Genomic DNA, 110,534 nt, shown 5'->3' on the forward strand with positions numbered 1-110,534 from the left:
CGCGGCCACCTCGACGCCCATCAGGTCGTCGGTGGCATGGGTGCGGTAATAGGGCGTCTGCATCAGCGCGCAGGCCGCAGCGACCGCGGCAGGGTCGCTGCCGCCATAGATCACGGCGGTCAGCCGGCGCAGGCCCAATTCCTTCGCGATGCAGGGGCCGCCGATGCCGATCAGCGGGCTGCCGCCCAGCCCCTTGGCCTGCAGCGTATCGGCGATCACCGCCGGCATGATCCGCGGCGGGCGGTCCGCGCCGGCCTCGTCCAGGCCCTTGGTCATCAGGGCGACCGGCCGTTCGGCCGTCATCAGTCGGCCGAGCAGGTCGGCGGCCCAGCGGATGCCCGGACTGCTGACCGCGACCATGATCAGGTCGGCCTCGGCGAGGTCGGCGGGCGTCAGCGCTTCGAAGTCGACCGGCTGCACCGTCTGCGGCAGGGCGGCGCCCAGGCGCGGATGCGCGCCGCGGTCGGCGCGCAGCGCGGCAACGATGTCGCGGTCCAGGTGGGTGCCGGCCAGCGTGACCCGGTGGCCGCGGTCCGCTGCCGGCACGGAGGCGGCGCTGCCCATCACCCCGGCGCCGATGATCACCACGTTGGCCATCGGCCGTTCCCCTATTGCGCCGTCGCCGCGAAGGCCTCGAGCTGGCCGGACTCGGCGGCGAGATCGAGGATGGAATAGCGGTCGCGGGTGAAACGCGCGTCGACGATGTCGGCGCGGTAGAAGGCGACGTCGAGCCCCAGCTCGGCGGCCGTGCGCGGCGCGCCCGCCTTGGTCATCGGCTCCCACAGCCGCGCGAACGGCAGCATCGCCGCGCGCAGCGGCGCGACGAACGCGGCCCAGCCGTCGGCCCAGCGCCGGTTCAGCGCGTCGGCCTTGGCGGCGTCCAGCGCCTTGGCGCCGGCCTGGCGGGCGAACTCGTCGGCCATCGCCCGGCCGTAGCGCTGCGCCAGCCTGTCGTGCGGGATCGTGCTAGGCTGCAGCACCGGTGGGGCGTCGGCGCCGAGGATCCGGTTCTGCAGCGCGGAGACGGTCAGCGTGGTCACCCCGACCTGCTCGCCGTGCGAGCTTCGCGGATGGCCGGCGCCGGCGAACATGTCGATGTAGTGGGACATCATGTGCTCGGCCATGCTGCCGCTGTGGGTGGTGCCGGTGAAGCTGGTGCCGAGCCCCATGATCGCGGCGCTGCGCGTCAGCACGGCCAGCGCCGCGACGTCGCCGGTGAGATACTGGTCGGCGCGGTCGAGCAGGTTGTCCTCGTCATAGGCCAGCAACTCGAAGGCGGTGTCGTCGTACAGCGTGTCGTGGATCAGGTGCTGCAGCAGCCAGTCGACCTGGGCGGTGGTCCGGCAGATCACGTCGGCGAAGGCGGCGGTGATCAGCCGCGGCGGGCTCTTGGCCAGGATCGACAGGTCGAAGAACACGCCGCGCGCGGCATGGCAGGTCACCGACCGCTTGAAGCCGCCGAACGAGACCGAGGCGGTCGGCGTGGTGTAGGCGTTCATCGGCGAGGTCGGGAACACCGAGTAGCTGCGCTTGTCGAGGAAGGTGGCGTATTTGACGCTGTCGCTGACGGTGCCGGAGCCGATCGCAACCAGCGCGTCGGCGCCGCGGCTCAATTCGCGCAGTTCTGCGACGCCCTCGTCGCTGCACCGCGGCTTTGCCCAGATCAGCGGCTCGATCGCGCCGTGGCCGCTCAGCGCCCGGTGGACGCGATGACCCAGCACCTCCCAGGTGACCGCGTCAGCCACCACCTGCAGCGACTGGCCGCGATGCAGCGGCAGCACCAGCTCCGCCTCGGCGCCGTCCAGGTTCTCGGCGATGACGATGTTGTCGATCGGAATCCGCGCCGGCTTGCCGGTGCGCGGGTGGTGCCAGGTGCCCGCGACCAGCGCGTCGATCACGCCGCCCAGGCTGCCCGCCGTGCTCATGCCTTGCCCCCCGCTTCGGCCTGGCGGCGCACGGCGAAGTCGACCAGGCGGTGGTTGATGTCGGCGGTGGCGCCGTACAGGTCGCGGAAGATCTGCAACAGCTCGCGATAGGCGGCGGTGTTGGCGGGGATCGGCTCGGTCGCGGTGGTCGGGCCGAGCATGGCCTGGGCCGCGGCGGTGATGCTGGGGTACCAGCCGGCGCCGCAGGCGGCGGCCATCGCGGCGCCAAGCGACGATGCCTCGACGGTCTCGCCGACCAGCACCGGCAGCCCGGCGGCGTCAGCCAGGATCTGGCGCCAGAGCGCGGAGGCCGCACCGCCGCCGATCAGGACATATTCGTTGATCCGGATGCCGGCGTGGACCTCCACCTCGGCCAGCGCGGCCACCTGGTGCAGGGTCAGCCCCTCCAGCAGGGCGCGATAGACGTGGGCGACGTCGTGATTGCCGCCCATGCCGAACAGGCAGCCGCGGGCGCTGGCGTCCCAGTGCGGGTCCATCGCGCCCGACCAGTAGGGCAGGGCCATCACGCCGCCGCTGCCGATCGGCACCGCTGCCGCCCGCTTCTCCAGCGCGGCCAGGGTGGCGCCGCGGTCGGCGCTGCCCAGCAGGTTGTCGGTGAACCAGTTGATCAGGAAGGCGCCGGAGCGCACGCAGGTCTCGAAGATGTAGCCTTCGCCCTGGGCCGCCAGCTCGGTGCGCCAGGCCGGCGTGCACAGATAGTCCGGCGACCAGATGCCGCCGACCAGCGCGGTGCCCAGATTGACATAGGCGCGGTCGGACCGGATGCAGCCGGCACCGAGCCCGGCGCACTGGCCGTCGCCGCCGGCGGCGAAGATCGGCGTGCCCGCGGCCAGCCCGGTGGCCGCGGCCGCCGCGGCCGTCACCCGGCCCATTTCCGAACCCGGCGCCAGCGCCTGCGACAGCCGCGCCTCCTCCAGGCCCAGATAGCCGAGCAGCTCGGCCGACCAGCGCTTGGCCTCGAGGTCGTACAGACCCATCGGGTCGGCGCTGGTCCAGCCGGTGCGCCGGTTGCCGGTCAGCTTCTCGACCAGGAATCCCTGCACGTCGGCGAACCAGGCGGTGCGGGCATAGGCCTCGGGCTCGTGATCCTTCATCCATGCTAGGCGGAACAGCACCGGAATCACGTCCGGCGGCCGCCCGGTGATCCGGTGCAGGCGGTCGTGTCCGATCGCCTCGACGATCGGGGCGACATAGGCCCGCGCCCGCTCGTCCAGCCAGATCATCGCCGGCCGCACCGACCGGCCCGCCTCGTCGAGGAAGGCAACCGTCTCGCGCTGGTTCGATATCGCCACGCCGGCGACGCGGGCGGGGTCGACCTTGGCGAACAGCCCGCGGAACGCGGTGCCGCAGGCACTCCACCATTCGTCGGGATCCTGCTCGAAGCAGAACATCGCCGGGTTGGAGAGCGTTACCGGCGCGCGCCCGTGTGCGATCTCGTTGCCGGCGCGATCCCAGGCGATCGCCTTTGTGCTCTGCGTGCTGCTGTCCAGGCCGACGACAAGATCGGGCACGGGTGAACCTCGCGGTCAGCGCTTGTTTTCGTACGGAAGGGCGTTCGCCGCCGCGGTCCGCCGCCGTAGCACGCCGACCGGCCGCCAGCAGGGCGGACCGGACCCGGTGCCGGGCGTCGGATTGCAACCCTGGCAACCCGCGGGCTTCCTCATTGCCGCCGGGGTCGCGTAGAATTCCCTCCCTTTTGCGCGGACGATTGCATAACATTCGTAGCGAAACAAGAACATGTGTCACGCGCCGCGACGCGGGGAAGCGCCGCGTGCGACGGGGCACGACAGGGTCTGCGATGGTCATGACCAGTCCGAACCGCAAGTCCATCGAGCGCAGGGAGCAGCCGCAGGGCGGGGAGTGGCCGGAGCAGCTGGCCGTCAAGATCTGCTGGTACTACTACATGCTCGGCCTGACCCAGCAGGAGGTCGCGGAACGGGTCGGCACCAACCGTGTGCGGGTCAACCGCCTGCTGGCCGAGGCGCGCCAGCGCGGCCTGGTGCAGGTCACCATCAATTCGCGGCTGGCGGATAACGTGGCGCTGGAGCAGCGCCTGATCGATCGCTACGGCCTGCAATCGGCCACCGTGCTGGTCACCGGCGACCCCGCCGATACCGAGGCGGCGGAGCGCCTGGGCCGCTGCGCGGCCGCGGCCGTGTCCGGATTTTTCCGCGACGGCATGACCATCGGCATCGCCTGGGGGGTGACCCTGAAGGCGCTGGCGAGGACGAGCCCGCTGATGGCGCTGCGCGACGTCGCGGTCGTCTCGATGCTGGGCTCGCTGTCGCGGCGCTCGTCGGTCGACACCTTCGAGGCCACCACCGACCTCGCCTCGCGGCTGAACGCCGAGTGCTACTACCTGCCCGGTCCGATCGTCTGCGACAGCGAGGCCGGGCGCGAGACCATCCTCAGCCAGCCGATGGTGCAGGAGGTCTATGCCAAGATCCTGTCCGCCGACCTCGCCATCGTCAGCGTCGGCGGCATGGACAGCGCCACCATCCGCCGCATGAACGTGGTCAGCGAAGAGGAATATGCCGACGTGATGCGCTCCGACGTCATCGGCAATTTCCTCGGCTTCTTCATCGACAGCAAGGCCCAGGTGATCGACCATCCGGTCAATCGCCGCGTGTTCGCGGTCCATCCGACCGAATATGTGCGCATCCCGCGCCGGGTGATGGTATCCGGCGGCCTGCCCAAGGTGCCGGCGATCCGTGCGCTGATGGTCGAAGGGTACCTGACCGACCTCGTCACCGACGAACAGACCGCCCGCGCGCTGCTTGCTGACTAGTGGCTCCTGCGTCCGAACGGTGCTCCAACCTGCTGGACTCGGTCGGCTTGTCATCGCTGGTGCCGACGACGGGCGTGGCATTCGGGCACGTCGCGCCGAGAAGCGCCAAGTGCGGCAGCCGGGAGATGTCGCTTGACGCAAGCCTGTCGTCATCTCCGGGAATACCGCGCATCTCGATCGCCACAACAGGTTGGCCAATCGACCGATCGCGGTCGGCGCCGTCACAGCGCGGGATGCAAAGCACCTGCAAGTTCGAACCGCGATTGGGCCATGACCGGCAATAATCTCTTCCAGATGCCCGGCTCCGGTGCGTTTGCCGGACTCAGGCGGCGGGCGCGATCGGCTTGCCGGATCGCGATCCGGGTGCCACTATCGCCGATGCCTCGACAACACCGGCCGACTGCGGTTCGCGCTGGCCCCGAATAGAGAACGCCGATGAACCCGTTGCGCCTGGGCCTGCTGCTGCCGCTGGCGGCCGTCGCCGCCTGTCAGTCGAACAACGACCGCGACAATGCCGAGCGGGCGGCGGCAGCGGCGGCCCAGGCCCAGAACGCGGCGGATCTCGCTGCAATGCAGGCCGCGACCTTGCAGGCCTCACAGACCGTATATCAGATCGGCGGAGGTCCCGGGGTTACCGTTGATAGCGTGGCCGAGATACAGTTTGACAATCCTTACGAGGGCATCACCTTCAGTTCTCTTCGAAGAATAGGACAAGATACATGGGAGACCGACACAGGTTTTCGCATCAATAAGGCAACAAAGTCGGCCGACGGCTTCGTTCTCGTAGGTGACAATGTACAAATAGTGGTTGACCTCGCGCTGGCAGAGGTGAAGATTTCTGTTGGATCAGGCCCTGAATATGGCCCATACGATATCGTTGTGGCCCGTTGATGCTGCTGATGCAAAGGAGTGGTCGTAATCCTGGGGTTCGCCGCTAGGCCTTTCGTTTATTTCCCGTGGTGGACGCTGCCTGTCGGCAAGATGCGTGCATGCAGAAGGGCCTAACCCGGGGACCCATTGTGTGAGGGCGCAATAACCGTCCGGACGACACAGCCTCATGCCGGGAGGTCCTGGCCGAGATACGGTTCGACCCTCGAACAAGTGAGACAGGCATCGGCTTTGATGCGATTTCGAAAACGGGCCCGGCGACTTGGACAAATACAAATGGTTCGGGCACATGGAACAAGACGGGCGACACCGCTCATGGCTTCGTGCTTGAGGCCTCTCCTTATCGAATGGATATCGACCTCGAGTTGGCTGAAGTGCGCTTCTTGGAAATTGGAAATACCGTCGGAGATTTCGCCCAAGATATCACCAACGGAACTCCACTCAATATACTGCTAGCCCGTTGAAGGTGCTGACCAGGCGGACAATGGCTTTCTGATACGAAATAGAGCAGCGCTGCCGGGGCGACACTCGTTGTGCCTGCTGCCGCCCCGCCCGAGGCCAGGTCCTGTGACGACCGCTTCGCCGACTTCGCGCCATAGGCTCTTCCCCTCCCGTCATTGCGAGGCGCGCAACGACGCGGCAATCCATGTGATCTCGACGCGGTTTGAGCGTTTCATGGATTGCCTCGCCGGCTTCGCCGGTTCGCAATGACGGCAAGGGGGCACCCCGGTCCAGACCGACCGAGGACATGTGGTTTGTGACAGCGGCCCGTACCGAATCGTCCGGCACCCGGGCTATGCCGGAAATCTTCTGTCGACGCCGGGCGTCGAACTGGCCTTGAGCTCGGTATGGACAATGGTTCAGGTGGGTCTCGCGCTGGTTGTCGCCGTGATCAGGACGGCACTTGAAAACCGCACATTGCAAGACGAGTTGCCGGGATATCGGGAGTACGCCAGCCGCATAAGATTTCGGTTGTTCCCCGGAGTCTACTAAGAAGTCTACCCGCGACAAGCTCCACGACCGCTTCGACGACCTCGGCGACGTCTGTCGCGTTGCAGAACGGCGCAAGACTCACCGGCTTCTCCCGGCCTGGGACTACGGCTGTGCGTTCCGCACCGAGAATTTCGACTGGCGCGGGCCCGACCTTCGCCCACCGCACGGCGGGACAAGATACCTAGCCGGCCACCGTCGGATCGGCCCAGCGTGTGTTCGGCACGATCTGGAACCAGCCCGGCCGCGCCGGGTCGCGGTCATAGGCATAGCCGCCCAGCTCCTTGAACAGCTCCGCATAGCGGCCGAGCTTGTCGCGGTCGAGCGTGACGCCGAGGCCGGGCGCGGTCGGCACCGCGATGCAGCCGTTCGCGTAGCGCAGCGGGCCGCCGTCGATGATGTCGTCGACCAGCTGGTGGTAGTGCGCGTCGGCGGCCAGCGCCAGGTTCGGCAGCACCGCGCCGAGATGCAGCATGGTGGCGAGCTGGATGCCGAGCTCGCCGGAGGAATGGACGGCGATGCCGGTCTGGAAGGTCTCGCACACCCCGGCCGCCTTCACGCAGGGGCGGATGCCGCCCCAGAAGGTGGTATCGAGCAGGATCACGTCGACCGCCGGGTCGAGCGCGTTGGCCGCCAACTGCTCGAAATTGACCACCACGGTGTTGGTCGCCAGCGGGATCCGCACCGCGTCGCGTACCCGGCGCATGCCGTTCAGGCCCCAGGTCGGGTCCTCGTAATAGTCGTTGTTCAGGTCCTCGATCGCGCGGCCGAAGCGGATCGCCTCCTCGACCGAATAGGCCGCGTTCGGGTCGAAACGCACGCTGTCCTGCGGAAAGGCGTCGGCCAGCGCGCGGAACAGCGCCAGCTCGTAGTCCGGCGGGAACACGCCGCTCTTCAGCTTGTGGGTGCGAAAGCCGCAGCGCTGCTTGAGCTCGCGCGCATGCTCGACCAGCTGCTCGCACGTGCGCACCTCGCCCGCCCCGGTGCGCTCGTTCGGCAGCCGGAAGAACAGGTAGCTGGCGAATTCGACCGTGTCGCGCAGCTTGCCGCCCAACAGGTCGCAGACCGGCACGCCGAGAAACTGGCCGACGATGTCCAGGCAGGCGAATTCCAGCGCCGCGTGCAGCTGGGTGCGGTTGTTGTACAGGCTGGCGGTCGGGTTGCAGATCTTGAACCGCATCGCCTCCAGCTCGAACGGGTCGTGGCCGACCAGATAGGCCTTCAGGCCGCGGAATGCGGCCTCGGCCGATTCGCCGCCGCCGCCCATCTCGCCGAGCCCGGTGATGCCGACATCGGTTTCCACTTCGACGACGGTGCGTACGAACCGACCCCAGTGCGCGCCCATCGCGTGGCGCAACGGCGCTTCCAGCGGCACGGTCACCGTGGTCGCCTTGATGTCGGTGATCCGGGGTCGCTTCATGGCGGGCGTCGGCTCCGTTCCTGCTGCGGGTCTCCGGCGCATCCTGTGGCGCGCCGTCGCCGTTGTCGAGGCTGCGCAGAGGCAGGCCTCAGGCCTGCCGGCGCGCCACCGCGACGAACACGCCCAGGCCGATCAGGATCGTGCCGGAGATCGCCTGCTGCAGCCGCTGGAACAGCGCCGAGGCCGACAGCAGGCGGGCGGCGCGACCCGCGGCGAAGGCGACGGCCAGGTCGCACGGGACCGCAGACAGGGTGACGATCAGGCCGAGGACCAGCATCTGCGGCGCAACCGGCCCGGCGGCCGGATCGACGAACTGCGGCAACAGCGCGAGGAAGAACAGGGCGGTCTTCGGGTTCAGCACCTCGACCGTCACGCTCTCGCGAAAGATGCGCCGGCGGGTCCGCGCGGCGACGACGGGCGCGGCGTCGACCGGCCGCCGCATGGCCAGCAGGTGGCGGATGCCGAGATAGATCAGATAGGCGGCCCCGGCGAACTTGAGGACCGCGAAGGCATCCGGCGCGTGCCGGAAGATCGTCGACACCCCGAACGCCGCCGCCAGCACATGGACGAGGCTGCCGGCCGCCAGCCCGCCCGCGGCGACGGCGCCGGCTGCCGCACCCTGGGCGATGCTGCGCGACATCACGTAGAGATTCGACGGCCCCGGCGACAGGTTCATCGCCAGGGCCGCAAGGGTGAAGCCGATCAGGGTCTGCAGGTCGGGCATCGCTCATCGCCTTTGCATGGGCCATCGAAGTCGTCGGTGCGCGACGGCGCATGCGTGATTTATCCGACAGGTGCGCGATCGCGCGGTAGCCCTTTTCGCCGGGGGGCGACGGCGGGATGACACGCCACGGCCACCGACGGGACGCCCCGACCGCCGGCGTGGCACTCGATCATCGGCATTCGACTATGCTGCGCGACGGGCGCATTCTCATGGGCGCTCATCCGGAGCGCCGGGGCGAAGGCTGCGGGCCCGACAATCGCGGCCTTCGTCCCGGGCCTCGGGTGAGCGAGCTTCATGGCAACCACACCCGGGCGGGTCCGGAGCCGGCGGTGATCCTCCTTGCCTTCGCACGCGACGATTGACGGCGGCCCGGTCCCGGCGGCCTGCCTGCCGATGTATGACTGGCCCGAGGTGCGCTGGGCCACCGACGCGCTGTGGGACAGTCTCGCGCAGCGCCTGCGCGACGCCGGCATCGCCGCGCCCGCCGCGCTCGACCGCAGCCGCCCGCCGGAGCGGGTCTGGCGCGACCCCGGCCTGGTGTTCGGACAGACCTGCGGCTATCCGCTCGTCACCACGCTGTGGCGGCGGGTGGCGTTGATCGCGATCCCGCGCTATGGCGTCGAGGGCTGCGACGGCGCCGCCTATTCCAGCATGATCGTGGTGCGTGCCGACGATCCCGCCGCCGCGCTGGCGGACCTCGATGGGCGCACCGCGGCCATCAACGATGCCGCGTCGCTGTCCGGCATGCTGGCCTTGCGCGCCGCGGTCGCCGACCTGGGCCCGGCTCGGCCGGTGTTCGCGGACGTACGCCGCTCCGGCAGCCATCGGGCCTCGATGGCGATGGTCGCCGCGGGCGAGGCCGACGTCTGCGCCGTCGACGCGGTCTGCTGGGCGCTGGCGCAACGGCACGAGCCGGCGGCGGCGGCGCTTCGGGTCATCGGCCGGTCGCCGATGATGCCGGCGCTGCCCTTCATCGCCGCCCGCGCGACGTCGCCGCAGCGGCTTGCCGGCATCCGCGCCGCGCTGGTCGACGTGCTCGGCGACGGCGGCCTTGCGGACGTCCGCCGGGCCCTGTTCCTCGAAGGCTGCGTCGTGGCCGACGCCGATGCCTATCGCCCCGTTGTCGCGATGAGCCGCAGGGCTGCCGCGCCGATGGCGCCGGCCGCGCGGCAGACCGCTGCCCCGCACGCCCGCCGGTAGCGACGCGCGGCGCTAAGGTCTGACCCGGTCCGGATGGGCGGCGGCGAAGGCCTCGATACCCTCGCAGGCCGCTGCGATGGCCGCGACCCGGGCCGGCACCGGCACGTCCCAGCGGCGGGCGTTGTAGACCTGCGGCACCAGGCAGCAATCGGCCAGCGTCGGCACGTCCCCGTGGCAGAAGCGGCCGGTCGCGGGGTCGGCAAGCATTGCCTCGAGGGCAGCGAGCCCCTGGCCGATGAATCGCTGCATCCACGCTGCTCGGGTTGCGTCGCCGTCGCCGACCAGGGCGGCGACGTGGTTGGCCACGCCGGCGTTGCAGATCGGGTGGATGTCCATGGCGACGACATGGGCCAGCGCGCGCACGCGCTGGCGGCCGAGCGGGTCGGCCGGCAGCAGTGGCGGGTCCGGCCTGGTCTCGTCGAGATATTCCGCGATGGCAAGCGACTGGGTCAGCATGTGCCCGTCGATCGCCAGGGCCGGCACCAGGCCCTGCGGCTGGCGGGCCAGATGGTCGGGCTGCTTGTGCGCGCCGGCCAGCAGGTCGACCGGCCGCGCGCGCCAGGCCACGCCCTTCAGGTTCAGCGCGATGCGCACGCGGTAGCTGGCCGAAGAGCGCCAGTAGTCGTAGAGGACGGCTTCGCCGCCGGTCACGGCGGGTCGGCCAGTGCGGCGTTGAGCTTGGTCAGTGCCCGGTCGAATGCGTCCCGCTCCTCCGCGCTCAGCCGGTCGAGCAGCTGGGCTTCGTAGTCCAGCGCCAGCGGCGCGATCTGGGCGAACAGCCGGCGACCTTCGTCGGTCAGCGACATTTCCAGCAGCCGGCGGTCGGATGCGTTCGACCGCTTCTCGATCAGGCCGGCGCCTTCCAAATTCGCAGCGGCGCGGCTGATCTTCGACTTGTCCATGTCGGCGCGTTCGAAAATCTCGCGCACCGAGATCTTCTGGTTGGCGGCCAGATGGGCCAGCACGCGCCATTCCGGGATCGAGATGCCGAAGCGCTGCTCGTAGACGGCGGCGAGCCGCCGGCTGATCCGGCTGGCCAGGACATTGACCCGGTAGGGCAGGAAGCGGTCGAGGGCAAAGGCAGCGTCGGGCGCGTCGGGCATCGGGGTGCGGCTCGCTTGACAGTCATTGCACTTGCAACGAAATAGCGGGGCAGCGAGTATCCCAGCGTGGCGCGGCGGTCGCAAGCACCGCCGCGCCGGGGCTGGCGGCAGCGAGGGCATGAGCCATGCGCAGGCAGATCACGGTGTCGCGTGTCGAGGGACGGTCGTCGCGGCAGGCCCATTGCGACCTGCCCGCCGGCACCTTCGAGCGCGAGTTGGGCCGCGAGGGCTTCTTCGGGCCGTCGAGCATGATGTACCACACCCACCCGCCGACGGGATGGACCGGGTGGGAAGGGCCGCTGCGCCCGCGCGCCTTCGACCTGACCCGGTTGGCCCAGGCCGGGGCCTCGCCCTGGGATGCGGCCGCCGTTCTGCACAACGCCTCTGTCGGCATGCGCTTCTGGCGCTGCGCCACGGCGATGGACCACCTGGTGCGCAACGCCGACGGCGACGAGCTGCTGTTCGTCCACCGCGGCGCCGGCCGGCTGTTCTGCGACTACGGGCATCTGGAGATCGGGCAGGGCGACTATGTGGTGATCCCGCGCGCGACCATGTGGCGACTGGAGCCGGTGGCGCCGCTGGAACTGCTGCTGGTCGAATGCACCAATGCCGGCTACGCGCTGCCCGACAAGGGCCTGGTCGGCCAGCATGCGATCTTCGACCCCGCGATGCTCGATGCGCCGGCGATCGACGACGCGTTCCGCGCCCAGCAGGGCGAGGTCGAGACCCGCGTCGTCATCAAGCGCGGCGGGCAGCTGTCGACGGTGACCTATCCGTTCAATCCGCTTGATGCGGTCGGCTGGCACGGCGACCTGTCGGTGGTGCGGCTGAACGTGCGCGACATCCGCCCGCTCGCCTCGCACCGTTTCCACCTGCCGCCGTCGGCGCACACCACCTTCGTCGGCAACCGCTTCGTCGTCTGCACCTTCGTGCCGCGCCCGTTCGAGACCGATCCGGCGGCGCTGAAGGTTCCGTTCTTCCACAACAACGACGACTATGACGAGGTGATCTTCTACCATGATGGCGACTTCTTCAGCCGCGACAACATCCGCCCCGGCATGGTCACCTTTCACCCCTGCGGCTTCACCCACGGCCCCCATCCCAAGGCGGTGCAGCGCATGTACACCCAGGCCAAGCCGATGACCGACGAATATGCCGTGATGATCGACGCCCGCGACGCGCTGTCGGTGGGCGAGGCGGCCGCCGGCGTGGAACTCGCCGGCTACGCCGAGAGCTGGCGCAGCGACGGCCCGGTGACCGCGCCGCCGGTGCCCAAGGCGGCGGAGTAGCAGTGGTTTCCCGGCACGCCGATCTGGCGCGTCGCGCCGTACCCATCTTGGGGCAGGAGCACAACGGCCCTCATCCTGAGGAGGCGTCCGCTGGACGCCGTCTCGAAGGACGCACGCGCGGTCGGGCGCGACGGCCGGAGCCCCGGGTCTCTACGCGGATCGGGCGATGAAGCTCGCATCGCTGAAGGCGGGCGGGCGCGACGGGCTGCTGGTCCTGGTCAGCCGCGACCTGGCCCGCGCGGTCGAGGCGCGGGCGGTGCGCACGCTGCAGGGGGCGCTCGACGACTGGGAGCTGATCGGGCCGCGCCTGGCCGACGAGCACGCGGCGCTGGAGGCCGGCCACGCCGCCGACAGCTTCGCCTTCGAGGAGAGCCTGTGCGCCGCACCGCTGCCGCGCGCGTTCCAGTGGGCCGACGGCTCGGCCTACGTCAACCACGTCGAGCTGGTGCGCCGCGCGCGCGGGGCGGAGATGCCGCCGTCGTTCTGGACCGACCCGCTGATGTACCAGGGCGGCTCCGACAGCTTTCTCGGCCCGCACGAGCCGATCCGCATGGCCGACGAAGCCTGGGGCATCGACCTGGAGGCGGAAGTAGCGGTGGTGACCGGCGACGTGCCGATGGGCGCGGACCTGGCGGCGACGGCCGGCGCGATCCGGCTGTTGATGCTGGTCAACGACGTCAGTCTGCGCGGGCTGATCCCGGCGGAACTGGCCAAGGGCTTCGGCTTCTTCCAGTCGAAGCCGTCCTCGGCCTTCTCGCCGGTGGCGGTGACGCCGGACGAACTCGGCGCGGCGTGGGACGGCGGCAGGCTGCACCGCCGCCTGCTGGTCTCGCTGAACGACGCGCCGTTCGGCTGCGCCGACGCCGGCACCGACATGACCTTCGACTTCCCGACCCTGATCGCCCACGCGGCCAGAACCCGGCCGCTGGGCGCCGGCACCATCGTCGGCTCCGGCACAGTCTCGAACAGGTGCGATGGCGGCCCGGGCCGGCCGATCGCACAGGGCGGCGACGGCTACAGCTGCATTGCCGAGCAGCGCACGGTCGAGACCCTGGAGCAGGGCGCGCCGCAGACGCCGTTCCTGCGCTTCGGCGACCGGGTGCGGATCGAGATGGTGGACGACCAGGGGCGCTCGATCTTCGGCGCCATCGACCAGAGAGTGGAGAGACACGATGGCTAAGGCCTTCGCATCGGCCGGCGATACCCGGGACAAGGAGATCTCGTTCACCGAGATCGGCGAGGGGCTCTATGCCTTCACCGCGCAGGGCGACCCCAACAGCGGCGTCATCGTCGGCGACGACAGCGTGATGGTGATCGACGCGCAGGCGACGCCGGTGGCGGCGCAGCAGGTGATCGACCGCATCCGCCAGGTCACCGACAAGCCGATCCGCTACGTCACGCTCAGCCACTATCACGCGGTGCGCGTGCTCGGCGCCTCGGCCTATGGCGCGCAGCAGATCCTGGCGTCGGAGGCGTGCCGCGCGATGATCGTCGAGCGCGGCAAGGAGGACTGGGACAGCGAATTCGCCCGCATGCCGCGGCTGTTCAAGCAGCCCGACAGCATTCCGGGCCTGACCTGGCCGACCATCACCTTCGAGGACCGGATGACCGTGTACATGGGCCGGCGGCGGGTGGAACTGCTGCAGGTAGGCCGCGGCCACACCGCCGGCGACATCGTGGTCTGGGTGCCGGACAGCCAGGTGATGTTCACCGGCGACCTGGTCGAGTACCACTCGGCCTGCTACTGCGGCGACGCCCACTTCACCGACTGGCCGGCGACGCTGCAGGCGATCGGCGCCTTCGCCCCGCAGGCGATCGTGCCCGGCCGCGGCGCCGCCCTGACTTCGCCGGACATGGTGCAGGACGCGCTGGAACTGACCGGCGAGTTCATCGGCACGATCTGGGATTCGGTCTCGGCCAGCGCCGCGCGCGGCCTGCCGCTGAAGGAGGCGTTCGAACGCTGCCGGGCACTGACCGACCCGCGCTATTCCAACTACGCGATCTACGAGCACTGCCTGCCGTTCAACGTCGCCCGCGCCTATGACGAGGCCAATGGCGTCTACACCCCGCGCATCTGGACCGCCGAACGCGACGCCGCACTGTGGGCCGAACTGCATGGCGGCTGAGCCGGTCGGTCGCGGGGCGGAAGCCGGGCAGGGGGCGGCGATGCCGGGTTGCGGGGCCGCGACGAGCGCCGCCGCTCGGTGCGACGGCCGGCTGCAAACGCACCCTGCGTCCTTCGAGACGGCGTCCTGCGGACGCCTCCTCAGGATGAGGGGCGGTGGTGTGTGGCATACGCCGGCATCCCTTCGCTTGCGTAGCGTCTTCGCGATCGCGGGGCAAAGCCACGCTACTCCTCATCCTGAGGAGCCGCCCGGAGGGCGGTGTCTCGAAGGACGCACGGGTCTGCCGCAGGGCCGGTGTACCGGTTTGCGCGGTCCCGGCGAGCCGGGCGGGTGGCCTGCACCGTGAGCGCGTCGGTCTTCGAGACGCCGCTCTATCCCTACCGCCGCCACGCCGACCAGGATGCGCGGGCGGCGGCGCACCATCGGGCGATCGTGGTCGGGGCCGGGCCGGTCGGGCTGGCAGCGGCCATCGACCTGGTGTTGCAGGGCGTCGACGTGGTGCTGCTCGACGACAACGACCGGGTCAGCTGGGGCAGCCGGGCGATCTGCTTCGCCAAGCGCACGCTGGAGATCCTCGACCGGCTCGGCTGCGGCGCGGCGGTGCGCGACCTCGGCGTCACCTGGAACGTCGGCCGCGTGTTCCACCGCGATGCCGAGCTGTATCGCTTCGACCTGTTGCCGGAGCCCGGCCACAAGTTCCCCGCCTTCGTCAACCTGCAGCAATACCATCTGGAGCGGATCCTGGTGCAGCGGCTGGCGGCGCTGGTCGGCGACCTGCGCGGGCGCAACCGGGTGAGCGCGGTGGAAGCGTTGCCGGACGGCGTGCGCGTCGCGGTCGACACCCCGGAGGGTCCCTATGCCATGACCTGCGACTGGCTGGTCGCCTGCGACGGCGCCCATTCGCCGGTCCGCGGGATGTTGGGGCTCGGCTTCGAGGGCCGCGTGTTCCAGGACCGGTTCCTGATCGCCGACGTGCGCATGCAGGCCGACTTTCCCAGCGAGCGCTGGTTCTGGTTCGACCCGCCGTTCAACCCCGGCCGCTCGGCGCTGCTGCACAAGCAGCCCGAGGGCCTGTGGCGGATCGACCTGCAGCTCGGCTGGGACGCCGACCCGGAGGCGGAGAAGCGGCCGGAGCGGGTGACGCCGCGGCTGCAGGCGATGCTCGGTCCGGACGTTGCCTTCGACTACGAATGGATCAGCGTCTACACCTTCCAGTGCCGGCGGATGGCCCGGTTCCGCCACGGCCGGGTGCTGTTCGCCGGCGACGCCGCGCACCAGGTCTCGCCCTTCGGCGCGCGCGGCGCCAACAGCGGCGTGCAGGACGTCGACAATCTGTGTTGGAAGCTGGCCGCCGTGCTGGCTGGCCGGGCCGGCGACGCCCTGATCGACAGCTACGATGCGGAGCGCGGCCCGGCGGCCGAAGAGAATATCGGCCACTCGTCGCGCGCGACCGACTTCATCACGCCGAAATCGGCGACCAGCCGGCTGTTCCAAGACGTGACGCTGGCGCTGGCCGGGCACGCCGGCTTCGCCCGCGCGCTGGTCAACAGCGGGCGGCTGTCGACCGCGAGCGTGTACGACGGCTCGCCGCTGAACGGACCGGACCTGTCGCCCGACCGACCGGCGGCGCTGCGGCCGGGCGCGCCGGCGGTCGACGCGCCGGTCCGCGACGCGGCCGGCGACGGCTGGCTGCTGGAGCGGTTGCGGGGCCCGAGCGCCATCGTCGGCGCCGGTGCGCCGGCCGATTCCGACGCGCTGCGGCGCACTGCCGGACCATATGATCATGATCATATCGGACCGATCCGCCGCCGGCACGGGCGACGCGGTCGACGCCGAGGGCCTGGTCGCGGCGCGCTACGGCCTGCGCCCGGGCGACGTCTACCTGTTCCGTCCCGACCGGCATGTGCGGGCGCGCGGCCGCGTCGTCGACCTCGATGCCCTTGTCGTCGGCGACGGCCGGCGCGCCTGAGGAGACCCTGGCGATAGGCCGCGTTGCGCACCGACCCCAACCTGGCCGACCCCGACGGGTTCTACGCGCGCCTGGTCGCCTTTCATGAGGGCCGCAGCGAGGACGAGAGCCACCGGCTGAATGCCGCGCTGGTGTTGATCCTGGCCAACCATGTCGGCGACGCCGACGTCATCGATCAGGCCCTGGCGCTGGCCGAACGCGCGGTCTGAGGGCGCCGGTGCCCCCGACATCGATCCGCATTGCGGCACTGGGGCCGCTCGGTCCGCTGCCGAGTCGATTTGTGCAGACTTTCCTGTTGTTTTTGTGCGTTCCGTGTTGTTTTTTTCCGGTCCTGAGTCGGGGAGCGCGAGAATGCACGATTTCGGCGAAGCCTTCGGCGACGCCTTCCGGCTGATCCTGTCGGCCGACCCGGCGTTGATGGAGATCGTCGGGCTGTCGCTGCGCGTCACCCTGACGGCCGTGCTGATCGCCTGCGTCGTCGGCCTGCCGCTCGGCGCCGTGCTGGCGGTGGCGCGGTTTCCGGGACGCGCCGCGCTTGCCGTGCTGTTCAACGCGCTGATGGGCCTGCCGCCGGTGGTGGTCGGGCTGGCGGTGTATCTGCTGCTGTCGAACGCCGGTCCGCTCGGCGTGCTGCAGCTGCTGTACACGCCGACCGCGATGATCGTCGCCCAGGCGATCCTGGTGACACCGATCGTGGTGGCGCTGTCGCGCCAGGTGATCGCCGACATGCACGACGAATATGACGAGCAGCTGCGCGCCATGGGCGTGCGGCCGCTGGGCCGCAGCCTGACCCTGCTGTGGGACGGCCGCTATTCGCTGCTGACGGCGGCGCTGGCCGGCTTCGGCCGCGCCATCGCCGAGGTCGGCGCGGTGATCATCGTCGGCGGCAACATCGACCACGTCACCCGGGTGATGACCACGACCATCGCGCTGGAGACCTCGAAGGGCAATCTCGGCCTGGCGGTCGGGCTCGGCGCGGTGCTGATCGCGATCGCGCTGGTGGTCAACGGTGCCGCGATGGCGGTCAGGGGCGGCGCCCGGCGCCTGTCCTATGTCTGACCTGGCGATGCCGTTCGACGCGCACATCGGCGAAAGCACCGCCGCCGCCACCCTGCCGCTGACGTTCGACGCGGTGAGCTTTGCGGTCGGCGGCCGCCGCCTGATCGACCGGCTGTCGCTAGCGCCTCGACGCCGGGCCGTGCACCGCGGTGATGGGCGCCAACGGCGCGGGCAAGAGCCTGCTGCTGCGCCTGGCGCAGGGCCTGATCCGGCCGACCGGTGGCCGCATCGCCTGGGGCAGCCTCGGCAACGGCGCCGGGCCGGGCCGCCGCATCGCGCTGGTCTTCCAGCGCCCGGTGCTGCTGCGCCGCTCGGTCGCCGCCAACCTGGCCCATGCCCTGAAGGTCTGCGGGACGGCTGCGCACGACCGGCCGGCGGCGATCGACCGCCTGCTCGACCTCGGCCAGCTGGCCGAGCTGCGCCGACGGCCGGCGCGGGTTCTGTCCGGCGGCGAGCAGCAGCGGCTTTCCGTGGTGCGCGCGCTGGCGGCGGAGCCGGAGGTGCTGCTGCTCGACGAGCCGACCGCCAACCTGGACCCGCAGTCGACCGAGGCGGTCGAACGGCTGGTCGCCGCGGCGCGGGCGCGCGGCGCCAAGATCGTCTTCGTCACCCACGACATCGGCCAGGCGCGCCGGCTGGCCGACGAGGTGGTGTTCCTGCATCGCGGCCGGCTGGCGGAACACAGCCCGGCCGATGCGTTCTTCGCGCGGCCGGCCTCAGAGGCCGGCCGCGCCTATCTGCAGGGGCGCCTGTTCCTGTGACGCCGATCCGAACATCCGGGGGAGCATTCATGTTGCGACGCAGATTCCTGCAACTGGCCGCGGCGGCGGCCTTCGCCGCCACGACGGTGCCGGCCCATGCCGAGGGCGACTTCATCATCGTGCAGTCGACCACCTCGACGCAGAATTCGGGGCTGTTCGACCACATTCTGCCGATCTTCACCGCCGAGACCGGCATCGAGGTGCGGGTCGTCGCCGTCGGCACCGGCCAGGCGATCAACAATGCGGCGAATGGCGACGGCGACGTGCTGTTCGTCCATTCCAGGCCCGACGAGGAGGCCTTCGTCGCCGCCGGCCACGGCGTGGCGCGCTTCGACGTGATGTACAACGATTTCGTCGTCGTCGGCCCGGCGGCCGACCCGGCCGGCGTCGCGGGCAGCACCGACGCGGTGGCCGCGCTGACCGGCAGTCGCCGGCGCGCAGGCGCCGTTCGTTTCCCGAGGCGACGACTCCGGCACCCACAAGGCGGAGCTGCGCCTGTGGGCCGAGACCGGCATCGACCCGACGGCCGCGTCCGGCGGCTGGTATCGCGAGGCCGGCTCCGGCATGGGCGCGACGCTGAACATGGCGACCGAGATGGGCGCCTATACGCTGTCCGATCGTGCAACCTGGGTCAGCTTCGAGAACAAGGGCGACCAGCAGGTGGCCGTGGAGGGCGATCCGCGCCTGTTCAACCAGTATGGCATCATCCTGGTCGATCCGTCGGTCCACCCGAACGTGAAGGCCGCGATGGGCCAGCGTTTCGTCGACTGGGTGCTGTCGCCGGAGGGCCAGGCCGCGATCGCCTCGTTCCGGATCGACGGCCAGCAGCTGTTCTTCCCGAACGCCGCCAGCCGGTAACGGACGCCTAAGGACTTTCCATGGTAAATCTCGCCGGCGCCGGAGCGTCCGGCGCCGCGACCCTTTACCATGGAAAACCACATCATGTTCTCGCTTGCTCGGCGTTGTCGCTTCGTCGTGGCGGTGACCTGTGCGCTGTCGACCGCTCCGTTGGCACGGCATGCCGCCGCGATGCCGGGCGACGCCATATTGCCCGCGCCTTCGATCTCGCGGGCGCTGGACGCCGTCCTGCTGCCGATCGACGACGACGTCATCGATGCCTTCGGGCTTGCGCCTGACGACTACGGCGTGCTGGTGCTGGCGGTGCAGCCCGGCGGCGTGGCCGATTGGTTCGGCATCGAGCCCGGCGACATCCTGTACGAGGTCGCCGGTACCCGCATCCGCAACCCGCGGCACCTCGACGCGCTGATCCTGCACTATCTGTGGCTGGGCGTGGAGGACTACGCCTTCAATTTCTATCGCGCGGGCCAGATCTATAGCGTCGAGACGCTGATCACCATCGAGTACTACGAAGAGGTCGTTTCGTTCGAGGAAGTGTGGACCTGGGAAAGCTGGTCGTATTCGGAGTTCAGTTACACCGAATACATGGAAAGTTATGTTTCCGAGGTCGAGACCGCCTATTACGAGGAAGCGGCCCTGATCGAAGAGGAGGCGCTGGACGAGAGCGTCGTCGAGTCGGAGGTGTCGGAGGACGCGGTCTACGACGACACCGGCGCGGCCGATGAAGCCCTCGACGAGGCGACGCCGTTTGCCGACGACGCCGGCGCCGATGATGGCCAGGACGCGGCGGCCTACGAAGACGGCGACGCGGACGCCGTGCTCGATCCTTGCGCCGACGGTTCGGTCGACGAGGGCTGCTTCGAGGATGAGGCCATGGTCGATGAGCAGCCGTTCGAGGACGACGCGTCCTCCGAGGACGACGCGTTCGTCGACGAAGGCGGGTCCGAGGCCGAGGTCTATGACGACGGCGACGACGACTTTGGCGCTGTGGACGAATCCGGGGGCGACGAGGTCCTGGAATAGGCTTCGTGAGACGGGGCGGTCATTGCAGGCGCGGCCGCCCTGCCCGGCAACGTCGCCGTAGGTCCTGTCGCCGGCAACGGAGGATCGCCGGATCAGTTCCGGAGCGCGCCCTCAGGCCGGCAGACATCCGCGGCCTGGCCAGGGCGTTGTTGGAGAGCGTCGGGTTGGCCTGCTGCCAGTCGCTGCCGGGGTCGAGGTCCAGGATCGGTTCGACCTGCGGCCTGACCTATTCGGCCCGCTCGGCGTATTCCTGAATCAGTCGCATATAGTCCTCCACTGGCGGAAAGGCCTCGTAGCTGTGCACGGCCGGCGTGGAGGCCCAGGGCAGCTTCTCGCTGGTCCAGGTCTCGATGAACGGCGAGAACCACGCCGGGTCGTCCAGCATCGTCGGCCGCAAGTTGACGAACGGCATGATGTCGGCGCGCGTAAACATCCAGCTCTTGCAGTGCGGACAGAAGTTGTGCTGCGCAGGCCCGTGCAGGCCGCCGAGCACGGTTTCACCCCGGGTGACCGAGAAGCCCTCGGCCGGTATCGCCGCGCTGAGCGAGTAGGCGCTGGCGCTCATCTTCTGGCAACCTGAGCAGTGGCACGCCATGGTCAGCAGCGGTGGTGCACTGACCCGCAGCCGCACCTGGCCGCACCGGCAGCCGCCATGCCAGGGAAATCCCCGATCGCTCATGCCGGCACTCCTTTCGTTCGTGGTCAGCGTCGTCGCCGGTCACCGTGCACGGTCTCGGCGCCGGCGACTACGAGATTGCGGGATTGCGTCGCAAGCGATGCGCGTCCTGCAAAGGAAACAACTGGCAGCGGCCGAGTCAGGGGCCGATCCAGTGCACTGTCTCAAGATGCGAGATGTCGTAGCCGCCTAGCGCCTCGCTGCGTGCCCTGAACCGCTCGGTGCGGCAGAAGGCGAGCAGGGCCTGCAACGGTGACTCGAACCAGGCACGGCGGTCGACGAGCAGGTCGTAGCGCTCCTCGACCAGTGGCATGTAGGCGAGGCGGAACTGGCGCGCCATCGCCTCGAGCCCGAACGCTGCCTCTGCCGACCCGTCGGCGACCGCAGCCGCGATGTCGGACTCGGTGCGGGCGGTGGCCGGGGCGACCGACAAGTCAGCCACGGTCATGCCGGCCTCGCTGAGCAGGTGCTCGAACAGGATACGGCCGCCGGCGGTGGACTGGCGCATCGCCACCCGCCGGCCACGCAGGTCGGGAATCCCCAGGATTTCGCGCGCGGCCGCCTTGGTCAGGATCAGCCCCTGGCGCCGCCGCGCCCACTCGACCAGGACGGCCGGCTGGTCGGCGCAGGCGGCGCGGACATGTTGGACGTTCCAACTGTCGGTCGAGGGCTCGAACACGTGCAGACCGCAGGCTATGCCCTCGCCGCGGGCGAAACGCGCGATGCCGTCCAGGCTGCCGTCGAAGAAGGCGGCGAGCCCGCTGCCGGATTCGCGCAACGCCCAGTCGAGGAGGGGGTCGTGGCTGCCGACCAGGATGTTCGGCCGGGCAGCCGCGGGCAATGCCGGCACCGCCGGCGGGCGCACCGCCGCGCCCAGCAGGCTCTCGATCTCGGCGCGCGGGAACAGCAGCTTGCCGGTCAGGCGCCGGCAGGGCAGCTCGCCGGCGGATGCGAGCTCATAGACCTTGCGTTCCTTGACCCGCAACAGGGCCGCGACCTCGCGCGTGGTCAGGTAGTCGTGCTGCTCCATCGTGTCCCGTCCGCACCGCCGGCCGCCACACTACCGGCCCAGGCGATGCCGGCCAAGCCGGGACGGCGCGGCATGTCGCCTGCAGCGTGTGGACGCGGCTTGCACATCGCCTGAAAATCGTGTCATTGCAGTTTCGTAGGGAATCAACGGGACGGCTGCGGGGGGCGAGCCATGCCGGACAGGTACGTCGCGACACCGGCGCCGCGCGCCGCGCTGTTGACCATCGTGCTGGCAATCGTCGGCGTGGTGCTGGCAGGATGCCAGACCCAGCCGGCACCGCCGACGCCGGTCTCGCTTCCCTCGCCCGAGCGCTTGTTCGGCTTGGATCTGGAACCGATCGCCGAGCCGGTGTTGCTGCGCTATCGGCCGGCCGAGCATCTCGCCTTCCGTGCGACGCGGGAGTTGGTGGCCAGGGCTCGCGGCGCCACGGTGCTGAGCCAGCGCGACGAGGTCGTCGCGCTGCTTCACCTGAAGGAGGCGGGCGAGGGCCTGCTGCGCCTGACGGCGACCTTCTCGGTCCTGCGGGCCGACGCGACACCCGAGCTCGACGTGGAGCCTTTCCAGTTCGTCGGGCTGATCACCGACCTGGGCGAGGTGCGCGAGGGCGACTGGCTGTTCAGCGAAACGGATCGGCTGACCCAGCCGCAGATGGTCCGCGTGGTCGATGCGCTCGGCGACATGTGGCCGCTCGGCCGCTGGCCGGATCTGGCAGTGACGCCGGAACAGGCCCAGATCTTCAACCGGATCGGCGCGGCCGCACCGTCGCGCCTGCAGTTCGAACTGCGCGGCAGCCGCTATCGCAACGGCGAGCGCGCGCTGGTCTTCACCTTCGCCGCGGCGCCGGACTTCGCAGAGGCGGCCGCCTCAAGGCGGTTCGAGGAGCTGTCGGGCGTGACCGTCGCCGGCTATTTCGCGGTCGACCCGGAACTGGGCTTCGTCACCGATTTCGCGACGCGGATGAACGGCGCGATGCGGGTCGCCGGCGACCGGGTGACCTTCACCGTCGCGACGCAAGGCGTGATCCTGCGGCCCTGACGGCGTGGCCGCAACCGGGCGCCATGCGGACGCAACGGGACAAGCAGGCGCAGCATCACGGACTATCCGCAGAGCCTCGGCGGCAGTCGACGCTATTCCGGCTGCCGCGACATCACGGTCGACGACGCGCTCGCAAGAGCGATCATGCGCTGACCGGTGCGCAAGTCGCGGGTTGCGCCGGCGTGCGCCGTGACGGCATGCTGCCGGCACGACATGCTTGGACAGCCGCTGCTGAGCGGGGGATCATGGCCGCGGGCGTGAGACTTGCCGGCGTCGCTCTGGCATCGATGGCCGTGTTGCTGGCGGGCTGCCAGTCGCAGCCGCACGCCGGCGCCGCGCCGGCATCGCCGCAGGCGGCCGAGCCGGAGCCGGACGGTGCGCTGCTGCGCATGCGCTACCGTGCGGCCGGGCCCGCCGTACTCTCGGCGTCGACGACCGTGCGCGCCATTGTCGACGGACAGGAGACGCTGCGTCGCGACGCTCTCAGCGCCACCGTCGCGCTGACGGATGCGGGCGAGGGCCTGCTGCAGCTCACGGTCGACTGGCGGGTCGAGGCGGCCGAGGTGTCGGCGCATCTGCCGGCGCGGCCGTTCCGGCTGGTCGCGCTGATCACCGACCTCGGTGCGTTGCGCGACCGGCGCTGGCAGTTCGATCCGGCCGACGCGGTGACGCCGGAGCGGCGGGCGGCGATCGAGGCCTCGCTGCTGGCCTATCTGCCCCTGATCGAATGGCCCGAGGCGCCGTTGGCCCCCACCGAAGTGGCCCGGCGGCTGGCCGCGGCGCCGTTGCCGGCGGACGGCGAACGGACCTTCGCTCTGTTGCCTACTGCGGCGCCGGGCTCGCGGCCGGCCTACCTGATCACGGCCAGCGGGACGCAGATCGACGGTCGTGGTCAGACCACGGGCCGCATCCTGGTCGACGGCCAGTCTGGCCTGCCGGTCGCGCTGCGCTTCGAGACGCGGCTGCTGCGCGAGGTCGAGGGCCGGATCCTGCGGATCGACCTGTCCACGGCCAGCGCGCTCGCGCTGTGACCCGGCCGATGCCGGCCGCAGCCGGATTACAGATGTTTTAGGACGAGCCGCCGGTGGCGGTCCTGTTGCCGCTTGGTGCGGTCCGCGCCGCGTGTATAAGATTTCGTTCCGCTCGCCTGTGTTGCCGGGGCAGGAGGCAGGCCTTGCTGCCTTCCGCGGCATGCGGACGGGCCAACAACACAAGCCGGCGGCCCCCGCCAGCCGGCGGCATCCCCCAAATGACAAGAATCGAGGGAGGTAATCCGTGGTATCCCTGAAAGTGAACGGTGTCGAACGAACGTTCGACGGCGACCCGGACACGCCGCTGCTGTGGTATGTCCGTGACGAGCTGGGCCTGCCCGGCACCAAGTTCGGCTGCGGCTGGGGCCTGTGCGGCGCATGCACGGTGCATGTCGACGGCGTGGCCGTCCGCGGCTGCCAGACGCCGGTCAGTGCGCTGGAAGGCAAGGCGGTCACCACGATCGAGGGCCTGTCCGAGGACGGCAACCATCCGGTGCAGGTGGCCTGGCGCGAACTGAACGTGCCGCAGTGCGGCTATTGCCAGTCCGGCCAGATCATGCAGGCCGCATCGCTGCTGGCCGAGAACCCCAACCCCAGCGACCAGGAGATCCTGGACGGCATGCAGGGCAACATCTGCCGCTGCGGCTGCTACCAGCGCATCGTGTCCGCGGTCCGCTCCGCCGCGACGGGAGCGTAAGGCCATGTTGCAGTATCTCAACGGCCCGCTCGCGCCCGCTTCCTTGCCGGCCGCGGGTTTAACGATAATCCAGAACGTCAGCCGCCGTTCGTTCCTGAAGGGGGCGACCGGGCTGGTGGTGGCGATGCAGGTCATCCCGGCGCACGAGGCGAAGGCGTTCGACCCCTATCCGCACGGCGGGCAGGGCATGCCGCACGGCGTAGTCAACGACCCGCACGTGTTCGTGTCGATCGATCCCGACGGCACGGTCACCATCGTCGCCCACCGCTCGGAGATGGGCACCGGCTCGCGCACCAGCATCCCGATGGTGATCGCCGACGAGATGGAGGCCGACTGGAGTCGGGTGAAGATCGTCCAGGCGCCAGGCGACGAGCCGAAATACGGCAACCAGGACACCGACGGCTCGCGCAGCCTGCGCCACCACATCCAGCCGGCGCGCGAGATCGGCGCGGCGGTGCGGCGGATGCTGGAGGAGGCGGCGGCGGCCCAGTGGGGGGTCGACGTCGACAAGGTGCGCGCCATCGGCCACGAGGTGGTGCACCAGACGCTCGGCCTGCGGCTGGGCTATGGCGATCTGGCCCAGGCGGCGATGGCGTTGCCGACCCCGGCCCGCGACGTGCTGCGGTTCAAGGACGAGCGCGAGTTCCGCTACATCGGCCGCGGCGCCGTGCAGATCTACGACCTGCACGACATCACTACCGGCAAGGCGACCTACGGCGCCGACGTCAGCCTGCCCGGCATGCGCTATGCCGTGGTCGCGCGGCCGCCGGTGGTCGGCGGCACGCCGACCGCCATCGACACCGCGGCGGCGATGGCGATTCCCGGCGTCGAGCAGGTGATCGAGATCCCGGGCAGCATCCCCCCGGCCAAGTTCCGGCCGCTGGGCGGCGTGGCGGTGATCGCGACCAGCACCTGGGCGGCGATCAAGGGCCGCGAGGCGCTGAAGATCGAGTGGGAGGACGGCCCGCACGCCGGCTTCAACACCGAGGCCTACCGGCAGGAGCTGAGCGCGGCGGCCAATGCCCCGGGCAGCGTGGTCCGCGACCAGGGCGACGCCGAGGCGGCGCTGGCCGGCGCGGCGCGCGTGTTCAGCCGCGAGTACTATCAGCCGCACATGGCGCATGCGCCGATGGAGCCGCTGGCCGCGCTGGCCAACGTCGCCGACGGCAAGTGCGAGGTGTGGGGCTGCCTGCAGAGCCCCTATGGCGCCCGCGTCGACATCGCCGAGTTCCTCGGCATGAACGAGGCCGACGTCACGGTGAACGTCACGCTGCTGGGCGGCGGCTTCGGGCGAAAGTCGAAGTGCGACTTCGCCATCGAGGCGGCCTATCTGTCGCGTGAGGTCGGTGCCCCGGTGCGGGTGCAGTGGACGCGCGAGGACGACATCCGCCACAGCTTCTACCACACCACCTCGGTCGAGAAGATCGACGTCGGGCTGGATGCCGACAACAACGTGATCGCGTGGCGCCATCGCAGCGCGGCCCCGTCGTTCCTGTCGACCTTCGCGCCGGACGAGGGCGTGCAGCACCCGATCGAGCTGGGCATGGGGCTGGGCGACATGCCCTTCGACATCGCCAACGTGCGGGCCGAGCAGTGCAAGGCCTTCGCGCACACGCGCGTTGGCTGGTTCCGTTCGGTGTCGAACATCCCGCGCGCCTTCGCGGTGCAGTCGATCGCGGCGGAGCTGGCGGCCGACCTCGGCATCGACCAGAAGGACTTCCTGTTGCAGTTGATCGGCCACGGCGGGGTCATCGACCTGGCCGCGGCAGGCCTGCCGGAGGATTTCTGGAACTACGGCGAGCCCTATGCCGAGTTCCCCAACGACAGGTCGCGCCTGCGCAACGTCGTCGAGATCGCGGCGGCGGAGGCCGGGTGGGGCAAGTCGTTGCCGGCCGGCGAGGCGATGGGCATCGCCGCCCACCGCAGCTTCGTCTCCTATGTGGCGACGGTGGTCCGCGCCAAGGTGGAGAACGGGACCGTGCGCGTGCCGGAGGTCCATGTCGCCGTCGACTGCGGCTTCATGGCCAACCCGGAGCGCGTGCGCTCGCAGATGCAGGGCGCCGTCGTGTTCGCCATGTCGGCGGCCATGCACGGCGGCATCACCTTCGAGAACGGCCGGGTCCGGCAGTCGAACTTCCACGACTACCAGATGGTCCGCTCCGACAACTTCCCGGAGACGGTGCACACCCATGTGGTGCCGCACCCGTTCGAGGTGCATGCGACCGGCGTCGGCGAACCCGGCGTGCCGCCGTTCATCCCGGCGCTGACCAACGCCATCTTCAACGCCAGCGGCATCCGCATCCGCGACCTGCCGATCGGCAACCAGCTGGCCTGAACGGCCCGGCGAGCGGCGGGGGCTTCGGCCCCCGCCGGCTTTCGCTGCCGCCGCTGCGATCTTTCAATCGATGTTCCATGCGACGGTGCCGGCGCACAGCCGCCGGTAGCATTGACACGCCCGCGCAATCCCCGCATGACGAACCGTACAGGTAGGCGATAGTCCGGGAATTTGCGATGAGAGAAGACTTTTTCGCGCGCATGGTGCGTTCCATGCGTTCCGGCGTCCGCATCGTCGTGCCGGCCGCGGCCGTCGCGCTGGCGCTGGCCGGGTGCCAGTCCAACATCACCCAGCGCCAGGCCCCTACGCCGGCCCAGCTCTATGGCGGCGCGGTACAGCCGGTCAGCGGGCCGGTGCTGCTGCGCTACCGGCCGGTTGGCCCTGTGCAGCTCTCTGGGACGGTGCAGGCCAGCGCCGACGTCAGCAGCTACCACTTCGACAAGCGCGACGCCTTGTCCGGCAATGGCCGGATCGAAGCCAGCGGCGAAGGGCTGATCGCGCTGTCGGTCACATTCTCGGTCGGCGCGCATGAGCTGACCGAGGAGTTGGACGTGCAGCCGTTCACGCTGGATCTGTTGATGACTGACCTGGGCGAGATCAAGGATGCCGATTTCAGCTTCGCTTCCGCCGACCGCCTGACCGACAGCGAGCGCACGGAGATCATCGAGACGATCATCTCGCTGTTTCCCATTTTCCAGTGGCCGGAGACCGCCATCCAGCCGGGCGAGCCGTTCACCGCCGTCAACTTCGCGGTGACGCGGGGCAATACGGTGATGCGCGAGACCGGCGACCTTGCGCTGCGAATCGACGGCGAGACCACCTATGACGGGCGGCGCGCCTATCTCATCGGATTCAGTGGGCGCGCACAGGGCACGTCAGGCGACAACGCTATCTCCGGCTACTACGTCATCGATGCGCAGTCCGGCCTGATGCTGGAGCGCCGGTTCACCGGCCGCGACAAAGACTATTTCCAGCAGCATATCGTGTACCGCGACTATGACGTGGAGTCCCACATCCGTTTCTGATCGCCGGCCGCAGGCTTGCGGCCATCTGTGACGTGACGAACGGCGCCCATCGCGCTATGTGACCGGAGCAAACCGGGCGGCCTACCGTTGCCGCCCGGCGCCACCGAGCGCGAGAGACCGCCATGAGCGTTGCAGCACCTTCGCCGGCCGTCGGGTCGTCCACCGAGGGCGACACCGCGACCCGCTTCCAGTGGGAAGACCCGTTCCGGCTGGCCGAGCAGCTGAGCGAGGACGAGCGCCTGATCGCGGAGGCGGCGCGGCAATACTGCCAAGACAAGCTGATGCCTCGGGTGCTGGAGGCGAACCGGCACGAGCGGTTCGACCGCGCCATCATCGCGGAGATGGGCGCGCTCGGCTTCCTCGGCTGCACGCTGCCCGAGGACTATGGCTGCGCCGGCGTCAACTACGTCTCCTACGGCCTGATCGCGCGCGAGGTGGAGCGGGTCGACAGCGGCTATCGCTCGGCGATGAGCGTGCAGTCGTCGCTGGTCATGCATCCGATCTACACCTACGGCACCGAAGCGCAGCGGCGGAAATACCTGCCGAAGCTGGCCAGCGGCGAATGGGTCGGCTGTTTCGGCCTGACCGAGCCCGACGCCGGTTCGGACCCGGCGTCGATGCGCACGGTGGCCAGGGCGGTCGACGGCGGCTATCGCCTGACCGGCACCAAGATGTGGATCACCAACTCGCCGATCGCCGACGTCTTCGTGGTCTGGGCCAAGGCCGACCCGGACGGCAAGATCCGCGGCTTCGTGCTCGACAAGGGCATGGACGGCCTGTCGGCGCCGAAGATCGAGGGCAAGTTCGCGCTCCGCGCCTCGATCACCGGCGAGATCGTGATGGACGACGTGTTCGTGCCGGCCGAGAACCTGCTGCCCAACGTCAGCGGCCTGCGCGGGCCGTTCGGCTGCCTGAACCGCGCCCGCTTCGGCATCGCCTGGGGCGCGCTCGGCGCCGCCGAGTTCTGCTGGCACGCCGCACGACAGTACGCGCTGGACCGCCAGGTGTTCGGCCGGCCGCTGGCCGCGACCCAGCTGGTGCAGAAGAAGCTGGCCGACATGCAGACCGAGATCGCGATCGGGCTGCAGGCGGCGCTGCAGGTGGGCCGGCTGATGGACGCCGGCAAGCTGATGCCGGAGGCGATCTCGCTGATCAAGCGCAACTCCTGCGGCAAGGCGCTCGACATCGCCCGCGCCGCGCGCGACATCCATGGCGGCAACGGCATCGCCGACGAGTTCCACGTGATCCGCCACGCGATGAATCTGGAGGCGGTCAACACTTATGAAGGCACCCACGACGTACATGCGTTGATCCTGGGCCGCGCGCAGACCGGCATTCAGGCGTTCGGCTGACCAGGAACGGACCGCAGGAAACCCCGATGCCCGATTCCCACGAGGCGCTGCTGCGCGAGCCGACGCCGCTGGAAGCCGCCGTCGTCCGCTTTGCCGGCGATTCCGGCGACGGCATGCAGCTGACCGGCGGCCAGTTCGCGCTGACCACCGCGCTGGCCGGCAACGACCTCGCCACATTCCCGGATTTCCCGGCCGAGATCCGCGCCCCGGCCGGCACCACCTATGGCGTTTCGGCGTTCCAGATCCGCTTCGGCGCGCGCCACATCAAGACCATCGGCGACCAGGTCGACGTGCTGGTGGCGATGAATCCGGCCGCGCTGAAGGTGAACCTGCGCGAGGTGCGGCCCGGCGCGCTGATCGTCGTCGACACCGACGCCTTCTCGGCCAAGAACCTGGCCAAGGCCGGCTATGCCGCCAACCCGCTGGACGACGGCAGCCTCGCGGGATTCCGCCTGCTCAAGGTCGACATGACCCGGCTGACCGAGGAGGCGGTGGCGCCATTCGGCATCGGCAAGAAGGCGGCGACGCGCAGCAAGAACATGTGGGCGCTGGGCCTGGTCTACTGGATGTTCGCCCGCGACCGCGCCGCCACCGTCGCCTGGCTGCGGTCGAAATTCGCCGCCGACGCGACCTTGGCCGAGGCCAACATCGCCGCGCTCAATGCCGGCCACGCCTATGCGGAGACGGCCGAGCTGCCCGCCGACATCCGGGTCTATCAGGTGCCCCCGGCCGCAACCGCGCCCGGCCTCTACCGCAACGTCACCGGCACCGAGGCGCTGGCCTGGGGCCTGGTCGCCGGCGCCCGGCTGGCCGGCATCGGCATGACCTTCTGTTCCTATCCGATCACGCCGGCCTCGCAGCTGCTGCACACGCTGGCCCGCCTGAAGAGGAACGGCGTCGTCACCTTCCAGGCCGAGGACGAGATCGCCGCCGTGTGTGCCGCCATCGGCGCCAGCTACACCGGCTCGCTCGGCGTGACGTCGTCGTCCGGGCCCGGAATCGCGCTGAAGACCGAGGCGATCGGGCTCGCCATCGCGGCCGAACTGCCGCTGGTGGTGGTCAACGCCCAGCGCGGCGGGCCGTCGACCGGGCTGCCGACCAAGACCGAGCAGTCGGACCTCTACCAGGCGGTGTTCGGACGCAATGCCGACAGCCCGCTTGCCGCGATCGCGGTCCGCTCGCCGTCGGATGCGTTCGAATGCGCGATCGAGGCGGTGCGCATCGCCACCCGCTACATGACGCCGGTGATGCTGCTGACCGACGGCTACCTGGCCAATGCCGCCGAGCCGTGGCGCATTCCCGCGCTGGCCGACTATGCGCCGTTCCCGGTCCGCTTCCGCACGGATCCCGAGGGCTTCCAGCCGTTCCTGCGCGACCCGGAGACGCTGGCCCGGCCGTGGGCGCTGCCGGGCACGCCCGGCCTGATGCACCGCATCGGCGGCATCGAGCGCGACTACGACAGCGGCAACATCTCCTACGACCCGGAGAACCACCATCGCATGACCGCCGTGCGTGCCGCCAAGATCGACGGCATCGCCCGCGACATTCCGGAGCAGGCGGTGGACCAGGGCCCGGCGCGCGGCCGCCTCGCCGTGGTCGGCTGGGGCTCGACCTACGGCCCGATCAGCCGAGCGGTCGAGGACCTGAACGCCATGGGCCATGCCATCGCCCATATCCACCTGCGCCATATCTGGCCGTTGCCACGCAACCTGGGCGCGCTGCTGGCCGGCTATGACCGGATCCTGGTGCCGGAGATGAACCACGGTCAGCTCGTGACGCTGTTGCGCGCGCAATATCTGGTGCCGGCGGAGGGGCTGTCGAAGGTGACGGGCCGGCCGTTCAAGATCGCCGAGCTGCGCGACGCGCTGGAGCGCGCGCTGGCCGGCGCCGCGACCGGGACGGGAGCGGCGGCATGAACGAGATCGCCCCCGCCGCGCCGCTGGCGCCGAAGGACTACGCTTCCGACCAGGAGGTGCGCTGGTGCCCGGGCTGCGGCGACTACGCCATCCTGAAGGCGGTGCAGAAGGCCTGCGCCGACCTGGCGCTGGCGCCGGAGAACACGGTGTTCGTCTCCGGCATCGGCTGCGCCGCGCGCCTGCCCTACTACATGGCCACCTATGGCTTCCACACCATCCACGGCCGCGCGCCGGCCATCGCCACCGGCATCAAGCTGGCCAACCCGGCGCTCGACGTCTGGCTGATCTCCGGCGACGGCGACGCGCTGTCGATCGGCGGCAACCACCTGCTGCATGTGCTGCGCCGCAACGTCGACATCACCATCCTGCTGTTCAACAACGAGATCTATGGCCTGACCAAGGGCCAGTATTCGCCGACCAGCCGCGAAGGCACGCGCTCGCCGTCGACGCCCGGCGGCTCGCTCGACCATCCGGTCTCCGCCGTGCTGTTCGCGCTCGGCGCCGGCGCGCGCTTCGTCGCCCGCGGCGTCGACACCCAGCAGAAGGTGCTGCCGGAGGTGCTGAAGCGCGCCCATGCCCACAAGGGCGCGGCGCTGGTCGAGATCTTCCAGAACTGCATCGTCTACAACGACGACGCCTTCGCCGGCTTCACCGCCCGCGAGGTGGCGGCCGCGCGCCAGGTGCATGTGGAGCACGGCAAGCCGCTGCTGTTCGGCGGCGACGGCAAGGGCCCGGCCACCCACGGCCTGCGTCTGAACGCGAAGACGCTGGCACTGGAGGCGGTGGCGCTGGGCGAGGGCGGCGTGACGGAAGCCGACATCCTGGTCCACGACCAGACCAACCGCGTGCTGGCCGGCATGCTGGCCGCGATGCAGCCGCCGCACCTGCCGGTCGCGCTCGGCGTGCTCTACGACGACCCGGCCCCGGCCTACGACGCGCAGGTCGCCGACCAGATGACGGACGCCGTCGGCGGTGCCTGGCCGGCCCCGGTCGGCGGCGACATCGACGCCCTGCTGCGCGGCGGGCATACCTGGACGGTGGAATAGGGCGCGGCGGGCAATCGGGTCGGGCGAGGCCGACTGCGGCTATGCCCGCGGCCAAGCCCCCCAGGCCCGTCATCCCCGGGCTTGACCCGGGGACCTCGTGCCGGGCTCGCACCTGCGGCGATGCGTGCCTGAGCACCTTCCCGTGGAGGTCCCACGATCGACCCCCGGGGATGTCATGCCGCCCGGCGCGGACCGCTCGCGCTACTCCGCCGCCGTCCGCCGCGGGTCGGCGCGCCGTGCCGCGCCACGGGCGCGGTCGAGGCGGACATAGTCGATCATCCGCTTGCCGGGCTCCTCGCTGAAGCGGGCGTCGGTCATCGCCAATTCGTCGATGCGGTCGACGCGGAACATGCGGAAGTCCTGGCGCAGCTCGCACCAGGCGGCCAGCGTCCAGAACGGCGCGAAGAACGACAGGCCGAGCGGGCGCACGACGCGGCTGGTCGCTTCGCCGTCGACGTCGCGATAGGCGAGCCGCACCTTGCGCCTCTCGCGCATCGCGCGGCGCAGCGGGCCGAGGCCGTCGGGAACCTTCAGCGCGCCCTCGTAGGCCGGCGCGTAGAGCGCGATCTGGTCGAAGCTTTCCGCCAGGTTCGGTGGCATCACCGCCTTCAGCTTGTTGCGCAGCCGTTCCGCCGCCGCGGCGAGGCCGGCGTCGCCCCAGCGCACCGCCATGGCGACGCCCAGCGCCAGCGCCTCGACTTCCTCGGCGTCGAGGTTGACCGGCGGCAGGTGGAAGCCGGGGCGCAGCACATAGCCGACCCCGGCCTCGCCGTCGATCGGCACGCCGGAGGCTGCGAGGTCGGCGATGTCGCGATAGATGGTGCGGACCGACACCTCCATCGCCCGCGCGATCTGTTCCGCCGTGATCGCGCGCCGGCGCCCGCGCAGCGTCTCGATGATGCGATAGAGGCGATCGGCGCGGCGCATGGCAGCGACTCCAATGGACTATGCTGACATTGTGATGTCAGTGGAAACGGCGGGCAAGCGCCGCGGGTCGTGGCGATCGCTCCGTCTCCTGTCCGAGCGAGGACAGGAAAGGCCGGCCGCTCTGGCTTTGCGCGGCCTCGCGGCCATGCAGCCCTGGCGCAAGGCCTGCGACCAGTCGATTCTGAGAAAGCCTGCGCCCGACGAGGACCGTCAGGATGTCCTCGGCGGTACATGCGCTCGACGCGCCGCATTCGCGATTCAGAGCTATGGTTGAGACGCTGACCGGAATGGCGCGAATGGCGTTGTGTCCGACCAGATCCATCGTCTTCGCGCACACCGCAGACTGACGCGCGGTGCGGCGCACATGGTATATGCCCCGGTCGAGACCAGAGGATCGCCCATGCCCTATGCCAGCCTGCGAGAGTTCGTCGACCGCCTGGAGCGCGAAGGCCGGCTGGTGCGGGTCGTGCGGCCGGTTTCGACCCAGCTGGAGATGACCGAGATCCAGACCCGGCTGCTGGCCCGGCAGGGGCCGGCCGTGCTGTTCGAGAACCCGGTGCGCGCCGACGGCCAGCCGTCGCCGATGCCGGTGCTGGTCAACCTGTTCGGCACGGTCGAGCGGGTCGCCTGGGGCATGGACCGCACGCCGGACCAGCTGCGCGCGGTGGGCGAGACGCTGGCCTTCCTGCGCCAGCCGGAGCCGCCGGGCGGCTTCCGCGAGGCGCTGGAGATGGTGCCGCTGCTGCGCACTGCGCTGGCGATGCGGCCGAAGACGGTCGGCCGCGGCGCCTGCCAGGAGATTGTGCTGCAGGGCGACGACATCGACCTGGCCCGGTTGCCGGTGCAGGGCTGCTGGCCGGGCGAGCCGGCGCCGCTGATCACCTGGCCGCTGGTGGTGACGCAGGGCCCGGACCCGAAGGGCGACCGCAGCGACGCCTTCAACCTGGGCATCTACCGCATGCAGGTGACCGGCCGGAATACCACGCTGATGCGCTGGCTGAAGCATCGCGGCGGCGCCCAGCACCATGCGCGCTGGGGCAAGGAGAAGCGCGCGCCGTTGCCGGCGGCGGCGGTGATCGGCGCCGACCCGGCGACCATCCTGGCCGCGGTCACGCCGGTGCCCGACACCCTGTCGGAGTACCAGTTCGCCGGCCTGCTGCGCGGCAAGCGGGTGGAGCTGGTCGACTGCAGGACCGTGCCGCTGAAGGTGCCGGCGTCGGCGGAGATCGTGCTGGAGGGCCACGTCAGCCTCGACGACTTCGGCGACGAGGGCCCCTACGGCGACCACACCGGCTATTACAACGCGGTGGAATCGTTCCCGGTGTTCACCGTCAGCGCCATCACCATGCGCCGCGACCCGATCTATCTTTCCACCTTCACCGGCCGGCCGCCGGACGAGCCTTCGGTGCTGGGCGAGGCGCTGAACGAGGTGTTCGTGCCCCTGATCCGCCAGCAGTTCCCGGAGATCGTCGACTTCTGGCTGCCGCCGGAGGGCTGCAGCTACCGCATCGCCGTGGTGTCGATGAAGAAGGCCTATCCGGGCCACGCCAAGCGGGTGATGATGGGCGTGTGGTCCTATCTGCGCCAGTTCATGTACACCAAGTGGGTGATCGTGGTGGACGACGACATCGACGCCCGCGACTGGAAGGACGTGATGTGGGCGGTGTCGACCCGGATGGACCCGGCGCGCGACATCACGCTGATCGAGCGCACGCCGATCGACTATCTCGACTTTGCCAGCCCGGAGAGCGGCCTCGGCTCCAAGATCGGGCTGGACGCCACCAACAAGTGGCCGCCGGAAACCAAGCGCGAATGGGGCCGCAAGCTGGCGATGGACCCGGACGTGGTCGCCCGCGTCGACGCGATGTGGAGCGAGCTGGGCCTGTAGCCGCCGGCCTGCCCGGCGGCAGCGCAGCGGCCGCCGCGAGTCGGCCCGCTCAGGCCGTCGGGCGCGGGTAGACCTGCCGGCCGGCGACGTAGGTGGCGGTGACGGCGCGGTCGTCGCCGAGCGCGACCAGACCGAAGGCCGCGTGGTCGACATGCGCATGCCCGCTGCCTTGCGCGGCATCGCCGGCCGGCGGCGGCGAGTCGGCGCGCTGCGCCATCACCGGCGTCGCTCGCGGGTCCAGCACGACGAAGTCGGCGAACTTGCCCGGCTCGAACGAGCCGATCTCGCGGTCGAGGTGCAGGGCGCGCGCGCCGCCGAGCGTGGCGAGAAACAGCGCCTTCATCGCCGACAGCTTCTGGCCGCGCAGGGCCGCCACCTTGTAGGCGTCGTCGAGCACGCGCAGCAGGCAGAAGCTGTTGCCGGCGCCGACGTCGCTGCCGAGCCCGACCGGCACCGGCGCCGCCGCCCGCTTCGCCTTTTCCAGCGCGAACAGTCCGCTGCCGAGGAACAGGTTCGACGCCGGGCAGAACGACACCGATGCCCCCGCCGCCGCCATGCGCCGCCAGGCGTCGTCGTCGAGATGGACGGCATGGCCGGCGGTGAATTTCGGCCCGACGATGCCGGCCCGCTCGTATACGTTGAGATAGTCGCGCGCTTCCGGGAACAGGGCGGCGACCTGGGCGATCTCGGCCTCGTTCTCCGACATGTGGGTGTTGACCCAGACGTCCGGATGCTCGGCGAGGAGCTGGCCGCAGCGGGCGAGCTGCTCGCGGGTCGAGCCGAGGGCGAACCGCGGCGTCACCGCGTAGCGGCAGCGCTCGCGTCCATGCCAGCGCGCGATCAGCGCCTTGCTGTCGCGATAGAAACCGTCGGCGGTGTCGAGGTACTCGGGCGGCGCGCTGCCCGGCCGGTCGATGCCGGTCAGCCCGGCGACGACGCACATGCCGCGGCGCGACGTCGCCTCGAACAGCGCATCCACCGACTGCGGGAAGGTGGTGGTGAACACCTGGGCCGTGGTGGTGCCGCTGGCCAGCAACAGGTCGCAGAAGCGATCGGCGATGCGGTCGGCGTGGACCCGGTCGCGGAACCTGAGCTCGGTCGGGAAGGTGTAGCGCTCGAGCCATTCCAGCAGCCGTTCTCCATAGGCGGCGATCATCTCGGTCTGCGGATAGTGGACGTGGGTATCGACGAAACCCGGCAATACCAGGCGGTCGGGAAAGTGGGCGAGCTGCAGGGCGCGGTGGCGGGCGGCGATGTCCGGCCAGGCACCGAAATCGGCGATGCGGTCGCCGTCGACCACCAGGGCGCCGTCGGCGACATAGCGCACCGCCGCCCGTTCCTCCGCGAAGAACGGGTCGTCGACGAAATCGAGGAAGGAAGCGCGGATCGCCTTCATCGGATGGCCGTCGCTGCTGTCACAGGCCGCAACGCACTAGCGCAAGACGTCACGGAAGCGAAGCGGGCAGATGCGCGCATCGCGGCTCGGCAATGCGGCCGCGCGGGTGCCGCTACTGCGTCAGCAGCGGGCGGAATCCCGCCGAGCGCTCGAACAGGATCGGCATCAGCGCGTCGTTCATCCAACCGGTGCAGATCTCGGCCGTGGTGCGGCCGGCCATCTCGCGGTCGATCGCCCCCAGTCGATGGGCCAGCCGGGCCATGGCGGCATTGTCCGCGGCGTAGGCCATGCGCACCAGCGCCAGCCGACGCTGCGGCGCGCGGCGGATCAGTTCCGCGCAGACCCTGCCGGCAATGCCGGCGCGGCGGTGCGGCTCCTCGACGGCAATCGTCAGGTCCGCGACGCCGTTGCCGCCGCCGAACACGCGGTCCTCCGCGCTCTCGACCAGCTCGCCGCTGGCGACCACGCGGTCGCCGACCACGCAGGCGACGATCAGGCTCTCCTCGCCGCGCAGCCGCGTGCAATAGGCCTCGATCGCCGGTGCGGCGACCGGCCGGCCCAGCCGGGCGCAGCGGTCGATCTCGCTCAGGCGCGCCAGGTGTTCGTGCAGCAGCGGGGCATGCGCGCCGATGGCGCGGATGCGCTCGTGCGGACGCGTCGCCATCGCGGCGGGGTGGATTCGCTCTGCCATCGTGTTCGGTCCGCCCGCGCCGCCTATTCGACGATACCGCTGAAGGCCAGTGCGCCGACGATCAGGCCGCTGTAGGCCAGGCCGACCAGCATGGTCATGAAGATGACATTGCCGACCGTCGCCAGCGGCCGGCGGGTGCGCTCCCGGCGCAGGCGGTCGCGGCCGCGCCGCTCGCGGCCGGCCAGGACATTGACGAACACGCCGCGGCGCGCGAACGGCAGGCTGAGACGGATGTCGACCGGCAGCCGGCGCCCGCGTGCGGCCGCCCAGCTGCGGGCGGCCTCGTCGAGCGCGACGAGTTCGTCCGTGCCCAGAATCTGCTTCAGTCGTGCCGGCAGGAAATCCCTGAAATCGGCCGGTGTTCCCGGCTGCGCCGGCACCGCTTCTGCGGCGCCGACGGCAAGATCGCTCGGCATTGCGTGTCCCTCCTGGACGCCGTCCGCGGTACTTGACCGTGCGAGGCCCGCTCCCCTTAATGGCCTCTGCGTCGTAGGGCGATGCTAGGGCAAGCCCGTTAACAACTCGCAAATCATTGTAATTATTTAAGAAAAATGCCGTAAAACGGAAGCTGTGGATGGTTCTCCTTGCCCCCTGGAGAGTGACATGACCAAGTCAGCCGCGGTGAAGAAAGTCGAGGAGGTCGATCGTTTGATCGCGCTGGCCGAAAGCCAGCGCATGCCCGAAGCCGAACGGGCGCTGTTCGTCCGCTATCTGTCATGTCTGTACAGCCATGTCCCGCCGGAGGACATGCAGGAACGGGGCAGCGACGCCCTGCTCGGCGCGGGGCTGGCCCTGTTCCGGCTGGCGTATCGCTGGGCCGACGGCAAGCCCCAGGTGCGCATCTTCAACCCGGACGTCGAGCAGCATGGCTGGCAGTCGGCGCACACGATCATCGAGATCGTCCAGCGCGACATGCCGTTCCTGGTCGATTCGATCACCACCGAACTCAACCGGCGCGGCCTGGCCGTCCACCTGATCGTCCATCCGGTCCTCAACGTCGCCCGCGCGGACGACGGCGCCATCACGGCGCTGTGCGAGGCGCCGGGCTCGGTGCCGGAGGGCCGCGGCGAGAGCCACATGCACATCGAGGTCGACGAGCTGACCTCGCCGGCCGAGCTCGACGCCGTTCGCGACGGGCTGCTCGCCGTGCTCAACGACGTGGCGCTGGCCGTGGCGGACTGGCGCAAGATGCTCGACCAGTCGCAGGCGCTGGCCGAGGGGCTGTCGGAGCGTTCCGCCGGCGTGGCGGCGGAGGAGGTCGACGAGGCCGTCGCCTTCCTGCGCTGGCTGGCCGCCGACAACTTCACCTTCCTCGGCTACCGCCGTTACTCGTTCCTCGGCGCCGGCGACGCGGAGATGATGGAGGTCGACGAGGGCAGCGGCCTCGGCATCCTGCGCGACCCGGACGTGCGCATCTTCCGCGGCCGGCGCGAGCTGGGCCGGCTGCCCGAGGAGGTGCGGCACTTCGTGCGCGCGCCGCACCTGGTGCAGGTGACCAAGGCCAACCGCCGCTCGACCGTGCACCGCGGCGTCCACCTCGACGTCATCAGCATCAAGCGTTTCGACGACAAGGGGGCGGTGAAGGGCGAGCACAATTTCGTCGGCCTGTTCACCTCGGCCTCCTACGCACAGCGGGCGCAGACCGTGCCCTTCCTCCGCGCCAAGCTGCAGGCGGTGCTGCGGCTGGCGGGATTTCCGCCGAAGTCCCATGCCGCCAAGGCGCTGGAACACACGCTGGAAACCTTCCCGCGCGACGAGTTCTACCAGATCGGCGTCGAGGACCTGGCCCGTATCGCCGGCGGCATCCTCAACCTGCAGGAGCGCCAGCGCACAGCACTGTTCGTGCGCACCGATCCGTTCGAGCGCTTCGTGTCGTGCTTCATCTACTGCCCGCGCGACCGCTACGACACCGCGCTGCGACACAAATTCGGCGAGATCCTGGCAGAGGCGTTCAACGGCCGGGTCAGCACCTTCTATCCGGAGCTCAGCGCCGACGCGGTGCTGGCCCGCGTGCACATGATCATCGCCACCGAGCCCGGGATGATCCCGGACGTCGACCTGGCCGAGCTGGAGCAGCGCATCGTCGCCGCCTCGCGGTCCTGGGCCGACGACCTGCGCGTCGCGCTGGTCGCCACGCTGGGCGAGGACAAGGGGCTGGCGCTGCACCGGCTGTACGCCGAGGGGCTGCCGGCGAGCTATCGCGAGCGGGTGGCGCCGCAGGTCGCCGTCTTCGACCTGGAGCGGATCGACAGGTCGCGCACCGAGGAGACGCTGCGCCTCAATCTCTACCGGCCGATCGAGCTGCCGGCGGACGCCGTGCGGGTCAAGCTCTACCACCCCGACCGTCCGGTGCCGCTGTCCGACGTGCTGCCGATGTTCGAGCACATGGGCCTGAAGGTGCTGACCGAGGCACCGTTCCGGATCGAGACCCGCGACGGCGCGACGATCTATGTGCACGACTTCGAGGCGCTGACCCGCGACCGCATGCCGATCGACGTCGAGCACGTCAAGCAGCGCTTCGAGGAGGCCTTCCTCGACGTCTGGAACGGCGTCGTCGAGGACGACGGCTTCAACGCGCTGGTGCTGACGAGCGGGCTGAGCTCGCGCGAGGTCTCGATGCTGCGCGCGCTGGCGAAGTACCTGCGCCAGGCGGGCATCCAGTACAGCGAAGGCTATATGGCCCAGGCGCTGTCGAACCACCCCTATCTCGCCTCCTGCCTGCTGCGGCTGTTCCGCATCCGCTTCGATCCGGCGGCCGACGGCGACCGGGCGGCGGCCGAGGCCGACCTGCTGGCGCAGATCGAGGCGGCGCTGGCCGACGTCAGCAGCCTGGACGAGGACCGCATCGTGCGCCGGTTCCTCAACCTGCTGACCTCGATCCTGCGCACCAACGCGTTCCAGACCGCGGCCGACGGCGGGCCCAAGGCCTATCTTTCGTTCAAGCTCGATTCGCGCAAGGTGGACGGCCTGCCGCTGCCGCGGCCGATGGTCGAGGTGTTCGTCTACAGCCCGCGGGTCGAGGCGGTGCACCTGCGCGGCGGCAAGGTCGCGCGCGGCGGCATCCGCTGGTCGGACCGGCGCGAGGACTTCCGCACCGAGGTGCTGGGCCTGATGAAGGCGCAGATGGTCAAGAACGCCGTCATCGTGCCGGTCGGCTCGAAGGGCGGCTTCGTGGTCAAGCAGCCGCCGGCGCCGAGCGGCGATGCGGCCGCCGACCGCCAGGCCCAGCGCGACGAGGGCGTGGCCTGCTACCAGACCTTCATGCGCGGCCTGCTGGACATCACCGACAACCTGGTCGACGGCGCGCTGGTGCCGCCGGACCGCGTGGTGCGCCACGACGAGGACGATCCCTATCTGGTCGTCGCCGCCGACAAGGGCACCGCGACCTTCTCCGACATCGCCAACGGCGTCTCGCAGGAATACGGCTTCTGGCTCGACGACGCATTCGCCTCCGGCGGCTCGGCCGGCTACGACCACAAGGCGATGGGCATCACCGCCCGCGGCGCCTGGGAGTCGGTCAAGCGGCACTTCCGCGAGATCGGCAAGGACATCCAGAGCGAGGATTTCAGCGTGGTCGGCGTCGGCGACATGGCCGGCGACGTGTTCGGCAACGGCATGCTGCTGTCGGAGCACATCCGCCTGGTCGGCGCCTTCAACCACATGCACATCTTCATCGACCCGGATCCCGACCCGGCTGCCGGCTTCGCCGAGCGTAAGCGCCTGTTCGAGCTGCCGCGGTCGTCCTGGGCCGACTACGACACCGCCCTGCTTTCGGCCGGCGGTGCGATCTTCGAGCGGTCGAAGAAATCGCTGACGCTGACGCCGGAGATCATGCAGCGATTCGGCATCGCCAGCGAGAAGGTGACGCCCGACGAGCTGATCCACGCGCTGCTGACCGCCGAGGTCGACCTGCTGTGGTTCGGCGGCATCGGCACCTTCGTCAAGGCGGCGGAGGAAAGCCACGCCCAGGTCGGCGACAAGGCCAACGACGCCCTGCGGGTCGACGCCATGGAACTGCGCTGTGCCGTCGTCGGCGAAGGCGCCAACCTCGGCTTCACCCAGCGCGGGCGCATCGCCTATGCCCTGCGCGGCGGCCGCATCAACACCGATGCGATCGACAATTCGGCGGGCGTCGACTGCTCCGACCACGAGGTCAACATCAAGGTGCTGCTGAACCGCATCGTCGCGGCCGGCGACATGACCCGCAAGCAGCGCGACGCACTGCTGGTCGACATGACCGACGAGGTCGCCGAGCTGGTGCTGCAGGACAATTACCTGCAGACACAGGCGCTGTCGGTCGCCCAGGCGCAGGCGGGGCGCGCGCTGCCGGCGCACCAGCGCCTGATGCGCACGCTCGAGCGCGAGGGCCGGCTGAACCGGGCGATCGAGTTCCTGCCCGACGGCGAGGCGATCAAGCAGCGCGCAGCGGCCGGCCGCGGCCTGGTGCGGCCTGAACTGGCCGTGCTGCTGGCCTATGCCAAGATCGCGCTCTACGACGAGTTGCTCGGCTCCGACCTGCCCGATGACAAGGGCCTGGTCGACGACCTGTTCCGCTACTTCCCGCGCCCGCTGCGCAAGCGCTTCCCGGACGCGCTGACCGCCCATCCGCTGGCGCGCGAGATCATTGCCACCTTCGTCACCAACTCGATCGTCAATCGCAGCGGCCTGACCTTCGTCTACGACCTGAAGGGACGGTTCAGCTGCTCGGCCGCGGATGTGACGCGGGCCTACAGCATCGTGCGCGAGGTGCACGACCTGCGCGGGCTTTGGGCCGCGGTCAGCCAGCTCGACAACCGGGTGCCGGCCGACGTGCAGATCGGCATGCTGAATGGGGTCAACCGCCTGACCGACCGCGCCACCGGCTGGTTCCTGCAATATGGCGCCCGTCCGCTGGAAATCGCGGCGCATGCCAAGAAGTTCCGGCCCGGCCTGGAGAAGCTGGAAGCGACGCTGGATTCGCTGCTGCCGGCTTCCGAGCTGGCGGCGCGCGACGCGCGCGCGGCGGAACTGGCCGCCGCCGGCGTGCCGGCCGAGGCGGCGCGGGCGTTCGCCAACCTGCTCTGGCTCGAGCAGGGGGTGGACATCGTCGCCATCCAGCGGGCCGCGCCGAAGCGCAACGTGGAGCTGGTCGGCGCGATCTTCTTCGCGCTGGCGGACCGTTTTGCGATCGGGCGGCTGCGCAGCGCCGCCGGGCGGCTGAGCGGCGACAGCGACTGGACCCGGCGCGCGGCGGCGGCGGTGGTCGACGAGCTGGATGCGGTCCAGTCGGACCTGACCCGCGCCGTGCTCGCGGCCAGCGACCCGGAAGCGGACGCCGCCGGCGCGATCGCCGGCTGGCTCGACCAGCGGGCCGAAGCCGTCGGCCGCTGGGACTCGCTGTGGGAAGACCTCGGCCAGGGCGAGATCACCGACCTTGCCATGCTGATGGTGGCGCGCCGGCACCTGGGCACGCTGCTCGCCAGCGCCTGAGCCGCCGAAGGGGAACCGGCAGGGCGCGTCCGCCGCAGTGGCGGGCGCGCGGCTGCCATGCTATCACCGGTTCGCACCTGCAATATGCTGAACGAAAGTCCTGGTGAGCAAAGAGCGAGCGCCCGCGGGCCAGACTGATCATTCGACCCGGCTGCTGGTCGCCCGGCTGTGGCGGGACTGGATGCGGCCATACAAACGCCAGGTGCTGTTCGCCTTTGCCATGATGGTGGTGGTCGCGGCCACCTCCGGCGCCTATCCGCTGATCATCGACCAGGCGATCGGCGCGATGACCGCATTCGAGGCCGGCGGCGACGCGGCGGTCGACCGCAGCCTGCTGATCGTCGTGCCGCTGGCGGTGCTGGCGGTCACGCTGGCCAAGGGCATGGCCAGCTATGGCCAGTCGGTGGTGGTGCAGTCGGTCGCGTTCAAGGTGATCTCGGCCCTGCAGCGGGCGATGTTCGGCCATCTGATGCGCGCCGACGCGCTGTCGTTCCAGCGTACCGCGACCGGCAAGCTGGTGGCGCGCTTCACGGTCGACGTGTTCATGATGCGCGACGGCATGTCGAAGGTGCTGACCACGCTGGTCCGCGACCTGCTGACCGTGGCCATCCTGGTCGGCGCGATGTTCTACCTGAACTGGATTCTGGCGCTGGGCGTGTTCGTGGTGTTTCCGCTGAGCGCGATCCCGATCGTCACCATCGGCCGCAAGCTGCGCAAGGTGTCGAAGTCGACCCAGGTCGAGATGGGACAGCTCGCCCACGTGATGGACGAGAGCTTCGCCGGCATCCGCATGGTCAAAGCCTATCGCCTGGAGGATCACGCCCAGGCCCGCGCGGATTCCACCATCGAGGCGGTGCGCGCGCTGTCGATGAAGGCGGTGCGGGCGCGGGCGCGGACCTATCCGATCCTGGAGGTGCTGGGCGGGGCGGCGGTCGCGCTGGTGTTCGGCATCGGCAGCTACATGATCCTGGCCGGCTACGGCACGCTGGGCGAGTTCGCCGGCTTCGTCGCCGCGCTGCTGATGGCCTACCAGCCGGCGACCGGCCTGGGCAGCCTGAACGCCAGCCTGCAGGAATCGCTGGCCGCGGCCCAGCGGGTGTTCGAGCTGCTGGACGAGCGGCCGACGGTGGTCGACCGCCCGGACGCGCAGCCGCTGGCGGTCGGCGCCGGCGAGGTCCGCTTCGACGAGGTGTTCTTCAGCTATCCCGAGCGGGGTGCTGCGGCGGGCGTCGACGACGGCGCCGGCGGGGCTCTGCGCGGGCTCAGCCTGGTCGCGCGCCCGGGTCGCATGACCGCGCTGGTCGGCCCCTCCGGCGCCGGCAAGACCACAGCCTTCAACCTGATCCCGCGCTTCTTCGACGTGTCCGCCGGCCGGGTCAGCATCGACGGCAGCGATGTCGCGGCGGTCACGCTGGAGTCGCTGCGCAATTCGATCGCGCTGGTGTCTCAGGACATCACGTTGTTCGACGACACAGTCCGCGCCAACATCGGCTTCGGCCGGGCGGGTGGCCGCCCGGCCAGCGACGACGAGATCGTCGCCGCGGCCAAGGCGGCAGCGGCGCACGACTTCATCATGGCGCTGCCGGACGGCTACGACACCGTGGTCGGCCAGGACGGCGGCCGGCTATCAGGCGGCCAGCGCCAGCGCATCGCCATCGCGCGGGCGATGCTGAAGGACGCACCGATCCTGCTGCTGGACGAGGCGACCTCGGCGCTGGACGCCGAATCGGAGATGCAGATCCAGCTGGCGCTGCGCCGGCTGATGAAGAACCGCACCACGCTGGTGATCGCCCACCGGCTCGCCACCGTGCGCGACGCCGACGACATCTACGTTCTCGAAGAGGGCCGGGTGGTCGAGCACGGGCGCCATGCCGAGCTGTTCGCGCAGGGCGGCCTCTATGCCCGGCTTTGCCGCATCCAGTTCCGCCAGGACTATGGCGGCATGCCGGAACTTGCTGCCGTCGGCGAGGGCTGAGCGGACGATGCGCTGGGCAACACGCAAGGACTGGGCGCGGGCGATCCTGGTGCGGGTGATTCCGCTGTGGGTATGGTTCGTCTTCCACACCAACCGGTGGCAGCGCGATATCCCGGACTCGGTGCAGCGGCTGATCGCCGATGGCAAGCCGGTGATCTGGTGCTTCTGGCACGGCCGGATGCTGCTGATGCCCGGCTTCACCCCGCGCGACAAGCCGGTGCACGTGCTGATCTCCCAGCATCGCGACGGCCGCCTTATCGCCGAGGCGGTGCAGCGCATGCGGCTGCAGACCGTGACGGGATCGAGCTCCAAGGGTGCGCGCGCCGCCACGCTGACGCTGATGCGGCTGCTGCGCAACGGCGATTCGATCTGCATCACGCCGGACGGGCCGCGCGGGCCGCGGATGCGCGCGCGGATCGGGCCGGTGGCGCTGGCGGCGCTCAGCGGCGCGCCGGTGGTGCCGGTCAGCTATTCGACCACGCGCGCGAAGTTCAACCGCAGCTGGGACCGGTTCCTGATTCCCTGGCCGTTCGGCCGGGCGCACCTGGCCGTCGGCGAGCCGATCGTGCTGCCGCAGCGGGCCGATCAGGCCACGCTGGCGGCCGCTCGGCGCCGGCTCGAGGACAGCATGAACGCGCTGACCGCGGCGGCGGATCGGGCCTGCGGGCACGAACCGATCCAGCCGGAGGCCCTGGCCGACGAATCGGTGCTGGACGCCGACCCGTTCGAGGCGCCGCAGCGTGCCTCGGCCGCGTGAGCGATCGGTGACGGCATGATCTGGCCGGCCTATCGCGCCGCGACCACCCTGGCCGGGCCGCTGGTCGAGGCCTATCTGCGCCGGCGCGAGCGCCGCGGCCGCGAGGATCCGGCGCGGCGCGGCGAGCGGCGCGGCGCGGCCGGCCGCCCGCGTCCGCCCGGCCGGCTGATCTGGATGCATGCCGCCAGCGTCGGCGAGTCGCTCAGCGTGCTGCCGCTGGTCAACCGCGTGCTCGAGCGCGATCCCGCCGCGTCGGTGCTGGTCACCACCGGCACAGTCACCTCCGCCCGGCTGATGGCGGAGCGGCTGCCGGCGCGCGCGCTGCATCAGTATGTGCCGGTCGACCGGGCGGCGTGGGTGCGCCGCTTCCTCGACCACTGGCGACCCGACGCCGCGCTGTGGGTCGAGTCCGAGTTCTGGCCCAACCTGGTGCTGGAGACCCATCGCCGCGGCGTCCCGATGGCGCTGGTCAATGCGCGGATGTCGGATGCCAGCGCCCGCAGCTGGCGCCGGATTCCCGGGGCGGCGCGCGCGCTGTTGCGCTGCTTCGCCGTCAGCCTGGCGCAGACCGACCGCGTCGCCGGCATCCTGGCCGGCCTGGGCGCCGCGCCGGTGCGTGTCGTCGGCAACCTGAAGATGGCCGCCGCGCCGCTGCCGGCCGATCCGGTCCGGCTGCAGGCGCTGCACAGCGCCATCGGCGCGCGCCCGGTGTGGCTGGCCGCCAGCACCCATCCGGGCGAGGAGCGCCTGGTGGCCGAGGTCCATGCCGCCCTGGCGCCGCGGATTCCCGACCTGCTGACCCTGGTGGCGCCGCGCCATCCCGGCCGCGGCGCCGAGGTTGCCGCGCTGCTGCGCGCGACCGGCCTCGGCGTTGCGCGCCGCTCCGCCGACGAACCGATCGTCGGCCGGACCGGATTCTACCTCGCCGACACCATCGGCGAGATGGGCCTGTTCTACCGCCTCGCCCGAGCCGCCTTCGTCGGCGGCTCGTGGATCGACCGCGGCGGGCAGAACCCGTATGAGCCGGCCCAGCTCGGCTGTCCGGTGCTGGTCGGGCCGGCGATGTGGAACTTCCCCGAGATCAGCGGGCTGCTGCTGGACGCCGGCGCGGCACGCCAGGTCGACGGTCCGGCCGCCTGTGCCGCGGCGCTGGCCGAACTCCTGCAGGACTCGGCCGCCCACGACGCCATGGCCGCGGCGGCGCACCGCCTGGTCGCGGACCAGTCCGGCGTGCTCGACCGGCTGGAGGCGGCGCTTTACGACATTCTCTACGGGGCGGGGCCGCCGCCGCGGCGGGACCCGATGCCGGCGGGCCGGTCGGCCGGCCATGCACGCGCCTGAATTCTGGTCGCGCAGGTCGGGCGTTGCCCTGGCCCTGGCCCCGCTCGGCGCGCTCTACGGCTTCGGCGCGCGGCTGCGCCAACGGCTGGCGCGGCCGCAGGCCTGCGGCCTGCCGGTCATCTGCGTCGGCAACCTGACCGTCGGCGGCGCCGGCAAGACGCCGACCGCGATCGCGCTGGCCGAGATGCTGGCGGAGATGGGCGCCGCCCCGCACTTCCTGACCCGCGGCTATGGCGGCCGCCTGGCCGGCCCGGTGCGCGTGGATCCCGCGGTCCACAGCCATGTCGAGGTCGGGGACGAGCCGCTGCTGCTGGCCGAGGTCGCGCCGTGCTGGGTGTCGCGCGACCGGGTGGCCGGCGCTCGCGCCGCCGCCGCCGCGGGCGCCGGCGCGCTGGTGATGGACGACGGCTTCCAGAACCCGCACCTGGCCAAGACGCTGTCGCTGGTGGTGGTGGACGGCGCGACTGGCTTCGGCAACGGCCTGGTGATGCCGGCCGGACCGCTGCGCGAGCGCATCGGCGACGGCCTCGCCCGCGCCGGTGCGCTGGTCGTGGTCGGGTCCGCGACCGCGGCTGTCGAGGCGACGCTGGATCGGCTGGCCGCCGGGCTGCCGCGCTTCGGAGCCCGGTTCGCGCTCGATGCCGCGGCTGCGGCGCTGGCCGGCAGGCCGGTGGTGGCCTTCGCCGGGCTGGCGCGGCCGGAAAAGTTCTTTGCGGCGGTCGGTGCGCTGGGCTGCCGGGTGGTGGAGGCCCGTGCCTTTCCCGACCATCACGTCTATGCGCCGGCCGATATCGGGCGGCTGCAGGCGACGGCGCAGGCGGCGGGGGCGATGCTGGTGACGACGGCGAAGGACCATGTCCGGCTGCCGCCCGCGCAACGCGCGGCGGTCGCGCGGATCGACGGCCGCATGGTTTTCGACGCGCCGCAGCGCGTCCGCGCGCTGCTCGCTCGGGCGTGCGGGCGGACGCCTTAGCCGGCGGCGGAATCAGGTCAGGTCGCGGACCACCGTCGTCATCTCGTCGACCGTCCGGAACGCCGTCGCCGCCGTGCTGTAGGCACGCTGGGTCTGGATCAGGTTGGTCATCTCGCGGGCGAGGTCGACGTTGCTGAGCTCGAGCGTGTTGGCGAGGAACTTGCCGAGTTCGCTCGCCTGCGGGTCGACCAGCGCCGCCGCGCCGGAGGTCTGCGAAGCCTTGAACACGTCGCCGGTGGCCTCGGTCAGGCCGGAGGCGTTGCGGAACACGGCACCGGGAATCTGGTAGATCGGCCGCACCTGGCCGTTCGAATAGGCGACGTTGAGGAAGCCGTCGCTGTCGAAATAATAGCTGCTGACATAGCCGGCCGGGGCGCCGTCGACCTCGACCGCGCGCGGCGCGCTGGCCTCGCCCCACTGCGTCATGCCGTCGAAGGCGACGTCGATGGTGGCGCTTTCGCTGTTCGACCAGGTCCCGGTGAGCGCGACCGACGAGGTGCCGGTGATCGCGCCGGAGCTGCTGTCGAAGGTCAGCGGCATCGGCGAGGTGGCGAGCGCGATGGTGCCGGAGGTGGAACTGGCGGTCACCTGCCAGCTGTTCACGCCGGTGTTCTCGAACACCAGGTCGACATTGTGCAGCGTGCCCGCGGCGTCATAGACCGAGAAGCTGCGCGTCACCTGGTCGCCGACGCTGGACAGCGCCGGCAGGTTGTCGTTGACGGTGGCGCTGGTCGACTCGATCGCGTCCAGCGGCTGGGTGCGGCCGGGCAGGGCGATGGTCTGCAGCGCGGTGGACACGGTGCCGTCGTCCGCGACCGGCCACCCCATCAGGTAATAGTCGTTCTGCGTCGCCAGGCGCAGCGTGCCGGTGCTGTCCTGCTTCGCCTCGAAGGCGCCGAAGCGGGTGTAGTACTGGTCGGCGCCGCCGGTGTCCTTAGACACCACGAACATCGCCCGGCCGTTCATCGCGGCGTTGAGGCCGCGATCCGACACCTGGTAGGCGCCGCTGGTTTCCACGCGCTTGGTGACGCCGGCCTTGGCACCGCTCGACTTGGCCTGGAACTTGTCGCTGTGGCCGAGCAGCTCGGAGAAATTGACGTCGCGCCGCCGATAGCCGCCGGTGTTCAGGTTGGCGATGTTGTCGCCGATGGCGCCCAGCGCCTGGCCCTGGGCGGCCATCGCGGTGCTGCTGATCCAGAATGCGCCGGTCAGGCTCATAAGGGGGTCCTTCCTGGAAGGGGCCGGTACCTGCGGGCGTGCCGCGCGGAACCCTACGCACGACCCGTGCCACTGCGGCGGAATCGGGTGCATCGGTAGTGCTTTGAAAACAGGCGGCTTTTTCATCGGTTGGTGCCGGCCCGCCGGTTCCGTCAGTCCGGTAAGGCAGGAAATGCCGGGCGGGAATTGCCGCCCATGCAGAAACCGTCGCACCGATCCGGCACCACATTCGCGCGCGCCCGTGGCATAATCCGGCGATTCGTGCGGATGCGGAGTTTCCACAGTCGATGAGAACGGATCGCCGGGCTGCCGAGGTCGGTCGGGTTCGCCTCGCCGCGTTGGCCGTCGCCCTTGCCCTGTTGGCCATCCTGCCGCTGCGCGCGGCGCATGCCGATATCGCGGCCGATACCGAGGCGCTGCTGACGCGCTTCGCCTTCCCGCCGGAACAGGTCGGCTATCTGTTGGTCGACCTGGAGACCGGCGAGCAGGTGGCCGGCGGCCGCGTCGACCAGGGCTTCATCCCGGCCTCGACGGCCAAGGTGCCGGCGATGGTCGCGGCTCTGGGCATATTGGGACCGGATTATCGCCCGCGCACGGAAGTGCTCGGCGACGGCCTGATTGTCGACGGCATGTTTCACGGCGACATCTATCTGCGCGGGCTCGGCGACCCGCTGCTGACGACGGACGGGCTGAAGGACCTCGCGGCACAGCTGGCCGGTGCCGGCATCCGTGGCATCACCGGCAGCTTCCGCTTCGATCCCGCCTGGCTGCCGCAGACGCGCCTGATCACGCCGACCCAGCCGGTGACCGCCGGCTACAACCCCGGCGTCGCGGCGCTGTCGGTCAACTTCAACCGCGTCCACCTGGAATGGACCCCCAGCGGCCCCGGCATCGCCACTGCGGTCTACGCCTATGCCGACAGCGGCAGGGTGACGGTGGACTGGATCGACGTGGAGAATGGCGGCTCGTTCGGCGCCCTGCTCGACTACGGTTCCGACGACGGCGGCCAGGAGAGCTGGGTCCATGCCGACAGCCTGCACGGCGAGGGCGCGGTGTGGCTGCCGGTGCGCCAGCCGGCCTATCACGCGGCGATGCTGTTCCGCGCAGTGGCCGCCAATGCCGGCATCGTGCTGCCGGAGCCGATCGAGCAGCCGACGCCGGCCAGCGCCTATCTGCTGGCGGTGCACGAGGGCGAGACGCTGCCGGTCCTGGTCAGCCAGATCTTCGAGCACAGCAACAACCTGGCCGCCGAGCTGGTTGGGCTTGCGGCGGCGCGCCAGCAGGCGGGCCCGCTGGCCAGCCTGACCCACGGCGTCAACACCACCGCCGCGTGGCTGCAGCGCCAGGTCACGGCCGACTGGGCCGGCTATGCCATGGAGAACCACTCCGGCCTCAGTTCGCAGTCGCGGATCAGCCCGGCGCAGATGTGCGCGATCCTCGGCTATGCCGACTCGCCGGACGGCCCGCACATCTTCGACCTGCTGTCGCCGGTGCGATGGGAGGGCAATCTGAACCAGGGCCAGTCGGGCAGCCGGGTGCAGGTGCGGGCGAAGACCGGTACCATGGCGTACGCGGTCGGGCTGGCCGGCTATATCGTGGCGCAGTCCGGCCGGCGGCTGGCCTTTGCGATTTTCGTCTCCGACTTCGCGGCGCGCGAGGCGCTGGACGCGGTGCTCGACCTGCGCGACGCCTCGACCCCGGCCTCGGCGCGCAACTGGTTCAACCGGGCGCGCGAGCTGGAGCGCACGATGGTCACCAAGTGGGCGGAGAACCTGTAGGACGTCGCGAGGCCCGGCCGCAGGACGGCAGCCTCAGCTCTTGAACACCGATTCCGCGCGCGAACGGAAGGCGGCCTTCGCCTCGATGGCGGCCTCGGCCCGGGCAATCTCGGCCTTCAGGTCGCCGATATAGGCCTGCAGCTCGTCGACCGACATCGTGTCGAGCTTGCGCTCGCCCGGCTTGAATTCGTGCTCCTTGATGCGGATCGGTTCGATGTCCATGGCGCCCTCCGTCCTGAGCGCGCCAGTTTATCCATCCCGCCGCGCGCGCCAAGACGCCCGGGCAAAATGTGATCGCCCCGCGGTGGGGCCGCGGCAATGCTCGGCGAAGGTCAGCCGCGCGCCGCCGCGCGCCGGTTCCTGCCACGCCAGCCAGCGGCCAGGGCGCGGCCGCTGTCGGCGCTGTGGTCGTGGGCGCGGATGAAGTTGCGGATGCGCGGGGCCACCTCCTCGCGCCAGCGCCGCCCGTTGAAGACGCCGTAGTGACCGACGCCGCGCTGCAGGTGGTATTGCTTCTTGTCGTCGGGCAGGTTGGGCGTGATCTCCAGCGCCGCCTTGGTCTGGCCGATGCCGGAGATGTCGTCGAGTTCGCCCTCGACGCACATCAGCGCGGTGCGCGTCACATATTCCGGCAGCACCGGGTGCCAGCGCGCGATCATCCGGCCGTCGGGCAGGTCGTGGTCCTGGAACACGGTCTTCACGGTCTGCAGGTAGAACTCGGCCGGCAGGTCCATGACCGAACGATATTCCTCGTAGAAGGCACGCTTCTTCTCCGATGCCTCCTCGTCGCCGCGTACCAGGTGCTCGAACAGCTCGTGGTACGACTGCTTGTGCTGCTCGAAATTCATCGCGATGAAATTGGTCAGCTGGATGAAGCCGGGATAGACGTCGCGGAACATGCCGGGATAGGGCGGCGGCACCTTCATGATGACGTTGGCCTTGAACCAGTCGATCGAGTGTTCCTTGGCCAGCAGGTTGACCTGGGTGGGCGACTTGCGCGTGTCGATCGGCCCGCCGATCATGGTCAGGCTGGGCGGCACGCAATTGTCGCCCCAGCCGGACATGACCGACACCGCGGCGAAGGCCGGCACGGACGGCTGGCAGACGGCGAGCACGTGCGTGTTCGGCCCGAGCAGGTGCAGGAAATCGACCACGTAGTCGATGTAGTCGTTCAGGTTGAAGCGGTCCTGGGTCACCGGGATCTGGCGGCAGTCCTGCCAGTCGGTGACATAGACGTCGTGGTCGGGCAGCAGCGTCTCGACCGTGCCGCGCAGCAGCGTCGCATAGTGGCCGGACAGCGGCGCCACGATCAGCAGCTTGGGGTCGGCATGCTCGGTGGCGCGCTTGAAGTGGAGCAGGTGGCAATATGTGCGGCGGACGACGACCTCTTCCTCGACGGCGACCTCGCGGCCCTTGATCGTGGTCGTCGGCAACTGCCACGACGGCTTGCCGTAGCTGCGGGTGAAGTGCTCGAACAGGTCGGCCGCCGACGCCATCGCCCGGCCCCACGGCGTCGCCGCCATCGGGTTCAGCGGATGGTCGAGCACCATGCGCATGCTCTCGCTCATGGCCCGGGCGGGCGCCATCGACAGCCGCGACAATTCATAGAGCTGGTACAGCATGGGTCCACCTTCCGGCCTGATGCGCCATCGCGCGCCGCTGCGGCGGTCTGATGCCGCCGAGTCGGCAGGCATTGCCATTCAATATGTGCGCCAACAGATTGCCAAATGATGAGGACGCGCAGCGAGGCAAGCGCCCGTCGGCGCGCTCGCGCAGCCGTGAAAAGTGAAAGGGCCGCCGTGGGGGGAACGGCGGCCCTCGTCAACAGGGAGGCTTGGGTGAAATCGGGGGGACGTTTCACCCGGAGACCGAATGTTCTATTCAGCCCATACCAACCCTAACGCTGAATTAATTAACAAATCGTTAACGAGGCGTGGCGGGCGGTTCGGTCCAGGCAATTATTTGCAGGAGAGTGCGCCAACATGCTGGAAACGCTGCCGGAATCCATGGAAGCCATCGCGATCGCCCAGCCGGGCGGGCCGGAGGTGCTGCAACCGACTCGGGTGCCGCTGCCGCGGCCGGGGGCCGGCGAGGCGCTGATCCGGGTCGCGGCGGCCGGGGTCAACCGGCCCGATGTGCTGCAGCGCAAGGGCGGCTACCCGCCGCCGCCGGGCGCGTCGGAACTGCCGGGGCTGGAGGTCGCCGGCACGGTCGTCGCGCTGGGCGCGGGCGACTGCGGCGGGCTCGCGGTCGGCGATGCGGTCTGCGCGCTGGTGGCGGGCGGCGGCTATGCGGACTATTGCGCGGCGCCCGCACCGCAATGCCTGCCGGTGCCGGCCGGCCTGGACATGGTTGCGGCCGCGGCCGTGCCGGAAACGTTTTTCACCGTGTGGACCAACGTGTTCCAGCGCGGCCGTCTGCAGCCGGGCGAGACCCTGCTGGTGCACGGCGGCTCCAGCGGGATCGGCACCACCGCGATCCAGCTCGGCGTGGCGCTCGGCGCGACCGTGGTGGCGACCGCCGGCAGCGCGGAGAAATGCGCCGCCTGCGAACGTCTCGGCGCCCGCGCGGTCAACTATCGCGCGGCGGACTTCGTCGAGGCGGTGCGCGCGCTGACCGGCGGCGACGGCGTCGACGTGATCCTCGACATGGTCGGCGGCGACTACACCGCGCGCAACATCGACCTGCTGCGCCAGGACGGCAGGCTTGTGCAGATCGCCTTCCTGCAGGGCTCGAAGGTGACGATCGACCTCAACCCGATCATGCGCCGGCGGTTGACGCTGACCGGGTCGACCCTGCGCCCGCGCAGCGTCGCCGAGAAGGGTGCCATCGCGGCGGAACTTCATGGCAAGGTATGGCCGCTGCTGGCTGCCGGCACCGTGCGGCCGGTGATCGAGGCGACCTTTCCGTTGGCGCAGGCCGCCGAAGCGCATAAGTTGATGGAGAGCGGTGCCCATATTGGCAAGATCGTGCTGACGGTGTAGGCCATGTCGGCGACACACCCGGAAGTGCCGTCGACCGCCCTTTATCGCAGGCGGTCTGGCCGGCCACGCATTGGACACCTCGACCGGAATTCGACGCCGCGGCCGGTCGGCCGCGCGAAAGGAGCGACTGTATGACTCAGCTGCTGATGCCGAAGGCGACCGCCGTCTGGCTGGTGGAGAACACCGCGCTGACCTTCGACCAGATTGCCGCGTTCACCGGCCTGCACGCGCTGGAGGTCCAGGCGATCGCCGACGGCCAGTCCGCAGTCGGCATGAAGGGATGGGACCCGATCGCCAACGGCCAGCTGACCCAGGCCGAACTCGACCGCTGCGCCGGAGACCCGACCACCCGGCTGAAGATGGCCAAGCGCGACGTGCCGGAACCGGCTGCACGCAGCAAGGGGCCGCGTTACACTCCGATCGCCAAGCGCCAGGACAAGCCGAATGCCGTGGCCTGGCTGCTGCGCCACCATCCGCAGCTGACCGATGCGCAGGTCTCCAAGCTGATCGGCACCACCAAGCCGACCATCCAGGCGATCCGCGACCGCAGCCACTGGAACATCCAGAACATCAAGGCGCAGGACCCGATCCAGCTGGGGCTGTGCACGCAGATGGAACTGCAGGCCGCCCTGGACCGCGCGCCGCGGCGGGCGGCGACCGAGCCGGAACACCTGCCCGGCGAAGGGCCGCAGCCGGTTCTCGACGACGACATCGACAACCAGCCGGCGCTGGACTGACGCCGCCGGCCCGGATCAGTCGGTCTCGGCGGTCTCGTCGACCAGCCGGCGCGGACGCAGGAACCTGCCGATCAGCAGCGGCGCCACGAAGCCGAGCAGGGCGGCGACCCACAGCCCGATCGCGATCGGGCTGCCGACCAGGATCGACCAGTCGCCGTTGGAGATCGTCAGGGCCCGCCGGAGATTGTTCTCCATCTGGTTGCCGAGCAGGATGCCGAGGATGATCGGCACCGTCGGGATGTCGAGCTTGCGGCAGCCATAGCCGATCACGCCGAAGCCGATCATCACCAGCAGGTCGAACACCGAGCCGGAGATCGAATAGATGCCGACGAAGGCGATCATCGCCACCGCCGGCATCAGGATGTGCGCCGGCACCATCAGCAGCCGCACGAACAGCCCGACCAGCGGGATGTTCATCACCAGCAGCATGACGTTGCCGATGAACAGCGCCGCGATCAGACCCCAGACCACGTCGGGCTTCTGTTCGAACAGCAGCGGGCCCGGCGTGATGTTCAGCGTCATCAGCATGGCCAGCAGCACCGCCGTGGTGCCGCTGCCCGGCACGCCCAGGGTCAGCATCGGCACCAGTGCGCCGCCGGCAGCCGCGTTGTTGCCGGCTTCCGGCGCGGCCACGCCCCTGGGATCGCCCTTGCCGAAGCTGCCGGTCTTGTCGGCGATGCGCTTCTCGATGGTATAGGCGACGAAGCTGCCCAGCGAGGCGCCGGCGCCCGGCAGCACGCCGGCGACGAAACCGATCACCGTGCTGCGCGCCATGGTCCAGCCGGTGCGCGCCAGCGTGCGCATCGGCACCGTGATCCGGCCGAGCGCGACGCCGATCGCCGAGTCCTGGCCGCGATGCTCGAGGAACAGCAACACCTCGGCGATGGCGAACAGCCCGACGATGGCGACCAGGAAGTCGATGCCGTCCATCAGGTGCATCTCGCCGTAGGTGAAACGTGCGGTGCCGGACGAGCCGTCGATGCCGATCATCGATAGCGCCAGCCCGAAGGCGGCGGCCATCAGCGCCTTGGCCTGGTTGCGGCTGGCGATTCCGCCGAGGGTGGCAAAGGCCAGGGCGAACAGGGCGAAATATTCCGCCGGGCCGAACAGCAGCGCGACCTCGGTCATCAGCGGCGCCAGGATGACCAGCCCGACGGTGGCGAAGAAGCCGCCGACGAACGAGGCGACGCCGCTGAGTGCCAGCGCCTCGCCCGCCTTGCCTTGCCTGGCCATCGGGAAGCCGTCCAGCGTGGTCATCAGCGCCGGCTCGTCGCCGGGGATGTTGAGCAGGATCGATGAGATGCGTCCGCCGTACATGGCCCCGTAGTAGACCGAGGTCAGCAGGATCAGCGCCTCGGTGGCGCCGAGGTCGAGCTGGAAGGCGAGCGGGATCAGGATGGCGACCCCGTTCGACGGGCCGAGACCGGGCAGCGCACCGATGATGGTGCCGAGGAAGCAGCCGAGCAACGCGAGGCCCAGATTCTCCAGCGTGAGGGCGATGCCGAAGCCGTCGATCAGGAAATTCAGCGTCTCCACGTCAGAATCCCCAGGGACCGCGTGCCAGCGACAGCCCCAGTATCAGGCGGAACACGGCGTAGATCGTCAGCGACACCCCGACGCCGATCGCCGGCGCGAGCATCGGCCGCGAGCCCAGGCGCCAGCTGACGAAGCCGGCGGCCAGTGCGGTGGCCAGCACGAAGCCCAGCGGCTTCAGCAGATAGGCGTAGGCGATCAGGCTTGCCAGCACGAGGCCGATCTCGATCAGCCGCCGGCGCGCCGGCCATGCCGGGTCGGATCGGGCCGCACCAGCGGATAGAGGGCGCTGACGGCCAGCAGGCCGCCGATGATGATCGGGAAGGTGCGCGGACCGAGCGGGTCGAAGATCAACGCCGCTTCGATCTGGGTGGCGCCCGCCAGATAGGCGAGCGCCACGATCAGAACGAGACCGCCCAGCAGGCGGTCGGCCACTACTGGATGACCCCGATCTCGCGGCTCAGCGCTGCGATGTCGGCGACCTGGGCGTCGACGAAGCCCTGGAAGTCGGGCCCGGCCTTGAAGAACGGCATCAGGCCGTTCTCGACCATGATCTGCTGCCATTCGTCGGACTGGTAGATGGTGTCGAGCGCGCCGGCCCAGTAGGTGAAGCTGTCGTCGCCGGCATCCTTCGGCACGTAGAAGCCGCGCCAGTTCGGCGCCACCACGGCGAAGCCCTGCTCGGTCGCGGTCGGGATGTCGGCGAGCTCGCCGGGCAGGCGTTCGTCCGACAGCACGCCGAGCACGCGCACGTCGCCGGCCTGCATGAAGCCGAGCACCTCGGAGATGTCGCCGGTCATCGCGGTGACGTGGCCGCCCAGCACCTGGGTCACCGCCTCGCCGCCGCCGTCGAAGGCGATGTAGGGGATCGAGCGGATATCGTCGAAGCCCGCCGACTTCATCACCTGCAGGACCTTGAGGTGGTCGAAGCCGCCGGCCGCGCTGCCGCCGGCGAAGGTGATCGACGACGGGTCCGCCTTGACGGCATCGACCAGGTCGCCGAGCGACTGATAGGGCGAATCGGCCGCCACCACGATCACGCCGTAGTCGGCGCCGAGCGAGCCGACGAAGCGGACCTGGTCGGCGGTCAGGCCGACGAACTGGTTCTGCGCCAGCCGGGTGGTGGTCGCCGTCGAGGCCGCGACCAGCAGGTTCGCGTCGTCGCCGCGCTCGGTTACGACATAGGCATAGGCGACGCCGCCGCCGCCACCGGCCATGTTGGTCACCTCGACCTGGCCGGGGACCAGGCCCAGGTCGCTGAGCACCTTGCCGACCTGGCGGCAGGTGAAGTCCCAGCCGCCGCCCGGATTGGCCGGCGCGATGCATTCCACGTCGCCCGGCTCGAACGCCTGGGCCTCGAACGCCATGCCGCCGGCCAACGCCAGCGCGGCAAGGGTCGTCGTCATTCGGATCATGATGTCCTCCCTATCGGTGTTTCTGTCGGCCGGGGGCCGGCACAACGGTTCTGCTTGGACCGGCGTCCTGCCGGTCGGTCGCCCACACTAGTGCTGCGGGCCGTATCGGTCACGCCGGAAAGGCGGGGCCGCCCGGGCACGATGTCAATCCTCCTCTCGCGCCGCGCCGCCGGCATCGGTCGGGAACGGCGCGATCGGGTTCGGACCGTCATAGGTCCAGCGATAGGCCGGCGGCGTCGGGCCCTTGTTGCGCCCGCCCTGCTGCATCTGCTCCCAGCCATGGGCGACGATGCCGACCGAGCGCGAGAGGCAGAACAGGCCGCGGGCCAGCGGCGCGGCAAAGCCGAGCTCCGCGAAGATCACCGCGGTCGCCCCGTCGATGTTCATCGGCACCGGCTTTCCCTTCCGTTCCGCCAGCGCGGCCTCAAGGGCGCGGCCGACGGCGGCGATGCGGCCGGTGCACACGCCGTCGCGGGCTGCGGCGTCGACCAGCGACAGCAGGCGCGGCGCGCGCGGATCGACCGGCTTGTGGAAGCGGTGACCGAAGCCGGGGACATAGGCCTGGCCGCCCTCGCGCAGCCGGTCGATCGCTGCCAGCGCGGCGCAGGCAGGCGGCGGCATCGCCGGCCTGGTTCCGCCTTTGATCTGCCATACAACGCCACTCGCCTGCTCGCCCGCCCCGCCATGCACGTCGTCGACATGCTGACCGCCGAGGCGAGCACCGTTGAGCCCCAGTCCGCAGGTCACCGCCATGCGTGCGCAGGCGATCGACGGCGCCTGCGGTTATGGTCGACCGCCGCGACCAGGGCCGCCTCCAGCAGGCGCGCTCGCCCGCCGCGGGCAGGCGCCGCGCGTCATCATCCAGATCATCGCGGCGAAACTGACGCGCCGATCAGCTCTTCGATCGGGTGGCCGCGCAGCCGGATCTGGCCCGGCACCATGTCGATGATCTCGGTGCGCCACCAGTCGGCATCCGACGGCGGCCCGACGGCAGGCACTTCCATATCGCGCCTCGGCGCGCAGCGCGTCCAGCGCCGCGCGGTCAGCCCAGCGCCATAGACCTGGTCGTTGTGCTGGCCCAGGGTCGGCGGCGGGGTGTCGACCGCCGGCGCCCGGTCGTCGGTCTCCTTGAAGCCGGTCCGCACCACGCGGATGTCGCGGCTGACCCCGGCATCCGCGAAGCGCGCGATCATCCCGCGCCCGGCCACCTGCGGGCGGTCGAGATGTCGGGGACGCTGTGCACCGCCCCCGCCGGCACCCCGAGGCGTGTTCAGCCCGCACCCAAACGCCGCCGGCCGGCGTGGTCAGCGTCAGCTCGAGCGCCGCCTTCAGCGCAGGCCTGGTTGCGCCAGGTCGCCATTCGGCTGCGAAGCGCGGATCGTCGACCAGCGGGGCCTCGCAGCCGAGCACCCGGCACAGCGCGACCCACTGCTCGTCCTTGTTGGCGGCGATGTTGAGCAGGCCGTCGGCGGCGGCGAAGGCCTTCGACGGCGCCGCGGTCACGTTCTCGCCGCTGTGGCCACCGGAGCGACGCGCCGGCGATCAGCCAGTTCGGAGACCGCCCAGCCCATGGTCGCCAGCGTCGCCTCCAGCATCGAGACGTCGATGAAGTGGCCATCGGCGCGGCCGCGGCCGCGTCCGGCCAGGCCGCGGCGATGGCGAAGGCGGCGGCCAGCCCGCCGATGGTGTCGCAGACCGGGAATCCCACGCGGACGCGGCCCTTCCGGCGCCCTGGTCACCGCCATCACCCCGCGCAGCCCTGATGACCTGGTCGTAGGCGGGCAGGTCGCGCCATGGCCCGTCCTGGCCGAAGCCGGATATGGCGCAATAGATCAGCCCTGGCCGCATTTCACGCAGCGCCGGCCAGCCCAGGCCGAGCCGATCCATCACGCCGGGACGGAAATTCTCCACCACCACGTCGGCGGTGCGCATCAGCGCAAGGAACGCCTCGCGCCCGCGCGGATGTTTCAGATTGGCGGTAACCGAGCGCTTGCCTGCGTTCTGGGCCAGGAACGAAACGCCCATGCCGCGGGCGTTCAGGCTCTCGTCGGCACCGAGGCGGCGGGCCAGGTCGCCGTGGCCGACCGCCTCGACCTTGATCACGTCGGCACCCATGTGGGCGAGCTGGTGACAGCAGAACGGGCCTGCCAGCACATTGGTCAGGTCGAGGACCCGGATTCCGTCCAGCGGATTCATTGCGATCGCCGATAGCCCTTGGGGCGCGTTTCCAATCCCGGCGGCGAGGCTAGGCGCCGCGGTTGTGCCGGGGCAACGGTTGTGCAATGGCATTCTGCCAGACAGAACGGAGCGGACGATGGCGCGCGAGCAGCGGGTGGAGGCGGTGGAACGGGCGCTCTCGATCCTCGAGGCGTTCAACCAGCAGCGCGAGCGCATGGGACTGGCGGAGCTGGCGGACGAGACCGGGCTCTACAAGAGCACCATCCTGCGCCTGGCGGCGTCGCTGCAGCGATACGGCTACCTGCTGCGCGGTTCCGACGGGCTCTACCGGCTCGGGCCGAGCCTGTGGCGGCTGGGCTCGCTGTACCGGCGCGGCTTCGACCTCGGTGAGGTTGTCCGACCGGCGTTGCGCCAGCTGGTGGCGGCGACCGGCGAGACCGCGTCGTTCTATGTCCGCGAGGGCGACGAGCGGGTCTGCCTGTATCGCGAGAACTCGCCGCGTGTCGTGCGCCACCACCTGGACGAGGGTGCCCGCCTGCCGCTGGACCGCGGCGCCGCCGCCCATGTGCTGCGCGAGTTCACGCGCGATGCGCCGCCGCGGCCGGTGGTCTCGGTCGGCGAGCGCAACCCGGAGCTGGCCGCGGTGGCGGCGGCGGTGACCGGCGCCGATGGCGCCCTGCGCGGCGCGCTGGCGGTGTCGGGGCCGGTGGCGCGATTCGACGAAGGGGCGCGCGGGCGCGCCGCGGCGCTGCTCGCCGGGATCGCGGCGGAACTGTCGGCGCGCGTGGCCTGATCAGGCGCGCCAGGGCGGCTTTTCGCATTCCCGGCAGGCGGCATCCGGGTCGACGCCGATGTCCGCCAGCAGGCGTCGGTCGAGCCGCGACAGCGCAATCCGCTGGCGCCGAACCGCCCGCCAGGTGCGGACAGCGGCCAGCGGCGTATGCCAGGCCCACGGTCGCAACGGACGCCCTGGCAGCGGAGGGGAGTCTGATCCTCATGCGCACAAGAATGGCCGAAACGATCATTGGAAAATAACGATTTCTCTCCCGTTAATCGTGAGGTAGGCTCACGAATATGCATCGTGGCCTCTTGCCGCTGAACGCGCTGCGCGCCTTCGAGGCGACCGCCAGGACCGGGCGCATGGGCCGGGCCGCGGACGAGCTTTCGGTGACCCATGGCGCGGTCAGTCGGCAGGTCAGGCAGCTGGAGGCGGTGCTCGGCTGCAGGCTGGTCGAGGGACCGCGCCACGACCAGCGGCTGACCCAGGCCGGGCTGCTGCTGGCGCAGGGCCTCACGCCGGCATTCGAGATGATGGAGCGGGCGACGACCGCGGTGATGCGGCGCGGCGTCGCCGAGCTGCAGGTGTCATGCCTTGCCACGCTGCTGATGCGCTGGCTGATTCCGCGCCTGCACCGGTTCAAGGCCCGGCATCCGGAGATCGACGTGCGGCTGTCCGCTTCCGACGAGCCGGTCGCCTTCGCGCGCGAGCATATCGACCTGGCCATCCGCCGGCTGGCCGCACCGTTTCCCGATGGCACGGCGGCAGTGCCGTTCCTGCCGGAGCAAGTAGGGCCCGTGCTGGCGCCTCGGTTGACGCCGGCGGGCGGGGTGCACGGGCCGCGCGACCTGCTGGCGGTCCCGCGACTGCATACCGCCTCGCGGCGCGATGCCTGGCCGGACTGGATGGCGCGGGTCGGCATGGACGGGCTGGCGGTCGACCAGGGTGCGGAGTTCGAGCACTTCTATTTCATGCTCGAGGCCGCCGCTGCCGGCCTCGGCGTGGCGATCGGCCCGTACCCGCTGGTGGCCGACGATCTCGCCGCCGGACGGCTGGTCGCGCCGCTCGGTTTCGTCGACGGTGGCCATGCCTATGTCGCCTATTGGCCGCGCCAGGGTGGGCATCCGGCCGCCGCGGCCTTTGCCGCGTGGCTGGCGGAGGAGGGGAGGGCGACCGCGTCCTACTGCGGTTCCGGGGCGTCCGGCGCGTCCGGTTCGGCGCCTCCATCGGCCGGCAGCTCGGTCGGTCCGGCGACCGGCAGCTCGACCGTCTCGTAGAAGCGGGCGGCGCCGGGGTGCAGCGGCACCGTCATGCCAGACAGCGCCTTCTCCAGCACGATGCGCTGGCCGACCGGATGCCCGTTGTTGAGCACGCTGCGGTTCGACGGATGCCAGAGCGCGCGCGTCAGTGCGAACACCACGTCCTCGTCCAGCGCAGCCTGCACGAACAGCTGGGCGCCGACCGCCAGGGTGCGGGTGTCGCCGACACCGTGATACTGGTCGCGCGGGATGCGCAGGCGGGTGAAGAATGGCGCCTGCCGGCGTATCGCCTCGACATGGGCATCGTCGATGTCCAGCAGCCGGAACCCCGGTCCCTCGGCCAGCGGCATCAGCGACGGCGACGGCGCGCCGCTGGTGACGAACACCGCGTCCGCCTCGCCGGCCTCCAGCAGCGTCACGCCCATGGTGATGTTCTCGTAGATCGGGACGATCCGGTCGAGGTCCAGCCCGTAGGCGGCGAGGATGATGCGCGCGCCGATCAGGCTGCCGGAACCTTCGGCGCCGACGACGACGCGGCGGCCGGCCAGGTCGCCGATCGAGGCGGCGTCGCTGTCCGCGGCCACGACGACGTGCACAGCCTCGCTGTAGAGATTCGCGACCAGCCGCAGCGTGTCGACCGCCGCGTCGGCGAACATCTCCTTGCCGTGGTACGCCCAATAGGCGACGTCGGACTGGCACAGCCCGGCTTCCAGGTCGCCGCCGCCTATGCGGCCGACATTGTCGACCGAGCCGCCGGTGGCCTGCGCCACCGCGACCACGCCGGGCACGCCGCACGGGCCGGCGCCCTCGCATTCGGAGACGGAGGCCGGGTCGCTGAACATGTTGGCCAGGATCCCGCCGACGCGGAAATAGACCCCGCCCACGTCGCCCGTGCCGATGCGCAGGTAGCGCACTTCCTGGGCGCTGGCGGCCGGTCGATTCGGCAACAGCCCGCGCACGCCGGCAAAGCCCAGGCCGGTGCCGGCGGCGAGCAGTCCGAGATTGAACAGGCGTCGCGTGACCCTTTGCGCGGTCACGCCGGGAACCGGTGACATGGCTGCGAATCCGTTGGCCCGGCGACATCGTGCCGCCTGCGGGCAAGGCCGTTACGATCCTTACGCCATTTGTCATAAAAATGGGTAAGGATTGTGACGGACGCGGCCGTCGCGCGGCCGGCCGGGTCTAGCCGATGAACAGGAACACGGTGCCGCCGCCGCGCCGGATCGTCAGCGCCAACGACCGGCCGACGTCCTCCAGCGCGCTCGCCAGGTCGGCCAGCGACGCGATGTCGCGCTGGTTCACGCCGACGATGACGTCGCCTTCCTCGAGGCCCAGCCGGCTTGCGCCGCTGCCCGGTTCGACCGCGCCGACCAGCACGCCGGCAATCCGTCCGTACAGTGCCATGCCCGGCAGGATGTCGTGGAAGGTCGCTCCGGGCAGCGCGTCGAAGCGCTGGCCCGCGTCGATCGGGCCCTCGGCCAGCCCGACCAGCTCGGCCTCCACGTCCATCCGCGCGCCGTCGCGGATGATGCCGATGGTGATCGCGGCGTCGACCGGGGCCAGGCCGACCCGGTTGTGCAGGTCCATCGAATCGCGGATCGGCCGCCCGTTGATCTCCACGATGACGTCGCCGGTGACGAGGCCGGCCTGGTCGGCGACCGAGCCTTGCTCCACCCGGGTCACCACCACGCCCAACGCCTGCGGCATGCCCAGCAGCTCCGCCAGATCCGGCGTCACGTCCTGGTAGGCGATGCCCAGGCGCCCGCGGCGCACTTCGCCATAGGCGACGATCTGGTCCATCACCGAACTGGCGATGCGGCTGGGCACGGCAAAACCGATACCGACGTTGCCCCCCGACGGGCCGATGATCGAGGTGTTGATGCCGATCAGTGCGCCATGCAGGTCGATCAGCGCGCCGCCGGAATTGCCGGGGTTGATCGACGCGTCGGTCTGGATGAAGTCCTCGTAGCCCTGGTTGCTGATGCCGGTGCGGCCCAGCGCGCTGACGATGCCGGAGGTCACTGTCTGGCCCAGTCCGAACGGGTTGCCGATCGCCAGCACATAGTCGCCCACCTGCAGCGAATCCGAGTCGCCGAAGGCGAGCGCGCTCAGGCCGTCGGACGGTATCCGCAGGACCGCGATGTCGGTGGGCGGGTCGCTGCCGACCAGCTCGGCGGCCAGCGTCCGGCCGTCCTTCAGGGTCACCGAGATCTCCACGCCGTTGGCGACGACGTGGTGGTTGGTCAGAACCAGGCCGGCATCCGCATCGACGATCACGCCGGAGCCGACCGCCACGCTGGGTCGTCCCGCACCGGGCCCGATCCTCGGAAAGCCGGGCGTGTCGAAGAAGCGGCGGAAGAATGGGTCGCGGAACAGCGGGTTCTGTTCCAGCGGCGCCCGCGAGATGACCGAGATGTTGACCACAGCCGGCGTCACCCCGGCCAACAGCGGCGCCAGCGTCGGCACGCCGTCGCGCTCGGCGACGAATGGCTGTTGTGCGCGCGCGCCGCCGACCGCCGCCAGCAACAGGCAGCAGACGACGATGAGGGCGCGGCGAGTCGACATTGTTCGCTCCCTGTGGCTATGCATGGCTGGCTGACGGCGCGTCGCCGACGGCGCCCCCCGGCGCGTACGCGTGACGCATTCCCCCTTGCTGCCCCGCACCTTAACGGCCCTCGGCCCAATGCTCGTGAACCACCTGTTAGGATCGCCCGCGTCGCGCGCGCGTCGTGCGTCCGGCTGCTGCCTGCTGGCGGCGCCTGTGCGCCGGCGTCCCCGATCCGCTACCCCGGCCGCGTGACGCCGTCGCCGGGCTTCGGCCCGGTCTTTCCTGCGCCAAGCAACGGCGCACCGTGGCGGGAAGTCTAGGAGGGCGGGCTCAGCCGCGTCGAGACCCGTGTCTCGCGCCCCTGCCGGATCACGGTCAAATTCACTTGATCGCCGACGTGCATCAGCCCGATGCGGCTGCGCAGCGCCGCCGCACTGTCGACGCTGTGCCCGTTGACCCCGGTGATCACGTCGCCGACCGCCAGGGGGGCGTCCGCGGCGGCGGAGCCGGGACGGACGTCGGTGACCACCGCGCCGCGATAGACGTCGAGGTCGAGCTCGGCGATCAGTTCCTGGTCGATGTCGGTCACCACGATGCCCAGCTGGCCGCGTTCGACGGTGCCGGCGTCGATCAGCTGCGACACCACGTTGGCGGCGATGTTGCTGGGAATCGCGAAGCCGATGCCGATGTTGCCGCCGGTGCGCGAAAGGATCGCCGAATTGATGCCGATCAGGTCGCCGCGCGAATTGACCAGCGCACCGCCGGAATTGCCCGGGTTGATCGGTGCGTCGGTCTGGATGAAATCCTCATAGCCGTCGCGGATCAGCCCGGCCCGGCCCAACCCGCTGACGATGCCGTTCGACACCGACTGGCCCAGTCCGAACGGGTTGCCGATGGCGAAGGCGTAGTCGCCGACGCGCACCTCGTCGGAATCGGCGAAGGGCAGCGCCTGCAGGCTGCCGGCGTCGATCTGCAGCACCGCCAGGTCGGTCTGCGGGTCGGCGCCGATCGGGACGGCGTCGAATACGCGCCCGTCCTTCAGCGTCACCCAGATGTGGTCGGCCCCGGCCACCACATGGGCGTTGGTCACCACATAGCCGGCGCCGGCGTCGAAGATCACGCCGGAGCCGACGCTCATCTCGCGCTGCTCCGGCAGGTCGTCGGGGATGCCGAAGAAGCGGCGCACCTGCGGGTCCTGCAGCACCGGCGGCAGCTCGGCCTCGGTCACCGCCTCGACGGAGATGTTGACCACCGCCGGCGTCACCCGCTCCAGCATCGGCGCCAGCGTCAGGATCGCCTCGCGCGGGCCCGGGCTCGCCGGTTCGCCTGCGGCGCGCTGTTGCGGCGCGGTCTGGCAGGCTGCCGCCAACGCCGCGGCCAGCAGCGCACCGAAACGGGCCGCCGCGGCCAGCGGACGGCGGAACCTGGCCTCGCCGTTCGCCGGTTGCAGTTCGTTGTGCGCCATCGTCACCGCGCCTCCCGTTACCCGGAACCACGCGCCGCCGGGCAGAATCGCCGTTCAACGTATTCATTGGCGGGCGCCGTTCAAGCGTGGAGAATTCGCAAGCTGCGCCCGGCGCCCTTCCGGGCGATGATTGCAGCCAGCGCCGCCGTCCGCCATTGTCGCGCCCCAATTGCGTGACACGGTCGCAGCTGGGAGACTGAAAGGCAGCATGGACATGAGCGAACCTCAGGCGAGCGGGCGCGCGCGCGCCCTCGGCCTCGCGGGTGCGGCCGCGCTGGCCGCCGCCGCACTGACGCATCCCGCCCTTGCCGACACGGCCACCGGCTGGATCGCGTTCGACAACGGCGACTACGACACCGCCTATCAGATGTTCCTGCCGGAAGCGCAGGCGGGCGACGCCGATGCGCAATACGGCCTGGCGCTGCTGTTGTCCGACGGCCTGGGCGTGATCCAGGACCGCGCCGCGGCGGTGCAGTGGCTCGAGCAGTCGGCGTTGCAGGGCAACGACCAGGCGATGGTCAACCTCGGCTACCACATCGACCTCGGCCTCGGCCACCCGCGCGACCTCGATCTCGCCGAGTACTGGTATGCGCAGGCCGCCCAGTACGGCAACCTGATGGCGCGCAACAACCTCGCCTATATCTGGGCGCTCGACCGCCGCAACCTGGAAGAGGCGCTGTCCACCATGCAGGACGTGGTGCGCCAGGTACCGGAGGAGTCGAGCTACCTCGACACCCTCGGCTGGGTCTACTACCAGATGGGCCGGTTCGCCGAGGCGGTCGACCCGATCTGCGAGGCGGTGACGCTGGAGCCGGGGCATCCGGAATTGCGCATCCACCTCGGCGACGTCTACTGGCAGCTCGGCCGCAGCTTCGACGCCCAGTTCCAGTGGAACCGCGGCATGCTGCTGCTGCAGGAGCCCGAGGCGCTGAGCGAGACCGGCCTCGATTTCGCCGAGGGGCTGGGCGCGGAGATGGCGGCGGAACTCTACCAGCGTCTCAACGAGGGACTGCCCTATATCGAGGGCGGGCCCGGCGCCGCCGGCGAGGAAGGCGACCTGCCGGTCTCGCTGCCGGACGAGTGCAGCGTGCCGACGGTCTGAGCCTGCTACAGCCAGCGTGCGGCCGAGAACGGCGCCAGGTCGAACTCGGGCGCCGCGCCGGCGATCGCCGCGGCGACGGCCCGGCCGGTCGCAGGCCCGGTGCTGAAGCCGATATGGCCGTGCCCGAAGGCGAGCCATAGCCCGGGCCGTCCGGGCGCGGGCCCGATGACAGGCAGGGAGTCGGGGAACGACGGCCGGGCTCCGCGCCAGACGTCGCCGTCCGCCAGGGCCCGCTGCTCCATCGGAAAGGTCGCATGCGCCACCGGCAGCACGCGCGCCAGTTGGCGCGGCGTCGACGGTGCGTCGCGGCGGGCTAGCTCGGTGCCGCTGGTGATGCGGATGCCGGCGTCCATCGGCGCCAGCACATAGCCGCTTTCCGCGTCGAACACCGGCCGGCCCAGCACCGCATTGCCGAGCGGCCGCCGATGGGTGTGATAGCCGCGCTCGACCCCGAGCGGCAGCCGCAGGCCCAGCGGCCGCAACAGGTCGGCCGACCAGGGGCCCAACGCCACCACCACACGGTCGGCCACGAGCGTCGGCCCGTCGGTGGCGACGCGCCAGCCGTCGCCCGCCGGTAACAGCGCCTGCACTGTGAAACGCAGGCCGGTGCCGCCGCGGGCCAGGTACAGCCGATGATATGCCGCGCACAGCGCGCCGGGGTCGCTGACGGAGGCGCTGCCGACCGCGAGCACCGCGTGACGGAAAACCGGCGCCAGATGCGGCTCGATGGCGGCGACATCGGCGGCGTCGAGCAGGTCCATGGCCACTCCGTGCGCGGCCAGGATCGCGCGCGCCGGCGCGTCCGCGGCGAACCGCGCCGCGGTGCGGTAGGCGGTGAGATAGCCGTTGCGGCGTAACAGGCCGCCGGCGCCGGCCTCCGCGATCAGGTCCTCGTGGGCGGCCAGGGCTGCGGCGCACAGCGTGTTCAGCGGCGCCGCGTTGCGGGTCATGGTCCGGGCGTCGGCGCAGGCCAGGAACCGCCGCAGCCACGGCAGCAGTGCCGGCAGCGCGGCATGATCGACCCGCACCGCCGGGTCGCGGTTGAGCAGGTAGCGCCAGGCCTTGCGCCGTACGCCGGGGGTTGCCACCGGCAGGATCGAGCCGCGGCCGATCACCCCGGCATTGCCGAACGAGGTCTCGCCGCCGGGCGGGCCGCGATCGACCAGGGTGACGGCAAAGCCGCGCCGCTGCAGGTGGATCGCGGTCGCGAGCCCAACCATGCCGGCGCCGAGCACCGCGATGCTTGCGCCCGCCCGCGCGGGATTGACTGCTGCCATGATGCTGATCGACTGTCCGGAACGAAGCTGCGCCGGCTGCGAGCGCAGCGGAGGCCGCCCGACGTGTCAAGCCCCGCAACCGGCCCGTCCGTCCCTGCCGGCCCGCCGCGGCTGGGCGTGGTGATGCTCGACACGCGCTTCCCGCGGCTTCCTGGCGATATCGGCAATCCCGCCACCTTTCCCGGCATCGCCGTCGACTATCGGCGGGTGCCGCACGCCACGGTGGCCCGGGCGGTCGTCGCGGAAGCGCCGGACGCCGGGCTGGCCGATGCGATCGTCGCGGCGGCGGCCGACCTGCACGCGGCCGGTGCCGACCTGATCGCGACGTCGTGCGGTTTCCTGGGCATCTTGCAGGCGCGCCTGGAAGCCGCGGTGCTGTGCCCGGTGATTGCCTCGGCGCTGGTCCGGCTGCCGGCGATCCGGCGGTCGGTCGGCGCCGACGCGACCATCGGCATCCTGACCTTCGATGCCCGCAAGCTGGGGGCGCACCATTTCGGCGTCGAGGCCGGCCCGGTGGCCGTCCGCGGCATCGAGGCCGGCACGTGCCTGCACCCGGCAATCGCCGGGGACCGGACGTGGTTCGACCCCGATGCAGCCCGCGCCGACGCGGTGGCTGCCGCGGAATCGCTGAAGGCAGCCGCACCGGACATGGCCGCGGCCGTGCTCGAATGCACCAACCTTGTACCCTACAGGGATGCGATAGCCCTGACGTTGGGCGTGCCGTTGTTCGACATCACGGCCATGATCGACGCGGACCTGACTGTGGAGCAGCGGGGCACTTCGTCTCGGCACGGCCCGGAACTGCCGGAATCGGTGGCGCCGGGGATGGCGATTCGCTAAGACTGCCGCGTCGGACAAGGCGGGTGCATGAGCCCCCGGGGTCGCCCCGATGCACCTAGGTTGACTAGGCACACCAGTTCCTGAAGGAAACCGAATGATGCGTTGCGTGTTAGCTGCCGCCACGGTCGCGGCGACTCTGTCTTGCGGCATGGCCTTGGCCCAGGAAACCAGCCTGGGCTGGTACGACACCTGGGAGGCCACCACCTTTCCCTGGAGCGAGGGCTCCATGAACTGCTCTGTCGACAGCAGCGCGGAGAACCGCCCGCAGGAGGGCGCCTGGGTGTTCGTGTTCCCGGGCTATCTGCAGTTCTCGCCCAACGGCGGCGTGCCGCAGGGCGGGGTCGGCAGCGTGGTGGTCGACGGGTCGACCACGTTCGACATGTATACGGTCGACGGGCAGGTCGGCTATGTCGCCGATGAGGACGACATCGCGCTGCTGCAGGCGATGGCCAATGGCCAGAGCATGACCATCGCGATCTGGCCGCAGAACAGGCCGAATGCCGCCGACGAGTACGTCTATCCGCTGGCCGGGTTCCGCGAGGGCTATCTGCGGATCGCGCAGGAATGCCAGTTCGACCCGGCGGACGTACTGGACGCCGCCTTCGCGCCGGAACCCGAGCCGCAGGGTGTGCCGGGGCGCCACACCAATCCCGAACCGCAGGCCCAGGACGAGCCGGAGACGCCGTCGACCACGGGCGGCAGCTCGCTGTTCGGCAACAAGGGCAAGTAGGACCCGGTGCGAAACCGGCGGCGTCCGCGGCCGGCGGGCGCCGCCGTCAGCCGGCGCGACCGGCCAGCGCCAACGCGGCCTCGAGGCCGAGGTGCAGGCTGGTCAGCGGCGGCCTGCCCCCGCAGAGCGCGGCGGCCGGCGCCATCGAGCATTGCGCCAGCGCGACGACGTCGAAGCGCGCCGCCGCATCGTCGGCTGCATCGGCGATCGAGCGCGCATAGGCGTGCGTGTCGCCGCGCATGAACAGGTCCCAGGCCCGCGGCACCGGCTCCAGCGTCACCGTCGCGCCGGTCGCGGCCGCCGCCTCGGCGAACAGGCGCGCGGTGGCATCGCGCGTGGTCGGTGCGGCATAGAGCACGCCGACGCGTCCGCCGTCGGCGACCGCGGCATTCGCCAGCGCCCGATCGATCCGCAACACCGGCAGGTTCGCCAGGTCGTCTGCTGCGGGGCCGAGCGTCGAGCAGGTCAGCACCACCGCGTCCGATATGTCCGCCAGCGCGCGCAGCGCCGCCTTCGTCTCGGCCCGGACCGGCGCGGTCAGGCCTGCGCCAGTCAGCGCACGGTCGCGCAGGTCGTCGCGCACCACGTGGCGGCGGCGCAGCGGTCGGTCGCCGATCAGCGCCTCGAACAGGTCGGCGTTGGAGCGCGCCGTGTGCAGGAAAGCCAGCCGGTCGCGCATGCGGTCTAGAAGTCGACCGTGACCGCGGGCTCCACCTTCGCGGTGCGGGCGACGATCCGGCCGCGGCGGATCACCGCCAGCCGGGCCGGGTTCCTGCGCAGCGCGTGGAACCGGCTTTCGGCTTGCAGCAGCACCAGGTCGGCTGCCTTGCCCGGCGCCAGGCCGTAGTCGTCCAGGTGCATGATCTTCGCCGGGTTGACCGTCACCGCGTCGAAGCAGGCATCCATCTCGTCGACCGCGGTCATCTGGCCGACGTGCAGGCCCATGTGCGCCACCGACAGCATGTCGGCGTTGCCCAGGCTGTACCACGGGTCCATGCAGCAGTCCTGCCCGAAGCCGACGGTGACGCCGGCGGCCATCAGCTCGGGCACCCGGGTCATGCCGCGGCGTTTGGGATAGGTGTCGTGCCGGCCCTGGATGGTGATGTTGATCAGCGGGTTGGCGATGGCCGAGACCTGCGCCTCCGCCATCAGCGGGATCAGCTTGGAGACGTAGTAGTTGTCCATCGAGTGCATCGAGGTCAGGTGCGAGCCGTTGGCCCGGCCCTGCAGGCCCAGCCGCTGCGTCTCGTAAGCCAGCGTCTCGATGTGGCGCGAGTTGGGGTCGTCGGTCTCGTCGCAGTGCATGTCGACCAGCAGGCCGCGCTCGGCCGCGATCTCGCACAGCCGCGCCACCGAACGCCGGCCGTCCTCCATCGTCCGCTCGAAATGCGGGATGCCGCCGACGACGTCGACCCCCATGTCCAGCGCGCGGACCAGGTTGGCCTCGGCGTCCGGCGAACGGTAAAGCCCGTCCTGCGGGAAGGCGACCAGCTGCAGGTCGATGAACGGGGCCACCTTGCGGCGCACCTCCAGCAGCGCCTCGACCGCAATCAGCCGGTCGTCGCACACGTCGACATGGGTGCGGATGGCGAGCAGGCCCTGGCTCACCGCCAGCCGGCAATAGTCCAGCGCGCGCTCGGCCACCGCCTCGACGGTCAGGTGCGGCTTGAGCTCGCCCCACAGCGCGATGCCCTCCAGCAGCGTGCCGGACTTGTTGCGCCGCGGCATGCCGAGCGTCAGGGTGGCGTCCATGTGGAAATGGGCGTCGACGAACGGCGGCGAGACCAGGCAGCCGGTCGCGTCGATCTCGTCGGCCGCTTCCACGTCGAGATGGGGCTCGATCGCCGCGATGCGCCCGCCCTGGATGCCCACGTCGCGGCCGGCTCGGCCGTCGCTGAGGTTGGCATTGCGCAGAATCAGGTCCATCGGCGGTCCCCACGTGTTGGTTCGACCCCACGTTACCCGGTCGGCGCCGCCTTCGCCCACTGCTTTCCCTGTCGCGGCGTGTCGTGCAGTCATGTTGGGATCGGGACCGACAGGGATGGCGGGAGGACTTGGCGATGACGGGAGGGCGGATGGCGACGGCATCGACCTTGGCGCTTGCCGCGGCGCTAGTTGTACCGGCGCGTGCGCAGCCCGCCGCCGATCCGCTGGCGAATTTGCTCGCCCTGGCCTGCGCGCCGATGGCCGGCGGCGCCCAGGCCTGCACGGCGGCCGCGCCGTTGTGGAACCGGGACGACCTGGCGCTGAACGCGGTAGTCGCCGCCTTCCCCGCCGCCGGCTTCAGCCTGCGCGTGGTGCCGGTCGACGCGCGGGTCGACATGCGCGCGCTGTTCGGTGCCGGCGCCTGCACCGACGCGCCCGCGGTCATCATCGGCGGCTATTTCGGCCGCGACGAGGGCAGCGGGCCGTACCCGCTGGGGCTGACGGTCGCCGATTCGGTGGAGGCGTCGCCCTGGCTGGATTGGCGGGTCGGCGGCGCCATCGTCGTCGATGCCGACGGCGACACGGCGATCCGCTCCTGGCGCGACCTCGACGCGGACGCACGTGCCGGCCTGGCCCAGGCGCTGCAGGTCAAGCCGATCCTGGTGTCCGGCAACGCGAACGACGGCATCGCCGACCAGTCCGACCGCTGGGACCGGGTCGCGTTCGGCATCGCCGACGACGGCAGCCTGGTGCTGGTCGGCGTGTTCGGCCCGGCCGGCAGCGGCTGGGGCACCGGGCTGACCCTGAAGCAGTTCGCCGACTACATCGCCGCGATCCGTCTGCCGTCCGGCGCCGCGATCGACCGCGCCATCAACCTCGACGGCGGCCCCAGCGCGCACCTCTACCTCCGCGACGGCGACCGCTTCTGGGGCGCATTGCTGGAACGCTACGTGCCGAACGTCGTCTGTATCGTCGTGCGGTAGCTACCGCTCGCCCTTGCGGTAGGGCACCAGCAGGGCCTGGGGATAGCCGGCGCGGCGCGACATCACGATCAGCGCGACGATGCTGAGCACGTAGGGCATCATCAGGAACAGCTGGTAGGGCACGTCGGGCACGATCTGCTGCAGGCGCACCTGGAAGGCGTCGAAGGCCCCGAACAGCAGGGCGCCGAGCAACGCCTTGCCGGGCCGCCAGGAAGCGAACACCACCAGGGCGATGCAGATCCAGCCGCGGCCGGCGACCATCTCGAAGAAGAAGGCGTTGAAGGCCGACATCGTCAGGAACGCCCCGCCGACCGCCATCAGCGCGCTGCCGGCGGCGACCGCGCCCATGCGCATCGCGATCACGTCGATGCCCTGGGACTCGGCAGCGGCCGGGTTCTCGCCGACCGCGCGCACGGCCAGCCCCAGCGGGGTCCGGTACAGCACATAGGCAACCACGGCGACGGCGGCGAAGGCGAGATAGGTCAGTGGCGTCTGGTCCAGGATCGCCAGCCAGCGCCAGGCCGGGTCGGCGGTGTCCAGGTCGATGCCAAGCACCGGCTGGAACGCCTCGATCCGCGGCGGGCTGGTCACGTCGGGCAGGATCATGCGGTAGGTGAAATAGGTCAGGCTGGTCGCCATCAGGGTGACGCCGATGCCGGACACGTGCTGCGACAGCGCCAGCGGCACCGTCAGCCAGCCATGCAGCAGGCCGAAGGCGACGCCGATCAGCGCGGCGCAGCCGACACCGACCCACAGGCTGGCGCCGAAATAGACGGCGAGCCAGCCGACCATGGCGCCGGCGGTGAAAATGCCCTCGATGCCGAGGTTGAGCACGCCGGCGCGCTCGCAGACCAGCTCGCCCAGCGTGCCCAGGATCAGCGGCGTGGCGATGCGCACCGCCGCCGCCCAGAAGCTGGCAGAAACCAGGATGTCGAGCGCGGCTTCCATCAGCCGGCCTGCCCGAAGCGCAGCCGGAACCGGGTGAACAGGCCGGCGATCAGCATGGTCAGCAGCGCGCTGGCGACGACGAAGTTGGCCAGGTAGCTCGATACGCTGAGCTCCCGGCTCATCGAATCGGCGCCGACGAACACGGCGGACAGGAACAGCGCCGACAGCACGACGCCCAGCGGGCTGAGCTGCGCCAGCATCGCCACCACGATGCCGGTGTAGCCGAAGCCGGGCGACAGGTCGCTGGTGACATAGCCCTTCGAACCCGCCACCTCGACCGCGCCGGCCAGACCGGCCAGCGCGCCGGAGAAGGCGCCGACGGTCAGCATGGTCCGCCAGACCGGGATGCCGGCGAAGGCGGCCGCGCGCGGGTTCAGGCCGACCGCTCGAACCCGGTAGCCCCACACCGTATGGGCGATGGCAAGCCAGGTCAGCACGGCGATCACCAGCCCGATCAGCAGGCCGACATGCAGCCGCGTGCGCGGCACCAGCTTGGGCAGCACGCCGGCGTCGGCGACCGGGATGGTCTGCGGCCAGCCCATGCCCATCGGGTCCTGCATCGGCCCTTCCAGCATCCAGCCGAGGAACAGCAGGACGACGAAGTTCATCAGCAGGGTGGTGACCACCTCGTCGACGCCGAGGTTGAGCTTCAGAATCGTCGGTCCCAGCATCATCAGCGCGCCGGCGACCGCGCCGGCGATCAGAGTGGCCGGGATCATGAACCAGCCCGCGGCACCCAGCGAGTCCGGGTCCATCTCCGCGAACGGGTCGGCCGGCGCCACCGCCATCGACACCGCGATGGCGGCGAGCGCGCCCATGTAGAGCTGGCCCTCGGCGCCGATGTTCCACAGCTTGGCGCGGAAGGCGACTGCGGCGGCCAGCCCGGTCAGGATCAGCGGCGCGGCACGGGTCAGAGTCTCCGTCAGCGCCAGGCTGTTGCCGACGGAGCCCTCGATCATCAGGCCGAAGGCGCGGCCGATGTCGGCGCCGGCCCAGGCCAGCGGCACCGCGGCCACGACCAGCGCGGCGAAGGCGGCGGCGACCGGCGCCAGCACGGTCAGCGCCAGCGGCGCCTGGTCCCTCGGCTCAAGCCGCATCGGCTGCCCCGTCGCCGCGGCCGGCCATCATCAGGCCCAGCGCCGTGCGCGTGAGCGTCTCGGTGGCGCGCGCCGCGGTCAGCCTGCCGCGGTAGATCACGGCGATCCGGTCCGACAGCTGCATCAGCTCGTCGAGGTCCTCGGAGATCAGCAGCACCGCGCCGCCCCGCGCTCGCGCCGCCAACAGCTGGCCGTGGACGTAGGCGACCGCGCCGACGTCCAGCCCCCGCGTCGGCTGGTTGGCCAGCACCAGCCGCGGCGACACCGCCATCACCCGGCCCAGGATCAGCTTCTGCATGTTGCCGCCGGACAGCAGGCCGGTGCGCACATGCGGGCCGGGGCAGCGGATGTCGTAGTCGACGATCAGCCGGTCGGCGTGGCGCAGCGCCTCGCGCCGGCGCAGGATGCCCAGCCGGCCGAAACGCGGCTGGGCGTGCTGCTCGATGATCGCGTTCTCCCACAGCGTCATGTCGGCGATGGCGCCGTCGCGATGCCGGTCCTCCGGTATCCGGCCGACGCCCGCCCGGGTGGTCGCGCCGGGCCGGCCGACCGGAGCGGGCGCGCCGTTCAGGCGCACGCTGCCGGCCGCCGGCCTGCCCAGACCGCTGACCAGCTCCGACAGCGCCGCCTGGCCGTTGCCGGATACGCCGGCAATGCCGACGATCTCGCCGCCGTGGACGGTCAGCGTGGCGTCTTCCAGGGCGGTGCGGCCGTCGCCGGAGCGCAGGCTGACACGCTCGATCTCCAGCACCGGCGCCTGCGGCGGCTGCGGCGTCCGCTTCGGTTCGGCGACCGCCTCGCCGACCATCAGGCCGGCAAGGCGCGGCGCATCGGCCTCGCGCGTCGGCGTCTCGGCGACTACGCGGCCGCGCCGCATAACCATCACCCGGTCGCTGATCGCCAGCACCTCGCCCAGCTTGTGGGAGATGAAGATGACCGCCAGGCCGTCGGCGAGCAGCCGGCGCAGGATGGCGAACAGCTGGTCGGCCTCCTGCGGGGTCAGCACCGCGGTCGGCTCGTCGAGGATCAGGATGCGGGCATCGCGATAGAGCGCCTTCAGGATCTCCACCCGCTGCCGCTCGCCGACCGACAGCCGCGCCACCGGCACGTCGAGGTCGACGGTCAGGCCCGAGCCCTCCATCAGGCCCTGCAGCTTCGCGCGCGCCGCCCGGACCGCCCGGCGGGCGCGCCACAGCGGCTCCGAGCCGAGCGTGATGTTGTCGAAGGCGCTCAGATTGTCGGCCAGGGTGAAGTGCTGGTGGACCATGCCGATGCCGGCCTCCAGCGCCGCGGCCGGCGAGCCGGCGCGCAGCGGTACCAGCGTGCCGTCGGCCGCGGCATAGTCCACGGTTCCGATGTCGGCCACATAGTGGCCGAACAGGATGCTCATCAGCGTGGTCTTGCCGGCGCCGTTCTCGCCCAGCAGCGCCAGCACCTCGCCCCGGTGCAGGACCAGGTCGATGGCGTCGTTGGCGATCACCGGGCCGAAGCGCTTGCTGACGCCGGTCAGTCGCAGGACGACGGCGGCGGCGCCGCCCACCGGCATAATCACCTCAGCACGTCATCCCCGGGTCTGTCCCGGGGATCTCCCGCCGGGGCTGCGTGCCCGGAAGGGGACGCCCGGCACGGGGCCGGGCACGACGTGTGAGCACTGGAGGCCGCGCCGCCATCGCCGCACCGGGCCTTGCGGGCGGACCCTAGCCGCGCTCGGCGCAGGTGCCGGACTTCGGGGCGGAGTCGTTGACGTTGACCCGGAACAGTCCGTCCATGATGTCCTGCTGGGTCGCCTGCATCGCGCCGGCGACGTCGGCCGGGACCAGGCCATCGTCGTACACGATCGAGCCGCCGCCATAGGCCATGTAGCTGTACTGGCCGTAGTCGGCCGGCTCGAAGCTGCCGCCGGCCACCGCGGCGATCGCCCTGTCCGCCGTCGGCTCGAAGTGCCACAGCGCGCTGGCCAGCACCGTGCCGGGATATTCCGCAGCGGTGTCGATCACGTTGCCGATCGCCAGCACGCCGCGCTCCTTGGCCGCGTCGGACACGCCGTAGCGCTCGGCGTACATCAGGTCGGCGCCGGCATCGATCATGGCGAAGGCGGCCTCCTTCGCCTTCGGCGGGTCGTACCAGCTGCCGATGAAGGTCACCAGATACTCGATGTCCGGGTTGACCGAGCAGGCGCCGTCGAGAAAGGCGTGCATCAGCCGGTTGACCTCCGGGATCGGATAGCCGCCGACCATGCCGATCTTGTTCGACTGGGTCATCGCGCCGGCGATCATCCCGGTCAGATAGGACGGCTCGTGGATCCAGTTGTCGAACACGGCGAAATTCTCGCCGCTGGGCCCGAAGCTGGAGCCCATCAGGAAGGCGGTGTCGGGATAGTCGGCCGCGACGGTGCGGGCCGCGCGTTCCCACGAGAATGCCTCGCCGACGATCAGGTCGGCGCCGCCCTCGGCATATTCGCGCACCACGCGCTCGTTGTCGGTCTGGGCGACGTTCTCGGCCCATTCGTAGGTGATCTCGCCGCGCGCCTCGGCCTCCTGCATCGCCTTGTGGATGCGGCTGACCCACTGCTGCTCGACCGGCACCGTGTAGATCGCGGCGACGTGGATCGGGTCCTGGGCCTGTGCCACGGCCGCGGTCAGTGTCAGCGCGGTGCCGGCGGCGAGAATCAGTCTCATGGTCATTCGGAAGCTCCCTCTGGTTGCCGTTGTGTTTGGTTCGTTCGCGGTCGGGCGCGGCCGGCCGATCTGCTCCGCCTGGCCGCTCAGTGGCGCACGCTCTCGGCCGAGAAGTCGACCGTGCGGGTGTCGTTGCCGAGCGTCACCGATGCGACGCGCGGTTCGCTGCGCGCGATGGTGCGGCCGGCGCGGACAACGCGCAGCCGGGTCGCCTTCAGCCGCACCGCCTCCATCGGCGTCGCCGCCTGCAGCACCACCATGTCGGCGCGGCAGCCGGGCTCCAGCCCGTAGCCGTCCAGGCTCAGCGCCCGTGCGCCGCCATAGGTGATGCCGTCGAACACCTGCGCCTTGCGCCGCTCGCTGAGCAGGCGCCCGAAATGGATCGCCATGTGGGCGACGTCGAGCATGTCCTCCTTGCCGAAGGCGTACCACGGGTCCATCACGCAGTCCTGGCCGAAGCCGATGTTGACGCCGGCGTCCCACAGCTCGGCCACCCGCGTCATCGTCTTCAGGCAGGTGGCGCTGGTCATCGGGCTGACGATCACATTGAGGCCGGCATCGGCGATCTGCGCGATCAGCTTGGCCGCGTAGTTGTCGTGGAACATGGTCAGCGAGGTGCAGTGGCTGGCGCTGGCGCGCGAGCCCAGCTTCAGCCGCCTGGTCTGCCAGGTCAGCGCCTCGATCTGGCGCGACTGCGGGTCCAGCGTCTGGTCGGTGTGCATGTCGACCAGCAGGCCCCTGTCGACCGCGAGCTCGGCCAGCTCCCGCACCGACTCGTTGCCGAGGCCGGCGGTCAGCTCGAAGTCCGGAATGCCGCCGACCGCGTCCATCCCCATGTCGACCGCGCGGCGCAGCAGGTCGACCCCGCCGTCGTAGCGGTAGTACCCGTCCTGCGGGAAGGCGACCAGCTGCAGGTCGATATAGGGGCGCATCGCGTCGCGCACCTCGATCAGCGCCTCGACCTGGGCGAGCCGCGGGTCGCAGGTGTCGACATGGGCGCGGATTGCGAGCGTGCCCTGGGCGATCGCCCAGTGGCAATAGTCGATGGCGCGGCGCTTGTAGTCGTCGGGGGTCAGCGTCGCCTTCAGGTCGGCCCACAGGTCGATGCCCTCGTACAGCTCGCCGCTTTCGTTGATCCGCGGGTTGCCGTGGGTCAGCACGGCGTCGAGGTGGAGGTGGCAGTCGACGAAGGGCGGCACGACCAGGCGCCCGGCGGCGTCGATCTCGTCCGCAGCTTCGGCCGCGATGCGCGGCGCGACCTCGACGATCCGGCCGTCCTTGCAGCCGATGTCGATGCCGGTGCGGCCGTCCTGCAGATTGGCGCCGCGAACGATCGTGTCGAGCATGGTGCCAGCGTCCCCCGTCTCGCCCTGCCTCCAGATTGTCAGCAATCCCGGCAGCGAACAAATGCGAATTTCGGGCCAAACCTCGGGTCGCGGCGCGACGCCGGCCCGGCGCCTGGGGCTGGGCAACGCCGCGCGGTTGGTGCAGTGTCGTAGCCATGCTGCGCACCACGACCATCCGCGCCCTGATCCTGGCCGTCACCTTCCTCGGCGTCACCACCTTCGCCTTCTCGATCATTCACCTGATCCCGGGCGACCCGGTGATGTTGATGGCCGGCGAACGCGGCCTGAACCCCGAGCGCCATGCCGAGATGATGGCCCGCTACGGCTTCGACCGGCCGCTGGTCGAGCAGTATTTCCGCTTCATCGGCCTGGTGCTGCAGGGCGACCTCGGCACCTCGATCAAGACCCGGCAGCCGGTGTTGTCCGAGTTCTTCGAGCTGTTCCCGGCAACGGTCGAGCTGTCGGTGTTCGCCATCGGCCTCGCGGTCGTCGTCGGCATCCCGATCGGCGTGCTTGCCGCGGTGCGGCGCGGTTCCTTCCTGGACCACACCACGATGGGCGCGGCATTGACCGGCTATTCCATGCCGATCTTCTGGTGGGCGCTGCTGCTGATGTGGCTGTTCTCGGTGACCTGGGGGCTGACGCCGGTGTCCAGCCGCATCGACGTGCTCTACTGGGTGGAGCCGGTGACCGGCTTCCTGCTGATCGACAGCCTGCTCGCCGGCGACACCGACGCCTTCTGGTCGGCGGCGCATCACCTGGTGCTGCCGTCGATCGTGCTCGGCACCATTCCGCTGGCGGTGATCGCGCGGATGACCCGCTCGTCGATGCTGGAGGTGCTGAACGAGGACTATGTGCGCACCGCGCGCGCCAAGGGCCTCGGCCCCGGCCGTGTGGTCGGCCTGCACGCGCTGCGCAACGCGCTGATCCCGGTGGTCACGGTGATCGGCCTGCAGGTCAGCGTGCTGCTGACCGGGGCGATTCTGACCGAGACCATCTTCGCCTGGCCCGGCATCGGCAAGTGGATGGTGGAGGCGATCGGGCGCCGCGACTATCCGGTGGTGCAGGGCGGCATCCTGCTGATCGCGGTGACGGTGATTCTGGTCAACCTTGCCGTCGACATTCTCTATGGGGTGATCAACCCGCGGGTGCGGCGCAGCTGAGCGGCCGGCCGCCGGGGCGCCCGCGCCGGGCTCCAACGTAATCCACCGATTTTTCGCCGGTGCCGGCCACTCTGCGCTTGCGGCGCGATTCCGCGTTCCATAGGTTGCTCAGTGTAGTGCCCGCGTCGCGTCGTCCCACTACATGTCGCGTTGCACCGCTACATCTTGTTGCCGGGCGTGGCCGCACGCCTTACCGGCCGGACGAAGGCAAGGAGGGTTCCAGACGATGGGGACAATCGCCGAGTTCGCAACCGAATCCATGCCCAACCCGATAGACCTGGTCGAGGAGCTGGTCGCCGCCAATGAATGGCCGCACCACCGCCAGGGCGACGACGAACTGGCGATCGAGGTGACCGGCCAGTGGTGCGACTACCGGATCTACTTCGGCTGGTGCGACGAACTCAGCGTGATGCAGTTCAGCGCGGCATTCGACATGAAGGTGCCGAAGGCGCGCAGGGCCGCGGTGCACGAGCTGCTGTCCATCGTCAACGAGCGGCTGTGGATCGGCCATTTCGACGCCAGCGACGAGGACGGCATGGTGCTGTTCCGCCATGCGATCCTGCTGCGCGGCGCCAAGGGACCGAGCGCGGAGCAGGTCGAGGACCTGATCGATATCGCGCTGGTCGAGTGCGAGCGCTTCTACCCGGCCTTCCAGTTCGTCATCTGGGGCGGCAAGGACCCGAAGGCGGCGATCGAGGCCTCGCTGCTGGAGACGGTCGGCGAGGCCTGACCGGCGCCCCTTGCCGGACCGCCCGATTCGCGCCACGCTGCCGGCATGACCGACGCATCGCTTGAGTCCGCCCGCATCCTGCTGGTCGGTTGCGGCAAGATGGGCGGCGCCCTGCTGCGCGGCTGGCTTGACCGCGGCCTGCGCCCCGCCCACGCCTGTGTGGTCGAGCCGGCGCGCGACGCGCTGGCCTGGGCCGTGCAGGCTGGCGTCCGCTGCGTCGACGACCGCGCCGCGATACCCGTCGCTTTCCGGCCCGACATCGTGGTGTTCGCGGTCAAGCCGCAGGCGATGGCGACTGTGGCGCCTGCCTATGCCGACATCGTAGCCGGCGGGGCGGGCGCGCTGTCCATCGCCGCCGGCACCCGGATCGCGACGTTCGAAGGCTATTTCGGCGCCGACGCGCCGGTGCTGCGCGCCATGCCGAACACGCCGGCGGCGATCGGCCACGGCATGAGCGTGCTGGTCGCCAATGCCGCCGTCGACGGCCCGCGCCGCGCGCTGGCCGAGGCGCTGATGGCCGCCGTGGGCCAGGTCGCCTGGGTCGACGACGAGGGGTTGATGGACGCGGTCACCGCGGTGTCCGGCAGCGGCCCGGCCTATGTGTTCCTGCTGATCGAGACGCTGGCCGCGGCCGGCGAGGCGGTCGGGCTGGCGCCGGCGCTCGCCGCCCAGCTCGCCCGCGTCACCGTGGCCGGCGCCGGGGCGCTGGCCGAGCGGGCGGTCGAGCCGGCGGACCAGCTGCGCCGCAACGTCACCAGTCCCGGCGGCACCACCGCGGCTGCGCTGGGTGTGCTGATGCGCGACGGCGACGGCATGGCCGCGCTGCTGCGCGAGGCGGTCGAGGCGGCGACGCGGCGCGGCCGGGAACTGGGCGGGTGACCGACCCGGAGGCGCTGGCCGGCAGCGCGGCGCGCGTGCAGGCGGTGCTCGACGCCGCCGGCGGCGACCACAAGGTGGTACGCTTCGCCGACACCACGCGCACCGCCGAGGAGGCGGCCGCGGCAATCGGCACCACGGTCGCCCAGATCGCCAAGTCGCTGGTTTTCCGCGCCAAGGCCAGCGACCGGCCGGTGCTGGTCGTCGCCAGCGGCGTGAACCGGGTGGACGAGAAGGCGGTGTCCGCCCTGCTCGGCGAGCCGGTCGGCCGGGCCGACGCCGACTTCGTGCGGGCGCGCACCGGCTTCGCCATCGGCGGGTGCCGCCGGTCGGCCACCTGACGCCGCCGGTGACGCTGATCGACCGCGACCTGATGGCATTCGACGAGATCTGGGCCGCGGCCGGCACGCCCAACGCCGTGTTCCGGCTGAAGCCGACGGCGCTGGTCGCGCTGACCGGCGGCACCGTGGCCGACGTGGCCAAGAGACCATGACCGAGCTTGCGCCGGTCTGCGGCGTCGGTGTGGTGGTGATCAAGGGCGACGATGTGCTGCTGATCCGGCGCGGCAAGCCGCCGAACAAGGGCAGCTGGTCGCTGCCCGGCGGCCGCCAGGACTGGGGCGAGACGGTGCGCGAGACCGCCGTGCGCGAGGTGCGCGAGGAGACCGGCGTCGAGATCGAGCTGGTCGACCTGATCGACGTGTTCGACGGCATCGGCCGCGGCCCCGACGGCGCGATCACCTATCACTTCACGCTGGTCGATTTCGTCGCCCGCTGGACCGCGGGCGAGCCGGTGGCCGGCGACGACGCGGCGGCGGCGGCATGGATCGCGCGCGACGGCCTGCCGGCGCTGGGCCTGTGGTCGGAGACCGTCCGCGCCATCGACCTGGCCTTCGCCCGGCTGCAGCGGACCTGACCGCCCGGCCGCTGCGGCACCTTCGCCGTTGCCGGACGCCAAGCGACCGGCCACAGTGACGGCAACGCGCCACGGCCGTGGCCGAACAATCGACCGAGGGGGGGAATGGACATGCAGCCGACCGATCGGCGTCGCCTGGGCGCGACCGACGTGGAGGTCACTGCGCTCGGCTTCGGCGCGGCGCCGCTGGGCAGCGTCTACGAGGTGCTCGACGAGGACGTCTGCCGGGCGACCGTGCAGCGCGCCTACGACCTCGGCGTCCGGCTCTACGACACCGCTCCGCTCTACGGCCATGGGCTCAGCGAGCTGCGCCTCGGCGCCGTGCTGCGGCAGAAGCCGCGCGACAGCTTCGTGCTGTCGACCAAGATCGGCCGCTATCTGGCGCCGGGCGAGCCGGGCAAGATCGACATGGGCCAGTGGCAGCACAGCATCGGCTTCGCCACGGTCTACGACTACAGCTACGACGGCGCGTTCCGCGAGGTCGAGCAGTCGATGATGCGCCTCGGCATCCCGCGCATCGACGTGCTGCTGATCCACGACGTCGACGTCTGGACTCACGGCGACGGCTACGAACAGCGCTACCGCGAGGCGATGGAGGGCTCGTACCGGGCGGCGCGCAAGATGCGCGACGACGGCACGGTCCGCGCCATCGGCGTCGGCGTCAACGAGGCCGACGTCTGCGCCCGCTTCGCCCGCGACGGCGACTTCGACTGCTTCCTGCTTGCCGGCCGCTACACGCTGCTGGAGCAGGGCGCGCTCGACGACTTCCTGCCGCTGTGCGTCGAGAAGAACATCGGCATCATGCTGGGCGGCCCCTACAACTCCGGCATCCTGGCCACCGGCGCGATCCCCGGCGCCAAGTACAACTACGTCGACGCCACGCCCGAGATTCTCGATCGGGTCAGCCGCATCCAGGCGGTCTGCCAGCGCCACGGCGTGCCGCTGGCCGCGGCGGCGCTGCAGTTCCCGCTCGCCCATCCGGCGATGTCGGCGCTGATTCCAGGCGCCGTCACGCCCTACGAGGTGCAGCGCAACGCCAACCTGATGGCGTTCCCGATCCCTGCCGACCTGTGGGCCGAACTGAAGCACGAAGGCCTGGTGCGGGCCGACGCGCCGGTGCCGGGCTGAGCGAAGGCTTTCGGTCGCCGTTGCGAGGCTAAGAACGGCGCGGAACGACGAAAATCGGCGACACTCTGGGGAGGGAGGAAAGGATGGCGGTCGATCTTGCCACACGCAAGGAAGTGAAGACCAACGACGGCGTCACGCTGCGCTACATCGAGGCGGGCAGCGGGCGGCCGCTGGTGATGATTCCCGGCTGGTCGCAGACCGCGGCCGTGTTTCCGCGAGAACATTCCGGCGCTGGCCCAGGCGGCGCGGGTGCTGGCGGTCGACATGCGCGGCCACGGCGAATCCGACAAGCCGGACCACGGCTACAAGATCGCGCGCCTGGCGACCGACCTGCACGACATGCTGACCGCGCTCGACCTGGAGGACGTGGTGCTGCTCGGCCACTCGATGGGCAGCTCGATCGCCTGGTGCTACCATGAGCTGTTCGGCTATGGCCGCGTCTCCGGCCTGGTCGTGGTCGACCAGGCGCCCTGCGCCATCGCCAAGCCGGGCTGGACCGCCCAGCAGATCAGGGACTACGGCGTGCTGTTCCCGACGCCGGAGGGCGCCTACCAGCTTTACGCCACGCTGACCAGCCCGACCGCCGAGGCCGACACGCCGGCCTTCTTGCGGCGCATGTTCACCGCCGGCTTCGACCCGGCGACCTTCGACTTCATCGTCGGCCAGAATCTGAAGATGCCGCGGCAATATGCGGCCGACCTGCAATTCAACCACCTGCACAACGACTGGCGCGACGCCATCGGCCGCATCCGCGTGCCGACGCTGGTGGTCGGCGGCACCGTCTCGATCTTCACCGCCGAATCGCAGCGCTGGATCGCTGCCCAGATCCCCGGCGCCACCGCCGACATCTACGAGGAGGCCGACGGCGGCGGGCACTTCATGTTCATCGAGAACCCGCAGCGCTTCAACGCCAGCGTGGTGAAGTTCCTGGCCGGATAGCGCGCCGCGGCGCGCTCAGCCGGCGCGCAGCACGCGCAGGCTGGCGCACAGGCCGCCCTCGGGCCGGTTGGTCAGCGTCAGGCTGCCGCCGTGACCCGCGGCCAGCGCCCGGGCGATGGCAAGGCCGAGGCCGGCGCCGCCGCTCGATCGGCCGCGCGACGGCTCCATCCGTTCGAACGGCGCCATCACCCGTTCCAGGTCGGCCTCGGGAATGCCGGGGCCGTCGTCGTCGACCGCGATCGTCCAGGCGTCCGCCTCCGGGATCGCGGCGACGCGCGCGTTGCCGCCATAGCGCAGCGCGTTCTCGACCAGGTTGGCGAGGATGCGGCGCAGCGCCAGCGGCTCGATCCGTGCCAGCGCGCCCTGCGGACGCGCGCCGGCCAGCGCGACCGGCTGGCCGAGCTCGACGCGGGCCGCGATCAGCGCATCGAGCTCGGCGCCGAGGTCGCAGCATGCGTCGGGGTCGCCGTGGCCGCTGCTGGTCCGGGCGAATAGCAGGGTGTCGGCGACCAGCGTCTCCATCTCGTCGATGTCGCGCTCGGCCCGTGCCCGCTGGTCGTCGTCGGCGATGAACTCGGTGCGCAGCCGCATCCGGGTCAGATAGGTGCGCAGGTCGTGGGTGGTGGCGGCCAGCAGCCGGGTGCGCTCGTCGACCAGCGAGCGGATGCGCGCCTGCATCTGGTTCAGCGCGTGGGCCAGCTGGCGCAGCTCGCGCGGCCCCTTCTCCTCCAGCGCCGGCGCGTCGAGCCGGTCGGCCAGGCCGCGGGCATGGTCGGCCAGCCGCGCGATCGGGCGCGCGGTGCGGCGGACGGCGAAATACAGGCCGACGATCACCAGCACGCCGGCGACGCCGGTCAGCGCCAGCCCGCGGGCGAGAAAGGCGTCGAACAGCGCGCCGCGCGCCGGCTCCAGCACCAGGTAGCCGCCGGCGTCGAGACCGATGAACAGGCGCGCCGGCACCATCTCGGCATCGTCGCCGCCGGCGGCGGCGCGATCCGCCGCGCCGCGGCGGCGCAGCTCGACGCGCAGGTCGCGGCCGGCGAGCGTCGGAATAGTCGGCGAGGAAATCGGCGATCGCGGCGGACAGCAGCCCGGGCTCGTCCAGCGCCGGCAGCTGCGCGACCGCCGAGACCGACAGCGCGCGCGAGTTGAGCGCGTCCAGCAGCAGCGGCCGTCCGACCGGGGGTCGCCTCGTACAGCGTCACGATCGCCGCCGCCTGGCGGGCGAGCGGATAGCGGTAAAGCTCAGCCCGCTCGCGGCCGAACGGCGCGAACAGCGCCAGCGCCATCGCCAGGTTGAACAGCACGAAGCCGATCAGCAGCAGCGCCGCCAGCCGCACGAACAGGGTGTTGGCCAGCGGTCCCATCTCAGCGCCGCTGCACCGTCGCCGCGAACAGGTAGCCGCCGTTGCGCACGGTGCGGATCAGCTGCGGCGCGGCCGGGTCGTCGCCCAGCTTGCGGCGCAGTCGCGACAGGGCGACGTCGACCGAGCGGTCCATCGGCGTGGCGTCGCGGCCCTTGGTCCAGTCCATCAGGAAATCGCGGCTGAGCACACGCTGCGGGTGGGTGACCAGGGCGAGCAGCAGCTCGTAGTCGCCGGCCGACAGCTCGACCGCGGCACCGGCCGGGTCGGTCAGGCTGCGCGCGGCGCTGTTGAAGGTCCAGCCGGCGAAGTCGTAGATCTCGCCCGTCGGCGTCCGCTCGTCGCCGGCCGGCGCGGTCCGGCGCAGCACGGCGCGGGCGCGGGCGATCAGCTCGCGCGGGTGGAACGGCTTCGGCAGATAGTCGTCGGCGCCGATCTCCAGCCCGACGATGCGGTCGATGTCCTCGCCGCGCGCGGTGACCAGGATGATCGGCGGGCCGTTCGCCGCCGCCAGCCGCCGGCAGACCGAGAGCCCGTCCTCGCCCGGCATCATCACGTCGAGCACGATCAGCGCCGGGCGGCGCCGGGCCAGCAGGGCGTCCAACTCTGCGGCGTTGGCGCAGGCGGCCACGTCGAACCCCTCGCGCGCGAACAGCGCGGCGGAAAGGGCGCGGATCTCCGGGTCGTCCTCGACGACGGCGACGAGCGGCGTGGCGGTCATGGCGGCCATCCTAGGCTCCGGTCGATTGCGTGTCCGTTTGGGCGCGTAACGCTGTGTAACGCCGGGGGCGCGCGCTGCAACACGATCTTACGCAACGAGACGGCGGCGACATCGGCCGCTTGCATCCGCCGCCTAGCTTGGGTCCATCGGGCCGGCGCGGGGCCGCCCGCCGACGATGGGAGATGATCATGAAAGTCGCCGCCTTCACCGCCGCACTGTTCGTGGCCATGACCGCGACCGCCTTCGACGCCCAGGCCGACGGCCGGCTGTCGGGCTGGCGCCAGAACGGCGCGGGCGGCATCAGCGCCGGCACGATCCACAACTGGACCGGGCCGAACGGCGGCCAGCTGTTCGGCGGGCGCGGCTTCGCCACCGACGGCCAGGGCGGCGGCGTGTTCGGCAGCCGCGGCTGCGCCACCGGCAACGGCGGCTGGGCCTGCCGCGCCGGCGGCACCGCCTTCGACGGCAACGGCAACGTCACCCATGGCAGCGGATTCGCCGCCCAGGGGCCGAACGGCGGCTGGATCGCGAGCCAGGGCGGCTTCACCCGCAACGCCGCCGGTGGCTGGGCCGGCGGCCGTACGACAACGTTGTCAGGGGCCAACGGCAGCTATGTCGGGTCGAGCAGCTACAGCTCGGACGGCGGCTACGTTCACACCGGCACCTGCTACGATGTCGCCGGCAACGTGGTGGCCTGTCCGCGCCGCTGACCGCCACCCTCCCCCCGGAGGCAGGGATGCCGCGGCCGTCGGCGCGCGGTCCGGCATCCCGATCCGCACAGGAGTACCAGATGAGAGTTGCAGCGATGCTCGGCCTGCTGCTGGCCGGCGCCAGTGCCGCCGCAGTGGCCCAGCCCTTCGGCGAGGGCCGCCTGCTCGACGGCATGGCCGCGGCCGACGCCGATGGCGACGGCTTCGTCACCCGGCAGGAGGTGATTGCGTTCCGCATGGACGCCTTCGGCCGCTTCGACCGCAACGGCGACGGCTATGTCGACAGCGGCGACCTGCCGGCAGCGGCTGCGGCGCGCGGCCAGCGGCTGGCGGAGATGATCGCGCTGTTCGATGCCGACGGCGACGGGCGGATCAGCGCCGAAGAGCTCGCCAAGGGCCCGACGCCGCTGTTCGACCGCATCGATGCCGACGGCGACGATCGCGTCTCCGGCGACGAACTGGCGGCAGCGCAGGCCGCGCTGGCGGCGCGCAGGTGAGGCTGCGGTGCAGGGGCTCGCGCAATATCCGGCGCTGCTGCTGCTGTTTCTCGGCCTGATCCTGGCCGAGATGGCGTGGCGGCTGTGGCCGGCGCGCCGCGGCTACGACTTCCGCGCGGCCGCCGCGACGCTGGGCGTGGCCGTCATCGGCGCGGTGCTGAAGGCGCCGGGCGCGGCCGTCGTCGCCGCCGCCTTCGCCGGCGTCGCCGCCCTTGCGCCGCACACCCTGCCGGCCGACGACTGGCGGGTCTGGGCGGGCGGCTTTCTGCTGGTCGAGTTCGCCTACTACTGGTTCCACCGGTTCAGCCACCGCGTGCGCTGGCTGTGGGCGACCCATGCGGTCCACCACACGCCGGAGGAGTTCACCCTGCTGGCGGCGGCGCGGCTGGGCTGGACCAATGTGCTGTCCGGCGGCTGGCTGCTGTACCTGCCGCTGGTCGCGGCCGGTTTCCCGCCGACGGTGATCGCGGCGCTGATCGGCGCCAACCTGTCGTACCAGTTCCTGCTGCACACCGAGGCGGTGGGCCGGCTGGGACCGCTGGAATGGGTGCTGAACACGCCGTCGCACCACCGGGTGCACCACGCCTCGAACCCGGCCTATCTGGACCGCAACTACGGTGGCGTGCTGATCGTGTTCGACCGGCTGTTCGGCACGTTCCAGGCGGAGCTGCCGGCAGAGCGGCCGCGCTACGGCCTGGTCCACGGCCAGCGCTCGCGCAACCCGGTGGTCATCGCCCTGCACGAGTGGCGCAACCTGATCGGCGATGCGGTGCGCGCCCGCTCGCCGCGCCAGGTCGCCGCGACGTTGTTCGGCCCGCCGCGCTGACCCGGCGGCTGCCGGGTCAGATCATCAGGACGGGCATCACCCACCAGGGTGCGCCGCTGACCAGGCCGAGCAACACGGGCAGTGCGATCGTCAGCGTGAACATGGGTGTCCCTCCGTCAGCAGCGTTAGGCACCGCCAATCGGGCGATTCTGGGACTTGCCGCATCGGCCCGCAAGGGTGGGGCACGTTTCGGCGGCGCGATCATTAACTGACATAAATCCGTAACATTTCTGTTGTCGCCACTGATCTAGATGTCCACTCTGGTTCTCCCCCGGCGGGGCCGCACCGCGGCACCGCGACGGGCAACACGACGGACAGCCTGCAGCAGCAGGCGATCAGGGGAGAACGCATATGTCGATTCGCACCGTCCTTGCAGCCTCGGCCGCGCTCGCGGCGCTCGGCGCCACCGCCGCGCACGCCGAGTACGACCAGTTCACCAGCAGCTGGTACACCGACGCCGAGGCCCGCATCGCGGATATCGCCTCGCGGCCGTTGAATACCAGCCAGGCCAAGAACGTGATCATCTTCCTGGCCGACGGCATGAGCGTGCCGACGATCACGGCGGCCCGGATCATGGAGGGCCAGCTGGCCGGCGGCAGCGGCGAGGAGAACTATCTGTTCTTCGAGACCTTCCCCTATTCGTCGCTGGTCAAGACCTACAATACCGATGCGCAGATCCCCGATCTGGGCAGGGACCGCGACGGCCTTCCTGACCGGCGCCAAGACCTACGCCGGCGCGATCGGCATCGCGGAGAACGGTGCGCTGAGCGACTGCGGCGCCAGCCTGGGCAACGAGCTGCTCGATCCTCGACATGGCCGAGATGGCCGGCATGGCGACCGGCGTGGTTTCCACCGCCCGCATCACCCACGCCACCCCGGCGTCGGCCTATGCCAAGTCGGCCGACCGCGACTGGGAGGACGACAAGGACATGGAGGCGGCCGACATCGCGATGGGCTGCAAGGACATCGCGGCGCAGCTGATCGACTATCCCTATGGCGACGGCATCGAGGTCGCGCTCGGCGGCGGGCGCCGCAGCTTCCTGCCGGCCGATGTGGCCGACCCTGAGGACGAGGGCAAGACCGGCGAGCGGCAGGACGGCCGCAACCTGACCGAGGAGTGGCTGGCGAAGTATCCGAACTCGGCCTTCGTGTGGAACCAGGAAGGCTTCGCCGCACTCGACCTGGCCGCCACCGACCACCTGCTCGGCTTGTTCAACGGCTCGCACATGCAGTACGAGGCCGACCGCGCGGCGGACACCGGCGGCGAGCCGTCGCTGACCGACATGACCCTGGCCGCGATCGAAATCCTGTCCCGCGACGAGGACGGCTTCTTTATGCTGGTCGAGGGCGGACGCGTCGACCACGCCCATCACGAGGGCAACGCCTATCGCGCGCTGACCGATGCGGTCGAGTTCGACCGCGCGATCCGGGCGGCTTCCGAAGTGCTGGACATGAACGAGACGCTGATCGTCGTCACCGCCGACCACAGCCACGTGTTCACCATCGCCGGCTATGCCGACCGCGGTAACCCGATCCTCGGCCTGTCGATGAACGGCGGCGTGCCGGCCCTGGCCGACGACGGCCTGCCGTACACGACGGTCGGCTACTGGGACGGTCCCGGCGCAGTGCCGGCCGGCGAAACCCGCGCCGACCTGACCAACGTGCGACACCACCGACCCGGACTACGTGCAGCAGGCGCTGGTGCCGTTCAGCTTCGGAGACCCACGGCGGCGACGACGTGGCGGTGTTTGCGTCGGGACCGTGGGCGCACCTGTTCCAGACCACCCAGGAACAGAGCTTCGTGTACCACGTGATGGCGCACGCGCTGAACCTGCGCGAGCGCGCCGGCCGCTGAGGCCGAACGATCCGGCCGCCGGGCGCGTCGGTGCGGCGCGCCCGGCTCCGAAGACAGTTGTACGGGCGCGTCGGTGCGGCGCGCCCGGCTCCGAAGACAGTTGTACGGGCGCGTCGATGCGACGGCGCCCGCGCCGAAACGGTTGACCGGGCGCATCCGCCGCCCGATCTATGCGGGAAGTCCCGCAACTGGCACGAGGATCGCACGATGCTGTCCTGTCGCTCGGCCCCGACCGGCCTCACCGCCCTGCCTCTGGTCGCCGCCCTGCCGCGACCGTCCTTCGCCACGCCCGAGCTGAAGATCCGCACATCTATGTCGGCGGCGGCGAGTCTCGCCCGAGGCGCAGAGCCTGGTCGGCGAGGAGTCATCATCCCCGGCTTCATGGCGCCGCCGCTGAAACCGGATGCCGCGTTCTTCGTGCTGACCCGGCGCCCGATGGCGGTGTGCCCGTTCTGCGACAACGAGGCCGACTGGCCGCGCGACATCGTGCTGGTCAAGCTCGACGGCGCGATCGAATGGCTGCCGTTCAACGTCGCGATCGCGGCGCGCGGGGTGCTGGAGCTCGGCACCGAGATCGATGAGGACACCGGATTCGTCAGCCGCGTCCGCCTGGTCGAGGCCGAGGTCGCGGTGGTCTAGCCAGCCTGCGCCGGCCCGATCGGCGCAGTCATCCAGCCGTCATCGAACTGCCATCGCATGGCAATGGGCCGGTGTTAGGCCTGCATCTCCCTCCCACACAACAAGGCGAGAGAGACTCTGATGCGCATGCGTTTCGCACTGACCGCCGGCGCGGCTTCCGGCGCGCTGCTACGATGACCGGCACCGGGCTGGCACAGACCCTGCCGGTGAGCGACCCCTATTTCCAGCAGGGCCGCGACATGCTGCTGGCCACCTCGCGCAGCGTCGAACACCAACCGGGCACGCAACGTGATCCTGTTCGTCGGCGACGGCTTCGGCGTGTCGACCCTGACCGCGACCCGCATCTTCGAGGGCCAGTCGCAGGGCCTGGACGGCGATCCTACGAGCTGCCAACCGACCTGTTCCCTATGCGGCGCTGTCGCGCAACTACTCGCATGACGGCCAGGTCTCCGACAGCGCGCCGACCGCGACCGCGATGATGACCGGAGTCAAGGCGCGCAACGACGTGATCGGCGTGACCGCCGACGTCGATGTCGGCGACTGCGCCGCCGCGCTGGCCCACTCGGTGCCGACCCTGCTGGAACTGGCGGAAATCGGCGGGCGGTCGACCGGCGTGGTCTCCACCGCGCGCATCACCCACGCGACGCCGGCCGCGACCTATGCTCACACGCCGGTGCGCGACTGGGAAGCCGACAGCGAGCATGCCGCCTGAGGCGATCGCGGCTGGCTGCATCGACATCGCCAGCCAGCTGGTCGGCCTGCCCTATGGCGACGGCATCGACGTGGTGCTGGGCGGCGGCCGCGCGATGTTCATCGCCGAGACCGCCGACCCCGAGGACGAGGGCAAGACAGCGACCGCACCGACGGCGCGATCTGACCGCCGAGTGGGTCGACGCCGGCGGTGCCTATGTCTCGAACATGGCGCAGTTCGCGGCGCTTGATCCGCATGGCGGCGGAGCGCGTGCTCGGCCTGTTCAACCGCTCGCACATGACCTATGAGGCCGACCGCGCCACCGACGCTGGCGGCGAGCCTTCGATCGCCGAGATGACCGCCTTCGCCATCGAGAAGCTGAGCCAGAACCTGGACGGCTTCTTCCGGATGGTCGAGGGCGGGCGCGTCGACCACGCCAGCCACGAGGGCAACGCCTATCGCACGCTGACCGACGCGGTGGCGTTCGAGGACGCGATCCGCACGGCGGTCGGCATGGTCGACCTGGACGAGACGCTGATCGTGGTGACGGCGGATCACAGCCACACGCTGACGATCAACGGCTATCCGGAGCGCGGCAACCCGATCCTGGGCCTGGCGGCATTCCATGGCGAGTTGCTGCTCGGCGACGACGGCCTGCCTTACACCACGCTGAGCTTCGCCAACGGTCCCGGCGCGGTGCAGGGCGGGGCGCGCGCCGACCTGACCGCGTCGACACCGACCCGGACTTCGTCCAGCAGGCCCTGGTGCCGATGTCGTCGGAGACCCACACCGGCGAGGACGTCTCGATCCATGCGATCGGGCCGTGGGCGCACCTGTTCCAGGGCGTGGTCGAGCAGAACTACATCTTCCACGTCATGGACTTCGCCAGCGGCATCAGCGGTCGTGCACTGAGCAACTGATCCGGCGGGGCCGGTCGAGTGCGTCTGCGCCGCGGCCGGCCGCCGCATCGCCTGAGGCGCCGGGCCGGTTCGCGCTGGCGCCCGGAACGTGGTAGAGGGCAATCGGTTGCCGCCGCCGAGGCGGCTGTGGTCCGGATCGCGGAAGCCGATGTTCAACCCCGGCCGATTGCGCTGAACGATCTGCGGCAGAACCGTGCCGGCGCGTTCGCCATCGTGGCGCTGGTGGCACTGGCGGTGGCGCTGGGCGTCGCGGTGTCGGCGCAGGAGCGGGCGCTGCGCGAGGGCAGCGCGCGGCGGCCGACGCGTTCGACCTGCTGATCGGCGCACCGGGCAGCGAAACCCAGGCTGGTGCTGACCTCGGTCTACCTGCAGCCGGCTTCGCTCGACCTGATCGACGGCACGATCCTCGACGACCTGGCTACCGCGGACGGAGTCGCCTTTGCCGCACCGCTCGGCTTCGGCGACAGCTACCAGGGCCGGCAGATCGTCGGTACCACCGCGGATTTCGTGCGTCACCTCGCCGGCGGGGACCTGGCCGAGGGCGCGATGTTCGCCGCTGCCGGCGAGGCGGTGGTCGGCGCGGACGTGCCGCTAGCGCTCGACACCGCGTTCGTGCCGACCCACGGCCAGATCGCGCTGGAGGACGACGAGGACGAGCACGAGGGCGTCGCCTATCGGGTCGCCGGCCGGCTGCCGCCGCTGGGCACGCCCTGGGACCGGGCGATCCTGATCCCGATCGAGACCGTCTGGGCCACCCACGGCCTGCCCACCGGCCATGCGCCGAGCGAGGCGGAGATCGAGGCGATGCTGGCGGCGCCCGGCGCGGCGCATGCGGACGAGGACGAGGACCACGAGGCAGATGCGCACGAGGGCGAGGAAGACCATGTCCATGCCGATCTCGACCATGCCGCGCTGGCCGCGATCGGGCCGCCCTGGGACCGCGCCTTCCTGCCGGGTGTGCCCGCCATCGTGGTCGAGCCGGCGGACATCGGCGCCGCCTACCAGCTGCGCCAGCGCTACCGCAGCGACGACCGCACCATGGCGGTGTTCCCGGCCGAGGTGCTGATCCAGCTCTATGGCGTGCTCGGCGACGTACGCGACCTGCTCGCCTGGATTTCGATCCTGACCCAGGTGCTGGTGATCGGTGCGGTGCTGCTGGCGATCATGGCGACGATGGCGCAGAAGCGCCGGCTGGTTGGCGTGCTGCGCGCGCTCGGCGCCTCGCGCGGCTATGTGGTCGCGGTCGCCTGGATCAACGTCAGCCTGTTGATCGCGGTCGGCGCCGCGATCGGTCTCGGCATCGGCTGGGGCGCGGCACTGCTGCTGTCGTCGATCCTGGAGGCCGAGACCGCGATGCGCCTGCCGGTGGCGCTGACCTGGCAGGAGGTCGGCCTGGTCGCGATCCTGATCGGCATCGGCCTGGTGCTGGCCGTGATTCCCTCGCTCCGGCTGTATCGCCAGCCGGTCGCCGGCGCGCTGAAGGGTTAGCCGGTGACGGCGGACAGCTTAGGGCTGAGCGGACAGCCACTGGCCGAGATAGCTGCGCATGCTGGGGCTGTCCCAGGTGCTCATGCCGCCGATTGTCTCCAGGATCCGGCCGTCGGCGTCCAGGATCACCGTGGTCGGATAGGACTGCACGTGGAAGGCGGCGGCGATGAGCCCGGCGCGGTCGACAAAGGAATCGAGCGCGGTCACGCCCAGCCGCTCGTGCAGGAACTTGTTGACGATGTCGGGCAGCGACGGCTCGGCGGCGACCAGCAGCACCGCGCCGCCCTGCGGCCGCAGCCAGGCGTCGAGGCCGGCCAGCGAGGGCAGCTCCTCGCGGCACGGGCCGCACCAGGTCGCCCAGATGTTGAGCACCAGCGGCTGCGGGCCGAGCACGCTGTCCAGCGTCACCACCGCGCCGTCCGGCGCGACCATGCGCGGGCCGGCGGACTCCGGGGCTTCGGCGCGCGCCGCACCCGCTCCGGCCAGTGCCAGCGCCAGGGCCGCCAGTATCGTGCGCACGTGTCGGTCTCCCTTTGGGCTGCTGCCGCCATCATGACTCAATGCCGGCAATGTGGCGAGGCGATGGCTGCCCGTCGCTGCGGCGGTCGGTCATGAACGGGGCGACGCCTGTGCCGGGCGGGTTGGAGCTGGCGGCCGCGGACGTGCGGCTGACCTACGGCCGTTCCATCCAGGCCGTCGCGCTCGACACGCTGGCGATCCGGGCGGGCGAGAAAATCGGCCTGGTCGGCCCGTCAGGCGCCGGCAAGACCTCGCTGCTCTATGTGTTGTCCGGCATCGAGCGGCCGCAGCAGGGCCGGGTGGCCTGGGACGCGGTCGACCTGGTCGGGCTGGGCGAGGGCGCGCGCGACCGCTGGCGCCGCGACCATGCCGGCTTCGTGTTCCAGGATTTCCACCTGATCGCCGGCATGACCCCGCTGCGCAACGTGCTGGCGGTGACCAGCTTCGGCCAGTGGCGGCCGAGCGCGGAGCAACGCGACCGCGCCCGCACTCTGCTGGCCCACTTCAACGCGCCGGACGACGGCCGCCCGGTGGAGCGGCTGTCGCGCGGCGAGCAGCAGCGCGTCGCGCTCGCCCGTGCGCTGGTCAACCGGCCGCGCGTGCTGTTCGCCGACGAGCCCACCGCCAGCCTCGACGCCGACAACGCCGCCCTGGTCGCCGACCAGCTGGTGGCGGCTTCGGCGGCGTTCGGCTGCACGCTGGTCTGCGTCAGCCACGATGCCGTCGTCACCCAGCGGATGGACCGGCTGGTCAGGATGGAGAACGGGCGCGTCGTCGCCTGACCGGCGGATCCTCGTCGCTGGTGGCGCAGGCGACCGCCCGGTCGATCCAGCCGGCCAGCGCCGCGTCGCCGGCGAAGCCCGCCGGGGCGACCGTGATCATCGACAGCATCGGCTTGCCGACGAAGTCGCAATAGCGCGCATGCGGTTCCGTCGCCGCCTGCGCCGCGCCGCGCTTGCCCAGCCGCAGCATCAGCTCGCTGCCGGCCACCCCGCAGGCCATCCGGCCGGCGACCATGAAGCACAGGCCGCCGAACATTCGCTTTTCCTCGACATCGCCGCGGGCGGCCAGGTGGCTGCGGATGCGCGAGGCGAGATCCTGATCGAACGCCATCGCCCTACATGTCCGGCATCTCGTCGGCCGACGGCATGGTGGCGAAGGCCGGCAGCGCGGGGTCGATGCGGTCCCACGACGGGCCGCGGCTGGTGTAGACCACCATCGCTGGCTTGAACGCCTCCGGGTCGTCCAGGCTCGACGGCCGGACGAACACGACGCCGGCATAGCCGGCGTTGCGCGAGAGCACCGGCGCACCGCAGGTCGGGCAGAATCCGCGGCTGACGATGTTCCCGCTGTCCGCCGCCTTGTCGTAGTAGCGCAGCGTGCCGGACATGCGGAACGCGGCTTCCGGCACGATCATATGGCTGGAATGGCCGGTGCCGCTGACCCGACGGCAGTCGGTGCACTGGCAATGGCCGCCGCCGCCCTGGGTATCGGCCTCGTAACGGACGGCGCCGCAGAGGCACCCGCCGGTCATCGACATCGCTTCCTCCGTAAGAGAGTTCTTTCGCACCGATGGTTAGACAGAACGATTGCATGTTGCAAGTGAATTGGCGATAGAGACCAGCATGCCAGCAGAACCGACCGGCCGGCGATCCGGCTGCCCGATCAGCTTCGCGCTCGACGTCCTCGGCGACCGCTGGACGCTGCTGGTGCTGCGCGACGTGCTGATCAAGGGCCGCAGCCGCTTCGGCGAGCTGCGCGCGGCCGAGGAGGGCATCGCCAGCAACATCCTGGCCGACCGGCTGAAGCGGCTGGTGCGGGCGGGCATTTTGGTGCGCCGGCCCGACCCGCAGGATCGCCGCCGCGTGGTCTATGGCGCGACGCCGAAGGGCGCCGGCCTGATTCCGGTGCTGCTGGAACTGGCCGCCTGGGGCGCCACCCACGATGCCGGCACCGCCGCACCGGCCGGCTTCGTCGCCGCGTTCCGCGCCGACCGCGACGCCATGATCGCGCGCTTGGTCGATGCCGTACGGCGGTGACCGCCCGCTTTAGCGGCGCTATGCGACCTGCATCCCGAGATAGCCGGCGTAGGCCGCCAGGAACAAGGCGCCGGTGCGGCGCCCGAGGCGCCGAAACGACAGCGCGACGACGACCAGCAGTGCGGTGGCGGCGAGCATCGCCCAGAGGTCGCGCTGCACGATCTCGGGCGGAATGACCAGCGGCTCGACCAGCGCGGTCGCGCCGAGGATGCCCAGCACGTTGAAAACATTGCTGCCCAGCACGTTGCCCAGCGCGATATCGCCCTGCCTGCGCAGGCCGGCGATGACCGACGTCACCAGTTCGGGTAGCGAGGTTCCCACGGCGACCACGGTGAGCCCGATGATCGTGTCGCTGACCCCGACCTCCGCCGCCAGGGCGACGGCGCCGTCGACCAGCAGGCGCGCGCCGAGGATGGTCAGGGCGATTCCGCCGACGGCGAGAAGGACGCAAACGGCGACGTTGTCCAGCAGGGTTCGCGGCTGCTCCGTCGTCGCGGCGGGCGGCGATACGGCCGCGCCGAGGCGCCGCCGCTCGCTGGCATAGGTGCCGGCGACATAGGCCGCCAGCGCCAGCAGGAACACGATCCCGGTGACGCGGGTCAGCGTGCCGTAGGCGCAGGCGATCGCGCAGGCGATGGCGGCGATCACCACCACAGTTGCGTCGCGCCGGAACGCGGCCGGTTCGCAGGCGATCGGCGTCAGCACCGCCGCCAGGCCCAGGATCAGCAGGATGTTGGCGATGTTGGAGCCGACGACGTTGCCCACCGCGATGCCGGGCGAACCGAGCAGGGCGGCCTCGACGCTGGTGACCAGTTCCGGCATGGAGGTGCCGAAGCCGACCAGCGTCAGCCCGATCAGCAACGGCGAAAGCCCGGCACGGCGGGCAAGCGCGGCGGCGCCGCGCACCAGCGCGTCGCCCCCGGCCACGAGCAGGACCAGCCCGCCCAGCAGCGACAGAACCATCGAGGCCCCTCTGAGGGATGGCACGGCCGTGCGGGCCGCCGCCGAGCTAAGATGGTGTCGGGACCGCGGTTGCGAAAGGGGGGCTCAGGCCAGGCAGCGGCCGATGGCGGCCTCGTTCCAGCGGATGCCGGCCCCGGGCTGGTCGTCGGCGTGGGCGTGGCCGTCGGCCACCCGCGGCGGGCTGGCGACGACGGCGGCGGCGAGGTCGAACCATTCCAGCATGTGCGCCGTCGGCGTCGACGCCAGCAGGTGGGCGGAGATCTCGACGAACAGGTGGCTCGACACCGGCATTTGCCGCGCCTCGGCCAGCGCCGCCGCCGCCATCCAGCCGGTGACCCCGCCGATCTTCATGACGTCGGGCATGGCGTGGTCGCAGGCCTGCGCGTCCAGCGCGTGACGCATGTCGGGCAGGCCCCACCAGTTCTCGCCGGTCTGCACCGGCGTGGCGATCGCGGCGCGCACCGCGGCATGGCCGGCATGGTCCTCGGCCTTGACCGGCTCCTCGATCCATGCCAGCCCCTCCGCGTCCAGCACCCGCATACGCTCGGTCGCCTCCGGCGCCAGGAAGGCCTGGTTGAAATCGGCGGCAACCCAGCAGTCGGCGCCGGCCACCTTGCGGATCGCGTGCACCACGGCGGCGTCGTCACGCGGATCGGGCCGGCCGGCCTTGATCTTGAACGCGCGGAACCCGGCCGCCAGCGACGCCTCGACGTCGCGGGCGGTGTCGTCCGGGTCCATCATGCCCAGGCTGTCGTAGACCCGGACCGGGCGCGGCGCGCCGCCCAGCAGGCGCGACAGCGGCAGGCCGGCCAGCTTGGCATGCGCGTCCCACAGCGCCATGTCGACGGCGTTGATGGCGATGCCGAGCAGCCCCTGCAGGCCGAACAGCCGGAAGCGCGCGTGCAGCATCGCCGTGACCGCGGCGGGGGCGACCGCGGCACCGGTCACCAGCGCCTCCAGTTCCTGCAGCAGGGCCGCCGTCGGCGCCAGCATCGCCGGGGCGTAGACGAAGACATAGGACGCGCCGGTCACGCCGGCATCGGTCTCCACGTCCAGCAGCACCAGCGACGCAACCTCGATCAGGCCGGAGGCCGAACGATGCGGCTTGGCCAGCGGCGCCTTGACCGGGCGAATGCGAAAGGCGGTCACCTTGGGTGGCGCACTCAGGCTCATGACAGTCCCTTTCCGTGCCGGTCGGCCCGCACGCGCAAGCGGCCCGGACCGGGATGGCGTGGCTGGCTGTGGCGCGGCGGCATCAGCGCCGCGCGGCGAAGAAGTCCCGCAGCAGCTCGCCGCAGGCGCGCTCCATCACGCCGCCGATGACCTCCGGCCGATGGTTGCAGGTCGGCTGGTCGAAGATGCGCGCGCCGTGGTCGACCCCGCCGCCCTTCGGGTCGAAGGCGCCGAAATAGAGCCGCCGGATGCGGGCCAGCGCGATCGCCTGGGCGCACATCGGGCAGGGCTCCAGCGTCACATAGAGGTCGCAGCCGGTCAGCCGCTTCGCGCCCAGCGCGGCGGCACCGGCCCGGATCGCCAGCATTTCGGCGTGCGCGGTCGGATCGCCGTCGCGCTCGACCCGGTTGCCGGCAGTGGCGATTACCGTGCCGCTGTCGGTGTCGACCAGCACCGCGCCGATCGGCGCGTCGCCGCCCGCCGCCGCCGCACGGGCGGCTTCGAGCGCCTGCGCCATCGGGCGCATCCGCGGCGCGTTCATGCGCCGTAACTGGACAGGACCGGGGCGCCGTGCCATCTCGGCCGCACGGCCATGGAATCGCGCGTCGGCGCCTGCCCCGATTTCGCCATCATCGGCCGATGGTGTAGCCTTCGCGGCAGCGGCCGTCGAGGCCGGCGGGCGGACCGACACAGCAATCGGCGAGGCAAGGGATGAATCACCACAGGGCCGGCAGGGCCATCTTGATGACCGCGATGCTGGGCGGCCTCGCCGCATGCCAGACCGCCGCCTCGTCGCAGGAGCCGGTCGCCGGCGGCACCGTCGCCACCGCGCCGGCCGCGGAACAGCCGCCCGCCGCGCCGGTGCTGCCCGCGCAGACCTTCGTGGCGTGGCTCGAGGACTTCAAGGTGGAGGCGCGGGCCGCCGGGATCACCGACGCCACCCTCGACGCGGCCTTCGCCGGCGTCGAGCCGAACCCGCGGGTGGTCGAGCTCGACACCTCGCAGCCGGAGTTCACCCGCCAGATCTGGGACTATCTCGACAGCGCGGTCAGCGAGGCGCGGGTCGCGCGCGGGCGCGAGCTCTATGCGCAATATGCCGAGCCACTGGCCGTGATCTCCGCCCGCTATGGCGTGCAGCCGCAATATGTGGTGGCGATCTGGGGCATCGAGAGCAACTTCGGCGCCAATTTCGGCGACTTCAGCGTGATCCGCTCGCTCGCCACCCTGGCCTGGGAGGGCCGGCGCGCCGACTTCTTCCGCCGGCACCTGCTGGCGGCGCTGCAGATCCTGCAGTCGGGCGACATCTCCCCCGACCGGATGCTCGGCTCATGGGCCGGCGCGATGGGCCATACCCAGTTCATGCCGACCGCCTATCTGCAATACGCCACCGACTATGACGGCGACGGCCGGCGCGACATCTGGGGCTCGTCGACCGACGCGCTCGCCTCCACCGCCAACTATCTCGACGACAAGGGCTGGGTCGACGGCGAGCGCTGGGGCCGCGAGGTCGGGCTGCCGGCGAATTTCGATTACGGCCTGGCCGACGGCGACGGCCGCCGCTCGCTGGCGGACTGGGCCGCGATGGGGGTTCTGGCCGCCGACGGCGGCGCGCTGCCGGTCGCCGACCTGCAGGCCGCACTGATCGTGCCGGCCGGCGCCCGCGGCCCGGCCTTCCTGGTCTACGAGAATTTCGACGTCATCCGCGCCTACAACAACGCCGTCGCCTATGCGCTGGCCGTCGGCCATCTCGGCGACCGCATCGCCGGCGGCGGTCCGTTCCTGGGCAACTGGCCGCGCGACCTGGCGGCGTTGAGCCGCGACGAGAGCTTCGCGCTGCAGCAGTTGCTGACCGACCTGGGCTACGACCTCGGTACCGTCGACGGCATCATCGGCCCGGCGACGCGCACCGCGCTGCGCCGCTTCCAGGCCGACCAGGGCCTGGTCGCCGACGGCTTCCCGACGCCGGAGATGCTGGCGCTGCTTCGTCAGGTCGCCGGAGCCTGAGGCTGCGGCTGCCAGGAAGAGCGAGCCCTTTGTGCGGCCGCCGGTGCAAGTCGGTTCGGCTCAGGTCGGGGCAAAAACGACGTCGAACGTGATCGTGCGCAGATCGGAGTGCACGCCGTCCTCATCGAACGACAGGTAGTGCGTCTCGATCGAGTGGACCATGTCCGCCACGAACGAGTCGCGGTTGAGGTAGCCGAAGACGCCGAAATTCGGGTCGAACACGCAGACCAGCTTCGACGGCGCGCGCTTGGCCAGCAGGCCGAGCACGTGGGCTGCGCGCGATGCCTTGCCGGCCCGCAGGACCCAATCGTAGCTGAGGAAGAACAGCGTCCGGTTGCCGGCGCCGGCGGGCAGGTCGGGCCGCGATCCGTTCACGTTGTCGTAGATGCGGCCGAAATAGGTCCGCAGCTTCGAGCCGACGCCCTGCACGTTCCACAGCGTCAGCGGCTCGGTCACCGGGTGCCTGAAGCTGGCCAGCCCGTAGTTCTCGAGGGTCAGTTCCCCGCCGCGGTCGACGTCCCCTGTCTGCTGATTGCGCATCTGGTACAGGCTCTGGGTCACCATCGCGCTCAGGTTCGTCGGCGCATAATGCGCATTGTCGAATATCCATCCGCGCGCCCACTGGACGACCGCGCCGAAGCACACGCCCGCGTCGGCGAAATCGGCCGAGCCCCGGTCGGTGCTCATTCCGGTCGACAGCACGGCATCGCCCGTGCCTCGCCCCTGAACCACGCCGCGTGGGTACGGCGAACCCGGACGTCGCGGCACGGATGCAACTCCTCATGGCGCACTGTCGGCGCAGACAATGGTGTGATTGGCCCATTCGTACCAGCATGCCGACGCGACGGGCAAGCGCGCCGATTTCACGCGGCGGCCGAACGCTGACGGTGGCTCCCCGCCGGCCGATTGCCGCGGAACGGCGTGGATATCGTGCTCGTCTTGACGCCGGTGGCGCCTGATGTCCGGCCTTACTTCGGCGCCATCCGGATCGCGCCGTCGAGCCGGATGGTCTCGCCGTTGATCAGCATGTTGTCGGCGATGTGCATCACCAGGCGGGCATATTCGTCGGGCCGGCCCAGGCGCGACGGGAACGGGATCTGGGCGGCCAGGCTGGCCTGGACCTCCGCCGACAGGCCGGCCATCATCGGCGTCTCCATGATGCCCGGCGCAATGGTCACCACCCGCACCCCGAACCTGGCCAGTTCGCGCGCCGCCGGCAGGGTCATGCCGACGATCCCGCCCTTCGAGGCGCTGTAGGCGCACTGGCCGATCTGGCCGTCGAACGCCGCGACCGAGGCGGTGTTGACCACCAGCCCGCGTTCGCCGTCGGCAAGCGGCTCCAGCCCGACCATGTCGGCCGCTGCCAGCCGCAGCATGTTGAAGCTGCCGGTCAGGTTGACGGCGATGGTCTTTGCGAACAGGCCGAAGTCGTGCGGCCCGTCGCGGCCGACCAGCCGGCCGCCGGTGGCGATGCCGGCGCAATTGACCAGCACGCGGGCGGGGCCGTGCGCGGCGCGCGCCTGCGCCACCGCCGCCTCGGCCGACGCCGGGTCGGACACGTCGCAGGCCAGCGCGATGCCGCCGATCTCCGCCGCCACCGCCTCGGCGCCGGCGAGGTTGACGTCGAGCAGCGCCACCTTGGCGCCGGCCCGCGCCAGGTGGCGACCGGTCTCCGCCCCCATGCCCGAGCCGCCGCCGGTGACGAGCGCGGCGATGCCAAGAACGTCCATCGCGTTAACCTTTCCTGGTGAATCCGGGCCGCGATTCGCGGCGCGCCGGCTGTGTAGCAGCCGCGCGACCCGCCGACCAGATCGCCGCAGCCGGCGCCGTCGGAAAAATGCCCAGCCGCCGCCGCTTTTGCGCCCGAAACGGGCACCACATGGCCAACTGTTACCGGGCGTTTACAGGCCGTCCTATTGCCAATCGGCACGGGTCAATCCAATATTGTGACACGTCAGCGACGGGCTGTTTGGACTAATCCGGTTAACCATTGGGCAGTCGCCTTTGGGGGCAATGATGACGACCGAACAGGCACCCGCCGCCGCGAAGGCGGCGAAGAAGCACTGGACTCCGGACGATATTCCCTGGGCGGCGTTTGACGCCGGCAAGGTCGACCCGGACATCCTGCGCATCATCAAGGCCGCATCGCTGGTCGAATACAACGGCAACGACTATGCGGAATATCTGTGCGGGGTTTTCCACGACGATCCCGCCTTCCAGGAGGCCGCCCGGCAGTGGGCGGTCGAGGAGATCCAGCACGGCGCGGTGCTGGGCCGTTGGGCGCAGATGGCCGACCCCGACTTCGACCTCGAGGCGGCGCGACGCCGGTTCACCGAGGGGTTCCGGGTCAATATCGATGCGACCGAATCCGTGCGCGGCTCGCGCAGCGGCGAGCTGATCGCCCGCTGCATGGTCGAGACCGGCACCTCGTCCTACTACACCGCACTGCGGGCGGCGACCGACGAGCCGGTGCTGCGCGAGATCTGCCGCAACATCGCAGCCGACGAGCTGCGTCACTGGAAGCTGTTCTACACGCACCTCAAGCGCTATCTGGACACCGAGCAGATCGGCTTCTGGCGCCGGCTGGCGATTGCGGTCGGCCGGGCGCGCGAGACCGAGGACGACGAGTTGAGCTTCGCCTTTTACGTGGCCAACGGCGACATCAAGGAGCCGTATGACCGCAAGAAGAGCTACCGCGCCTATGTGCGGCGCGCGGCGCGCTTCTACCAGCCGGAGACGGTGGAGCGGGCGGTGGCCATGACGTTCAAGGCCGTCGGCCTGAAGCCGCACAGCCGGCTCAACCTGATGACCTCTAAGGTCGCCTCGTGGCAGGCGCGGCGCATCGCCAACAAGCCCGACCTGTACGACTCGATCGCGGCCTGAACCGCCGCCCCTTTCGACCCGAACTTCCGGGCCGCGAACGCAGGTTCGCGGCCCGATGCGTTTGGAGCGTCGGCAGGTGCCGTCTCAGTAGCCCAGCGCGGTTTTCCAGTGCTGGCCGACCGGGCCGGCCAGGATCACCGAACCGATCGACAGGTAGCAGATGATTTGCGACCAGTCGCGCAGCACATAGTCGTGGGTCATGTCCGCCGGGTCGGCGTTGCGCTTCTCCAGCCGCGCGATCGCATTGGGCTGGACACCGCAGCTGTTGGCTACCACACCGCCCAATCCGTGGAATTGCCAGCCGTTCTGCAGCCGGATCGCGAACAGCGATCCGGAACAGGTGTAGGCGGCGGGGTTGGCCGGTGGCGGTGCGCCGTGCAGGCCTGCGATGCCGGTCTCGACGGTCAGTTCGATATTGCCGCTATGCGGATAGGCGCCGTAATTGCAGCCGACGCTGCCGCCGGCCCGTACCGTCACCGGCGCCACGCCGAGCCCAGCGACGGCATAGTAGAATTCGTTGGCCGGAATCTCGACCAGGTCGCGTCGGGCCTGCGGCGCGACGCACATCGGCATGCCGCGGCCGTCGGTGGATGCCTGCGACGTGCCGGCGGGGCACACGCAGCGTCCGGTTGATGCATCATAGACGCTGCCGAAGTCGCAGGCGGCGCATTCGGGCTGGTTGTAGTAGGCGTCGCCGACCCTGATCGTGCCGCCGACGCACTGGCACTGGCTGCCGCCGGCGTTGGGCGCGCTGTTGGGCGGGCAGGGGACGCAGCCGCCGCCGGACTGCTGCGAGCCGACGAAGACCTCGTTGGCCGCGCACTGGCTCGCCGGCGGCGTCACCACGGCAAGCTGGCTCTGGCACAGCGCGACGGCGATGCCGTTGATCGTCCGGCTGCCGACCGCGCTCTCGCCCGGCGGGCAGACGCACGACCCGCCGTTGCCGGCGACCGCCAGGCCCATGCCGCCGCAGTCGACGCAGACCGCGCCGTTGGTCGCCGATCCCGGCGGACACTCCAGGCTGGCGACCGGCGGCTGCGGCGGCGGGTCGCTGGCCACGTTCAGCCGCATCACCGACGAGGCGCGGTCGCCGGGAAAGCCGAGCGCGTCGACGCTCGGTGCCGAGGCGAAGGCGTCCAGCGGCGGGCCGTTGCCGGACTGGAAGCCGTCGTCGCGGAAGATGCGCCAGGCGCCGGCCAATACCTGGAACGAGTTGAGCCGGTTGTCGAACTCGACCGCGTCGAGGTCGGGGGCGTTGCCGGTCAGCACGCGATAGACGCCCTGGAAGTTGTTTTGGTCGTACAGCACGATGGCGGCGCCCGGCCCGGGCGCCGGCTGGACCAGCTGGACGGAATCCATCAGGTCGGGCGGCATGGCGGCAGCCGGGCCGGTGCCCATGGTGACGCAGCCGCCGGGCCCGAGGGTGACCGGCGGGCCGTTGGCCGACTGGAAGTTGTCGTCGCGGTAGAAGGTCCAGGTGCCGGCGACGACCAGGACCGAGGCGGCGTCGTTGCCGAACTCGACCCGGTCGAGGTCGGCCTCGCTGTCGATCAGCGTGCGCTGCGGACCGGCGCAGTTGGCGTTGTCGAAGAGAACGACCTCGCTGCCGAGCGCCGGCGTCGCGGCGAACAGGGCGAGGACGCCAAGCAGGGGTGCGCGCATGCGAATCCTCCATGCCCCGCCCGGCTTGGCGCGCCGGGCGGCGTCTATGCGTCCCTTGTGGGAACAGCATGATGCCGAATGCGGCGGCAATGGGGAACCCGTTATGGCGCTCGCGCCGGCCGGTCGGTCGCATTTCCGCCACAGCGCACGGGCAAACTGCGCCCGATCGGCTGCCTCATGCGGCCGGCCCAGCCTCGCGGAGTTCCTTGCACATGGCAGTCATCCGCCCCTCGGCCGCCCGGCGTAGCCGGCGGCACCTCGTCGGCGGCGGCGTGGTCGTCGCTGCGGCGCTGGCCGCCGCCGCGCCGGCCGGCGCGATCGATTTCGACCGGCTGATCGGGATCATGCAGCCGATCCCGGCCGCGGTCGCCGTGCCGACCCGGCTGCTGGCCGAGCCCACGGGCATCGACTGCTATGTGCTGCCTTGCCCCTATTGGCAGGTCGCCGACCCGGATGGGACCGTCTCGGTCGGGGTCGAGGCGGTGACGGCGGCGCCGGATGATTACGCGATTGAAACGGAAAGCGCCTTGTACGACGCCGTGGTCGCGGCCGATTATGCCGCGGTGCCGGTGATCGGCTATGTGGTCGACAGGCCGCGGGCACAGGGCACCCCGGCGACGCAGCGCGTGCTGGTCGTCATCGAGTGGCCCGTGGATGTGATCCGGCCCTAGCGTGGTCGCGTTGCGGGCCGGCGGGTCGACCGTGCAGCGGGAGGCGCGATGCGCAGCGGCCGCCGAGGTAGCTCAACACTGGCCGTTCCATGGATCGTCGCCGGCATCCTGGGCGCAGCCGGCTGTGCGGCCGCGGCGGCGGAAACCGCGATGGCGCCGTCCGACAGCGGCCGCTTCGACCTCACCAACTGGAAACTGACGCTGCCGGTGGACGAGGATGGCGAGTCCGACGACGACGCCATCGAGATCGAGGACCTTGCCGGCTACGCCGACCCGGACTGGTTCTATGCCACGCCGGAAGGGGCCATGGTGTTCACCGCCCCGGTCGACGGCGCCACCACCGGCGGCTCGCGCTACCCGCGTTGCGAACTGCGCGAGATGATCGGCGGCGCGCGCGCGGCCTGGACGCTGGCGCAAGGCGGCACGCTGTCGGCAACGGTGTCGGTCGACCGCGTGCCGGAGCGCGACGACGGAACGCCGGGGCGGCTGATCGTCGGCCAGATCCACGGCGAGGACGACGAGCTGGTCCGGCTCTACTACCAGGACGGCACCGTCTATTTCATGAACGAGCACGCGGGGCCGGACGACGAGGAACTGCGCTTCGACCTGCCGGATTCCGCCGGCCGCCTGCCCGACATCGGCCTCGGCGAGCGCTTCGCCTATCTGATCGAGGCCGGCTCCGACCGGCTGACGGTCGAGCTGCACGCCGACGGGCGGGTCTATCGCTCGGACAGCGTGCCGAACCCGGTCTGGCAGGACGACCGGTTCTACTTCAAGGCCGGCGTCTATCTCGGCGTCAACGATGACAGCGGTAGCGGCATCGGCCGGGTCAGCTTCTACGCGCTCGACGTCGGTCACACGCCGGGGATCGGACGGGGAGGGCTGCAATGACCCCGACGCCGCGAGCACTGAGGCGGGGCGCCGTGCCGGCGCTTGTTGCGGCGGCGCTTGCGGCCGGCACCGCCTGCGTCGCGCACCAGCAGCAGGTGGCCGACGAATCGACCGGGCCGTTCGACCTGGCCGCGTGGAAACTGACCCTGCCTGTCGATGCCGAGGGCGGGCTCGACGGGGCCGCGATCGAGGTCAAGGATCTGCTCGGCTTCGCCGAACCGCCGTTCTTCACGCCCACGGGCACCGGCGCGGTGAGGTTCGAGGTGCCGTCGGAAGGCGCGCATCGCGGGCGCTCGCACTATCCGCGCAGCGAACTCAGGGAGATGCCAGGCGGCGAGCCGGCCGCCTGGTCGCTGTCCGAGGGTGGAACGATGAGCGCGACGCTGCGGGTCGAGCAGGTGCCGGTCAAGCGGGCCGGCGCGCCGGCGCGGATGATCATCGGGCAGATCCACGGCCAGGACAAGGAACTGGTCCGGCTGGTCTATGACGGCGACACGATCTTCTTCATCAACAGCCACGCCGGCCCGGACGACGTCGAGGCGAAGTTCTGGCCGGTCGACGCCGCCGGAGACGAGGCAGACATCGCGGTCGGCGAGCGCTTCTCCTACCTGATCGACGCGCGCGGCGACGTGCTGACGGTGGAGATCCACGCCGACGGCGCGGTCTATCGCTCGGTGACGCCGATCAACGCGATCTGGCAGGCCGACCGCTTCTATTTCAAGGCCGGCGTGTACATCAACGTGAACCCGGACAACGGCCACGGCACCGCGGCGGCGACCTTCTACGCCCTCGACGTCGGCCACAGTCCCGGGGCGGGCCGCGGCGGGCTGATCTAGACGGGCCGCCGGCTATCGGCGCTGCATTGCGCGCGGCGACCGCCCGGTTGCGCCGGGTCAGTCGGCATCGTCGTTGCAGCGGGCCCACTCGACCATATGCCAGCCGGCGTAGAAGCCGGGCATGGAGCCGAATTCGCTCTGCTGCTGCTCGCGCACCTCGAGCGTGCCGCCGCACAGCGGGCGGGTGACGGTCAGCGTGTACTCGGTGCCGCCGGACCCGACGGTGACGGACCGGACCGCATAGGCTGCCGCGAAGCCGTCGAACTGGCGCGTCTCGGCAAGCGGGGCACCGGCGGCATCGGGCTGCTCGGGCAGCCAATGCACCGTCACCACCGTCGGCGACCGGTCGCCGGGGTTGCCGTCGGGGTAGACGATGAAGCCGTCGTCGGTCTGCTCCACCGTCGCGACGGCATCGACCGGCACGGCGAAGCCGAACGGATGGGCGACATAGTAGCTCTGGCTGGCCGTCGCACGATGCGCCGGCAGGGCGGCCGCTGCCAGCAGCGCAGGAGCCAGGAGCCGGTGCGCCATGGCGGACACCCGGCGCACCTGGCTACGCCCGGCAGCCGTCGCCTTCGAACTCGACCTTGACCACGCGTCCGGCCGGATCGGTGGTGAACCGCGTGGTGCAGATGCGCGTGATCTCGCTGACATCCTCACCCAGCTGGGACGGCCGCTGCAGCGGGATCACCTGGCCGGTCTGGGTGTGCACGTAATACTGGCTCGACCAGGTCTGGAACAGCCGCGGCCGGCGCTCGATCGACAGCTCCTCCCACTCGTAGACGGTGCTGCCGTCGGCCAGCTGGAAGCTGGAATCAGGCGGGCCGAGGTCCATCACGACGCTGTCGATCGACGCGCCCATATAGCCCTCGACCTGCTGCTGATAGCCGGAGCGGGAAACGCAGGCGGCGAGCAGCAGTGCTGCCGCCGCCGCGGTAAGCCTGAGGATCGCGGGCATGGAGTTCCGTCCCGTCGGCTGCTGTGGGTCCTGGTTGCACATGGCGCCCGATCAATGCGGCGGCAATGTGACGGGCACCGTCGCTTGCATCATGCGCCGTCACCGAAGCCGATGGCATGCGCCAAGCCATCGAACCCGCCCAACCGGTCGCCGGCCGGCCGCATTCGTCCGGTCGGGCGCGGGTTAGCGGCGGCGCAGAATGCCCCGGCGGCGCTTCTCGACATAGCGCTGGTGATGCTCCTCCGCCGGCCACCAGGGCCCGGCGTCGGCGATCTCGGTGGCGATGTCGCCGTGGAACTCGCGTTGGTGCGCGGCCCGCGACGCCTCGGCGACGGCGCGCTGGCCGGCGTCGGCGACGAAGATGGCCGAGCGGTACTGGCTACCGACGTCGAGCCCCTGGCGATGCACCTGGGTCGGATCGTGCAGGTCCCAGAAGGCGTCGACCAGCCGTTCGTAGCTGATCCGGGCCGGGTCGAACACCACGCGCACCGCTTCCGCATGGCCGGTGCGCTTGCCGCAGACCTGCTCATAGGTCGGCTCGGCGGTGGTGCCGCCGGTGTAGCCGACCTCGGTGTCGACCACGCCGTCGATGTCGCGGAACGACTGCTCGACGCCCCAGAAGCACCCGGCGGCAAAAACGGCGGTCTCGGTCCTGTCGGCCATGGGCGTTTCATCCTCGGACTTGCTGCGCGGCGAAGCTAGCGGCGGGCCGACCGGCCGGCAATGCCGCTCACGCAGGCGTGCGCAGCGCCAGCGGGGCGGCGCCCAGCGCCTCGGTCGCGTCTGCGGGCGCCAGGCCGAGGCCGGCGACGGCCAGGCTGGCGAGATAGGCCCGGAAGTCCGTGGTTGGCAGGGGGTCGCGGTCGACAAGGTCGGCGAGCGAGGGCTGCACGCCGTGCCAGCCGCCGGCAACCGCGCCGCCCAGCACCAGATGCGGCGCGGCGGTGCCGTGGTCGGTGCCGCCGCTGCCGTTCTCGGCCAGCCGCCGGCCGAACTCGGAATAGGTGGCGACCGTGGTGGCGCGCCAGCGGCCGGCCTCGACCAGCGCGGCACGCAGGGCGGCTAGTCCATTGCCGAGCGCCGACAGCAGGGCGTCGTGCACCGCGCGCTGGCCGGCATGGGTGTCGAACCCGGCCAACGGCACCAGGATCGCGCGGACCGGCGCGCCGCCGGCGACCAGCCGTGCGGCCAGCGCCAGCCGTCGTCCGAAATCGTCGTCCGGGAACGGCGTGGCGAGCGTGGGCAGGGTCGACAGGGCTTCGGCCAGACCGGACTGCGCCGCGGCGAGCCGGCGCTGCACTTCGAGAATGTGGCCGAGCGCCGGGTTGGCCGGCGCCGCGGACGCGACATTGGCCGCCGGCACGCTCCGCGGCAGCGTGGCGCCGGCGCTCAGCGCATAGGCGGTGACGTTGCCGCCGGCGACGTTGACCATCGGGTCGGCGCCGATCACCAGCAGGTCCAGCGGACGCCGCGGCCCGAGCGCCGCGGGCAGCGTCCGCGCCAGCCAGCCGGTGGGCAGCGGTGCGGCTGGCGTGCCGCCGGTCTCCCACACGTCCATCGAGCGGAAATGCGAACGGTCGGCCGGCGCATAGCCGACGCCGCGGACGACGGCGAGGTCGCCCGCCGCCCAGGCATCCTCCAGACCGGCGAGGCCGGGATGCAGCCCCAGGCCGTCGCCGAGGTCGAGCACGTCGGCCGCGGTGAGCCCGATCTGCGGGCGGGCGCGGCGATAGGCCGGGTCGGCGTAAGGCACCAGCGTGTTGAGCCCGTCATTGCCACCGGCCAGCTTGACCAGGATCAGCACGCGGTCGTCGGCGGCCTGCGCCAGCGGCCGCCGCGGCAGCGCCAGCGCCGTGGCGCCGGAGGCAAGGCCGGCGAGCATCCGGCGGCGGGTAAGGGCGGCCGGCGCGCTCATTTCAACTGGAACGCCGGGTCGGCCAGCCAGCCGC

Annotated in this window: 109 protein-coding genes and 8 pseudogenes (2 of these 117 running past the window's edge); 63 read left to right on the forward strand and 54 right to left on the reverse strand. The window is 70.8% G+C overall.

Going from position 1 to position 110,534, the window contains the following annotated elements:
- The 3 genes in view from R3F55_14165 to R3F55_14175 are tightly spaced (at most 11 nt apart) and all read right to left on the reverse strand, a layout consistent with a single transcriptional unit that may run on beyond the window.
- A protein-coding gene (locus tag R3F55_14165; GenBank protein MEZ5668558.1) for a glycerol-3-phosphate dehydrogenase crosses the window boundary here: on the reverse strand, nucleotides 1–597 show its 5' portion. The gene continues 450 nt to the left of window position 1, outside the view; the window shows 597 of its 1,047 coding nt (coding positions 1–597); the start codon lies at nucleotides 595–597; the stop codon falls past the left edge of the window.
- A gap of 11 nt (nucleotides 598–608) precedes the next feature.
- Complete coding sequence (locus R3F55_14170) at nucleotides 609–1,925, reverse strand: iron-containing alcohol dehydrogenase (GenBank protein ID MEZ5668559.1); 1,317 nt, start codon at nucleotides 1,923–1,925, stop codon at nucleotides 609–611.
- Nucleotides 1,922–3,457: an FGGY family carbohydrate kinase gene (locus R3F55_14175; protein MEZ5668560.1), complete on the reverse strand. Its 1,536-nt coding sequence runs from the start codon at nucleotides 3,455–3,457 to the stop codon at nucleotides 1,922–1,924. Before R3F55_14175 ends, R3F55_14170 begins: the two co-directional genes overlap by 4 nt.
- Nucleotides 3,458–3,750: 293 nt before the next feature.
- On the opposite strand from R3F55_14175, the gene R3F55_14180 reads away from it, so the two are divergent.
- The 3 genes and pseudogenes from R3F55_14180 (at nucleotide 3,751) to R3F55_14190 (ending at nucleotide 6,615) form a co-directional block, all read left to right on the forward strand.
- The gene (locus R3F55_14180; GenBank protein ID MEZ5668561.1) at nucleotides 3,751–4,734 is read left to right on the forward strand and encodes a sugar-binding transcriptional regulator; all 984 of its coding nucleotides are present in this window, start codon (nucleotides 3,751–3,753) and stop codon (nucleotides 4,732–4,734) included.
- Between the two features lie 435 nt (nucleotides 4,735–5,169).
- Entirely contained in the window at nucleotides 5,170–5,625 is a 456-nt protein-coding gene (locus R3F55_14185; protein MEZ5668562.1) for a hypothetical protein, read from the forward strand.
- Nucleotides 5,626–6,363: 738 nt separating this feature from the next.
- Nucleotides 6,364–6,615: pseudogene (locus tag R3F55_14190) on the forward strand (isoprenylcysteine carboxylmethyltransferase family protein).
- Between the two features lie 181 nt (nucleotides 6,616–6,796).
- Here the strand turns inward: R3F55_14190 and R3F55_14195 are convergent.
- Both R3F55_14195 and R3F55_14200 read right to left on the reverse strand, forming a co-directional pair.
- On the reverse strand, nucleotides 6,797–8,032 hold the full coding sequence (locus R3F55_14195; protein MEZ5668563.1) for an enolase C-terminal domain-like protein: 1,236 nt from the start codon (nucleotides 8,030–8,032) through the stop codon (nucleotides 6,797–6,799).
- A gap of 88 nt (nucleotides 8,033–8,120) precedes the next feature.
- Nucleotides 8,121–8,756, reverse strand: coding sequence for a LysE family translocator (locus tag R3F55_14200; GenBank protein ID MEZ5668564.1), 636 nt, complete (start codon nucleotides 8,754–8,756; stop codon nucleotides 8,121–8,123).
- 393 nt (nucleotides 8,757–9,149) lie between these two features.
- On the opposite strand from R3F55_14200, the gene R3F55_14205 reads away from it, so the two are divergent.
- Nucleotides 9,150–9,956, forward strand: a complete 807-nt coding sequence (locus R3F55_14205; GenBank protein ID MEZ5668565.1) for a PhnD/SsuA/transferrin family substrate-binding protein — start codon at nucleotides 9,150–9,152, stop codon at nucleotides 9,954–9,956.
- Between the two features lie 12 nt (nucleotides 9,957–9,968).
- Here the strand turns inward: R3F55_14205 and maiA are convergent, their stop codons facing one another.
- Together maiA and R3F55_14215 are read right to left on the reverse strand one after the other, a co-directional pair.
- The gene (gene maiA / locus R3F55_14210; GenBank protein ID MEZ5668566.1) at nucleotides 9,969–10,607 is read right to left on the reverse strand and encodes a maleylacetoacetate isomerase; all 639 of its coding nucleotides are present in this window, start codon (nucleotides 10,605–10,607) and stop codon (nucleotides 9,969–9,971) included.
- A complete protein-coding gene (locus R3F55_14215) occupies nucleotides 10,604–11,059 on the reverse strand; it encodes a MarR family transcriptional regulator (protein ID MEZ5668567.1) in 456 nt (151 codons plus the stop codon). Before R3F55_14215 ends, maiA begins: the two co-directional genes overlap by 4 nt.
- Before the next feature lie 125 nt (nucleotides 11,060–11,184).
- On the opposite strand from R3F55_14215, the gene R3F55_14220 reads away from it, so the two are divergent.
- The 9 genes and pseudogenes from R3F55_14220 (at nucleotide 11,185) to R3F55_14260 (ending at nucleotide 20,144) form a co-directional block, all read left to right on the forward strand.
- A complete protein-coding gene (locus tag R3F55_14220; GenBank protein MEZ5668568.1) occupies nucleotides 11,185–12,348 on the forward strand; it encodes a homogentisate 1,2-dioxygenase in 1,164 nt (387 codons plus the stop codon).
- 166 nt (nucleotides 12,349–12,514) lie between these two features.
- Nucleotides 12,515–13,528 (forward strand): fumarylacetoacetate hydrolase family protein, encoded by a 1,014-nt coding sequence (locus R3F55_14225; GenBank protein MEZ5668569.1) that lies wholly within the window; start codon nucleotides 12,515–12,517, stop codon nucleotides 13,526–13,528.
- On the forward strand, nucleotides 13,521–14,474 hold the full coding sequence (locus tag R3F55_14230; GenBank protein MEZ5668570.1) for an MBL fold metallo-hydrolase: 954 nt from the start codon (nucleotides 13,521–13,523) through the stop codon (nucleotides 14,472–14,474). The genes R3F55_14225 and R3F55_14230 overlap by 8 nt, the downstream gene beginning before the upstream one ends.
- Nucleotides 14,475–14,816: 342 nt before the next feature.
- A complete protein-coding gene (locus R3F55_14235; GenBank protein ID MEZ5668571.1) occupies nucleotides 14,817–16,460 on the forward strand; it encodes an FAD-dependent oxidoreductase in 1,644 nt (547 codons plus the stop codon).
- Between the two features lie 6 nt (nucleotides 16,461–16,466).
- The gene (locus tag R3F55_14240) at nucleotides 16,467–16,652 is read left to right on the forward strand and encodes a DUF2783 domain-containing protein (GenBank protein MEZ5668572.1); all 186 of its coding nucleotides are present in this window, start codon (nucleotides 16,467–16,469) and stop codon (nucleotides 16,650–16,652) included.
- A gap of 142 nt (nucleotides 16,653–16,794) precedes the next feature.
- Nucleotides 16,795–17,502: an ABC transporter permease gene (locus R3F55_14245; protein ID MEZ5668573.1), complete on the forward strand. Its 708-nt coding sequence runs from the start codon at nucleotides 16,795–16,797 to the stop codon at nucleotides 17,500–17,502.
- Between the two features lie 152 nt (nucleotides 17,503–17,654).
- Entirely contained in the window at nucleotides 17,655–18,263 is a 609-nt protein-coding gene (locus R3F55_14250) for an ATP-binding cassette domain-containing protein (GenBank protein MEZ5668574.1), read from the forward strand.
- A gap of 29 nt (nucleotides 18,264–18,292) precedes the next feature.
- Nucleotides 18,293–19,121: pseudogene (locus R3F55_14255) on the forward strand (substrate-binding domain-containing protein).
- A gap of 84 nt (nucleotides 19,122–19,205) precedes the next feature.
- Entirely contained in the window at nucleotides 19,206–20,144 is a 939-nt protein-coding gene (locus tag R3F55_14260) for a PDZ domain-containing protein (GenBank protein MEZ5668575.1), read from the forward strand.
- Nucleotides 20,145–20,370: 226 nt separating this feature from the next.
- Here the strand turns inward: R3F55_14260 and R3F55_14265 are convergent, their stop codons facing one another.
- Entirely contained in the window at nucleotides 20,371–20,823 is a 453-nt protein-coding gene (locus tag R3F55_14265; GenBank protein ID MEZ5668576.1) for a GFA family protein, read from the reverse strand.
- 136 nt (nucleotides 20,824–20,959) lie between these two features.
- A complete protein-coding gene (locus tag R3F55_14270) occupies nucleotides 20,960–21,850 on the reverse strand; it encodes a helix-turn-helix transcriptional regulator (GenBank protein MEZ5668577.1) in 891 nt (296 codons plus the stop codon).
- 171 nt (nucleotides 21,851–22,021) lie between these two features.
- Here R3F55_14270 and R3F55_14275 point away from each other — a divergent pair, with 171 nt between their 5' ends.
- From R3F55_14275 to R3F55_14310, 8 genes are all read left to right on the forward strand, one after another.
- Complete coding sequence (locus R3F55_14275) at nucleotides 22,022–22,885, forward strand: hypothetical protein (GenBank protein MEZ5668578.1); 864 nt, start codon at nucleotides 22,022–22,024, stop codon at nucleotides 22,883–22,885.
- A gap of 245 nt (nucleotides 22,886–23,130) precedes the next feature.
- Nucleotides 23,131–23,916, forward strand: coding sequence for a hypothetical protein (locus tag R3F55_14280; GenBank protein MEZ5668579.1), 786 nt, complete (start codon nucleotides 23,131–23,133; stop codon nucleotides 23,914–23,916).
- Nucleotides 23,917–24,160: 244 nt separating this feature from the next.
- Entirely contained in the window at nucleotides 24,161–24,613 is a 453-nt protein-coding gene (locus R3F55_14285) for a (2Fe-2S)-binding protein (protein MEZ5668580.1), read from the forward strand.
- A gap of 4 nt (nucleotides 24,614–24,617) precedes the next feature.
- Nucleotides 24,618–26,948 carry a molybdopterin cofactor-binding domain-containing protein gene (locus R3F55_14290; GenBank protein ID MEZ5668581.1) on the forward strand — a complete coding sequence of 777 codons (2,331 nt, stop codon included), beginning with the start codon at nucleotides 24,618–24,620 and terminating at the stop codon, nucleotides 26,946–26,948.
- 176 nt (nucleotides 26,949–27,124) lie between these two features.
- On the forward strand, nucleotides 27,125–27,973 hold the full coding sequence (locus R3F55_14295) for a hypothetical protein (GenBank protein ID MEZ5668582.1): 849 nt from the start codon (nucleotides 27,125–27,127) through the stop codon (nucleotides 27,971–27,973).
- 122 nt (nucleotides 27,974–28,095) lie between these two features.
- The gene (locus R3F55_14300; protein MEZ5668583.1) at nucleotides 28,096–29,325 is read left to right on the forward strand and encodes an acyl-CoA dehydrogenase; all 1,230 of its coding nucleotides are present in this window, start codon (nucleotides 28,096–28,098) and stop codon (nucleotides 29,323–29,325) included.
- 26 nt (nucleotides 29,326–29,351) lie between these two features.
- The gene (locus R3F55_14305; protein MEZ5668584.1) at nucleotides 29,352–31,241 is read left to right on the forward strand and encodes a 2-oxoacid:acceptor oxidoreductase subunit alpha; all 1,890 of its coding nucleotides are present in this window, start codon (nucleotides 29,352–29,354) and stop codon (nucleotides 31,239–31,241) included.
- Complete coding sequence (locus R3F55_14310; GenBank protein ID MEZ5668585.1) at nucleotides 31,238–32,287, forward strand: 2-oxoacid:ferredoxin oxidoreductase subunit beta; 1,050 nt, start codon at nucleotides 31,238–31,240, stop codon at nucleotides 32,285–32,287. Before R3F55_14305 ends, R3F55_14310 begins: the two co-directional genes overlap by 4 nt.
- A gap of 201 nt (nucleotides 32,288–32,488) precedes the next feature.
- Here the strand turns inward: R3F55_14310 and R3F55_14315 are convergent, their stop codons facing one another.
- Together R3F55_14315 and R3F55_14320 are read right to left on the reverse strand one after the other, a co-directional pair.
- Entirely contained in the window at nucleotides 32,489–33,214 is a 726-nt protein-coding gene (locus R3F55_14315) for a YafY family protein (GenBank protein ID MEZ5668586.1), read from the reverse strand.
- A 37-nt stretch (nucleotides 33,215–33,251) separates the two neighbouring features.
- Nucleotides 33,252–33,536: a hypothetical protein gene (locus tag R3F55_14320; GenBank protein MEZ5668587.1), complete on the reverse strand. Its 285-nt coding sequence runs from the start codon at nucleotides 33,534–33,536 to the stop codon at nucleotides 33,252–33,254.
- A 78-nt stretch (nucleotides 33,537–33,614) separates the two neighbouring features.
- Here R3F55_14320 and R3F55_14325 point away from each other — a divergent pair, with 78 nt between their 5' ends.
- A complete protein-coding gene (locus R3F55_14325; GenBank protein ID MEZ5668588.1) occupies nucleotides 33,615–35,102 on the forward strand; it encodes a UbiD family decarboxylase in 1,488 nt (495 codons plus the stop codon).
- 49 nt (nucleotides 35,103–35,151) lie between these two features.
- On the opposite strand, the gene guaD is transcribed toward R3F55_14325, so the two are convergent.
- The 3 genes from guaD to R3F55_14340 all read right to left on the reverse strand — a co-directional run bounded on the left by guaD (nucleotide 35,152) and on the right by R3F55_14340 (nucleotide 37,605).
- A complete protein-coding gene (gene guaD / locus R3F55_14330) occupies nucleotides 35,152–36,498 on the reverse strand; it encodes a guanine deaminase (protein MEZ5668589.1) in 1,347 nt (448 codons plus the stop codon).
- A gap of 112 nt (nucleotides 36,499–36,610) precedes the next feature.
- Entirely contained in the window at nucleotides 36,611–37,189 is a 579-nt protein-coding gene (locus R3F55_14335) for a GNAT family N-acetyltransferase (protein ID MEZ5668590.1), read from the reverse strand.
- 23 nt (nucleotides 37,190–37,212) lie between these two features.
- Complete coding sequence (locus R3F55_14340) at nucleotides 37,213–37,605, reverse strand: hypothetical protein (protein ID MEZ5668591.1); 393 nt, start codon at nucleotides 37,603–37,605, stop codon at nucleotides 37,213–37,215.
- A 187-nt stretch (nucleotides 37,606–37,792) separates the two neighbouring features.
- Between R3F55_14340 and R3F55_14345 the strand changes: the two genes are divergently transcribed.
- The 5 genes from R3F55_14345 (at nucleotide 37,793) to lpxK (ending at nucleotide 47,704) form a co-directional block, all read left to right on the forward strand.
- Nucleotides 37,793–42,658 carry an NAD-glutamate dehydrogenase gene (locus tag R3F55_14345; protein ID MEZ5668592.1) on the forward strand — a complete coding sequence of 1,622 codons (4,866 nt, stop codon included), beginning with the start codon at nucleotides 37,793–37,795 and terminating at the stop codon, nucleotides 42,656–42,658.
- A 103-nt stretch (nucleotides 42,659–42,761) separates the two neighbouring features.
- The gene (locus R3F55_14350; GenBank protein MEZ5668593.1) at nucleotides 42,762–44,633 is read left to right on the forward strand and encodes an ABC transporter transmembrane domain-containing protein; all 1,872 of its coding nucleotides are present in this window, start codon (nucleotides 42,762–42,764) and stop codon (nucleotides 44,631–44,633) included.
- A 7-nt stretch (nucleotides 44,634–44,640) separates the two neighbouring features.
- Complete coding sequence (locus tag R3F55_14355) at nucleotides 44,641–45,390, forward strand: lysophospholipid acyltransferase family protein (GenBank protein MEZ5668594.1); 750 nt, start codon at nucleotides 44,641–44,643, stop codon at nucleotides 45,388–45,390.
- Between the two features lie 15 nt (nucleotides 45,391–45,405).
- Nucleotides 45,406–46,731, forward strand: a complete 1,326-nt coding sequence (locus R3F55_14360) for a 3-deoxy-D-manno-octulosonic acid transferase (protein ID MEZ5668595.1) — start codon at nucleotides 45,406–45,408, stop codon at nucleotides 46,729–46,731.
- Entirely contained in the window at nucleotides 46,718–47,704 is a 987-nt protein-coding gene (gene lpxK / locus R3F55_14365; protein MEZ5668596.1) for a tetraacyldisaccharide 4'-kinase, read from the forward strand. Before R3F55_14360 ends, lpxK begins: the two co-directional genes overlap by 14 nt.
- Nucleotides 47,705–47,716: 12 nt before the next feature.
- Here lpxK and R3F55_14370 read toward each other — a convergent pair whose 3' ends face one another.
- Nucleotides 47,717–48,922 carry a flagellar hook-basal body complex protein gene (locus R3F55_14370; protein ID MEZ5668597.1) on the reverse strand — a complete coding sequence of 402 codons (1,206 nt, stop codon included), beginning with the start codon at nucleotides 48,920–48,922 and terminating at the stop codon, nucleotides 47,717–47,719.
- 287 nt (nucleotides 48,923–49,209) lie between these two features.
- Here R3F55_14370 and dacB point away from each other — a divergent pair, with 287 nt between their 5' ends.
- Nucleotides 49,210–50,700: a D-alanyl-D-alanine carboxypeptidase/D-alanyl-D-alanine-endopeptidase gene (gene dacB / locus R3F55_14375; protein MEZ5668598.1), complete on the forward strand. Its 1,491-nt coding sequence runs from the start codon at nucleotides 49,210–49,212 to the stop codon at nucleotides 50,698–50,700.
- Between the two features lie 33 nt (nucleotides 50,701–50,733).
- On the opposite strand, the gene R3F55_14380 is transcribed toward dacB, so the two are convergent.
- Together R3F55_14380 and phaZ are read right to left on the reverse strand one after the other, a co-directional pair.
- Complete coding sequence (locus tag R3F55_14380; protein MEZ5668599.1) at nucleotides 50,734–50,922, reverse strand: DUF1192 family protein; 189 nt, start codon at nucleotides 50,920–50,922, stop codon at nucleotides 50,734–50,736.
- A gap of 110 nt (nucleotides 50,923–51,032) precedes the next feature.
- Nucleotides 51,033–52,322 carry a polyhydroxyalkanoate depolymerase gene (gene phaZ, locus R3F55_14385; GenBank protein ID MEZ5668600.1) on the reverse strand — a complete coding sequence of 430 codons (1,290 nt, stop codon included), beginning with the start codon at nucleotides 52,320–52,322 and terminating at the stop codon, nucleotides 51,033–51,035.
- 384 nt (nucleotides 52,323–52,706) lie between these two features.
- Between phaZ and R3F55_14390 the strand changes: the two genes are divergently transcribed.
- Together R3F55_14390 and R3F55_14395 are read left to right on the forward strand one after the other, a co-directional pair.
- The gene (locus tag R3F55_14390; protein ID MEZ5668601.1) at nucleotides 52,707–53,684 is read left to right on the forward strand and encodes an NAD(P)H-quinone oxidoreductase; all 978 of its coding nucleotides are present in this window, start codon (nucleotides 52,707–52,709) and stop codon (nucleotides 53,682–53,684) included.
- Nucleotides 53,685–53,815: 131 nt separating this feature from the next.
- Nucleotides 53,816–54,421, forward strand: a complete 606-nt coding sequence (locus tag R3F55_14395; protein MEZ5668602.1) for a cell cycle transcriptional regulator TrcR — start codon at nucleotides 53,816–53,818, stop codon at nucleotides 54,419–54,421.
- Nucleotides 54,422–54,436: 15 nt separating this feature from the next.
- On the opposite strand, the gene R3F55_14400 is transcribed toward R3F55_14395, so the two are convergent.
- The 7 genes and pseudogenes from R3F55_14400 to R3F55_14430 all read right to left on the reverse strand — a co-directional run bounded on the left by R3F55_14400 (nucleotide 54,437) and on the right by R3F55_14430 (nucleotide 59,565).
- Nucleotides 54,437–55,957 carry a tripartite tricarboxylate transporter permease gene (locus tag R3F55_14400; GenBank protein MEZ5668603.1) on the reverse strand — a complete coding sequence of 507 codons (1,521 nt, stop codon included), beginning with the start codon at nucleotides 55,955–55,957 and terminating at the stop codon, nucleotides 54,437–54,439.
- A gap of 1 nt (nucleotide 55,958) precedes the next feature.
- A complete protein-coding gene (locus R3F55_14405) occupies nucleotides 55,959–56,168 on the reverse strand; it encodes a tripartite tricarboxylate transporter TctB family protein (protein ID MEZ5668604.1) in 210 nt (69 codons plus the stop codon).
- 14 nt (nucleotides 56,169–56,182) lie between these two features.
- Complete coding sequence (locus R3F55_14410) at nucleotides 56,183–56,389, reverse strand: hypothetical protein (protein MEZ5668605.1); 207 nt, start codon at nucleotides 56,387–56,389, stop codon at nucleotides 56,183–56,185.
- Nucleotides 56,389–57,360: a tripartite tricarboxylate transporter substrate-binding protein gene (locus R3F55_14415; GenBank protein ID MEZ5668606.1), complete on the reverse strand. Its 972-nt coding sequence runs from the start codon at nucleotides 57,358–57,360 to the stop codon at nucleotides 56,389–56,391. Before R3F55_14415 ends, R3F55_14410 begins: the two co-directional genes overlap by 1 nt.
- Before the next feature lie 153 nt (nucleotides 57,361–57,513).
- Nucleotides 57,514–58,373 (reverse strand): annotated as a pseudogene (locus R3F55_14420) (citryl-CoA lyase).
- Nucleotides 58,374–58,680: 307 nt separating this feature from the next.
- Nucleotides 58,681–58,872 (reverse strand): annotated as a pseudogene (locus tag R3F55_14425) (CoA transferase).
- Between the two features lie 39 nt (nucleotides 58,873–58,911).
- On the reverse strand, nucleotides 58,912–59,565 hold the full coding sequence (locus R3F55_14430) for a CoA transferase (GenBank protein MEZ5668607.1): 654 nt from the start codon (nucleotides 59,563–59,565) through the stop codon (nucleotides 58,912–58,914).
- 118 nt (nucleotides 59,566–59,683) lie between these two features.
- On the opposite strand from R3F55_14430, the gene R3F55_14435 reads away from it, so the two are divergent.
- On the forward strand, nucleotides 59,684–60,340 hold the full coding sequence (locus R3F55_14435; GenBank protein ID MEZ5668608.1) for a helix-turn-helix domain-containing protein: 657 nt from the start codon (nucleotides 59,684–59,686) through the stop codon (nucleotides 60,338–60,340).
- Here the strand turns inward: R3F55_14435 and R3F55_14440 are convergent, their stop codons facing one another.
- Nucleotides 60,341–60,508, reverse strand: coding sequence for a DUF1127 domain-containing protein (locus R3F55_14440; protein ID MEZ5668609.1), 168 nt, complete (start codon nucleotides 60,506–60,508; stop codon nucleotides 60,341–60,343).
- A 113-nt stretch (nucleotides 60,509–60,621) separates the two neighbouring features.
- Here R3F55_14440 and R3F55_14445 point away from each other — a divergent pair, with 113 nt between their 5' ends.
- Nucleotides 60,622–61,602: a LysR substrate-binding domain-containing protein gene (locus R3F55_14445; GenBank protein MEZ5668610.1), complete on the forward strand. Its 981-nt coding sequence runs from the start codon at nucleotides 60,622–60,624 to the stop codon at nucleotides 61,600–61,602.
- Here R3F55_14445 and R3F55_14450 read toward each other — a convergent pair.
- The 3 genes from R3F55_14450 to R3F55_14460 all read right to left on the reverse strand — a co-directional run bounded on the left by R3F55_14450 (nucleotide 61,506) and on the right by R3F55_14460 (nucleotide 65,597).
- Nucleotides 61,506–62,639 (reverse strand): TAXI family TRAP transporter solute-binding subunit, encoded by a 1,134-nt coding sequence (locus R3F55_14450; GenBank protein ID MEZ5668611.1) that lies wholly within the window; start codon nucleotides 62,637–62,639, stop codon nucleotides 61,506–61,508. The two genes, R3F55_14445 and R3F55_14450, sit on opposite strands and share 97 nt — an antisense overlap.
- A gap of 127 nt (nucleotides 62,640–62,766) precedes the next feature.
- Nucleotides 62,767–64,149: a Do family serine endopeptidase gene (locus R3F55_14455; GenBank protein MEZ5668612.1), complete on the reverse strand. Its 1,383-nt coding sequence runs from the start codon at nucleotides 64,147–64,149 to the stop codon at nucleotides 62,767–62,769.
- A gap of 299 nt (nucleotides 64,150–64,448) precedes the next feature.
- Nucleotides 64,449–65,597: a trypsin-like peptidase domain-containing protein gene (locus tag R3F55_14460; GenBank protein ID MEZ5668613.1), complete on the reverse strand. Its 1,149-nt coding sequence runs from the start codon at nucleotides 65,595–65,597 to the stop codon at nucleotides 64,449–64,451.
- 214 nt (nucleotides 65,598–65,811) lie between these two features.
- On the opposite strand from R3F55_14460, the gene R3F55_14465 reads away from it, so the two are divergent.
- Complete coding sequence (locus tag R3F55_14465; protein ID MEZ5668614.1) at nucleotides 65,812–66,699, forward strand: hypothetical protein; 888 nt, start codon at nucleotides 65,812–65,814, stop codon at nucleotides 66,697–66,699.
- Nucleotides 66,700–66,704: 5 nt separating this feature from the next.
- Here R3F55_14465 and R3F55_14470 read toward each other — a convergent pair whose 3' ends face one another.
- Entirely contained in the window at nucleotides 66,705–67,919 is a 1,215-nt protein-coding gene (locus R3F55_14470; GenBank protein MEZ5668615.1) for an FAD-binding oxidoreductase, read from the reverse strand.
- Here R3F55_14470 and R3F55_14475 point away from each other — a divergent pair.
- Complete coding sequence (locus R3F55_14475) at nucleotides 67,893–68,816, forward strand: aspartate/glutamate racemase family protein (protein MEZ5668616.1); 924 nt, start codon at nucleotides 67,893–67,895, stop codon at nucleotides 68,814–68,816. The genes R3F55_14470 and R3F55_14475 overlap by 27 nt on opposite strands.
- Before the next feature lie 154 nt (nucleotides 68,817–68,970).
- Nucleotides 68,971–69,546, forward strand: coding sequence for a hypothetical protein (locus tag R3F55_14480; protein MEZ5668617.1), 576 nt, complete (start codon nucleotides 68,971–68,973; stop codon nucleotides 69,544–69,546).
- Between the two features lie 46 nt (nucleotides 69,547–69,592).
- On the opposite strand, the gene R3F55_14485 is transcribed toward R3F55_14480, so the two are convergent.
- Entirely contained in the window at nucleotides 69,593–70,225 is a 633-nt protein-coding gene (locus R3F55_14485) for an Asp/Glu racemase (protein ID MEZ5668618.1), read from the reverse strand.
- A gap of 5 nt (nucleotides 70,226–70,230) precedes the next feature.
- Nucleotides 70,231–71,472, reverse strand: a complete 1,242-nt coding sequence (locus tag R3F55_14490) for an amidohydrolase family protein (GenBank protein ID MEZ5668619.1) — start codon at nucleotides 71,470–71,472, stop codon at nucleotides 70,231–70,233.
- Nucleotides 71,473–71,621: 149 nt separating this feature from the next.
- Between R3F55_14490 and R3F55_14495 the strand changes: the two genes are divergently transcribed.
- Complete coding sequence (locus R3F55_14495; protein ID MEZ5668620.1) at nucleotides 71,622–72,455, forward strand: phosphodiester glycosidase family protein; 834 nt, start codon at nucleotides 71,622–71,624, stop codon at nucleotides 72,453–72,455.
- Here the strand turns inward: R3F55_14495 and R3F55_14500 are convergent, their stop codons facing one another.
- From R3F55_14500 to R3F55_14520, 5 genes are all read right to left on the reverse strand, one after another.
- A complete protein-coding gene (locus R3F55_14500) occupies nucleotides 72,456–73,403 on the reverse strand; it encodes an ABC transporter permease (GenBank protein ID MEZ5668621.1) in 948 nt (315 codons plus the stop codon).
- The gene (locus R3F55_14505; protein MEZ5668622.1) at nucleotides 73,403–74,500 is read right to left on the reverse strand and encodes an ABC transporter permease; all 1,098 of its coding nucleotides are present in this window, start codon (nucleotides 74,498–74,500) and stop codon (nucleotides 73,403–73,405) included. Before R3F55_14505 ends, R3F55_14500 begins: the two co-directional genes overlap by 1 nt.
- Nucleotides 74,490–76,046: an ABC transporter ATP-binding protein gene (locus tag R3F55_14510; protein ID MEZ5668623.1), complete on the reverse strand. Its 1,557-nt coding sequence runs from the start codon at nucleotides 76,044–76,046 to the stop codon at nucleotides 74,490–74,492. Before R3F55_14510 ends, R3F55_14505 begins: the two co-directional genes overlap by 11 nt.
- 151 nt (nucleotides 76,047–76,197) lie before the next feature.
- Complete coding sequence (locus tag R3F55_14515; GenBank protein ID MEZ5668624.1) at nucleotides 76,198–77,178, reverse strand: BMP family protein; 981 nt, start codon at nucleotides 77,176–77,178, stop codon at nucleotides 76,198–76,200.
- Between the two features lie 86 nt (nucleotides 77,179–77,264).
- The gene (locus R3F55_14520; protein ID MEZ5668625.1) at nucleotides 77,265–78,524 is read right to left on the reverse strand and encodes a cytosine deaminase; all 1,260 of its coding nucleotides are present in this window, start codon (nucleotides 78,522–78,524) and stop codon (nucleotides 77,265–77,267) included.
- A gap of 155 nt (nucleotides 78,525–78,679) precedes the next feature.
- Between R3F55_14520 and R3F55_14525 the strand changes: the two genes are divergently transcribed.
- The 7 genes and pseudogenes from R3F55_14525 (at nucleotide 78,680) to R3F55_14555 (ending at nucleotide 84,275) form a co-directional block, all read left to right on the forward strand.
- Nucleotides 78,680–79,687 carry an ABC transporter permease subunit gene (locus R3F55_14525; protein MEZ5668626.1) on the forward strand — a complete coding sequence of 336 codons (1,008 nt, stop codon included), beginning with the start codon at nucleotides 78,680–78,682 and terminating at the stop codon, nucleotides 79,685–79,687.
- A 226-nt stretch (nucleotides 79,688–79,913) separates the two neighbouring features.
- A complete protein-coding gene (locus R3F55_14530) occupies nucleotides 79,914–80,417 on the forward strand; it encodes a YbjN domain-containing protein (protein ID MEZ5668627.1) in 504 nt (167 codons plus the stop codon).
- Nucleotides 80,418–80,462: 45 nt separating this feature from the next.
- The gene (gene proC / locus R3F55_14535; GenBank protein MEZ5668628.1) at nucleotides 80,463–81,296 is read left to right on the forward strand and encodes a pyrroline-5-carboxylate reductase; all 834 of its coding nucleotides are present in this window, start codon (nucleotides 80,463–80,465) and stop codon (nucleotides 81,294–81,296) included.
- Nucleotides 81,297–81,340: 44 nt separating this feature from the next.
- Nucleotides 81,341–81,786, forward strand: a pseudogene (locus R3F55_14540) (YbaK/EbsC family protein).
- A complete protein-coding gene (locus R3F55_14545) occupies nucleotides 81,783–82,208 on the forward strand; it encodes an NUDIX hydrolase (protein ID MEZ5668629.1) in 426 nt (141 codons plus the stop codon). The pseudogene R3F55_14540 and the gene R3F55_14545 overlap by 4 nt, the downstream one beginning before the upstream one ends.
- A gap of 111 nt (nucleotides 82,209–82,319) precedes the next feature.
- On the forward strand, nucleotides 82,320–83,336 hold the full coding sequence (locus R3F55_14550; protein MEZ5668630.1) for an aldo/keto reductase: 1,017 nt from the start codon (nucleotides 82,320–82,322) through the stop codon (nucleotides 83,334–83,336).
- A 222-nt stretch (nucleotides 83,337–83,558) separates the two neighbouring features.
- The gene (locus R3F55_14555; protein MEZ5668631.1) at nucleotides 83,559–84,275 is read left to right on the forward strand and encodes an alpha/beta hydrolase; all 717 of its coding nucleotides are present in this window, start codon (nucleotides 83,559–83,561) and stop codon (nucleotides 84,273–84,275) included.
- 15 nt (nucleotides 84,276–84,290) lie between these two features.
- Here the strand turns inward: R3F55_14555 and R3F55_14560 are convergent, their stop codons facing one another.
- The 3 genes from R3F55_14560 to R3F55_14570 are packed head-to-tail and all read right to left on the reverse strand — an operon-like array spanning nucleotide 84,291 to nucleotide 86,360.
- A complete protein-coding gene (locus R3F55_14560) occupies nucleotides 84,291–85,238 on the reverse strand; it encodes an ATP-binding protein (GenBank protein MEZ5668632.1) in 948 nt (315 codons plus the stop codon).
- The gene (locus tag R3F55_14565; GenBank protein MEZ5668633.1) at nucleotides 85,130–85,642 is read right to left on the reverse strand and encodes a hypothetical protein; all 513 of its coding nucleotides are present in this window, start codon (nucleotides 85,640–85,642) and stop codon (nucleotides 85,130–85,132) included. Before R3F55_14565 ends, R3F55_14560 begins: the two co-directional genes overlap by 109 nt.
- Before the next feature lies 1 nt (nucleotide 85,643).
- Nucleotides 85,644–86,360: a response regulator gene (locus R3F55_14570; GenBank protein MEZ5668634.1), complete on the reverse strand. Its 717-nt coding sequence runs from the start codon at nucleotides 86,358–86,360 to the stop codon at nucleotides 85,644–85,646.
- A gap of 188 nt (nucleotides 86,361–86,548) precedes the next feature.
- Between R3F55_14570 and R3F55_14575 the strand changes: the two genes are divergently transcribed.
- From R3F55_14575 to R3F55_14585, 3 genes are all read left to right on the forward strand, one after another.
- Nucleotides 86,549–87,070, forward strand: coding sequence for a hypothetical protein (locus tag R3F55_14575; GenBank protein ID MEZ5668635.1), 522 nt, complete (start codon nucleotides 86,549–86,551; stop codon nucleotides 87,068–87,070).
- 80 nt (nucleotides 87,071–87,150) lie between these two features.
- Nucleotides 87,151–87,567, forward strand: a complete 417-nt coding sequence (locus R3F55_14580) for an EF-hand domain-containing protein (protein MEZ5668636.1) — start codon at nucleotides 87,151–87,153, stop codon at nucleotides 87,565–87,567.
- 7 nt (nucleotides 87,568–87,574) lie between these two features.
- Nucleotides 87,575–88,393: a sterol desaturase family protein gene (locus tag R3F55_14585; protein ID MEZ5668637.1), complete on the forward strand. Its 819-nt coding sequence runs from the start codon at nucleotides 87,575–87,577 to the stop codon at nucleotides 88,391–88,393.
- Nucleotides 88,394–88,728: 335 nt separating this feature from the next.
- Here the strand turns inward: R3F55_14585 and R3F55_14590 are convergent, their stop codons facing one another.
- The gene (locus tag R3F55_14590; GenBank protein ID MEZ5668638.1) at nucleotides 88,729–88,968 is read right to left on the reverse strand and encodes a hypothetical protein; all 240 of its coding nucleotides are present in this window, start codon (nucleotides 88,966–88,968) and stop codon (nucleotides 88,729–88,731) included.
- On the opposite strand from R3F55_14590, the pseudogene R3F55_14595 reads away from it, so the two are divergent.
- The 10 genes and pseudogenes from R3F55_14595 to R3F55_14640 all read left to right on the forward strand — a co-directional run bounded on the left by R3F55_14595 (nucleotide 88,934) and on the right by R3F55_14640 (nucleotide 93,986).
- A pseudogene (locus tag R3F55_14595) lies at nucleotides 88,934–89,017 on the forward strand (hypothetical protein). The gene R3F55_14590 and the pseudogene R3F55_14595 sit on opposite strands and share 35 nt — an antisense overlap.
- A 206-nt stretch (nucleotides 89,018–89,223) precedes the next feature.
- Nucleotides 89,224–89,991 (forward strand): annotated as a pseudogene (locus R3F55_14600) (alkaline phosphatase).
- 146 nt (nucleotides 89,992–90,137) lie between these two features.
- Nucleotides 90,138–90,248 carry a hypothetical protein gene (locus R3F55_14605; GenBank protein ID MEZ5668639.1) on the forward strand — a complete coding sequence of 37 codons (111 nt, stop codon included), beginning with the start codon at nucleotides 90,138–90,140 and terminating at the stop codon, nucleotides 90,246–90,248.
- 207 nt (nucleotides 90,249–90,455) lie between these two features.
- Nucleotides 90,456–90,887, forward strand: coding sequence for a hypothetical protein (locus tag R3F55_14610; protein ID MEZ5668640.1), 432 nt, complete (start codon nucleotides 90,456–90,458; stop codon nucleotides 90,885–90,887).
- A 288-nt stretch (nucleotides 90,888–91,175) separates the two neighbouring features.
- Nucleotides 91,176–91,325 carry an alkaline phosphatase gene (locus R3F55_14615; protein ID MEZ5668641.1) on the forward strand — a complete coding sequence of 50 codons (150 nt, stop codon included), beginning with the start codon at nucleotides 91,176–91,178 and terminating at the stop codon, nucleotides 91,323–91,325.
- Entirely contained in the window at nucleotides 91,303–91,599 is a 297-nt protein-coding gene (locus R3F55_14620) for an alkaline phosphatase (protein ID MEZ5668642.1), read from the forward strand. Before R3F55_14615 ends, R3F55_14620 begins: the two co-directional genes overlap by 23 nt.
- Nucleotides 91,589–91,828: a hypothetical protein gene (locus R3F55_14625; protein MEZ5668643.1), complete on the forward strand. Its 240-nt coding sequence runs from the start codon at nucleotides 91,589–91,591 to the stop codon at nucleotides 91,826–91,828. The genes R3F55_14620 and R3F55_14625 overlap by 11 nt, the downstream gene beginning before the upstream one ends.
- 47 nt (nucleotides 91,829–91,875) lie before the next feature.
- Nucleotides 91,876–92,498 (forward strand): annotated as a pseudogene (locus tag R3F55_14630) (alkaline phosphatase).
- 126 nt (nucleotides 92,499–92,624) lie between these two features.
- Nucleotides 92,625–92,816: a hypothetical protein gene (locus R3F55_14635; GenBank protein ID MEZ5668644.1), complete on the forward strand. Its 192-nt coding sequence runs from the start codon at nucleotides 92,625–92,627 to the stop codon at nucleotides 92,814–92,816.
- 30 nt (nucleotides 92,817–92,846) lie between these two features.
- Nucleotides 92,847–93,986, forward strand: a complete 1,140-nt coding sequence (locus tag R3F55_14640) for an ABC transporter permease (protein MEZ5668645.1) — start codon at nucleotides 92,847–92,849, stop codon at nucleotides 93,984–93,986.
- An 18-nt stretch (nucleotides 93,987–94,004) separates the two neighbouring features.
- On the opposite strand, the gene R3F55_14645 is transcribed toward R3F55_14640, so the two are convergent.
- Entirely contained in the window at nucleotides 94,005–94,505 is a 501-nt protein-coding gene (locus R3F55_14645; protein MEZ5668646.1) for a TlpA disulfide reductase family protein, read from the reverse strand.
- 92 nt (nucleotides 94,506–94,597) lie between these two features.
- Here R3F55_14645 and R3F55_14650 point away from each other — a divergent pair, with 92 nt between their 5' ends.
- On the forward strand, nucleotides 94,598–95,287 hold the full coding sequence (locus R3F55_14650; GenBank protein MEZ5668647.1) for an ATP-binding cassette domain-containing protein: 690 nt from the start codon (nucleotides 94,598–94,600) through the stop codon (nucleotides 95,285–95,287).
- Here R3F55_14650 and R3F55_14655 read toward each other — a convergent pair.
- Entirely contained in the window at nucleotides 95,256–95,618 is a 363-nt protein-coding gene (locus tag R3F55_14655) for a TfoX/Sxy family protein (protein MEZ5668648.1), read from the reverse strand. The genes R3F55_14650 and R3F55_14655 overlap by 32 nt on opposite strands.
- A gap of 4 nt (nucleotides 95,619–95,622) precedes the next feature.
- Nucleotides 95,623–96,039: a GFA family protein gene (locus R3F55_14660; protein MEZ5668649.1), complete on the reverse strand. Its 417-nt coding sequence runs from the start codon at nucleotides 96,037–96,039 to the stop codon at nucleotides 95,623–95,625.
- Nucleotides 96,040–96,130: 91 nt separating this feature from the next.
- On the opposite strand from R3F55_14660, the gene R3F55_14665 reads away from it, so the two are divergent.
- Nucleotides 96,131–96,544: a helix-turn-helix domain-containing protein gene (locus R3F55_14665; protein MEZ5668650.1), complete on the forward strand. Its 414-nt coding sequence runs from the start codon at nucleotides 96,131–96,133 to the stop codon at nucleotides 96,542–96,544.
- Nucleotides 96,545–96,562: 18 nt separating this feature from the next.
- Here R3F55_14665 and R3F55_14670 read toward each other — a convergent pair whose 3' ends face one another.
- From R3F55_14670 to R3F55_14680, 3 genes are all read right to left on the reverse strand, one after another.
- Complete coding sequence (locus R3F55_14670; GenBank protein ID MEZ5668651.1) at nucleotides 96,563–97,507, reverse strand: calcium/sodium antiporter; 945 nt, start codon at nucleotides 97,505–97,507, stop codon at nucleotides 96,563–96,565.
- A gap of 84 nt (nucleotides 97,508–97,591) precedes the next feature.
- The gene (locus R3F55_14675) at nucleotides 97,592–98,680 is read right to left on the reverse strand and encodes an enolase C-terminal domain-like protein (protein MEZ5668652.1); all 1,089 of its coding nucleotides are present in this window, start codon (nucleotides 98,678–98,680) and stop codon (nucleotides 97,592–97,594) included.
- 82 nt (nucleotides 98,681–98,762) lie between these two features.
- Entirely contained in the window at nucleotides 98,763–99,197 is a 435-nt protein-coding gene (locus R3F55_14680) for a nucleoside deaminase (protein ID MEZ5668653.1), read from the reverse strand.
- 227 nt (nucleotides 99,198–99,424) lie between these two features.
- Here R3F55_14680 and R3F55_14685 point away from each other — a divergent pair, with 227 nt between their 5' ends.
- Nucleotides 99,425–100,684 carry a lytic murein transglycosylase gene (locus R3F55_14685; protein ID MEZ5668654.1) on the forward strand — a complete coding sequence of 420 codons (1,260 nt, stop codon included), beginning with the start codon at nucleotides 99,425–99,427 and terminating at the stop codon, nucleotides 100,682–100,684.
- A 60-nt stretch (nucleotides 100,685–100,744) separates the two neighbouring features.
- Here the strand turns inward: R3F55_14685 and R3F55_14690 are convergent, their stop codons facing one another.
- Nucleotides 100,745–101,452 (reverse strand): hypothetical protein, encoded by a 708-nt coding sequence (locus R3F55_14690; GenBank protein ID MEZ5668655.1) that lies wholly within the window; start codon nucleotides 101,450–101,452, stop codon nucleotides 100,745–100,747.
- Between the two features lie 200 nt (nucleotides 101,453–101,652).
- Entirely contained in the window at nucleotides 101,653–102,414 is a 762-nt protein-coding gene (locus tag R3F55_14695) for an SDR family NAD(P)-dependent oxidoreductase (GenBank protein ID MEZ5668656.1), read from the reverse strand.
- A 286-nt stretch (nucleotides 102,415–102,700) separates the two neighbouring features.
- Here R3F55_14695 and R3F55_14700 point away from each other — a divergent pair, with 286 nt between their 5' ends.
- Nucleotides 102,701–103,567, forward strand: a complete 867-nt coding sequence (locus R3F55_14700) for a ferritin-like domain-containing protein (protein MEZ5668657.1) — start codon at nucleotides 102,701–102,703, stop codon at nucleotides 103,565–103,567.
- An 84-nt stretch (nucleotides 103,568–103,651) separates the two neighbouring features.
- On the opposite strand, the gene R3F55_14705 is transcribed toward R3F55_14700, so the two are convergent.
- Nucleotides 103,652–105,229, reverse strand: coding sequence for a beta/gamma crystallin-related protein (locus tag R3F55_14705; protein MEZ5668658.1), 1,578 nt, complete (start codon nucleotides 105,227–105,229; stop codon nucleotides 103,652–103,654).
- A 212-nt stretch (nucleotides 105,230–105,441) separates the two neighbouring features.
- Here R3F55_14705 and R3F55_14710 point away from each other — a divergent pair, with 212 nt between their 5' ends.
- Genes R3F55_14710 through R3F55_14720 form a run of 3 tightly spaced genes read left to right on the forward strand, consistent with a single transcriptional unit; the run spans nucleotide 105,442 to nucleotide 107,627 of the window.
- Nucleotides 105,442–105,900, forward strand: coding sequence for a hypothetical protein (locus tag R3F55_14710; GenBank protein MEZ5668659.1), 459 nt, complete (start codon nucleotides 105,442–105,444; stop codon nucleotides 105,898–105,900).
- A 48-nt stretch (nucleotides 105,901–105,948) separates the two neighbouring features.
- Nucleotides 105,949–106,791 (forward strand): polysaccharide lyase family 7 protein, encoded by an 843-nt coding sequence (locus R3F55_14715; protein ID MEZ5668660.1) that lies wholly within the window; start codon nucleotides 105,949–105,951, stop codon nucleotides 106,789–106,791.
- Nucleotides 106,792–106,823: 32 nt separating this feature from the next.
- Nucleotides 106,824–107,627 carry a polysaccharide lyase family 7 protein gene (locus tag R3F55_14720; protein MEZ5668661.1) on the forward strand — a complete coding sequence of 268 codons (804 nt, stop codon included), beginning with the start codon at nucleotides 106,824–106,826 and terminating at the stop codon, nucleotides 107,625–107,627.
- A 57-nt stretch (nucleotides 107,628–107,684) separates the two neighbouring features.
- Here the strand turns inward: R3F55_14720 and R3F55_14725 are convergent, their stop codons facing one another.
- The 5 genes from R3F55_14725 to R3F55_14745 form a co-directional block, all read right to left on the reverse strand.
- A complete protein-coding gene (locus R3F55_14725; GenBank protein MEZ5668662.1) occupies nucleotides 107,685–108,158 on the reverse strand; it encodes a Tsi3 family protein in 474 nt (157 codons plus the stop codon).
- Nucleotides 108,159–108,180: 22 nt separating this feature from the next.
- Complete coding sequence (locus R3F55_14730) at nucleotides 108,181–108,585, reverse strand: hypothetical protein (GenBank protein ID MEZ5668663.1); 405 nt, start codon at nucleotides 108,583–108,585, stop codon at nucleotides 108,181–108,183.
- A 183-nt stretch (nucleotides 108,586–108,768) separates the two neighbouring features.
- The gene (msrA, locus tag R3F55_14735; GenBank protein ID MEZ5668664.1) at nucleotides 108,769–109,248 is read right to left on the reverse strand and encodes a peptide-methionine (S)-S-oxide reductase MsrA; all 480 of its coding nucleotides are present in this window, start codon (nucleotides 109,246–109,248) and stop codon (nucleotides 108,769–108,771) included.
- Nucleotides 109,249–109,315: 67 nt separating this feature from the next.
- Nucleotides 109,316–110,500: a DUF1501 domain-containing protein gene (locus tag R3F55_14740; GenBank protein MEZ5668665.1), complete on the reverse strand. Its 1,185-nt coding sequence runs from the start codon at nucleotides 110,498–110,500 to the stop codon at nucleotides 109,316–109,318.
- On the reverse strand, nucleotides 110,497–110,534 hold the final stretch of the coding sequence (locus R3F55_14745) for a DUF1800 domain-containing protein (GenBank protein MEZ5668666.1). Its footprint extends 1,432 nt past the window's final position; the window shows 38 of its 1,470 coding nt (coding positions 1,433–1,470); the start codon falls outside the window, past its right edge; it ends in the stop codon at nucleotides 110,497–110,499. The genes R3F55_14740 and R3F55_14745 overlap by 4 nt, the downstream gene beginning before the upstream one ends.

It is taken from the genome of Alphaproteobacteria bacterium (assembly GCA_041396705.1).
In the GTDB taxonomy this organism is placed as follows: domain Bacteria; phylum Pseudomonadota; class Alphaproteobacteria; order CALKHQ01; family CALKHQ01; genus CALKHQ01.

Bases quoted from the DNA above. Each gene is read 5' to 3' on its own strand.
- lpxK (MEZ5668596.1), top strand. From the start codon at position 46,718: ATGCACGCGCCTGAATTCTGGTCGCGCAGGTCGGGCGTTGCCCTGGCC.
- R3F55_14580 (MEZ5668636.1), top strand. From the start codon at position 87,151: ATGAGAGTTGCAGCGATGCTCGGCCTGCTGCTGGCCGGCGCCAGTGCC.
- R3F55_14430 (MEZ5668607.1), bottom strand. From the start codon at position 59,565: ATGAATCCGCTGGACGGAATCCGGGTCCTCGACCTGACCAATGTGCTG.
- R3F55_14290 (MEZ5668581.1), top strand. From the start codon at position 24,618: ATGTTGCAGTATCTCAACGGCCCGCTCGCGCCCGCTTCCTTGCCGGCC.
- R3F55_14220 (MEZ5668568.1), top strand. From the start codon at position 11,185: ATGCGCAGGCAGATCACGGTGTCGCGTGTCGAGGGACGGTCGTCGCGG.
- R3F55_14575 (MEZ5668635.1), top strand. From the start codon at position 86,549: ATGAAAGTCGCCGCCTTCACCGCCGCACTGTTCGTGGCCATGACCGCG.
- R3F55_14655 (MEZ5668648.1), bottom strand. From the start codon at position 95,618: ATGGCGTTCGATCAGGATCTCGCCTCGCGCATCCGCAGCCACCTGGCC.
- R3F55_14725 (MEZ5668662.1), bottom strand. From the start codon at position 108,158: ATGGCGCACCGGCTCCTGGCTCCTGCGCTGCTGGCAGCGGCCGCCCTG.
- R3F55_14205 (MEZ5668565.1), top strand. From the start codon at position 9,150: ATGTATGACTGGCCCGAGGTGCGCTGGGCCACCGACGCGCTGTGGGAC.
- R3F55_14510 (MEZ5668623.1), bottom strand. From the start codon at position 76,046: ATGCCGGTGGGCGGCGCCGCCGCCGTCGTCCTGCGACTGACCGGCGTC.
- R3F55_14455 (MEZ5668612.1), bottom strand. From the start codon at position 64,149: ATGTCGACTCGCCGCGCCCTCATCGTCGTCTGCTGCCTGTTGCTGGCG.
- R3F55_14460 (MEZ5668613.1), bottom strand. From the start codon at position 65,597: ATGGCGCACAACGAACTGCAACCGGCGAACGGCGAGGCCAGGTTCCGC.
- R3F55_14170 (MEZ5668559.1), bottom strand. From the start codon at position 1,925: ATGAGCACGGCGGGCAGCCTGGGCGGCGTGATCGACGCGCTGGTCGCG.
- R3F55_14500 (MEZ5668621.1), bottom strand. From the start codon at position 73,403: ATGGAAGCCGCGCTCGACATCCTGGTTTCTGCCAGCTTCTGGGCGGCG.
- R3F55_14590 (MEZ5668638.1), bottom strand. From the start codon at position 88,968: ATGATCCGGGCCGCCGTGATCGTCGGCACGCTCATGCCGTCGGCCAGG.
- R3F55_14215 (MEZ5668567.1), bottom strand. From the start codon at position 11,059: ATGCCCGACGCGCCCGACGCTGCCTTTGCCCTCGACCGCTTCCTGCCC.
- msrA (MEZ5668664.1), bottom strand. From the start codon at position 109,248: ATGGCCGACAGGACCGAGACCGCCGTTTTTGCCGCCGGGTGCTTCTGG.
- R3F55_14495 (MEZ5668620.1), top strand. From the start codon at position 71,622: ATGGCGACGGCATCGACCTTGGCGCTTGCCGCGGCGCTAGTTGTACCG.
- R3F55_14355 (MEZ5668594.1), top strand. From the start codon at position 44,641: ATGCGCTGGGCAACACGCAAGGACTGGGCGCGGGCGATCCTGGTGCGG.
- R3F55_14335 (MEZ5668590.1), bottom strand. From the start codon at position 37,189: ATGGCAGAGCGAATCCACCCCGCCGCGATGGCGACGCGTCCGCACGAG.
- R3F55_14520 (MEZ5668625.1), bottom strand. From the start codon at position 78,524: ATGCTCGACACGATCGTTCGCGGCGCCAATCTGCAGGACGGCCGCACC.
- R3F55_14730 (MEZ5668663.1), bottom strand. From the start codon at position 108,585: ATGCCCGCGATCCTCAGGCTTACCGCGGCGGCGGCAGCACTGCTGCTC.
- R3F55_14485 (MEZ5668618.1), bottom strand. From the start codon at position 70,225: ATGCGCGACCGGCTGGCTTTCCTGCACACGGCGCGCTCCAACGCCGAC.
- R3F55_14245 (MEZ5668573.1), top strand. From the start codon at position 16,795: ATGCACGATTTCGGCGAAGCCTTCGGCGACGCCTTCCGGCTGATCCTG.
- R3F55_14685 (MEZ5668654.1), top strand. From the start codon at position 99,425: ATGACCGCGATGCTGGGCGGCCTCGCCGCATGCCAGACCGCCGCCTCG.
- R3F55_14700 (MEZ5668657.1), top strand. From the start codon at position 102,701: ATGACGACCGAACAGGCACCCGCCGCCGCGAAGGCGGCGAAGAAGCAC.
- R3F55_14200 (MEZ5668564.1), bottom strand. From the start codon at position 8,756: ATGCCCGACCTGCAGACCCTGATCGGCTTCACCCTTGCGGCCCTGGCG.
- R3F55_14710 (MEZ5668659.1), top strand. From the start codon at position 105,442: ATGGCAGTCATCCGCCCCTCGGCCGCCCGGCGTAGCCGGCGGCACCTC.
- R3F55_14395 (MEZ5668602.1), top strand. From the start codon at position 53,816: ATGACTCAGCTGCTGATGCCGAAGGCGACCGCCGTCTGGCTGGTGGAG.
- R3F55_14435 (MEZ5668608.1), top strand. From the start codon at position 59,684: ATGGCGCGCGAGCAGCGGGTGGAGGCGGTGGAACGGGCGCTCTCGATC.
- R3F55_14470 (MEZ5668615.1), bottom strand. From the start codon at position 67,919: ATGGTTGGGCTCGCGACCGCGATCCACCTGCAGCGGCGCGGCTTTGCC.
- R3F55_14545 (MEZ5668629.1), top strand. From the start codon at position 81,783: ATGACCGAGCTTGCGCCGGTCTGCGGCGTCGGTGTGGTGGTGATCAAG.
- R3F55_14260 (MEZ5668575.1), top strand. From the start codon at position 19,206: ATGTTCTCGCTTGCTCGGCGTTGTCGCTTCGTCGTGGCGGTGACCTGT.
- R3F55_14450 (MEZ5668611.1), bottom strand. From the start codon at position 62,639: ATGTCACCGGTTCCCGGCGTGACCGCGCAAAGGGTCACGCGACGCCTG.
- R3F55_14660 (MEZ5668649.1), bottom strand. From the start codon at position 96,039: ATGACCGGCGGGTGCCTCTGCGGCGCCGTCCGTTACGAGGCCGATACC.
- R3F55_14195 (MEZ5668563.1), bottom strand. From the start codon at position 8,032: ATGAAGCGACCCCGGATCACCGACATCAAGGCGACCACGGTGACCGTG.
- R3F55_14225 (MEZ5668569.1), top strand. From the start codon at position 12,515: ATGAAGCTCGCATCGCTGAAGGCGGGCGGGCGCGACGGGCTGCTGGTC.
- R3F55_14570 (MEZ5668634.1), bottom strand. From the start codon at position 86,360: ATGACCGCCACGCCGCTCGTCGCCGTCGTCGAGGACGACCCGGAGATC.
- R3F55_14445 (MEZ5668610.1), top strand. From the start codon at position 60,622: ATGCATCGTGGCCTCTTGCCGCTGAACGCGCTGCGCGCCTTCGAGGCG.
- R3F55_14610 (MEZ5668640.1), top strand. From the start codon at position 90,456: ATGCTGTCCTGTCGCTCGGCCCCGACCGGCCTCACCGCCCTGCCTCTG.
- R3F55_14315 (MEZ5668586.1), bottom strand. From the start codon at position 33,214: ATGCGCCGCGCCGATCGCCTCTATCGCATCATCGAGACGCTGCGCGGG.
- R3F55_14180 (MEZ5668561.1), top strand. From the start codon at position 3,751: ATGACCAGTCCGAACCGCAAGTCCATCGAGCGCAGGGAGCAGCCGCAG.
- R3F55_14665 (MEZ5668650.1), top strand. From the start codon at position 96,131: ATGCCAGCAGAACCGACCGGCCGGCGATCCGGCTGCCCGATCAGCTTC.
- R3F55_14465 (MEZ5668614.1), top strand. From the start codon at position 65,812: ATGAGCGAACCTCAGGCGAGCGGGCGCGCGCGCGCCCTCGGCCTCGCG.
- R3F55_14360 (MEZ5668595.1), top strand. From the start codon at position 45,406: ATGATCTGGCCGGCCTATCGCGCCGCGACCACCCTGGCCGGGCCGCTG.
- R3F55_14380 (MEZ5668599.1), bottom strand. From the start codon at position 50,922: ATGGACATCGAACCGATCCGCATCAAGGAGCACGAATTCAAGCCGGGC.
- R3F55_14320 (MEZ5668587.1), bottom strand. From the start codon at position 33,536: ATGGATCTGGTCGGACACAACGCCATTCGCGCCATTCCGGTCAGCGTC.
- R3F55_14650 (MEZ5668647.1), top strand. From the start codon at position 94,598: ATGAACGGGGCGACGCCTGTGCCGGGCGGGTTGGAGCTGGCGGCCGCG.
- R3F55_14295 (MEZ5668582.1), top strand. From the start codon at position 27,125: ATGAGAGAAGACTTTTTCGCGCGCATGGTGCGTTCCATGCGTTCCGGC.
- R3F55_14280 (MEZ5668579.1), top strand. From the start codon at position 23,131: ATGGCCGCGGGCGTGAGACTTGCCGGCGTCGCTCTGGCATCGATGGCC.
- R3F55_14325 (MEZ5668588.1), top strand. From the start codon at position 33,615: ATGCCCTATGCCAGCCTGCGAGAGTTCGTCGACCGCCTGGAGCGCGAA.
- R3F55_14515 (MEZ5668624.1), bottom strand. From the start codon at position 77,178: ATGAGACTGATTCTCGCCGCCGGCACCGCGCTGACACTGACCGCGGCC.
- phaZ (MEZ5668600.1), bottom strand. From the start codon at position 52,322: ATGCTGTACCAGCTCTATGAATTGTCGCGGCTGTCGATGGCGCCCGCC.
- R3F55_14680 (MEZ5668653.1), bottom strand. From the start codon at position 99,197: ATGGCGCAGGCGCTCGAAGCCGCCCGTGCGGCGGCGGCGGGCGGCGAC.
- R3F55_14625 (MEZ5668643.1), top strand. From the start codon at position 91,589: ATGCCGCCTGAGGCGATCGCGGCTGGCTGCATCGACATCGCCAGCCAG.
- R3F55_14275 (MEZ5668578.1), top strand. From the start codon at position 22,022: ATGCCGGACAGGTACGTCGCGACACCGGCGCCGCGCGCCGCGCTGTTG.
- R3F55_14740 (MEZ5668665.1), bottom strand. From the start codon at position 110,500: ATGAGCGCGCCGGCCGCCCTTACCCGCCGCCGGATGCTCGCCGGCCTT.
- R3F55_14390 (MEZ5668601.1), top strand. From the start codon at position 52,707: ATGGAAGCCATCGCGATCGCCCAGCCGGGCGGGCCGGAGGTGCTGCAA.
- guaD (MEZ5668589.1), bottom strand. From the start codon at position 36,498: ATGAAGGCGATCCGCGCTTCCTTCCTCGATTTCGTCGACGACCCGTTC.
- R3F55_14270 (MEZ5668577.1), bottom strand. From the start codon at position 21,850: ATGGAGCAGCACGACTACCTGACCACGCGCGAGGTCGCGGCCCTGTTG.
- R3F55_14715 (MEZ5668660.1), top strand. From the start codon at position 105,949: ATGCGCAGCGGCCGCCGAGGTAGCTCAACACTGGCCGTTCCATGGATC.
- R3F55_14705 (MEZ5668658.1), bottom strand. From the start codon at position 105,229: ATGCGCGCACCCCTGCTTGGCGTCCTCGCCCTGTTCGCCGCGACGCCG.
- R3F55_14505 (MEZ5668622.1), bottom strand. From the start codon at position 74,500: ATGCGGCTTGAGCCGAGGGACCAGGCGCCGCTGGCGCTGACCGTGCTG.
- R3F55_14300 (MEZ5668583.1), top strand. From the start codon at position 28,096: ATGAGCGTTGCAGCACCTTCGCCGGCCGTCGGGTCGTCCACCGAGGGC.
- R3F55_14530 (MEZ5668627.1), top strand. From the start codon at position 79,914: ATGGGGACAATCGCCGAGTTCGCAACCGAATCCATGCCCAACCCGATA.
- R3F55_14340 (MEZ5668591.1), bottom strand. From the start codon at position 37,605: ATGCCGAGCGATCTTGCCGTCGGCGCCGCAGAAGCGGTGCCGGCGCAG.
- R3F55_14185 (MEZ5668562.1), top strand. From the start codon at position 5,170: ATGAACCCGTTGCGCCTGGGCCTGCTGCTGCCGCTGGCGGCCGTCGCC.
- R3F55_14250 (MEZ5668574.1), top strand. From the start codon at position 17,655: ATGGGCGCCAACGGCGCGGGCAAGAGCCTGCTGCTGCGCCTGGCGCAG.
- R3F55_14310 (MEZ5668585.1), top strand. From the start codon at position 31,238: ATGAACGAGATCGCCCCCGCCGCGCCGCTGGCGCCGAAGGACTACGCT.
- R3F55_14560 (MEZ5668632.1), bottom strand. From the start codon at position 85,238: ATGGTGCCGGCGCGCCTGTTCATCGGTCTCGACGCCGGCGGCTACCTG.
- R3F55_14415 (MEZ5668606.1), bottom strand. From the start codon at position 57,360: ATGACGACGACCCTTGCCGCGCTGGCGTTGGCCGGCGGCATGGCGTTC.
- R3F55_14370 (MEZ5668597.1), bottom strand. From the start codon at position 48,922: ATGAGCCTGACCGGCGCATTCTGGATCAGCAGCACCGCGATGGCCGCC.
- R3F55_14550 (MEZ5668630.1), top strand. From the start codon at position 82,320: ATGCAGCCGACCGATCGGCGTCGCCTGGGCGCGACCGACGTGGAGGTC.
- R3F55_14670 (MEZ5668651.1), bottom strand. From the start codon at position 97,507: ATGGTTCTGTCGCTGCTGGGCGGGCTGGTCCTGCTCGTGGCCGGGGGC.
- R3F55_14305 (MEZ5668584.1), top strand. From the start codon at position 29,352: ATGCCCGATTCCCACGAGGCGCTGCTGCGCGAGCCGACGCCGCTGGAA.
- R3F55_14265 (MEZ5668576.1), bottom strand. From the start codon at position 20,823: ATGAGCGATCGGGGATTTCCCTGGCATGGCGGCTGCCGGTGCGGCCAG.
- R3F55_14490 (MEZ5668619.1), bottom strand. From the start codon at position 71,472: ATGGACCTGATTCTGCGCAATGCCAACCTCAGCGACGGCCGAGCCGGC.
- proC (MEZ5668628.1), top strand. From the start codon at position 80,463: ATGACCGACGCATCGCTTGAGTCCGCCCGCATCCTGCTGGTCGGTTGC.
- R3F55_14230 (MEZ5668570.1), top strand. From the start codon at position 13,521: ATGGCTAAGGCCTTCGCATCGGCCGGCGATACCCGGGACAAGGAGATC.
- R3F55_14345 (MEZ5668592.1), top strand. From the start codon at position 37,793: ATGACCAAGTCAGCCGCGGTGAAGAAAGTCGAGGAGGTCGATCGTTTG.
- R3F55_14565 (MEZ5668633.1), bottom strand. From the start codon at position 85,642: ATGGGACCGCTGGCCAACACCCTGTTCGTGCGGCTGGCGGCGCTGCTG.
- R3F55_14675 (MEZ5668652.1), bottom strand. From the start codon at position 98,680: ATGAGCCTGAGTGCGCCACCCAAGGTGACCGCCTTTCGCATTCGCCCG.
- R3F55_14525 (MEZ5668626.1), top strand. From the start codon at position 78,680: ATGCTGCGCACCACGACCATCCGCGCCCTGATCCTGGCCGTCACCTTC.
- dacB (MEZ5668598.1), top strand. From the start codon at position 49,210: ATGAGAACGGATCGCCGGGCTGCCGAGGTCGGTCGGGTTCGCCTCGCC.
- R3F55_14695 (MEZ5668656.1), bottom strand. From the start codon at position 102,414: ATGGACGTTCTTGGCATCGCCGCGCTCGTCACCGGCGGCGGCTCGGGC.